Source organism: Actinomyces bowdenii, from assembly GCF_017592395.1.
GTDB classification, from domain to species: Bacteria; Actinomycetota; Actinomycetes; order Actinomycetales; family Actinomycetaceae; genus Actinomyces; species Actinomyces bowdenii.
Window position 1 is genome coordinate 57,672 of the sequence record NZ_JAGFOU010000004.1, and the last position, 94,167, is coordinate 151,838.

The 94,167-nt window shown below is 72.8% G+C and carries 79 protein-coding genes, 1 pseudogene and 1 CRISPR repeat array; of the genes and pseudogenes, 48 read left to right on the plus strand and 32 right to left on the minus strand.

Going from position 1 to position 94,167, the window contains the following annotated elements:
• The first annotated feature begins 278 nt into the window (after positions 1 to 278).
• A complete protein-coding gene (locus J5X07_RS02740) occupies positions 279 to 1,532 on the plus strand; it encodes a glycosyltransferase (RefSeq protein ID WP_208478591.1) in 1,254 nt (417 codons plus the stop codon).
• A 102-nt stretch (positions 1,533 to 1,634) separates the two neighbouring features.
• On the opposite strand, the gene J5X07_RS02745 is transcribed toward J5X07_RS02740, so the two are convergent.
• Together J5X07_RS02745 and J5X07_RS02750 are read right to left on the minus strand one after the other, a co-directional pair.
• Positions 1,635 to 2,426, minus strand: a complete 792-nt coding sequence (locus J5X07_RS02745) for a hypothetical protein (RefSeq protein WP_208478592.1) — start codon at positions 2,424 to 2,426, stop codon at positions 1,635 to 1,637.
• Between the two features lie 25 nt (positions 2,427 to 2,451).
• Positions 2,452 to 3,180, minus strand: coding sequence for a hypothetical protein (locus tag J5X07_RS02750; protein ID WP_208478593.1), 729 nt, complete (start codon positions 3,178 to 3,180; stop codon positions 2,452 to 2,454).
• Positions 3,181 to 3,502: 322 nt separating this feature from the next.
• Here J5X07_RS02750 and J5X07_RS02755 point away from each other — a divergent pair, with 322 nt between their 5' ends.
• The 4 genes and pseudogenes from J5X07_RS02755 (at position 3,503) to holA (ending at position 8,163) form a co-directional block, all read left to right on the plus strand.
• On the plus strand, positions 3,503 to 4,324 hold the full coding sequence (locus J5X07_RS02755) for a DegV family protein (RefSeq protein ID WP_208478594.1): 822 nt from the start codon (positions 3,503 to 3,505) through the stop codon (positions 4,322 to 4,324).
• A 148-nt stretch (positions 4,325 to 4,472) separates the two neighbouring features.
• Positions 4,473 to 5,309, plus strand: a complete 837-nt coding sequence (locus J5X07_RS02760; RefSeq protein ID WP_208478639.1) for a ComEA family DNA-binding protein — start codon at positions 4,473 to 4,475, stop codon at positions 5,307 to 5,309.
• Positions 5,310 to 5,947: 638 nt separating this feature from the next.
• Positions 5,948 to 6,937 (plus strand): annotated as a pseudogene (locus J5X07_RS13220) (ComEC/Rec2 family competence protein); the annotation flags it as partial.
• 158 nt (positions 6,938 to 7,095) lie between these two features.
• Complete coding sequence (gene holA / locus J5X07_RS02770; RefSeq protein WP_243896358.1) at positions 7,096 to 8,163, plus strand: DNA polymerase III subunit delta; 1,068 nt, start codon at positions 7,096 to 7,098, stop codon at positions 8,161 to 8,163.
• A gap of 4 nt (positions 8,164 to 8,167) precedes the next feature.
• On the opposite strand, the gene J5X07_RS02775 is transcribed toward holA, so the two are convergent.
• From J5X07_RS02775 to J5X07_RS02825, 11 genes are all read right to left on the minus strand, one after another.
• A complete protein-coding gene (locus J5X07_RS02775) occupies positions 8,168 to 9,655 on the minus strand; it encodes a DUF1846 domain-containing protein (RefSeq protein ID WP_208478596.1) in 1,488 nt (495 codons plus the stop codon).
• Positions 9,656 to 9,771: 116 nt separating this feature from the next.
• Entirely contained in the window at positions 9,772 to 10,032 is a 261-nt protein-coding gene (gene rpsT, locus J5X07_RS02780) for a 30S ribosomal protein S20 (protein ID WP_009396927.1), read from the minus strand.
• A gap of 142 nt (positions 10,033 to 10,174) precedes the next feature.
• Positions 10,175 to 10,882, minus strand: a complete 708-nt coding sequence (locus tag J5X07_RS02785; protein WP_208478597.1) for an ATP-binding cassette domain-containing protein — start codon at positions 10,880 to 10,882, stop codon at positions 10,175 to 10,177.
• Positions 10,875 to 12,860 carry a hypothetical protein gene (locus J5X07_RS02790; protein ID WP_124934305.1) on the minus strand — a complete coding sequence of 662 codons (1,986 nt, stop codon included), beginning with the start codon at positions 12,858 to 12,860 and terminating at the stop codon, positions 10,875 to 10,877. Before J5X07_RS02790 ends, J5X07_RS02785 begins: the two co-directional genes overlap by 8 nt.
• Positions 12,861 to 12,968: 108 nt before the next feature.
• Positions 12,969 to 13,706: a type II toxin-antitoxin system PemK/MazF family toxin gene (locus J5X07_RS02795; protein WP_208478598.1), complete on the minus strand. Its 738-nt coding sequence runs from the start codon at positions 13,704 to 13,706 to the stop codon at positions 12,969 to 12,971.
• A 104-nt stretch (positions 13,707 to 13,810) separates the two neighbouring features.
• Positions 13,811 to 15,193, minus strand: a complete 1,383-nt coding sequence (locus J5X07_RS02800; protein WP_124934277.1) for a sugar porter family MFS transporter — start codon at positions 15,191 to 15,193, stop codon at positions 13,811 to 13,813.
• 164 nt (positions 15,194 to 15,357) lie between these two features.
• A complete protein-coding gene (gene trpA, locus J5X07_RS02805; protein ID WP_208478599.1) occupies positions 15,358 to 16,224 on the minus strand; it encodes a tryptophan synthase subunit alpha in 867 nt (288 codons plus the stop codon).
• Between the two features lies 1 nt (position 16,225).
• The gene (gene trpB / locus J5X07_RS02810) at positions 16,226 to 18,697 is read right to left on the minus strand and encodes a tryptophan synthase subunit beta (protein ID WP_208478600.1); all 2,472 of its coding nucleotides are present in this window, start codon (positions 18,695 to 18,697) and stop codon (positions 16,226 to 16,228) included.
• Positions 18,694 to 19,923, minus strand: coding sequence for an anthranilate phosphoribosyltransferase (gene trpD, locus J5X07_RS02815; RefSeq protein ID WP_208478601.1), 1,230 nt, complete (start codon positions 19,921 to 19,923; stop codon positions 18,694 to 18,696). Before trpD ends, trpB begins: the two co-directional genes overlap by 4 nt.
• Positions 19,920 to 20,705 (minus strand): anthranilate synthase component II, encoded by a 786-nt coding sequence (locus tag J5X07_RS02820; protein ID WP_208478602.1) that lies wholly within the window; start codon positions 20,703 to 20,705, stop codon positions 19,920 to 19,922. Before J5X07_RS02820 ends, trpD begins: the two co-directional genes overlap by 4 nt.
• 5 nt (positions 20,706 to 20,710) lie before the next feature.
• On the minus strand, positions 20,711 to 22,480 hold the full coding sequence (locus J5X07_RS02825; RefSeq protein ID WP_208478603.1) for an anthranilate synthase component 1: 1,770 nt from the start codon (positions 22,478 to 22,480) through the stop codon (positions 20,711 to 20,713).
• Positions 22,481 to 22,996: 516 nt separating this feature from the next.
• On the opposite strand from J5X07_RS02825, the gene J5X07_RS02830 reads away from it, so the two are divergent.
• Positions 22,997 to 23,992: a pirin family protein gene (locus J5X07_RS02830; protein ID WP_208478604.1), complete on the plus strand. Its 996-nt coding sequence runs from the start codon at positions 22,997 to 22,999 to the stop codon at positions 23,990 to 23,992.
• Positions 23,993 to 24,468: 476 nt separating this feature from the next.
• Positions 24,469 to 24,936: direct repeats of the CRISPR family, unit length 37 nt; unit sequence GTCAGAAGGCACCCCGCGCCATAAGGTGCATTGAGAC.
• Positions 24,937 to 25,441: 505 nt separating this feature from the next.
• Here the strand turns inward: J5X07_RS02830 and J5X07_RS02835 are convergent.
• On the minus strand, positions 25,442 to 25,987 hold the full coding sequence (locus J5X07_RS02835; protein ID WP_243896377.1) for a DedA family protein: 546 nt from the start codon (positions 25,985 to 25,987) through the stop codon (positions 25,442 to 25,444).
• Between the two features lie 112 nt (positions 25,988 to 26,099).
• Complete coding sequence (locus tag J5X07_RS02840; RefSeq protein WP_208478606.1) at positions 26,100 to 26,900, minus strand: hypothetical protein; 801 nt, start codon at positions 26,898 to 26,900, stop codon at positions 26,100 to 26,102.
• Between the two features lie 201 nt (positions 26,901 to 27,101).
• Between J5X07_RS02840 and lepA the strand changes: the two genes are divergently transcribed.
• The 7 genes from lepA to J5X07_RS02875 all read left to right on the plus strand — a co-directional run bounded on the left by lepA (position 27,102) and on the right by J5X07_RS02875 (position 35,583).
• Complete coding sequence (lepA, locus tag J5X07_RS02845) at positions 27,102 to 28,979, plus strand: translation elongation factor 4 (protein ID WP_322783187.1); 1,878 nt, start codon at positions 27,102 to 27,104, stop codon at positions 28,977 to 28,979.
• Positions 28,980 to 29,066: 87 nt separating this feature from the next.
• Positions 29,067 to 29,942 carry an MOSC domain-containing protein gene (locus tag J5X07_RS02850; RefSeq protein WP_243896359.1) on the plus strand — a complete coding sequence of 292 codons (876 nt, stop codon included), beginning with the start codon at positions 29,067 to 29,069 and terminating at the stop codon, positions 29,940 to 29,942.
• An 11-nt stretch (positions 29,943 to 29,953) separates the two neighbouring features.
• Complete coding sequence (gene trmB / locus J5X07_RS02855) at positions 29,954 to 30,979, plus strand: tRNA (guanosine(46)-N7)-methyltransferase TrmB (RefSeq protein WP_208478607.1); 1,026 nt, start codon at positions 29,954 to 29,956, stop codon at positions 30,977 to 30,979.
• Positions 30,976 to 32,292, plus strand: a complete 1,317-nt coding sequence (gene hemW / locus J5X07_RS02860) for a radical SAM family heme chaperone HemW (RefSeq protein ID WP_341769384.1) — start codon at positions 30,976 to 30,978, stop codon at positions 32,290 to 32,292. Before trmB ends, hemW begins: the two co-directional genes overlap by 4 nt.
• A gap of 209 nt (positions 32,293 to 32,501) precedes the next feature.
• On the plus strand, positions 32,502 to 33,335 hold the full coding sequence (locus tag J5X07_RS02865) for a DUF2189 domain-containing protein (RefSeq protein ID WP_243896360.1): 834 nt from the start codon (positions 32,502 to 32,504) through the stop codon (positions 33,333 to 33,335).
• 160 nt (positions 33,336 to 33,495) lie between these two features.
• Complete coding sequence (locus J5X07_RS02870) at positions 33,496 to 34,905, plus strand: sodium:proton antiporter (protein ID WP_208478608.1); 1,410 nt, start codon at positions 33,496 to 33,498, stop codon at positions 34,903 to 34,905.
• A 63-nt stretch (positions 34,906 to 34,968) separates the two neighbouring features.
• On the plus strand, positions 34,969 to 35,583 hold the full coding sequence (locus J5X07_RS02875) for a VOC family protein (RefSeq protein ID WP_208478609.1): 615 nt from the start codon (positions 34,969 to 34,971) through the stop codon (positions 35,581 to 35,583).
• A 30-nt stretch (positions 35,584 to 35,613) separates the two neighbouring features.
• On the opposite strand, the gene J5X07_RS02880 is transcribed toward J5X07_RS02875, so the two are convergent.
• Positions 35,614 to 36,681: a DUF3097 domain-containing protein gene (locus J5X07_RS02880; protein WP_208478610.1), complete on the minus strand. Its 1,068-nt coding sequence runs from the start codon at positions 36,679 to 36,681 to the stop codon at positions 35,614 to 35,616.
• Positions 36,682 to 36,810: 129 nt separating this feature from the next.
• On the opposite strand from J5X07_RS02880, the gene hrcA reads away from it, so the two are divergent.
• Entirely contained in the window at positions 36,811 to 37,920 is a 1,110-nt protein-coding gene (gene hrcA, locus J5X07_RS02885; RefSeq protein WP_124934658.1) for a heat-inducible transcriptional repressor HrcA, read from the plus strand.
• A 54-nt stretch (positions 37,921 to 37,974) separates the two neighbouring features.
• Positions 37,975 to 39,096, plus strand: coding sequence for a molecular chaperone DnaJ (gene dnaJ / locus J5X07_RS02890; RefSeq protein WP_208478611.1), 1,122 nt, complete (start codon positions 37,975 to 37,977; stop codon positions 39,094 to 39,096).
• 29 nt (positions 39,097 to 39,125) lie between these two features.
• Here the strand turns inward: dnaJ and J5X07_RS02895 are convergent, their stop codons facing one another.
• Positions 39,126 to 39,920, minus strand: a complete 795-nt coding sequence (locus J5X07_RS02895) for a YggS family pyridoxal phosphate-dependent enzyme (protein WP_208478612.1) — start codon at positions 39,918 to 39,920, stop codon at positions 39,126 to 39,128.
• Between the two features lie 243 nt (positions 39,921 to 40,163).
• Between J5X07_RS02895 and J5X07_RS02900 the strand changes: the two genes are divergently transcribed.
• Positions 40,164 to 40,922: a 16S rRNA (uracil(1498)-N(3))-methyltransferase gene (locus tag J5X07_RS02900; protein WP_208478644.1), complete on the plus strand. Its 759-nt coding sequence runs from the start codon at positions 40,164 to 40,166 to the stop codon at positions 40,920 to 40,922.
• A gap of 68 nt (positions 40,923 to 40,990) precedes the next feature.
• Here J5X07_RS02900 and J5X07_RS13350 read toward each other — a convergent pair whose 3' ends face one another.
• Positions 40,991 to 43,303, minus strand: a complete 2,313-nt coding sequence (locus tag J5X07_RS13350; RefSeq protein ID WP_208478613.1) for a helix-turn-helix transcriptional regulator — start codon at positions 43,301 to 43,303, stop codon at positions 40,991 to 40,993.
• 724 nt (positions 43,304 to 44,027) lie between these two features.
• Here J5X07_RS13350 and J5X07_RS02910 point away from each other — a divergent pair.
• The 15 genes from J5X07_RS02910 (at position 44,028) to uppS (ending at position 62,246) form a co-directional block, all read left to right on the plus strand.
• On the plus strand, positions 44,028 to 44,642 hold the full coding sequence (locus J5X07_RS02910; protein ID WP_208478614.1) for a TetR/AcrR family transcriptional regulator: 615 nt from the start codon (positions 44,028 to 44,030) through the stop codon (positions 44,640 to 44,642).
• Positions 44,643 to 44,737: 95 nt separating this feature from the next.
• Positions 44,738 to 45,538, plus strand: coding sequence for an ABC transporter ATP-binding protein (locus tag J5X07_RS02915; RefSeq protein ID WP_424924079.1), 801 nt, complete (start codon positions 44,738 to 44,740; stop codon positions 45,536 to 45,538).
• A complete protein-coding gene (locus J5X07_RS02920) occupies positions 45,535 to 46,281 on the plus strand; it encodes an ABC transporter permease (RefSeq protein ID WP_124934665.1) in 747 nt (248 codons plus the stop codon). Before J5X07_RS02915 ends, J5X07_RS02920 begins: the two co-directional genes overlap by 4 nt.
• Positions 46,282 to 46,382: 101 nt before the next feature.
• Positions 46,383 to 47,255, plus strand: coding sequence for an EamA family transporter (locus tag J5X07_RS02925; RefSeq protein WP_124934666.1), 873 nt, complete (start codon positions 46,383 to 46,385; stop codon positions 47,253 to 47,255).
• A 235-nt stretch (positions 47,256 to 47,490) separates the two neighbouring features.
• Positions 47,491 to 48,702 (plus strand): PhoH family protein, encoded by a 1,212-nt coding sequence (locus J5X07_RS02930; RefSeq protein WP_208478615.1) that lies wholly within the window; start codon positions 47,491 to 47,493, stop codon positions 48,700 to 48,702.
• A complete protein-coding gene (gene ybeY / locus J5X07_RS02935; protein ID WP_124934668.1) occupies positions 48,699 to 49,157 on the plus strand; it encodes an rRNA maturation RNase YbeY in 459 nt (152 codons plus the stop codon). Before J5X07_RS02930 ends, ybeY begins: the two co-directional genes overlap by 4 nt.
• On the plus strand, positions 49,154 to 50,500 hold the full coding sequence (locus tag J5X07_RS02940) for a hemolysin family protein (protein ID WP_124934669.1): 1,347 nt from the start codon (positions 49,154 to 49,156) through the stop codon (positions 50,498 to 50,500). Before ybeY ends, J5X07_RS02940 begins: the two co-directional genes overlap by 4 nt.
• A 115-nt stretch (positions 50,501 to 50,615) precedes the next feature.
• A complete protein-coding gene (era, locus tag J5X07_RS02945; protein WP_243896384.1) occupies positions 50,616 to 51,671 on the plus strand; it encodes a GTPase Era in 1,056 nt (351 codons plus the stop codon).
• Between the two features lie 141 nt (positions 51,672 to 51,812).
• Positions 51,813 to 55,367, plus strand: coding sequence for a proline dehydrogenase family protein (locus J5X07_RS02950; protein WP_208478617.1), 3,555 nt, complete (start codon positions 51,813 to 51,815; stop codon positions 55,365 to 55,367).
• A gap of 229 nt (positions 55,368 to 55,596) precedes the next feature.
• Entirely contained in the window at positions 55,597 to 56,493 is an 897-nt protein-coding gene (locus tag J5X07_RS02955; protein ID WP_208478618.1) for an ABC transporter ATP-binding protein, read from the plus strand.
• On the plus strand, positions 56,490 to 57,335 hold the full coding sequence (locus J5X07_RS02960) for an ABC transporter permease (protein WP_124934673.1): 846 nt from the start codon (positions 56,490 to 56,492) through the stop codon (positions 57,333 to 57,335). Before J5X07_RS02955 ends, J5X07_RS02960 begins: the two co-directional genes overlap by 4 nt.
• 52 nt (positions 57,336 to 57,387) lie before the next feature.
• Complete coding sequence (locus tag J5X07_RS02965; RefSeq protein ID WP_208478645.1) at positions 57,388 to 57,576, plus strand: helix-turn-helix transcriptional regulator; 189 nt, start codon at positions 57,388 to 57,390, stop codon at positions 57,574 to 57,576.
• A gap of 1,044 nt (positions 57,577 to 58,620) precedes the next feature.
• Positions 58,621 to 60,420: a 2-isopropylmalate synthase gene (leuA, locus tag J5X07_RS02970; protein WP_208478619.1), complete on the plus strand. Its 1,800-nt coding sequence runs from the start codon at positions 58,621 to 58,623 to the stop codon at positions 60,418 to 60,420.
• A 206-nt stretch (positions 60,421 to 60,626) separates the two neighbouring features.
• Positions 60,627 to 61,376: a DNA repair protein RecO gene (gene recO / locus J5X07_RS02975; protein WP_124934707.1), complete on the plus strand. Its 750-nt coding sequence runs from the start codon at positions 60,627 to 60,629 to the stop codon at positions 61,374 to 61,376.
• A gap of 81 nt (positions 61,377 to 61,457) precedes the next feature.
• Positions 61,458 to 62,246, plus strand: coding sequence for a polyprenyl diphosphate synthase (gene uppS, locus J5X07_RS02980; protein ID WP_124934722.1), 789 nt, complete (start codon positions 61,458 to 61,460; stop codon positions 62,244 to 62,246).
• A 320-nt stretch (positions 62,247 to 62,566) separates the two neighbouring features.
• Here the strand turns inward: uppS and J5X07_RS02985 are convergent, their stop codons facing one another.
• The 6 genes from J5X07_RS02985 to J5X07_RS03010 are packed head-to-tail and all read right to left on the minus strand — an operon-like array spanning position 62,567 to position 66,702.
• A complete protein-coding gene (locus tag J5X07_RS02985; protein WP_208478620.1) occupies positions 62,567 to 63,049 on the minus strand; it encodes an SRPBCC family protein in 483 nt (160 codons plus the stop codon).
• A complete protein-coding gene (locus tag J5X07_RS02990; protein WP_208478621.1) occupies positions 63,046 to 63,372 on the minus strand; it encodes an ArsR/SmtB family transcription factor in 327 nt (108 codons plus the stop codon). Before J5X07_RS02990 ends, J5X07_RS02985 begins: the two co-directional genes overlap by 4 nt.
• Before the next feature lie 33 nt (positions 63,373 to 63,405).
• A complete protein-coding gene (locus J5X07_RS02995) occupies positions 63,406 to 63,834 on the minus strand; it encodes a Fur family transcriptional regulator (protein ID WP_208478622.1) in 429 nt (142 codons plus the stop codon).
• Positions 63,831 to 64,721 (minus strand): metal ABC transporter permease, encoded by an 891-nt coding sequence (locus tag J5X07_RS03000; RefSeq protein ID WP_179899473.1) that lies wholly within the window; start codon positions 64,719 to 64,721, stop codon positions 63,831 to 63,833. The genes J5X07_RS02995 and J5X07_RS03000 overlap by 4 nt, the downstream gene beginning before the upstream one ends.
• Positions 64,721 to 65,632, minus strand: a complete 912-nt coding sequence (locus J5X07_RS03005) for a metal ABC transporter ATP-binding protein (RefSeq protein ID WP_243896361.1) — start codon at positions 65,630 to 65,632, stop codon at positions 64,721 to 64,723. The genes J5X07_RS03000 and J5X07_RS03005 overlap by 1 nt, the downstream gene beginning before the upstream one ends.
• Positions 65,629 to 66,702: a metal ABC transporter substrate-binding protein gene (locus J5X07_RS03010; protein WP_424924077.1), complete on the minus strand. Its 1,074-nt coding sequence runs from the start codon at positions 66,700 to 66,702 to the stop codon at positions 65,629 to 65,631. Before J5X07_RS03010 ends, J5X07_RS03005 begins: the two co-directional genes overlap by 4 nt.
• A gap of 197 nt (positions 66,703 to 66,899) precedes the next feature.
• On the opposite strand from J5X07_RS03010, the gene J5X07_RS03015 reads away from it, so the two are divergent.
• Both J5X07_RS03015 and J5X07_RS03020 read left to right on the plus strand, forming a co-directional pair.
• Positions 66,900 to 68,291 (plus strand): glycine--tRNA ligase, encoded by a 1,392-nt coding sequence (locus J5X07_RS03015; protein ID WP_124934711.1) that lies wholly within the window; start codon positions 66,900 to 66,902, stop codon positions 68,289 to 68,291.
• 131 nt (positions 68,292 to 68,422) lie between these two features.
• Entirely contained in the window at positions 68,423 to 69,790 is a 1,368-nt protein-coding gene (locus tag J5X07_RS03020; RefSeq protein WP_424924078.1) for a YibE/F family protein, read from the plus strand.
• 43 nt (positions 69,791 to 69,833) lie between these two features.
• Here the strand turns inward: J5X07_RS03020 and dusB are convergent, their stop codons facing one another.
• Positions 69,834 to 71,135, minus strand: coding sequence for a tRNA dihydrouridine synthase DusB (dusB, locus tag J5X07_RS03025; RefSeq protein ID WP_341769386.1), 1,302 nt, complete (start codon positions 71,133 to 71,135; stop codon positions 69,834 to 69,836).
• A gap of 108 nt (positions 71,136 to 71,243) precedes the next feature.
• On the opposite strand from dusB, the gene J5X07_RS03030 reads away from it, so the two are divergent.
• From J5X07_RS03030 to J5X07_RS03040, 3 genes are all read left to right on the plus strand, one after another.
• Positions 71,244 to 71,969 carry an SDR family oxidoreductase gene (locus J5X07_RS03030; RefSeq protein WP_208478624.1) on the plus strand — a complete coding sequence of 242 codons (726 nt, stop codon included), beginning with the start codon at positions 71,244 to 71,246 and terminating at the stop codon, positions 71,967 to 71,969.
• Positions 71,966 to 72,808 carry an SDR family oxidoreductase gene (locus J5X07_RS03035; RefSeq protein ID WP_243896363.1) on the plus strand — a complete coding sequence of 281 codons (843 nt, stop codon included), beginning with the start codon at positions 71,966 to 71,968 and terminating at the stop codon, positions 72,806 to 72,808. Before J5X07_RS03030 ends, J5X07_RS03035 begins: the two co-directional genes overlap by 4 nt.
• Positions 72,809 to 72,881: 73 nt before the next feature.
• Complete coding sequence (locus J5X07_RS03040) at positions 72,882 to 73,379, plus strand: SixA phosphatase family protein (RefSeq protein ID WP_124934726.1); 498 nt, start codon at positions 72,882 to 72,884, stop codon at positions 73,377 to 73,379.
• Between the two features lie 61 nt (positions 73,380 to 73,440).
• On the opposite strand, the gene serB is transcribed toward J5X07_RS03040, so the two are convergent.
• Both serB and J5X07_RS03050 read right to left on the minus strand, forming a co-directional pair.
• A complete protein-coding gene (serB, locus tag J5X07_RS03045; RefSeq protein WP_208478625.1) occupies positions 73,441 to 74,145 on the minus strand; it encodes a phosphoserine phosphatase SerB in 705 nt (234 codons plus the stop codon).
• 84 nt (positions 74,146 to 74,229) lie between these two features.
• A complete protein-coding gene (locus tag J5X07_RS03050; protein ID WP_124934715.1) occupies positions 74,230 to 75,474 on the minus strand; it encodes a glucose-1-phosphate adenylyltransferase in 1,245 nt (414 codons plus the stop codon).
• Between the two features lie 304 nt (positions 75,475 to 75,778).
• Here J5X07_RS03050 and glgA point away from each other — a divergent pair, with 304 nt between their 5' ends.
• Positions 75,779 to 77,008 carry a glycogen synthase gene (glgA, locus tag J5X07_RS03055; RefSeq protein ID WP_208478626.1) on the plus strand — a complete coding sequence of 410 codons (1,230 nt, stop codon included), beginning with the start codon at positions 75,779 to 75,781 and terminating at the stop codon, positions 77,006 to 77,008.
• A 31-nt stretch (positions 77,009 to 77,039) separates the two neighbouring features.
• On the opposite strand, the gene J5X07_RS03060 is transcribed toward glgA, so the two are convergent.
• On the minus strand, positions 77,040 to 77,741 hold the full coding sequence (locus J5X07_RS03060; protein ID WP_124934717.1) for a hypothetical protein: 702 nt from the start codon (positions 77,739 to 77,741) through the stop codon (positions 77,040 to 77,042).
• Between the two features lie 131 nt (positions 77,742 to 77,872).
• On the opposite strand from J5X07_RS03060, the gene J5X07_RS03065 reads away from it, so the two are divergent.
• From J5X07_RS03065 to ppk2, 5 genes are all read left to right on the plus strand, one after another.
• Complete coding sequence (locus tag J5X07_RS03065; RefSeq protein WP_208478627.1) at positions 77,873 to 78,694, plus strand: ABC transporter ATP-binding protein; 822 nt, start codon at positions 77,873 to 77,875, stop codon at positions 78,692 to 78,694.
• Between the two features lie 35 nt (positions 78,695 to 78,729).
• Positions 78,730 to 79,224 carry an NfeD family protein gene (locus J5X07_RS03070; protein WP_208478628.1) on the plus strand — a complete coding sequence of 165 codons (495 nt, stop codon included), beginning with the start codon at positions 78,730 to 78,732 and terminating at the stop codon, positions 79,222 to 79,224.
• 27 nt (positions 79,225 to 79,251) lie between these two features.
• Entirely contained in the window at positions 79,252 to 80,505 is a 1,254-nt protein-coding gene (locus J5X07_RS03075) for an SPFH domain-containing protein (protein ID WP_341769387.1), read from the plus strand.
• A gap of 200 nt (positions 80,506 to 80,705) precedes the next feature.
• Positions 80,706 to 81,566 carry a TrmH family RNA methyltransferase gene (locus J5X07_RS03080; protein WP_208478629.1) on the plus strand — a complete coding sequence of 287 codons (861 nt, stop codon included), beginning with the start codon at positions 80,706 to 80,708 and terminating at the stop codon, positions 81,564 to 81,566.
• An 84-nt stretch (positions 81,567 to 81,650) separates the two neighbouring features.
• On the plus strand, positions 81,651 to 82,514 hold the full coding sequence (ppk2, locus tag J5X07_RS03085; protein WP_208478650.1) for a polyphosphate kinase 2: 864 nt from the start codon (positions 81,651 to 81,653) through the stop codon (positions 82,512 to 82,514).
• Between the two features lie 95 nt (positions 82,515 to 82,609).
• Here the strand turns inward: ppk2 and J5X07_RS03090 are convergent, their stop codons facing one another.
• The gene (locus J5X07_RS03090; RefSeq protein ID WP_208478630.1) at positions 82,610 to 84,727 is read right to left on the minus strand and encodes a glucose PTS transporter subunit IIA; all 2,118 of its coding nucleotides are present in this window, start codon (positions 84,725 to 84,727) and stop codon (positions 82,610 to 82,612) included.
• Between the two features lie 379 nt (positions 84,728 to 85,106).
• On the opposite strand from J5X07_RS03090, the gene J5X07_RS03095 reads away from it, so the two are divergent.
• The 4 genes from J5X07_RS03095 to J5X07_RS03110 all read left to right on the plus strand — a co-directional run bounded on the left by J5X07_RS03095 (position 85,107) and on the right by J5X07_RS03110 (position 89,359).
• The gene (locus J5X07_RS03095; protein ID WP_243896364.1) at positions 85,107 to 85,802 is read left to right on the plus strand and encodes a hypothetical protein; all 696 of its coding nucleotides are present in this window, start codon (positions 85,107 to 85,109) and stop codon (positions 85,800 to 85,802) included.
• Positions 85,803 to 85,839: 37 nt separating this feature from the next.
• Positions 85,840 to 87,498 carry an ABC-F family ATP-binding cassette domain-containing protein gene (locus J5X07_RS03100; protein WP_208478631.1) on the plus strand — a complete coding sequence of 553 codons (1,659 nt, stop codon included), beginning with the start codon at positions 85,840 to 85,842 and terminating at the stop codon, positions 87,496 to 87,498.
• A gap of 200 nt (positions 87,499 to 87,698) precedes the next feature.
• Positions 87,699 to 88,088 carry a HesB/IscA family protein gene (locus J5X07_RS03105; RefSeq protein ID WP_124934775.1) on the plus strand — a complete coding sequence of 130 codons (390 nt, stop codon included), beginning with the start codon at positions 87,699 to 87,701 and terminating at the stop codon, positions 88,086 to 88,088.
• Between the two features lie 215 nt (positions 88,089 to 88,303).
• Complete coding sequence (locus J5X07_RS03110) at positions 88,304 to 89,359, plus strand: FKBP-type peptidyl-prolyl cis-trans isomerase (RefSeq protein ID WP_208478632.1); 1,056 nt, start codon at positions 88,304 to 88,306, stop codon at positions 89,357 to 89,359.
• 94 nt (positions 89,360 to 89,453) lie between these two features.
• Here the strand turns inward: J5X07_RS03110 and J5X07_RS03115 are convergent, their stop codons facing one another.
• Entirely contained in the window at positions 89,454 to 90,077 is a 624-nt protein-coding gene (locus tag J5X07_RS03115) for a superoxide dismutase (RefSeq protein WP_124934777.1), read from the minus strand.
• 192 nt (positions 90,078 to 90,269) lie between these two features.
• Between J5X07_RS03115 and J5X07_RS03120 the strand changes: the two genes are divergently transcribed.
• Positions 90,270 to 90,713: a response regulator gene (locus tag J5X07_RS03120; RefSeq protein ID WP_124934778.1), complete on the plus strand. Its 444-nt coding sequence runs from the start codon at positions 90,270 to 90,272 to the stop codon at positions 90,711 to 90,713.
• A 13-nt stretch (positions 90,714 to 90,726) separates the two neighbouring features.
• On the opposite strand, the gene J5X07_RS03125 is transcribed toward J5X07_RS03120, so the two are convergent.
• Entirely contained in the window at positions 90,727 to 92,388 is a 1,662-nt protein-coding gene (locus J5X07_RS03125) for a DEDD exonuclease domain-containing protein (protein WP_208478651.1), read from the minus strand.
• Between the two features lie 239 nt (positions 92,389 to 92,627).
• Here J5X07_RS03125 and J5X07_RS03130 point away from each other — a divergent pair, with 239 nt between their 5' ends.
• Positions 92,628 to 93,491 carry a lysophospholipid acyltransferase family protein gene (locus J5X07_RS03130; RefSeq protein ID WP_208478633.1) on the plus strand — a complete coding sequence of 288 codons (864 nt, stop codon included), beginning with the start codon at positions 92,628 to 92,630 and terminating at the stop codon, positions 93,489 to 93,491.
• 153 nt (positions 93,492 to 93,644) lie between these two features.
• On the opposite strand, the gene J5X07_RS03135 is transcribed toward J5X07_RS03130, so the two are convergent.
• Positions 93,645 to 94,167, minus strand: a 523-nt coding sequence (locus J5X07_RS03135) for a VldE C-terminal domain-containing protein (RefSeq protein ID WP_481736483.1), incomplete at its 5' end; no start/stop codon positions are given.

Here is a 94,167-nt window from a genome sequence, read left to right on the forward strand (position 1 = left end):
GGGGAGGTACTGATCTGCTCTCCTCGCGGTAGCCTCGGCCCATCGAACCCTCCTGGCGGGGCGCGCTGCCACCGGCGGCCCCGCCCAGGAGCCCTGCCCATCCCCAGCGACGAGGTTCGTCCCACCCATGAACCGGTTGACCACCATGCCCCGTGCCCAGGCTCGCCCTCATCGCCCTCTGCGCCCACCGGGGGCGCCCCGATCCCTGGTCCGCCGCCACGGCGCGGCCCGCCCCGGGCATCTAGCCGCCGTCGTCCATGCGGCAGGCGGGCGCTGAGATGCGGATCGCCTTCTTCATCGACGACTACCTGCCCTCGGTCCACGGGGTCGCGACCTCTACGGCGGGCTTCCGCGAGGCGCTGGAGCGCATGGGCCACGAGGTCTTCATCGTCGCGCCCAAGGCCGAGGGCCACACGGACAGCGACGAGCGGATCATCCGCCTGCCCTCCTCGAAGTACTACGTCTTCGACAGCCGGGAGATGGCCAATATCTATCCGGGCCTGGCCAGGAGATTCGACCGCTACGGCTTCGACATCGTCCACAGCCAGACCCAGTTCAGCCTGGGGGTCCTGGCCCACACCGTGGCCAAGCGCCAGGGGATCCCGCATGTGACCACGATTCACACCCTCTACACCGAGCTCATCGACGACTACCCGGTGGCCGTGATGGCCGGGCTCCTCGCCCTGTCCTTCGCCTTCCCCGTGGCGCTGAAGTCCGCCCCGGTGCTGCCCAGGGTCCACCGCGACTCCATCAAGCAGCTGCGCCGGGCCACCATCAAGGCGGCGCTGTCCCGGCACGGATGGCGGCTGACCGCGGCCTTCGCCAACAAGTGCGACGCCTGCCTGGCCCCCTCCCGGCACCTGGCGCAGATCCTCATCGAGGACGGCGGGCTGAGCTCACCGTGCATGATCCTGCCCAACGGCATCGACACCTCCCGCTACCGCCGCGCCCGCGGCGAGGACTCGCCCATCGATAAGGCCCCGGGTCAGCGGTTCATCATCTGCGTGGCCCGCCTCAGCCCTGAGAAGCGCCAGAGGGCGCTCATCGAGGCGCTGCCGCATATCACTGATAGCACCGTCAGCCTCGTGCTGGTGGGCGGAGGGCCCTGCGAGGAGGACCTGCGCCGTCGGGCCGAGGAGCTCGGGGTGAGCCGGCGGGTGATCCTCGCCGGGATGCGGTCACCGGGGGAGGTGGCCGCGATGCTCAAGCAGGCCGACATCTTCGCCCTGGCCTCCTACCACTTCGATAACCAGCCCATGGTGTTCCTGGAGGCCTCCGCGGCGGGGCTGCCCATCGTGTACTGCGATGAGCGCATGACCGAGTGCCTCACCGAGCGCAATGCGGTCCTCGCCGGCGGTATCACGGGGGAGGACCTCGCCCGGGCCTTCAATGGGGTCCTGGGCGATGACGCGCGCCTGGAGGGCCTGCGCCGCGGAGCCCTGGAGGTGTCGCAGGGCTTCGACGTCGCCACTGCCGCATCCAGATTGGTTGGCCTCTACTCCGAGCTTGTAGGTACCTGTCGTGAAAAGTGACGATAATAGATGAGGAAATCCGCTTGACACGCTGAGGTGATGGACTTTTCTTCTGTGGAACTCTGCCAGTCTGCCCGTTCTCAGTCGTTCAAGCAGGTTGAGTCAGTGGATAAGGGGGCGGGTATCATTAAGGTTGCGCACTGAGTGGAGCAGCGATTCGTTGCTGGTCTGCACCTCCACCCGGCAACTGAACTGATCGCCTTCAGGGTAGCCGATGATCTTGATGTTCTTGTCCACGTTGGCGGAGCGGCCGGAGAATATCCGGTAATGCTCGCGGCAGTCGATCTCTTGGTCGCCCTGGTAGATGATCTCAGAATAATGGGGATCATCGCACGAGGTGGGGAGTCCTTGGTGGTTGAAGCATTGGCGGAGCTCTCCGCCATCGGAATATCCATCATTATTATCGTCTTTTGTCCACAGATCCTTCAAGGGGGACATTGGTAATCCCCCTGCATGGGTGACTGAGCACATTCCATTAAAGTCCGGGATCTCCTCGATGGATAAAGATGAATCAAGAATATCGATTCCAGGGTTCCCGCCTAAATGGAGGATGATAGATGTCTCGTCACAGGATCCACTGCTGCTCGAATAGATTTCCCGGGTGTGCTGAGAACTGCATAGTGTCGGGGCGTCGCCATCGTAGCAGCTCGAGGTGGGGGAGCTGGATTCTTCGGGGGCTGGGGTAGGCTCCTGGGTGGTATCGGAATTTATGACGGTGCGGGTGAGAGGTTCTGGTGTGGGGGTGTCGTTGCGGCTCAGGCAATAGATGTGATATGCGACGGGGATGGTTAATATCCCAGCGATGGCGGCAGCAAGATAGATGCCTTCTTTGAGTCTCTTCTGCAGTCGCTTCCGCGGGCCAGTCTTCTCTGGGGTGGATGGGGTGCTGGCCATTGGGCCTCATGCCTTCCTGATAGGCTTATCGCACTTTCATGCTGTACAGTACCGCAGTGATCTTTCCATCCGATGACCTTTTTCCCTCGCGAGGCTCGGAAGTGAGGATGATTTTCAAGGCATTGACGTCCCTGACATCCACGGTGATAGGGGTGGTCTGATTGAAGGGGATGTTCTCGAAATCGTCACTGGTGCCGTTCTTCTCGATCTCCACCTTGAGGACCATGTCGGAGGTCTCCGAGTTGTTGTCCTGGCCTATGGTGAAGGTGAGTTCCTCGTATCGGTTCCCCAGGCGCAACTCCACCTCCTCCTCTGATGAGGAGTAGGGGAAGATGGTAATCCCGATCCCCTTCTGATTCTCTGTGGTGGCGACGTCGAATGTTCCTTCGCGTGCCTCTGGGCTGATCTTGAAAATATCGTCGATGGTGAGCTCTCGATCGGTGGGAAGGGACGGTGCCGCGCCCCCAGTGCTGCCGGGATTCCCCGTGGGGCCGGCGTCCGAGGACGGGGGAGGTGTGGTGCTGTCGCCCTGTGGGTCAGGGGCGGCGCTCGGGGTGGGGGATGGGGGTGTGCTGGTATCGGGGGTCGTGCTGGGGGATTCGGGGGCCGGGTCGGGCGCTGCTGCAGTGACCGCCGTGGAAGCCGTCTCAGCGGTGGGCTGGTCGGCGCTGTCCGTGCCGCAGCCGGAGATGGCCAAGGTGGCGGCCAGTGCGAGCATCATGGGTCGTGAGAACCGGGGAGCGAGTTGTCTCATGAGTGCATGCTAGGCGCGTGTCGATGCGTATGGAATCAGCGGCCCTGCCGCTCCCGCCAAGGGCGTGCCGGTGGTTTTCGTTGCGGTCGTGCAGTATTCGTGGTGCAGGACAAGGAATGCTCGACATCTTCTCGTTTTCGTAAGAACAGAACAAGATTAGTGTTGCCTGGAAGAAAGTTGGGTGTGGCATGAAAAAGCGAGAAGTTTGATGGCTTGAGAGTGCAGGATTCCCCTACTGCCTGATCCGTGGTCCGAGCGCCGGCGCATGCGCAGGCCGTCATGGCCGCGGCGGGGCGCACCGATCGACCGATAGGCTGGCGTCATGCCGATCGCCGTCGTCACCGACTCCGCCGCCTGCCTCACGCGCGGCCTCGCCCAGGACCACGGCATCGAGGTCGTCGCCCTCCACACCCACACCGACGACGCAGGCGCCCCCACCACCTCCCGGCCCGGCGTCGAGGAGCTGGCCCAGGCCTACCGGGCCGCCGCCCGGCGCAGCCGGGAGGTCCTGGCCCTCCACCTGTCCGCCTCCCTGTCCGGCACCCTGGACAACGCCCGCCTGGCGGCCCAGCAGGTCAACGCCGAGGAGGCTGCCCACGTCGAGGTCATCGACTCCGGGACCTGCTCGGCGGCGCTCGCCCTGGCCGCCCTGGCCGCCAGCGGCGCACAGGACCTGCGGCACGGCGCCGCCCTCGCCCACGAGTCCGCGGCCCGCTCCCACCAGTTCTTCATCATCGACAGCCTCAGCGCCCTGGCCCGCTCCGGCCGCATCGACAGGACCACCGCCCGCCTCGGCGGAGTCCTGGGCATCCGCCCCATCCTCGAGGTCGCCCCCGCAGGCATCCGCGCCGTCGAGACCGTGCGAGGAGCCGCACGGGCCCGCAGGCACCTCATCGACCACGCCGTCCGCGCCGCCGGAGGCACCGCCCTGTCAGGGCCCCGCCCCCCGGCCGAGCCCGTGCGCCTGGCGATCCAGGGCGAGGACCCCACGGCCCTCGACCAGCTCGCCCAGGAGCTCCGCGCAGCCCTCGAGGAGTCCGGGGCCCTCACCGTCCAGATGCTCACCCTTCCCATCGATGAGGCCCTGCGCGTCCACCTGGGGCCCGGCGCCCTGGGCATCGCGGTGGCCCCGGCCCTGGGATAGGGCCCCGAGCCGGTCTCCACAGGCCCCGCTCCTGCAGGCCCCGTCCACAGTCACGCCGGGAGCGCCAGACGCCCCGCGAGCCCCGCAGTAGCGTCGAGGCATGGCAGGCAGGCGGGCGCACTCGGGGAAACGGCCCCTCGACGAGCTCGTGCGGCTCGCCTGCTCCACCGACCCGATCGAGCCCGAGACCCATCCCCGGCGCCTGGCCATCGCACCGCGGGCCGCCATCATCACCGGCGTGGCGCTCATCGTCCTGGCCCTCCTGCTCGCCCTGCGCGCCGTCGCCCTGGCGCCCTCGGCCTCGGCTCCGGCCCCCACAGGCGCTCCCGCGCCCGCCCCGGTCCCGACCGACGGCGCCGCAGCGCCACCCGCACAGGCCGATCCAGCGGGCATCGCCGGAGCGCAGCCGCCAGCCGGCCCGACGGCCTCCAGCAGCACCGGGGCGGCAGGAGGCGGCACGGCCCCGGCGGACCCGCTGGGCACCGGCGCCCCCGGGCAGGACCGACTGGTCGTGCACGTCGCCGGAGCCGTCCAGAGCCCCGGGGTGGTCCTGCTGCGCCCAGGGGCGCGCGTCGTCGACGCCATCGAGGCCGCCGGTGGGGCCACCGCCGAGGCGGACACCGACCAGCTCAACCTGGCCCGGGCCCTGGCCGACGGCGAGCAGGTGCGGGTGCCCCGCCTCGGGGAGACCCTCCCGCCCCAGGACCCCGGCCGGGCGGGCGGGCAGGCAGCCCCGAGCGCACCAGGCCCGCCGCCGGGCGATGCGGCTGCCGGCCCCCAGGCGGCCCCCGGCAGCCGCATCAACATCAACACCGCCACCGCCTCCCAGCTCGAGGAGCTCCCCGGGATAGGGCCGGCCCTGGCCCAGCGCATCGTCGAGCACCGCCAGACCCACGGTCCCTTCGCCTCCGTGGAGGACCTCACCGATGTCCCCGGCATCGGCCGGGCCAAGCTCGAGGCCCTCAAGGAGGCGGCCACCGTATGAACCGCGACACCACCCGCGGCCCCCGGCCGCCGACCCTCCCCGCCGCAGCAGCGCCCTGGGACGACCCCGCCGTCCTGTCCGCCCTGGCTCCCTCCCGGCGCGGGCGCGCGCCCGCCCGAACCGGAAAGGCCCCCGAGGCCCTCGACCTGCGGCTCCTGCCCCCAGCCCTCAGCGCCTGGGCAGCGGCCTTCTGGGCGGTCGGGCAACCGGCCGCGGCCTGGGGGACGGTGGCCGCCGCGGCCCTGGCATGCCTGGGCCCCGGCATCCTTCTGGCCATCGCGGCGCTGCGCTTCCGCCCACCGCGCCACCGTGCCGATGACAGGCCGGGCGCGCCCCAGGACCGGCCCGAGACCATCGGGTCACCGGCCGCCAGCCTCCTGGTCTGCCTGGTGGCCATCTGCGGCGTGCTGGCAGTCAGCGCCGCCCAGATGTGGTCCCGCGGCCTGGACCCCCTCACCGCCGCCACCGCGCGCCCGGGCGCCGTGACCCTCCTGGGCACTGTGGCCGAGCAGCCCCGGGTCTCGGCCACGCCCAGGGCCACCACGGTCATCACCATCCTGGATGTCGAGAGCGTCGACGGCCGGCCCAGCCGGCAGCGGGCCATCGTCCTGGCAGGGCAGGAGTGGGCTCGCCTGGACATGGGGGACCGGGTGCGGGTGCGCGCGAGCCCCCGGGCCACCGAGCCCGGCAGGCGGGAGACGGCCCTCATCGGGCGCTCCGCCACCGTGCGGCTCCTCGAGCCGGCCTCGGGCGCCCTGGGCGCCGTCACCGCCCTCAGACGGGGACTGGCCCGGGCCGTCGGCGCCCCCACCGGGGGGACCGAGGGTGCAGCGGCCCTACCGGGGCCCTGGCCCCGGGGCAGCCGCGAGCTCGTGCCCGGCGTGGCCCTGGGGGACGACCACGCCCTGCCCGCCGAAGTGCGCCAGGACATGCGCACCGTGTCCATGACCCACCTCACGGCCGTCTCCGGGCAGCATGTGGCCATCGTCCTGGGGCTGTGCCTGGCGGCCCTGGGGGTGGTGCCGCGCCGGTGGCGGGCCCTGGTCGGCGCCCTCCTCCTGGCCGGCCTGGTCATCCTCGTGCGCCCCTCGGGATCGGTGCTGCGCTCAGCCGCCATGGGGTCGGTCATGCTCCTCGGGGTGGCCGCGGGACGGCGGGCGGCGGCGCTGCCCTCCCTGTGCGCCGCCATCCTCCTGCTACTGCTGGCCGACCCCTGGCAGTCCCGCGACTACGGCTTCGCCCTGTCCGTGTCAGCCACGGCGGGCATCCTGCTGGGGCAGCGCCCGATGGCCGCGGCCCTGTCCCGGCGCCTGCCGCGGTGGGCGGCCACCGCCCTGGCCCTGCCCCTGGTGGCCCAGGCAGCCTGCGCCCCCATCCTCATCCTCCTCCAGCCCAGCGCGGGGGCCTGGTCGGTCCCCGCCAACGTCCTGGCCGCCCCCGTGGTCCCCCTGGTCACGGTCTGCGGCATCCTGGCCACCCTCATCGCGCCCCTGTGGCCCGCGGCCGCCGGGCTCATCGCCTGGCCGGCCACGGCGGGCTGCGCCTGGCTGGTGGCGGTCGCCGGTGCCCTCGCCCACCTGCCGGGAGCCCGGATGCCCTGGCCCGCCGGGATCACCGGCGCGCTCGCCGCCGCCGGGGCCGAGGCCGTCGTCGTCGCCCTGGCCCACCCCGGGGCGCGCCGCAGGTGCGCAGGCCTGCTGCGCCGCCCTCCCGGCCCCGGGCGCCTGCCGGGCGGCCCGCGCCGGGCAGTGGGGCTCAGGCGGCCGCCCCGTGGCAGGCTTGTCCCATGGCATCGCCCCGATCCTCGCGCTCCCGAGGCGCGCGCAGCTCCCGCGGCTCCGGCGCCCCGGCAGGAATCCCCTGGGACCAGGCCGAGCTCGCCCCGGTGGTCCTCATCCGCGCCGGGGAGGAGATCCTGGCCGACCGTGCTGTGGCCCTCCTCGTGGCCCAGGCCAGGGCCAAGGACCCCACGACGCAGGTCACGCGGGTCGAGGCCGCCACCTATGAGGCCCACCAGCTCGACACCCTCGTGTCGCCCTCCCTGTTCGGGGAGCCGCGGCTCATCCTCATCCCCGCCCTGGAGCAGATGACCGACGCCCTCCTGAGCGACCTGCTGGCCTACGTGGGGACCGCCGACCCGGAGGTCGCCGTGATCCTGCGCCACAACGGCGGCCAGCGCGGCAAGAGGCTCCTCGATGCGATCAAGGCCTCCCCCTACCCCGTCATCGCCTGCGACGCCATCAAGAGCCCCAAGGACAAGTCCGCCCTCGTCACCGCCGACGTGCGCCGCGCCGGGCGGCGCATCGAGCCCGAGGCCGTGGGGGCCCTGGTCGACGCCCTGGGCAGCGACGTGCGCGAGCTGGCCTCCGCCGTCGACCAGCTCCTGGCCGACACCCAGGGCACCGTGAGCGTGGAGCACGTGCGCACCTACTACGCCGGGCGCATCGAGGCCACCGGCTTCACCGTCGCCGACGCCGCCGCGGCAGGCAACGCCCCCGCCGCCGTGACGGCCCTGCGCCACGCCGTGGCCACGGGCACCGACCCGGTGGCCATCGTGGCGGCCCTGGCCATGAAGATCCGCCAGCTGGCGCGCGTGGCCGCTGCCGGGGGCCGGCGGATGAGCCCCGCGGAGCTGGGCATGGCCCCCTGGCAGGTGGACCGGGCCCGGCGCGAGCTCTCCGGCTGGTCCGACGACGCCCTGGCCACCTCCATCCTGGCCGTGGCCCGGGCCGACGCCGAGACCAAGGGCGCCAGCCGCGACCCCGTCTACGCCGTCGAGCGCGCCGTCCTGGCCATCTGCCGGGCCCGGGGCGCGGGAGCCGCGCCCCGGAGCGGGGGGCGGCCCGCCCGCTGAGGCGCTACCGCTTCTTGTACAGCGACTTGGTGGCGTAGACCGGCTCGTTGGTGACCTGCACGCCCAGGGAGCGGAAGATGCCCTCGTCCACGGGGCCCAGGATCGTGGAGGTGTGCACGTCGCAGCCGCGCAGGCTCTCCAGCTGATCCAGGGCACGCCGCGCATTGTCGTCCCCATTGGCTGAGACGGCCAGGGCGATGAGCACCTCGTCGGTGTGCAGCCGCGGGTTGCGCGAGCCCAGGTGCTGGGTCTTGAGGGTCTGGATGGGCTCGATGGACTCCGGCGCCAGCAGCTCCACGCCGTCCTCGATGCCCGCCAGGGTCTTGAGGGCGTTGAGCAGCATCGCCGAGCAGCAGCCCAGCAGGGCGCTGGTCTTGCCGGTGACGATCCGCCCGTCGGGCAGCTCGATGGCGGCCCCCGGCGCGTGAGTGGCGCGGGCCACCCGCAGGGCCGGGTCCACCACGGGGCGGTCGTGGGTGCTCACCCCCACCTTGGCCATGAGCAGGGCGATGCGGTTGGACTGGACGGGCTCTGCGGCGTCGCGCTTCTCGGCCACCAGCGCCTTGTAGTAGCGGCGGATGATCTCCTGGCGGGAGGCCTCCCGGCAGGCCTCGTCGTCGCTGATGCAGTGCCCGGCCATGTTGACACCCATGTCCGTGGGTGAGGCGTAGGGGCAGGAGCCCAGGATCTCCTCGAACAGGCGGGTGAGCACCGGGAAGATCTCCACGTCCCGGTTGTAGTTGACGGTCTGGACGCCGTGGGCGGCCAGGTGGAAGGGGTCGATCATGTTGACGTCGTCGAGGTCGGCGGTGGCGGCCTCGTAGGCGATGTTGACCGGGTGGTCCAGGGGCAGGTTCCAGATGGGGAAGGTCTCGAACTTGGCGTAGCCGGAGGCCAGGCCCCGCTGGTGGTCGTGGTAGAGCTGGGACAGGCAGGTGGCCATCTTGCCCGAGCCCGGCCCGGGGGCGGTGACGACCACCAGGTCGCGGCTGGTCTCGATGTACTCGTTGCGCCCGTAGCCCTCATCGGAGACGATGCGCGCGACGTCGTTGGGATAGCCGGGGATGGGGAAGTGGCGGTAGACCTTCAGCCCCAGGGTCTCCAGCTTGCGCTTGAAGTCCTGTGCCTGGCGGTTGTCGTGGGTCCACTGGGTGATGACGACGCTGGCCACGTACAGCCCGTAGCCGCGGAAGGCGTCGATGTGGCGCAGCAGGTCGTCCTCGTAGGGGATGCCCAGGTCGGCGCGCACCTTGTTGCGGGCGAAGTCCTTGGCGTTGACGGCCACGACCACCTCGACCTCGCTGGCCAGCTCGGCGAGCATGACGATCTTGTTGTCGGGGGTGAAGCCAGGCAGGACGCGGGAGGCGTGCATGTCGTCGACGAGCTTGCCGCCGAACTCCAGGTAGAGCTTGCCCCCGAACTGGGAGCGCCGCTCGGCGATGTGGGTGGACTGCATGTGCAGGTACTTGTCGCGGTCGAATCCGATGCGCATCGACTCTCCTGGTGGGGGTTGGGGGCAGGGACGGTCAGTAGGGACGGGGCGGGAAAAAGGGGAGGGCGCCTCCCGGTGGGGAGGCGCCCTCGACGTTGCTCACTGCTGTGCGGGCCTTACAGGGAGGCGACGCGCTTGGCGAGCTTGGACTTGCGGTTGGCGGCCTGGTTCTTGTGAATGACTCCCTTGGAGACGGCCTTGTCCAGCTTGCGGGAGGCGGCCTTGAGGTGCTCGAGAGCGGCGTCCTTGTCTCCGGCCTCAACGGCCTCGCGCACGCGGCGCACGTAGGTCTTGAGCTCGGACTTGACGGACTTGTTGCGCAGGCGGGCCTTCTCGTTGGTCTTGATGCGCTTGATCTGGGACTTGATGTTCGCCACGGTGAAGCTTTCTCGTGTCTGGTTCGGTCGATGGCCGGAAGAGAGGGTTCGCGCCGCGGGCCGACATGGAGGTGGTGGGGCACCTGGCTGGCCCGGTCGCCGGACCCCGCAGCCGGCCAGGCCAGAGGTCCAGGGGGTGACTCTACCAGGCCGGATTCTCAAGGGCTTCGTGCGCACGGGCACCGGGCGCGTGAACTTGCTCGCCTGCGCCGAGCTCCACCTGGCTCTCCGCTCGCTCGATGAGCCTGGGGTCGTGGGTGGCCACGAGGATCGCCGCGGAGGTCCGGGCCCATTCGTCCAGGGCTCCGATGACCAGCGCGGCCAGCTCCTCATCGGCCCCGGCGGTGGGCTCATCGAGGATGACCAGGCGGGGGCGCTCCATCAGCAGTGTGCGAGCCAGGGCCACCCGCATCCGCTCCCCGCCGCTGAGCAGGCCCGTGCGGGTCCGGGACAGGTGGGTGAGCCTCGCGGCGGCCAGGGCATCGGCGATCCGTGCTCCGCGCTGGCGCCGGGGGAGCCCGAGCGCCCACGCGGCGTGGCGCAGTGCGGCGACGGGGGTCCAGGAGTCCTCCAGAAGGAGGTCCTGGGGCTGGAGGGCGATCGTGGTGCGGTGCGCCCGGCGGATGTCGCGCGGGCTCATACGTCCGGAGTGCTGGCCATCGATGGTCACGGTCCCGGTGAAATCGAGGTCGTGCAGGCCCAGGCACCACGCGGTGGTGGTCTTGCCGGAGCCGTTGGGACCGCTGAGGGCCGTGACGGTGCCCTCCCTCAGGGACAGGTCGAGCCCGTCGACGAGCAGGCGCCCGCCCCTGGAGATGGTCAGGCCTGTGGCGGTGAGCGTGTCAGTCATGGTGGGCCTGCCTCCTGCGGCGGGGATGGGTGGGCCGAGCGGTGGTGTGGCGCGCTCCTACGACAGCGGCCGCGGTGAGGGCCAGGGCGCACGCAGCCTGGGTGAGGGCCAGTTCAGCGCTGGGCTGGGTCAGAAGCGGCCAGGCGAGGATGAGCACGGGGATCGTGATGAGGATCGCGGTCAAGAGGTGACCGGCCAGCGGCCGCTGGCCCAGGAGGCGCTCGATCTCTCGCCTGCGCCGCCTGGCCTGCGCCCAGGCCCGTGCCGCGAGCCCGGCGCTGGCCACGGCACCGGTGCCTGCGGTCAGCAGGATGAGTGCGTGGAGGACTGCTGTGCGCGTGGTCTGCTCCCTGAGGGCCGTGTTGCCGGTGCCGACGGTGTCGAAGCGCGCCACGAGGTCCTCCACATGGTGCTCGCGCAGGTTCTCGCGCAGGGAGACGAGGCTGTGGCCGGTGAGGGCTGCGGCCCCCTGGGTGATGGCGGACAGGTAGTCGTCCGGGGCGAAGTAGCCGTCGGGGACCACGGCGATGAGGCAATCATCGGTGCGGGTGCCCTCGGTGCTGAGGAAGAAGCTGACGGCGGGGAGGTTCTCCGGCAGGAGCGCGCTGACCTCCTCCAGGTCGTGAGCGGTGACGGTGATCGTGCTCGCGCTCGCCCCGTGCAGGGCATTGAAGCGGGCCTGCTCGACGAGCCCCTGGGTCAGGGCCTCGTCCTGGCTGGCCAGCGATTGGGGCCGGTAGAGGGCTACCCGCTGCTCGGCGACCTCGGGCAGGCCGTAGTGGGCTGCGGCCGTGTTGTTGAGGTAGAGTGTGGGCGGCCCACTGCCGTCCTCGTTGGAGCCGTTGGGGATCGCCCAGGCCAGGACGAGGTGCCCCTCCTCCTGGGCCTGGGCGATGAAGGACGCGATCTGCGGCGTCTTGGCATTCAAGGTGGGTTCGCTGACCGACCAGATGCTCAGGGTAGTGGCTGCAGGGAGGGACTGCTGGGCCTGGGCCTGGTTGCGCAGTGCTTGCGCCTGGAGGACATCGATGATGAGGCTGGTGCTCGCGGTGGAGAAGGACCAGGTCATGGTCAGCACGAGTGCGTAGGTCAGCAGAGCGATCCCGTGGCGTGGATGCGCCTCAGTGCCGGGGCGCCGCCGGGTCCCAGCGGCGAGCACGGCCCATCCTGCCAATGTGCCGGTCAGGGTTGCGGCGAGGGTCAGGGCCGTGCAGCAGGCGATGAGCTCGGCGCTCATGCGGTGGATGCTCAGCACGGCGGAGCCGTAGATGTCGCAGGCCACCAGCAGGGCCAGTAGGGCCAGGGGCAGCAGGAGCCACCGGCATGCTGTCAGGAGGCTGTTCTTGAGGAGGTGGAGGGCCAGGCGGGCGTGGGAGCGGCCCAGCAGTCGGGCGCTTCTGTAGGAGGAGGACTGGGTGGTGGTGGCAAGGGCCAGGACGAGCGCCAGGACCATCTGGGCTATCAGCAGGCTCACGCCGATCTCGGAGTTGATGGCGGTGGACAGGGCAAGGCCCGGTGCCAGGGTCCCTGATCCGCTGATCCGATCACTCCACCGGTCGGCGGCGTGGTTGAGGAACTGAGCGGTGCCCTGCCGGGAGCCGATGGCGTACCACCCGCCCAGGGCATCATCCTGGACGGTGCTGCCACCGTAGGCGATGGGCTCCGGCAGGAGCAGGGGGGTCAGTGGTGGACGGATGTAGTCGTCGGCCTCGTAACCGAGGATCTCGACGTTGGTGGTCGAGAAGGACTCATCGATGGTGTCTGCGAAGGCTGTGATGTGGCGTACCTGGGCGACCTCGACGTCGGCCTGCTCGCCGATCTGACGAAGCTCATCCGGGTCGACGCCGGTACTGCTGATGATGACGTAGCCGCTCGCCTCGGCCGGGAACAAGGACAGGAGCGTCTGGGGGACAAGCAGGATGGTCGCCAGGCAAAGTGCGAGGTTGAGGGCCCAGGTGGCTCTGAGAAAATTCTTCATGGGAGTGTCGTGCAGTAGGCGGATCCGCCCACTTTCGACAATTTGCATGAGATCGTACTTCTCCAGGCCTGGAAAAGGCCGATCTCATGCAAATTGTCGAAAGTGGGGTCAGGAGTGGTGGGCGCGCAGGGCCGCGACGACGGCCTCGAAGGTGCCGCGCGGCATGGTGGCGCCCTCGCGGCGCACCGCGCCCGGCTCTACGCTCAGCAGCCGGTCCAGGCGCACCTCGCTGGGGCGGCCCCGCGAGTCCCACGGCCCCGAGCCGACGTCGTGCCAGTGGCGGCCCCAACGCGCCTCCTGGGCGGCGTCGCGGTCGTGGTCCTTCGATGTCATCTGGGCCACCACCAGCAGGCCCCGGGCGCGGGCGAGCACGAGCACCGGGCGGTCCTTGCCCCGGGCGGCATCCTCCTCATAGGGCACCCAGGTCCACACGACCTCGCCGGGGTCGGCATCCCCGTCGGGATCGGGGCTGTAGGTGAAGTCGGGCAGGCCCAGGGCCGCGACGTCGTAGACCGCCACCCCGCGATGCGGCGCGCTGCCGCCGCCCCGAGCGCCGTCGTCGGTCCCGCGGCCGGGGTGGTCGGCCCCACGGGACGAGGCGCCGCTGGGCTTGGGGTGCGAGCTGTCCCTGGAGGCGGCGCCCTTGCGCTGGGCACCGGGGGAGCTCGGTGAGGCGGGCCTCGCCGTCCCCCCGCCTCCTGGGCCTGGGGCGGTCTCGGCACTGGGGCGATCGGCGGGGCCGTCGGTGGCCCCCGTCGGCTTCGTCGCGGTTGTCAGCGCCTCGGAGGCGGCATCGGCGGCGGCGCGCCCGAGCACGCGCAGGATCCGGTTGAGCAGACTGGCCATGGGGCCACCCTAGCCGCAGCCGCATCGACGGCGCCCCGCAGGCCCGGCCGGGCCTGCGGAGCGCCGATCAGCTTCGATGAGCGCCTCGGAGGCGGCGACAGCGGCTAGTGCCCGCTCCCCAGGCCCAGCCTCTCCTCCATCTCCTCCAGGGGCACGCCCTTGGTCTCGGGCATCGTGGTCAGCACCCAGATGAGTTGGCCGACCATGCACACCAGGAACAGGGTGAAGGCCCATCCGCCGCCCAGGCCCCCGGCGATGGCCGGGAAGCTCCAGGAGATGACCGCGGCGAAGAACCAGTGGGTGAAGGAGCCCAGGGCCTGGCCGCGGGCGCGGATGCGGCTGGGGAAGATCTCGGAGATGAACACCCAGATCACCGAGCCCTGGCCGAAGGCGTGAGCGGCGATGAACACCAGCAGGCTCAGCAGCACCAGGGTGGAGGCGCCGCCGCTGAAGCTCTCGCCCGACATGAAGAACACCACCGCGATCGATCCCAGGGAGATGAGGTAGCCGATGGAGCCCACGATCATCAGTTTACGGCGGCCGAACTTGTCGATGACGGTCAGTGCTGTCATCGTGGCGATGAGGTTCATGGCCCCGACCGCGATGGAGGACAGGAATGCGGTATCCGAGCCCGCCCCCGCCATGCGGAAGATGTCCGGGGCGTAGTACATGATGGCGTTGATCCCCGAGAGCTGGTTGAAGGCCGCGATCGCGAAGGCCAGGAGGATGACCCGGTAGTTGCGGGGCACGAAGAACGGGGCCTTGCCCATGGAGGCGTCCTGCTTCAGCGCCTGCTCGATCTCCCCGATCTCGAAGTCGGCCTCCTGGCGCGAGGAGGTCAGGCGCTCGACGATGGAGCGGGCCAGCTCGGTGCGGCCCTTGCCGTAGAGCCAGCGGGGGCTCTCGGGGATGGTCAGGGCCAGAAGGAGGAAGGCCATGGCGGGGACCGCCTCGATGCCGAACATCCAGCGCCAGGCCACCTCGTAGTCGAAGACCTTGGCCAGCACGTAGTTGGACAGGTAGGCCAGCAGGATGCCGAGCACCACGTTGAACTGCACGAGCCCCACCAGGCGTCCCCGCACCCGGGCGGGGGAGATCTCAGCGGTGTAGATCGGTGCCACCACGGAGGCCCCGCCCACGCCGATGCCGCCGATGAGGCGGAAGAACATGAACAGGTACCAGTCGGAGACCAGGGCCGAGCCCAGGGCTGAGACCGTGTAGAGCAGGCCGATGGTCAGCAGGATGTTCTTGCGGCCCCAGATGTCCGCGGGGCGCCCCGCGGACATGGCGCCGATGATGGTTCCGATGAGGGCGGTGGCCACCGTGAACCCGAGACCGAACTCGCTCAGGTCGAAGACCGAGCGCAGGTTGTTGGTGGTCCCGGAGATGACGGCTGTGTCGAATCCGAAGAGGAGTCCTCCCAGCGCGGCCACGATGGCGCTGCGGATGACGAGTGGGCTGATCTTGCTGCTGGTGGCTGACGGCATCGTCGGCTTCCTTCATCGCAGGATGGGCTGCCGAGCGCAACCCGAGGTGATCGCACACTACCAGGGCAGCGCCACCGCCTCCCCACTTTCGACAATTTGCATGAGATCGTACTTCTCCAGGCCCGGAGAAGTACGATCTCATGCAAATTGTCGAAAAGAAGGGGTTAGGGGGCGCGGGTGGCCGCCTTCATCGCCGCCACGAAGCCGATGAGCTCGGCGCGCAGCGCCTCCAGGGCGGCCGCATGGGCCGGCGAGCCCTCCGCCTCCGTCTGCGCCGCCTGGGCCAGGGCGGGGACGTGGGCCTCGATGATCTGGACCGTCGCCGAGCCCGAGATCGCCCCATCTGCCCCCGCCGCGATGGCCTCGGCCACCTGCTCGGGCCGGGAGATCCCGAAGCCGAGCATCACCGGTGCCGCCCCGGCCCCCCGCAGCCGCTCCACCGCCTGGGCCAGGCCCACCGTGGAGGAGGCGTGCTCGGTGCCGGTGACCCCCACCCGCGACACGGCGTAGATGTAGCCGCGCGAGGCCCCCGCCACCGCATCCAGGGTGTGCTCGGCGGCCGAGGGCGGGGCGATGTAGACCGCATCGACCCCGGCATCGGCCGCAGCCGCGGAGAAGGCCGCGGACTCGCGCACCGGCACATCGGGCAGCAGCACCGAGTCGATGCCCACCGCCGCGCACCGGGCGTAGAAGGCCTCCAGCCCCAGCGCGAAGGGGACATTGCCGTAGATGAGCATGCCGATGGGCAGCTCCGGGTGGCGGGAGCGCACCCGGCCCACCACCTCCAGGCAGGCATCGAAGCCCACACCCGCCTCCAGGGCTCGGATATGGGCCCGCTGGATGGTGGGACCGTCGGCCACCGGGTCGGAGAAGGGCACGCCCAGCTCCAGGGCATCGGCGCCCCCCTCGATGAGGGCCTCGATGATGGCCTCACTGGCCGACGCCGTGGGGTCGCCCACCATGACGAAGGGCACGAAGGCCCCCTCACCGCGCTCGTCCAGGGAGCGGAACATCTGGGGGTAGCGGCTCATCTCAGGACTCCTTGACCGGGCTCGTGCTCGCGCCGGGATCACCGGCGCCGGGGCCCTGGCTCGGGCCGCCGACGGCGGTGGCCCCCGCCGCCAGCGAGGTGTACTCGCTGCGCTTGCCCATCTGCTCGACCATGCGGGCGGCTCGGGCCACCGCGCCGTCGTCGGAGAAGGAGCCGCCCAGGCGCATGCGCACCTGGTCCAGGTCCTTGTCCCCCCGCCCCGACAGGCACACCAGGAGGATCGGCGCCTCGCCCCCGGCGGGCGCCCGGCGCGCCAGGCGCAGCGCATGGGCCAGGGCGTGGGCCGACTCCACCGCCGGGATGATGCCCTCATGGCGGGACAGCAGGCGGAAGGCCTCGATGGCCTCATCGTCCTCCACCCCCACATAGCTGGCGCGCCCGGTGTCGGCCAGCCAGGCGTGCTCGGGGCCCACGCCCGGGTAGTCCAGGCCCGCCGAGACGGAGAAGGACTCCTCGACCTGGCCCTGCGCGGTGCGCATGAGGTAGCTGCGCGCCCCGTGCAGGATGCCCACCAGCCCCTTGTTGATGGGAGCGCCGTGGCGGGCGGTGCCCAGCCCCTCCCCGGCCGGCTCGACCCCGGTGAGGGCCACTCCCTCGTCGTCGATGAACTCGGCGAACATGCCGATGGCGTTGGAGCCCCCGCCCACGCAGGCGATGACCTCGTCGGGCAGCCGCCCGGTGAGGGCCAGCACCTGGGCGCGCGCCTCGCGGGAGATGACCCGGTGGTACTCGCGCACCATGGTGGGGAAGGGGTGGGGGCCGGCGGCCGTGCCCAGCAGGTAGTGGGTGGAGGCGAAGGACGCCGTCCAGTCCCGCAGTGCCTCGTTGACGGCGTCCTTGAGGGTGCCCGCCCCCGAGGCCACCGGGATGACCGTGGCCCCCATGAGCTCCATGCGCTCGACATTGGCGGCCTGGCGCACCACGTCGGTGGCGCCCATGTAGATGGTGCACTCCAGCCCCAGCAGGGCGCAGACCATGGCGGTGGCCGTCCCGTGCTGGCCGGCGCCGGTCTCGGCGATGATGCGGCTCTTGCCCATCCGCCGGGCCAGCAGCGCCTGGCCCAGCACCTGGTTGCCCTTGTGCGCCCCGCCGTGGACGAGGTCCTCGCGCTTGAGCAGGATGCGCGCGCCTCCCTCCACCGGCAGGTTGCGCAGCTCGGTGACCGGTGTGGGCCGCCCCAGGTAGCGGGTCATGAGCTCATCGAGCTCGGCGGCGAAGGACGGGTCGGCCTGGGCCTCGATGAAGGCGTCCTCGAGCTGGTCCAGGGCCGGGATGAGCAGCTCGGGGACGAACTGGCCCCCGTAGGGCCCGAAGAAGGCCGGAAGGCGCGGGTGGGTCGCCCGGCCCGCCTGGGCCGCGACGCCCGGCCGGGCCGTGCTGCTCGGCTGCGTCGCATCGCCGTGCCGCGGGGCGCCGCCGTCCGGGCTCTGGGGCGCCGACGGCGTCGCAGCCGCCGGTGCTGCGGGTGCCGCCGACGGCGTCGCAGCGTCCCGGCCCGGCCGGCCCGCCACCTGCCCGGTGCGCCCGCCGGCCCCGGCCCGCTCCCCGGGTGCGCCGCCAGCAGGGGCCGTCCCGGTGGGGGCCGCCGTGGGCACGGCCGTGGCCAGGGCGGCCGCCGCGGCGCCCGGGTCCGCGGCGCCCGAGAGCGAGGAGCCCACCAGGAGGGCGTCGACCAGCCCGGCCAGGCGGCGCACGTCGGCGGGCGAGGCGATGCCCGACTCGCCCACGAGCACCGCCCCGGCCGGCGCCAGGGGGGCCAGCTCCTCGGTGCGGGCGATATCGGTGGCCAGGGTGCGCAGGTCCCGGTTGTTGATGCCGATGACCTCGGCGCCCAGGGCGGCGGCCCGGTGCATCTCCTGGGGGGTGGAGACCTCCGTGAGCACCCCCATGCCCAGGCCGTCGGCCAGGGCCGCCAGCTCGCGGTAGACCTCGTCGGGCACCACCGAGAGCATGAGCAGGATGGCGTCGGCCCCCAGGTGGCGGGCGGCGAGCACCTGGATCTCATCGACGATGAAGTCCTTGCACAGCACCGGCGCCTCCACCGCGGCGCGCACGGCCGCCAGGTCCTCGAAGGAGCCGTTGAAGCGGTCGGGCTCGGTGAGCACCGAGACCGCGGCCGCATGGGGGGCGTAGTGGGCGGCCAGGGCCGCGGGGTCGTAGTCGGCGCGGATGGTGCCGCGCGAGGGCGAGGCCGCCTTGCACTCCATGATGAGGGCGGGCCGGGCACTGGCCCCCGGCCCGCTGCGCCGTCGCAGGGCGGCGGCGAAGGACCGCTGGGAGCGGGGGAGGGCCTCGGCGGTCAGATGGCCGAAGCGCTCGCGCAGCTCGGGCAGGCGCCGGCGGCGGGCCTGGACGATGGTGTCCAGGACGGTGCCGGTGGCCATGAGCCGGGCCTCGATGGGCTCGCGGCGCTCGCGGGGGGCGGCGCCGGTCGGGGTGGTGGGGGTGCTCATGAGGCCTGCCCCTCCTGATCCTGCGACGGCTGCTCCCCGCCCGGCCCGCCGGCCGGCGCGCCGGCCGGCGCGGTGGCAGGCTCCCGGTCCCGCCCGGGCACGGGCTCGGGGGCCAGCTCGGAGGCCAGGTCGGAGGCCTTGGTCATGGACTCCAGGTGGGCGGCCACGGCGCCCGAGGCGATCTGCTCGCGGGCCATGGCGGCGCCGTCGGCCAGGCTGTCGGCGGGGCCGGCGAGGTAGAGCAGGGCGCCGGCGTTGACGGCGATGGCCTCCCGGTGGGCGGGGAGGCCCTGGCCGGAGATCGCCTCGCGCAGCAGCCGGGCGTTGTCGGCGGGCTCGCCGCCGCGCAGGTCGTCGAGCTCGCAGCGGCTGGCGCCCAACTCCTCGGGGGTGACCTCGTAGGCCTTGACCCCGCGGGGGGTGGCCTCGCGCACCAGGGTGGGGCCGTGCACGGCGATCTCGTCCAGGCCCGAGCCGTGCACCACCAGGGCGCGCTTGCGCCCCAGCTGCACCATGGACTGGGCGATCATGTCCAGCATGGCCGGGTCCCACACGCCCATGAGCTGGTAGGTCAGGTGGGCGGGGTTGATGAGGGGGCCCAGCACGTTGAAGATCGTGGGGGTGGCCAGGGCCCGGCGCACCGGTGCCACGTGGCGCATGGCCGGGTGGTAGGCCTGGGCGAACAGGAAGGTGAAGTGGTCGCGGGCCAGCAGCTCCACGGCCACCTCCGGGGCCACGTCCAGGGGCAGGCCCAGCTCGGCGACGACGTCGGCGGCCCCCGTGCGCGAGGACACGGCCCGGTTGCCGTGCTTGGCCACCGAGACCCCCATGGAGGCGGCCACGAGTCCCGCGCCGGTGGAGATGTTGATGGTGCCGGCCCCGTCCCCGCCGGTGCCCACGACGTCGACCAGGGGGAAGGTGACGGCGGGGAAGGCGCGGGCGGCGGCGCGGAAGGCGGTGGCCGCCCCGCTGATCTCCTGGGCCTCCTCGCCCCGGGCGTGCAGGCCCGCGAGCAGGGCGGCGGTCTGGGCCTCGGACAGGTCCCCGGCGCCCAGGGCCGCGAAGACGATGGAGGCCTCCTCATGGCTCAGGCGCCCTCCCTGGACCACCCGGCGCACCAGGTCGTGGGCGTCCCGGGCGCTGGGCAGCGGCTCCTCCTGGCCGCCCCGGCCCCCGGGGGCCGGGGCGGTGGCCTCGAGGGCGCTGCGATCGGCGTCAGTGGTCATCGTGCTGTCTCCTTGGTGGTCCGGGGGCTCGGGGCGGGGCTGTGCGGCGGGGGCCCGCCCGGCCGGGCCGCCCGGGCGGCGGCCAGATCGGCGGTCAGGGCCCGCAGCAGGGCCGGGCCCTGGGGGGTGAGGATCGACTCGGGGTGGAACTGCAGGCCCACGGCCGGGGCGCTGCGGTGGCGGGCCGCCATGACGATGCCGGCCCCGCCCTCACCGGTGCCGCCCGTGGTGCGGGCCAGGCAGATGAGGTCCTCCGGCAGCGCCCGGGTGCCCAGGGAGTGGTAGCGGGCCACATCGAGCGGGGCGCCGTCCAGCACCGCCAGGGCGGCGTCGGCGCGCCCCTGGGCGGTGACCTTCACCCGGTCGCTGCGCCCGTGGACCGGGCCCACCGGGGCGATGGTGCCGCCGCAGGCCTCCACCATGGCCTGGAATCCCAGGCAGATGCCCAGCATGGGGATGGCGCGACCCAGGCCGGCCTCCACCAGCTCCATGAGGCAGCCCGAGGTGCGCGGGTGACCCGGCCCGGGGGACAGGCACAGCACCGGGCGCTTCCCGGCCGCCAGCTCGGCGGCGGTGGGCTCCAGGGCCGCCAGCACCCGCTCGGCGCTGACATGGTTGCGGTAGACCTCGATGTCGGCCCCCAGGGAGGCGAACTGGTCGACGAGGTTGTAGACGAAGGAGTCCCGGTTGTCCAGCAGGACGACGCGGGCGGGGCCTCCTGGTTTGGCCCCTGCCCCGCCGCTCCCGCCCGTGCCGCCTGCCGTGGCGGCGGCTCGTGCCATGGCGCTCACCTCTGCGTCCTCCTCTCGGTCCCGGGGGCTCCCGCCCCGCCGTCGCTGCCGGCCCCGCCGGTGCTGCCCGCATCGACGACGGCGCTGATCCCCAGGGCCCGGCCCTGGGCGGCGGCCACGGCCTCCAGGACGGCGCGGGCCTTGTGGACCGTCTCGGCGGCCTCCTTGGCGGGCACGGAGTCGGCCACCACCCCGGCCCCGGCCTGGACCAGTGCCTGCCCGCCGGCGACGAAGGCCGAGCGGATGACGATGCAGGTGTCCAGCTCGCCGTCGCCCCGGATGTAGCCCACCGAGCCCCCGTAGGAGCCGCGGCGCGCACCCTCGGCGGTGCGGATGAGCTCGGCGGCCCGCAGCTTGGGGGCGCCGGTGAGCGTGCCCATGGTCATCGAGGCCCGGAAGGCGTCCAGGGCGTCGAGGTCCTCGGCCAGCTGCCCGCTGACCTCGGAGACCAGGTGCATGACCCGGGAGTAGCGGTCCACGCGCATGAGGTCGCGCACCTGGCGCGTGCCGGGGCGGCTGACCCGGGCGACGTCGTTGCGGGCCAGGTCCACCAGCATGACGTGCTCGGCCACCTCCTTGGCGTCCGTGCGCAGCTCGAGCTCCAGGCGGGTGTCGCGCTCGTGGTCGATGCCGCCGTCGGGCGCCAGTCCGCGCGGGTTGGTGCCGGCGATGGGGCGGATGGCCACCTGCCCGGTGCGCGCCGAGTGCAGCAGCGCGGATTCCGGGGAGGCCCCGAAGAGCTCGAAGTCCGGGGCGGCCAGGTAGAACATGTAGGGGCTGGGGTTGGACCGGCGCAGGACCCGGTAGGCGGCCAGGGCGTCGGGGCAGGCGATGGTGAAGCCGCGCGAGGGCACGACCTGGTAGACGTCCCCGGCGGCGATATGCCCCTTCATGGTCTCCACGACCCGCTCGAAGCCGGCGTCGGAGACCGTGGGGGTGGCCTGCAGCGGCCCCGCCGCGGGGGCCGGTCCGCCGGCGGGCGCCCCGATCGCGCCGGCGGTGCCAGCGGTGGGTTCAGCGGCGGGTTCAGTGGTAGTGCCGGCGGCATTGATGGCGGTGGCCAGTTCCTCCATGCGCGCCTCCAGGCCCGCGGCGTCCACCGAGGCCCCCACGAGGGTGGCCGTGGCCGTGGGGTGGTCCACCACCAGGATGATGCGCGCGTCGTAGAAGAGGTAGTCGGGGCAGGTGTTGGCGCCCTGGGGGACCTCGGGCAGGGCCTCGAAGGTGGCCAGGTAGTCGAAGGCGAAGGCCCCGGCCTCCAGGGGCAGGTGGGGGTGGTCGACCTCGGCGGCGGCCAGGAGGCGCAGGGGCTCGATGGTCGACAGGGCGGTGAGGCGGGCCCGCTCCTCGGTGGCGGGGTCGTCGTCGGCGCTGGTGGGCAGGCTCAGGGCCAGGCGGCCGGCCCGGCGCTCGACGACGTGCCCGCCCAGCTGGGACTCCAGGCGCTCGATGGCGGCCAGGCCGTCGGGGCTGGGACCCGGGGCCGCGGCGGGTGCGCCGTGCTCGGGCAGGGCCTCGACGACGACCTGGGGGCCCCAGCAGGTCAGGCGCGCGCAGGCCTCCAGGACGGCGATGGTGGTGCGCGAGGCCTTGGTGGTGATGTCGGCGCTCTCCAGCAGGACGCAGTCCAGGGGGCGCGGGCGCTGCCCGTGCGGGCCCTGGTCGGTGCGCAGCACCCCCTCGTGGGCGAGGTGCTGGAGGAGGGCGCCGCCGTCGGCGTGGTAGGCCACGGTCCTGGTGACCGGCGTCGGTGGCGTGGGGGTCATGGGGCCTCTTTCCTGAAGTGTCTCCTGGGATGTCCTTGACGGCGGGAGTCAGGCGGGCCGTTCACGCATGGTGCCGAGGTGGCCCGCGGTGAGCGAGCCGGTGCGTCCTAGCGCGGCGATGAGGCGGCTCGCCCTGAGGGGAGCCACCACCAGATGGTGTGCCGCGTGGTCATGGGGCCACTGTAGACCGCGGTGGGCCGAGCGGCACAATCGTCCGCATCGCGGGACCTGCCCGTGGCCTGCTCGCATTCCCGCCTGCGCGGGGAGGGCATGTAAGAGGCGCCGTTCGCCCGGTGCCGCGTCTCCACATGCCCGCCTGCGCGGGGAGGGCATCGGGGCTGCGCCGGCGGGGCGGGCCTGGAGGATCCTGGCCCGCGGCTGCCGGTGGCCACTGCGCGCCGGTGAAGGCGTCATGACAACTGCTCCGGATATCATGCGGTCGCAGCGACCCCTGAATAGCACGTCGGAGTGCGGTCATGAGAATGGTCGCGGGACTTAAGGAAGCCGGATAGCGACATGACGAATCTCGACCCCCACCCCACCGCCTCTGTGCTCGGGCCCGGGCAGCCGTGCACCGACATCGAGGTGCTCGAGCCCCGGCCGGTGCCGCTGGGCGGGCTGCGCGCCATGACCGTATACCGGACCCTGCCGCAGCGGCGGCGATCGCTCGTGGGGGCGTGGTGCTTCCTGGACCATTACGGCCCCGATGACGTCTCGGCGACCGGCGGCATGCAGGTCCCGCGCCACCCGCACACGGGGCTCGCCACCGTCTCGTGGCTCTTCACCGGGAGGATCGATCATCTCGACTCCGGCGGCAATGCCGCCTCGGTGAGCCCCGGGGAGCTGAATCTCATGATCGCCGGCCGTGGCATCACCCACCAGGAGTTCAGCGCGCCCGAGACCACCTCGCTGCATGGCGTGCAGCTGTGGTTTGCGCTGCCCGAGGAGACCCGGCACAGCGAGAACCACTTCGCCCACTACGCCCCCGAGTCCGTGATCGGCGAGGGGGTCACCGCCCGGGTGTTCATCGGCGAGCTGCTCGGATCGGCCTCCCCGGTGCGCACGCGCACACCCGGCCTGCTGGGCGCCGAGCTATTGATCGACCCGGGCGCGACCGTCAGACTCGAGGTGCGTCCGGATTTCGAGCATGCGGTGCTGGCCGAGGACGCTGATGTGGCGGTGAATGGGGTGGTGACCCCGCGCCGCTGCCTGGCCTACGCACCCGTTGGATCGGACACGCTCGAGATCGCCGCGGGTCGGGGCGGAGCACGGGTGATCCTGCTCGGGGGAGTGCCGCTGGGCGAGCAGATCGTCATGTGGTGGAACTTCATCGGCCGCACCCACGACGAGATCGTCGAGTACCGCCGCCGCTACCAGGCCGAGATGGGATTCGAGGCCGCGCACCCCGACGACGCCGGAAAGCCCGCGATCTTCGGCCGGTTCCCGCCGGGGCAGCCGGAGCCGCTTCCCGCTCCTACGATGCCCACCTCCCGGCTCAAGCCGCGCAAGTAGTCCATGAGGAAGAACTTTAGTAGCGCGGTGGCACCGCGGTAGCACTGGCGTCCTGAGGCCTTTGCGCGGGGCATGTGGTCTTCTCTGGCAGGCCGGCCCGGCGGGATTCCGGTGGGCCCGACTCGGGGGCTGAATCGCCCGGGCTGTGACGCCGATGAATGAGCCTTTCCCGGGTGATGGCGGGAGGTCCCGGGAGGGGCTCTGGAGGGAGTGCGAGGGCACTAGCGGAGGAGCTTATGGGACTTGAGTCCTGGGTATCGGATGTCTGATGTTGGTGGGGGAGGGGGGCTTTTCCGCATGGTCTCGTTGGATTCCGGGTGACGGGGGCTCTGGAGGGGTGTCGCTGGCGCTGTGGTGCTGACCTGCGCCGATGTGGTACAAAGGGGTCTGTGCCGGGGCGGTCTGGAGGGTGCCGACGGGTCGCCTGCGCTGCGCCTCGCATCACTGCTGGTCACAGGGGGTGATTCGAGGGGTGGGTCAGAAGGCACCCCGCGCCATAAGGTGCATTGAGACGTAGCCGCCCTTTGTGATGATGATGGAGCTGTCGGTCAGAAGGCACCCCGCGCCATAAGGTGCATTGAGACTGAGCTCAAGCTCATCCTTCGTCAGTTGGAGTACCAAGTCAGAAGGCACCCCGCGCCATAAGGTGCATTGAGACGTCAACCCCAGGCTGTCGAGAATCTTCTCGATCGTCAGAAGGCACCCCGCGCCATAAGGTGCATTGAGACACCATCGATGATGTCTGAGTAGCATCCCTCACCGAGTCAGAAGGCACCCCGCGCCATAAGGTGCATTGAGACCTCTATTCCCCGCCCTCCGTGCGGGCAACCGTTAGTCAGAAGGCACCCCGCGCCATAAGGTGCATTGAGACGATCATGACCCATCCTTTCTCTAAGAGCCTGCCCCGGTCAGAAGGCACCCCGCGCCATAAGGTGCATTGAGACGCGCAGGCATACAGGGTTTCAACTGCCGTACTCGGGTCAGAAGGCACCCCGCGTGGGTCGGTTCTCTGCCGGGTCGGTCGTTTTCTGCTGGGTGACTTGCATTCTGCCCGTTGAGATCCGCCTATCTGGGCCAGCGGGATGCGGGTGACCCAGCGAGATGCGGGAGACCCCGCGGCATAGCGTGTGCGCCCCTCATAGCCGGAGTGACCGGGAGGGCCTCGACGGGTCTCTAGCAGTGCGCCTCGCATCACTGCTGGTCACAGGGGGTGGTTCGAGGGGTGGGTCAGGAGGTGCCCCGCGTGGGTCGGTTCTCTGCCGGGTTGGTCGTTTTCTGCTGGGTGACTTGCGTTCTGCCCGTTGAGATCTGCCTATCTGGGTCAGCGGGATGCGGGTGACCCAGCGAGATGCGGGAGACCCCGCGGCATAGCGTGTGCGCCCCTCATAGCCGGAGTGACCGGGAGGGGCGAGAGGCGGGCGCGCGGCGGCGCCTCGGAACTGCCCTCGTCTACGAGCGCATGTGCTCAGAAGGGGCCCAGGGAGCCTCAGAGCCGGAGGGGGAATGCTCACCGGCCGCCCGCGCGCCCGCCCGTATCGGGCGGCTCTGCTTGAGGCGGCGGTGCTGGAGGACCACCGAGGTGGCGAAGGCCGCGAGAATCGCCACCGAGGCGATCCTGCCGGTGGGGCTGGAGAACCAGGCGCCCAGCACCGCCATGCCCACGGTCGTGTAGATCGTGGCCCAGGCCACCGCTCCCACGGCGGTGGCCGGGATGTAATGCCGCAGGGGCATGCGCGCCACCCCGGCCGAGAGCTGGATGAAGCTCTGGAGCCCCACGGTCAGAAAGGACATGGGGATGGCCAGCACGCCCCAGCGAGCCGTCCAGGCCTGGGCCGTGGCGTACAGGGGATGATCGAGCATCGCCGCCCACCTGCTGCGGGCCGTGCCCGCCGCAACGCCGCGCCCGATCCAGTAGAACATGTTCGACCGCGCCATGCCGCCGCACCAGAAGAACAGGAAGACCCAGGTGTAGGGCAGCTCGTTGATCCGGTCCATCACGCGGGTCAGGCTAGCCTAAGCAAGGGGGCGGGCCGCAGTGATGCCGGCGATACCCACGTGCGGCCCGGCAGGCCGCGACCACACCGCAACCCCGCGGCTGCACCCCCAGCTACCCCCGCAGCGTCGCCTGGAGGGCCTGGAGCCAGGAGGCGTAGGCCGGGCCGGTCCAGCCCCTGCCCTGCGGGGCGGCGGGATCGCGCTGGAAGGCGGCCGGGTTGGCCCCCGGCCCCTGGAGCAGGATCGCCTTGTAGTGGTCGGGGAAGCGCCTCCGGAAGGAGTACTCGACATTGCTCAGGCCCTTGGCGATCCGGCGGGCATCCCCGATCCGGTTGCCGGCGAACCTCCCCTCGGCCTCCAGCTGCATGAGGTGGCGGGCCAGGAGCGGCGCACTGAACCACACCAGGTCGATCGAGAGCTTCTGGCCCCGGCTGTCGCGCACCACCACCGTGCGCCGGTTCGCCGCGTGGTACTTGGTGATCTCCTCATGGACCACCCGCGTCTCCCGGCTGCGCCAGGAGGTCATGATCGTCATCGTCGGGGCGTCCACGAGACTGCTGTGGTGGTAGTAGCGCAGGACGTAGACGCCGCACAGGACGACCGCCACCCCCATCAGGCCGATGACGATCATGCCGATGGGGTCGGGGATGAGCGCCGCCAGCGGCGTGAGCACCACGCCGCAGGCGATGATGATGAAGCCGAGCACCCTCATCGAGGGGGCCGGGCGCTGGCGGGGCACCTCGAAGGCCTGCACTGCGCCGCCGGCGCCACCGGCTCCGCCGACGGCGGCGGGCCCGGTCACGCGCCCCGGCTCGTGGCGGCGCGAGCGCCGGGCCAGACGGGCGATCAGGGTCATGACGAGGGCGATGACGATGGCGAGGACCATCTTGACGATCACCGGGGTGGCATCCATGGGGCCTCCTGGGATTGAGGGGAAGGACTGGGGTGCGATGGCAGGCTACCGCCGGCGGCCCGCCCCGGGCGGCCTCTCGGCCCTGGATGGCGGCGCTGCCGCATGGGGAGTCCGACCCGTCTCACATCGGCGCCTGACGGCGCCGGCTCCGCCACGTGGGAGACTTGACCCGGACCCATGCCCGCCTGAGGAAGAGCACACGTGTCACCGATCCCCACGCCAGAGCAGATGAGCAGCGTCAGCCCTGCGGCCACCGCGCCCGAGCTGCTGCGCAACTTCTCCATCATCGCGCACATCGACCACGGCAAGTCCACCCTGGCCGACCGCATGCTCCAGGCCACCGGCGTCGTCCAGCCCCGCGACATGCGCGCCCAGTACCTCGACCGCATGGACATCGAGCGCGAGCGCGGCATCACCATCAAGTCCCAGGCGGTGCGCATGCCCTGGGCCGTCCAGGGCGAGGACGGCGAGATGCGCACCTACGCCCTCAACATGATCGACACCCCCGGGCACGTCGACTTCTCCTACGAGGTCAACCGCTCCCTGGCCGCATGCGAGGGCGCCGTCCTCCTGGTCGACGCCGCCCAGGGCATCCAGGCCCAGACCCTGGCCAACCTCTACATGGCCATCGAGGGGGACCTGACCATCATCCCCGTGCTCAACAAGATCGACCTGCCCGCCGCCGAGCCCGAGCGGCACGCCGAGGAGATCGCCTCCCTCATAGGCTGCGAGGTCGAGGACGTCCTCATGGCCTCGGGCAAGACCGGGGCGGGCGTGCCCGAGCTGCTCGACCGCATCGTCCAGGCCGTCCCGGCCCCGCACGGCGACCCCGCCGCCCCGGCCCGGGCCATGATCTTCGACTCGGTCTACGACACCTACCGGGGCGTGGTCACCTACGTGCGCGTCGTCGACGGCGCCCTCAAGCCGCGCGAGCGCATCGAGATGCTCTCCACCGGCGCCGTCCACGACCTGCTGGAGATCGGCGTCATCAGCCCCGAGCCCCGGCCCTCGGCCGGATTGGGGGCCGGGGAGGTCGGCTACCTCATCACCGGGGTCAAGGACGTGCGCCAGTCCAAGGTCGGCGACACCGTCACCTCCGCGGCCGCCCCCGCCGCCGAGCCCCTGGCCGGCTACCAGGACCCCAAGCCCATGGTCTTCTCCGGCCTGTTCCCCGTGGACGGCTCGGACTTCCCCGCCCTGCGCGACGCCCTGGACAAGCTCAAGCTCAACGACGCCGCCCTGACCTACGAGCCCGAGACCTCCGTGGCCCTGGGCTTCGGCTTCCGCTGCGGCTACCTGGGCCTGCTGCACCTGGAGATCATCCGCGAGCGCCTGGAGCGCGAGTTCAACCTGGACATCATCTCCACCGCGCCCTCGGTGGTCTACGAGGTGACCATGGAGGACCGCACCACCCACACGGTGACCAACCCCAGCGAGTTCCCCGAGGGCAAGGTCTCCACCGTCTCCGAGCCGGTGGTGCGGGCCACGATCCTGACCCCCAGCGAGTTCGTGGGCACGGTCATGGAGCTGTGCCAGTCGCGCCGGGGCACCATGGCGGGCATGGACTACCTGTCCGAGACGCGCGTGGAGATGCACTACACGCTTCCGCTGGCCGAGATCGTCTTCGACTTCTTCGACGCCCTGAAGTCGCGCACCCGCGGCTACGCCTCCCTGGACTACGAGATGGACGGCTCCCAGGAGGCCAACCTGGTCAAGGTCGATATCCTGCTCAACGGGGAGAGGGTCGACGCCTTCAGCGCCATCGTCCACCGGGATGCGGCCTACTCCTACGGGGTGATGATGACCAAGCGCCTGAAGGACCTCATCCCGCGCCAGCAGTTCGAGGTCCCGGTGCAGGCCGCGATCGGCACCCGGGTGATCGCCCGGGAGACCATCCGCGCTCTGCGCAAGGACATGCTGGCCAAGTGCTACGGCGGCGACATCACCCGCAAGCGCAAGCTGCTGGAGAAGCAGAAGGAGGGCAAGAAGCGCATGAAGGCCATCGGCCGCGTGGATGTGCCCCAGGAGGCCTTCATCGCCGCCCTGGGGGCGGACACGCCCACCGGCCGGGACAAGTGAGGCCGGGGTTCGGGAGGCCTCATCACGGCATCACGAGTGAGGACGGCCGAGGACGGCAGTCACGCAGCACTGGGGCAGGAGGCTCCGATGGTTGAGCAGATCGACGGCGTGCCGGTGAGCCGCGGCACGGTCCACGCCGCCATGTCCGACGACGGCGCGGGACTGGCCCTGACCCGCCACCTGGCCCGCGTCCTGGGGGAGCCCCACGCGGGCGCCGATGGGCGCCACCGGGGCGAGCCCTCGCCCTTCGCCCAGGGGGACCTGGTGGGCGCGGTGGCCGCGGTGTGCGCCGTGGCCCGGCTGCGCCCGGACTGCGGGCCGCCCGGGGTCTCGGCGCTCCACAAGGCCGCCGTGGAGGGCCCCGTGGCGGTCAACGCCCTGGGGCTCATCCCCGATCAGCAGGCCGATCGCGCCCACCACGGAGGGCTGGACAAGGCCCTGTACGTGATGAGCGGCGCCGAGGCCCGCCACTGGTCCAGGGTTCTGGGCGGGATCCGGCCCGGGGCCCTGGGGGAGAACCTGCTCATCGACAGCCCCGGTGAGGACCGGGACCGCAGGGAGCCGGGCGTTGCGGGGGCGGCCGGGATCGACGACGTCGAGATCGGCGCGGTGCTGGGGATCGGGCGGCCGGGCAGCGGCATCCGGGTGCGGGTCACGGGGGTGCGCAACCCGTGCTCGACCTTCGCGCGCGGCGTGGGCCGGGGGGACTGGGTGGATGCCTTCTCCACCCGCAACCGGGTGGGCGTCTACCTGTCGGTCCTTCAGGAGGGCGAGGTGCGGGCCGGCGATGAGGTGCGGGTGCTGGCCAGCCCGGGACACGGGGTGAGCTGCCGGCGCTGGTTCGCCCACCACGACCCCCGCGACGCCCGGGCGATGCTCGCCGCGCAGGAGCGCGGCGGCTGCGTCATCGCCGGGTTCACCAGGAAGTACCTGCTGGCCGCTGCCGACGAGCCGGTCGGATGAGGAGGAGGCCCATGACCCAGCAGCACCCGCCCCGCTCCCACGCCATCCGCTCGCGCGTGCGCTCCTACTCGCGCGCCGGCGGGCGCCTGACCCCCACCCAGGCCCAGGCGCTGGCCGAGTTCGGCCCCCGCTACGTGGTGGAGGTGCCGCGCGCCGACGCCGTGCGCACCGTCGCCCCGGGGTTCCGCCTGGAGCCGGAGGCGCTCTTCGGGCATGTGGGCCAGGCCCGGCCCCTGATTGTGGAGGTGGGCCCGGGCAGCGGTGAGGCGCTCCTGGCCCATGCGGCCGCGCATCCGGGGGCGGACTACCTGGCCATCGAGGTCTGGGAGACGGCGATCGCCCGGATGGTGGCCTCCATCGCCCGCCAGGGGCTGCGCAATGTGCGGGTCGTGCCCGCCGACGCCGCCCAGCTGCTGACCGCGGCCCTGCCGGTGGCCTGCGCCAGCGAGGTGTGGGTCTTCTTCCCCGACCCCTGGCGCAAGCCCCGCCACCGCAAGCGGCGCCTGGTCACCGCCGCCTTCGCCGACTCGGTGGCGCGGGTGCTGCGCCCCGGCGGGGTGTGGCGCATGGCCACGGACTGGGCGGACTACGCCTGGCAGATGCGCGACGTCGTCGAGGAAGTCTCCGCCCTGCCGGCCGGGCTGCGCCCCGACGCCACCCTGCCCTACTTCCGCCATGACGACGCCGGTGCGCGCGCGGAGCTGGGGGCGCGGACCGCCGAGGAGGGCAGCCTGGGCAACGGCCCGGACCCCGGCTCGCCCTCGGGGGCGCGCGGCGGCTGGTGCGAGCGCTTCGCCGGCCGGGTGATGACCCGCTTCGAGCAGCGCGGCCTGGAGGCCGGGCGCACGATCAGGGACCTGCGCGCGGTGCGCACCGAGGTGGCCTGGGAGCCCGAGCTGGGCGCCTCCATGCTCCAGCGCCTGGAGGCCCAGCGGGCGGCCTGGGACGCCGCGGAGCGCGAGCCCTGGCGCCTGCGCGAGGCCGGCGCCATGGGGGGCCTGGACCCCGGGCGGCGGGGCCGGGGGCCGGGGCGGTGAGCCCGGCCCAGCCCCTGGGCCCGCCCCTGCCGGGCATGGGGGAGCTGCCGGGGCGGGCCGCCGCGCCCGCCCCCGGCGGCGGGGCCCGCCCCTTCTCCGTCTACCTGCACGTCCCCTACTGCCGGGTGCGCTGCGGGTACTGCGATTTCAACACCTACACGAACCTGGACATGGGGCGGGGGGCCTCCGCCGAGGACTTCGTGGGGACCCTGGCGGGGGAGATGCGGGCGGCGCGCGCCGCCATGGACGCCGTGGGCCTGCCGCCGCGGCCCGCCCGGACCGTCTTCGTGGGAGGGGGGACGCCCACGATGCTGCCGGCCGGAGACCTGGTGGCCATGCTGGGGCTGGTGCGCGAGTGCTTCGGGCTGGCTCCGGGGGCGGAGGTGACCACGGAGGCCAATCCCGACTCGGTGGATGAGGCCTCCCTGACGGCACTGGCCGAGGGCGGCTTCACGCGCGTGTCCTTCGGCATGCAGTCGGCCCTGCCCCATGTGCTGGCCGTCCTGGACCGCACCCATGCCCCCGAGCGGGTGCCGCAGGCGGTCGCCTGGGCCCGGCGCGCGGGGCTGAGCACCTCCCTGGACCTCATCTACGGGGCGCCGGGGGAGTCGGTGGAGGACTGGCGCCGCTCCCTGGAGGCCGCGGTGGGCATCGGCCCGGACCACATCAGCGCCTACGCCCTGGTCATCGAGGAGGGCACGCGCATGTGGTCCCAGGTGCGCCGGGGCGAGCTGCCCATGCCCCAGGACGACGACGAGGCCGCCAAGTACGAGCTGGCCGATGAGGTGCTCGCAGGCGCCGGCTACCAGTGGTACGAGATCTCGAACTGGGCGCGCCCGGGCCACGAGTGCCGGCACAACCAGGCCTACTGGCTCGACTGGGACTGGTGGGGGGCGGGTCCCGGCGCCCACTCCCACCTGGGGGATGCGCGCCTGTGGAACACCAAGCACCCGGTGGCCTGGGCCGGGCAGATCGCCTCAGGCCACCTGCCGGTGGCCGGGCACGAGGTCATCGACGCCGAGTCCCGCGAGCTGGAGCGGATCATGCTGGGCATCCGCCTGCGCCGGGGCATCGATCTGGCGGGGCTCGGCGCGGCGCCCGACGGTGGGCCGGCCCGCGGCATCGTCCGGGCCGGTGCTCCCGCGCAGCTCGCGATGGCGGCCGGGAGCGCTGCGCCGCACCTGTCGCCCGTCGTCGCAGACCTGCTCGCCGATGGGCTCCTGGAGCCGCGGGCCGCCCAGCAGGGCCGGGCCGTGCTCACCCTGCGCGGCCGCCTCATGGCCGACGCCGTCACCCGGGCCCTGAGCGGGTAGCGGCCGCGCCAGCCGGCGGAGCCAGGGACAGGCCCCTGATCCCGCGTCGTGGCCCCAGCCGCCCATGGGGCCGGGGCCGACGGGAGCGCCTACCACCGCCAGCAGTAGGCAGGAGGGCCCCATGGCGCCCCGATCTCCTCAGTCCAGGATGCTCATGGATCCGGCATTCACCCGCGGTTGGGGCCTTACCTGTGGAAGAGTGATGGGCTATGAGCACCTATCCACCCAACCCGCAGTACCCCGACCACGGCCAGCAGCCAGGTGACGGCCAATCCGGCTATGGCGCCCAGCAGCAGCCCGGCTACCCGCCCTACCCCGCGGGAGGAGCCGGCCAGCAGGGATATGCCGCCCAGCCCGGATACGGCGCGCCCGGCTATGGCCCGCAGCCCGGCTACGGGGCGCCGGGGGTGCCGGTGGCGCCGCCCAGTGTCGGCGAGGCGCTGTCCTGGGCGTGGTCGGTCATCACCTCCAATGCCGCGGTCATCCTCGCGGGCTTCGGCCTGTGGACCCTGGTGATCGGGGTACTGAGCTTCCAGTTCGAGTACACCGTGAATAATGAGGAGGTCTCCTACGGCCTGGGCATCCCCTTCGGCCAGCCCATCGGCTATGTGCTGAATCTTCTCTCCACCATCGTCTTCGCCCACGTCGGCCTCAAGGCCGCCTCCGGACAGCGCGTGGCCTTCTCCGACTTCTTCACCTTCCCGAACCTGGGAGGGACCCTGATCGCAGCATTCCTGACCTGGCTGGCCGCCGGGGTGGGCACCCTGCTGTGCCTCATCCCCGGGATCATCGCGCTCTTCCTGCTCTACTTCTCCGTGTACGCCGCAGCGGACAGGGGCGTGGACGGCATCGAGGCCATGAGGATCTCCTGGCGGACCCTGAGCGCCAATGTGGGGACCTACCTCCCCTTCGCCCTGGTGGGAACCGGCCTCTGGATCCTTGGTTCAGTGACCGTCATCGGCTGGGTGATCACCGTGCCGCTGGTCTCGCTGATGACCGCCTACGCCTACGTGCGCTCCCAGGGCCGCCAGGTGGCGGCCTGATCCCGCCGGTCCAGGGCGCCCGGCGCCGTCCTCGCAGCGTCGGGCGCCCTGGAGCGCGGCAGGCATCCCGCCCATCGGGCCGACGGCGCCGATCGGGCCTGACGATCACAGGGCGGGCGTAGTGTGGAGGCAGGAGCACTGATCGATCAAGGAGACAGTCATGCACCTGCAATGGTGGTCCGTCCTCCCATTCGCAGCGATGCTGACCTGCATCGCCGTCCTCCCCCTCCTGCCCGCCACGGCCCACCGCTGGGAGCGGCGCTCGACCCAGCTGGGGGTGGCCCTGGCCCTGGGGCTGCCCGTGGCCGCCTGGATGTGGGTGGCCGGGGGCTGGCAGGTGGTCCTGGCCTCGGTGGTGGAGTACGGGCAGTTCATCACCCTCCTGCTGGCCCTGTTCGTCGTCTCCGGCGGGATCTTCCTCAAGGGCGACATCCAGGCCACCCCGCGCAACAACACCGTCTTCCTGGCCGTGGGAGGCCTGGTGGCCTCCTTCGTGGGCACCACCGGCGCCGCCATGCTGCTCATCCGCCCCCTGCTGGCCACCAACCGGGAGCGGCGCTACCGGGTCCACACGGTGCTGTACACGATCTTCATCGTGGCCAACTGCGGGGGCCTGCTCACCCCCCTGGGCGATCCGCCCCTGTTCCTGGGATTCCTGCGCGGAGTGCCCTTCACCTGGACCCTGTCACTGCTGCCGCAGTGGCTCTTCGTCAACTGCCTCCTGCTGCTGGGCTACTACGCCCTGGACTCCTACTACTACTCGCGCGAGCCGGTGGCCGCGGTGGAGGCCGATGACACCCAGATCGAGCCCCTGGGACTGCGCGGGGCCCTCAACTTCGCGTTCTTCGCCGTCATCATCGCCGCCGTCGCCCTGGCCCCCTCGGTGGACCTCCACGCCATCGAGTCCGGGCACGCCACGGCGGGGGACTGGCTGCCGCTGCGTGAGCTCATCATGCTCGCCGCGGCGGCCGGCTCCTACCTCCTGACCGACCGGGGCGTGCGCTTCGGGGACAACCAGTTCACCTGGGGGCCCATCGCCGAGGTGGCCACCCTGTTCATCGGGATCTTCCTGACCATGATCCCGGCCCTGCACTACCTGGACGAGGTCGCCGGGAGCCTGCCGCTGAACCGGATCACCTTCTTCGTCCTGACCGGGGGACTGTCCTCGGTGCTGGACAACGCCCCCACCTACGCGACCTTCTTCGAGATGGCCGGGCAGGTGCCCCACCCCGGTGGCGCCACCGTGGCGGGCGTGCCCGAGGCCTACCTGGTGCCCATCTCCCTGGGCGCGGTGCTGTGCGGGGCGATCACCTACATCGGCAACGGCCCCAACCTCATGGTCAAGGCCGTGGCGGAGGCCGACGGCGTGCAGATGCCCAGCTTCGGCTTCTACGTGCTGCGCGCCCTCCAGCACCTGGTCCCGGTCATCACCGCCATGGTGCTGCTGTTCATCGCCCAGGGCACGGTGTGGACGGCGCTGGGCGCGGTCCTGGTCCTGATCCTGGTGGGGCGCGACGCGCGGCTCATCGCGCGCTCCCGGCGCCTGGGCCTGGCCGCCCCCAAGGCCTGAGGAGGGCCCAGCGGCTCAGCGCCGCATATGGCATCGCGCCCCGCGCCCGCGTAGCCTGAGCAGGTGCAGCTGGGACACGTGATCCACAAGGTTCGTGACCTCGATCGAGCCGTGGCCGACTTCGAGGCCAGGGGATTCGCCGTGGAGTACGGCAGGGCGAAGAAGCCGTGCAACGCGCTCATCTACTTCTCCCACGGCCCCTACCTGGAGCTGCTGGCGCGCACGGGGATGCCGCCGCTCCTGGGACGCCTGCTCTCGCTGGGCCCCCGCGGAGGTGCGGCCCGCCGCTTCCTGTCCTGGGACCGCGGCCCTGAGGGCCTGTGCGGCCTGTGCCTGGAGGGCGATGACCGGGAGCTGAGGGAGGCGATGGCACTGCTGGGCGGCAAGGGCCTGCGCATCAGGACCAAGCGCGTGGACACCCATGCGCGGGAGCTGCGCTACGAGGCCTTCTTCCCCCAGGACGTCGACCTGCCCTTCCTCATGAGCCACTTCAGCACCGATCCCCGGCCGCAGGGCTTCACCCACCCCAACGGGATCAGCGCCATCACCCGCGTCGCCTACCCGCTGCCTGCGAGTAAGCGCGACACCGTCCTCAGGCTCAGCGACGACCCGGGGCTCGAGCTCGTGGAGCCCGGAGGCGCCTTCACGATCGCCTTCGACGACGGCAGCACCCTGTGAGGGCGGGGGCGGTGCGCGCTGCTCGGGGCCTCAGCGCGTGCCGGGCGCGGTGACGAAGTCGATGAGCTCCTCCATGCGCCCCAGCAGGCTGGGCTCCAGGTCCTTGTAGGAGCGCACCGCCCCCAGGATCCGCTTCCAGCCCCGGGCGATATCGGCCTGGTCGGCATGCGGCCAGCCCAGGGCCTCCAGGGTGCCGTGCTTGATATCGGTGCCCCGCGGGATGTCCGGCCAGCGCTCCAGCCCCAGGCGCTCGGGCTTGACCGCCTGCCACACATCCACGTACGGGTGGCCCAGGACCAGCACGTCATCCCCGCCGGGCATGGCCCGCACCTGCTCGGCGATGCGCCACTCCTTGGAGCCGGCCACCAGGTGGTCCACGAGCACGCCGGCCCGCCGCTGGGGGCTGGGGGCGAAGTCCTCCAGGACGGGGACCAGGTTGTCCACGCCGTCGAGCATGAGGACCACCACGCCCTCGTGCCGCAGGTCGTCGCCCCAGACCCTCTCGACCAGCTCGGCGTCGTGCCTGCCCTCCACCCAGATGCGCGAGGCGCGCGCCACCCGGGCCCGCTCGCCCTCCACCGCATAGGAGCCCGAGGCCGTCAGCCGTCTCCCGGCGGCGCTGCGCGGCCCGGCCGGCGGGCGCCGTCGCGCCACCGGCGGGTCCAGGATCACCGGCCGTCCCTCGAACCAGAACCCCGGCCCCAGGGGGAAGGCCCGCCTGGTGCCGTGGCGGTCCTCCAGGACCACCAGGTGCTGCCCGCCGGACTTCTCCACCGCCACGGCCGCGCCCACGAAGCCGGTCCGGCGGTCCTCGACCACCATGCCCCGCGCCACGGGCATGCTCACCGAGGCGGGGCGCACCGCATGGGGGCCCTGCCGGTGCGGGTCGGCGGACAGCACATCCCCGCCGTAGCGGTCCGAGGACGACGGCGCCCGCGCCCCGCCCCGGGCCCCCCGCGTGTCCTGGCGCCCCTGCCCGCCCCGGGGGCTGTGCGGGGACTGGCCTGCGGACTGCTCGGCCCGGGCGCGCAGGGCGGCCCGGCGCGCTGCGGTGCTTCCGGGGACGGGCGGGCGGTAGGGCGTGTTCACCCTCGGCACGGTAGGGGAACCTCACGGCATGCCACGGCCTGACCCGCCGGACCACGGCGTAGGATGGCACTCACAGCCCCGGAGTGCTAAGCGCTGATCGACTCCTGGGCCCGGGCGCGAGGGAGGAAGGAGGCGCCCATGGCCGATGACAGGCGCCTCAAGGTGCTCTCAGCGATCGTCACCGACTACGTGCGCAACCGCGAGCCGGTGGGCTCCAAGGCCCTGGCCGAGCGCTACCGGCTGGGCGTGTCACCCGCCACCATCCGCAACGACATGGCGGCCCTGGAGGACGAGGGCTACATCCTCCAGCCCCACACCTCCGCCGGGCGCGTGCCCACCGAGAAGGGCTACCGCCTCTTCGTCGACCAGGTGGCGCGCATCAAGCCCCTGTCGGCACCCGAGCGCAACGCGATCACCGCCCTGCTGGAGGACGCCGTCGACCTGGAGCAGGTGGTGGCCCGCACCGTGCGGGCACTGGCCCAGCTCACCGGCCAGCTCGCCATCGTGGAGTACCCCAGCCTCAAGCTCGCGGCCCTCCAGCACCTGGAGCTGGTGGCGCTCAGCCCCACCCGGCTCCTGCTGGTCATCATCACCGACACCGGCCGCGTCGAGCAGCGCACCATCGCCCCCGGCCACCCGGCCGCCGTGCCGCTGCAGCCCGAGGGCCCCGAGGCCATCGGGGCGCCCCACCTCATCGACCCCGTGCTCCTGGACCGCCTGCGCACCCGGCTCAACACCGCCCTGGTGGGGCGCCGCGCCGCCGAGGCGGCCCCCATCCTGGCCTCCCTGGCCGAGCAGGCCCCCCGCGACGAGCGCCCCCTGCTCGAGGCCGTCGCCGAGGCCCTGGTCGAGGCCCTGAGCCCCGACGCCGAGGAGCGCCTCGTCGTCGCCGGCACCGCCAACCTGGCCCGCTCCACCCCCGACTTCGCCTCCATCGGCCCCCTGCTCGACGCCATCGAGGAGCAGGTGGTGCTCCTGCGCCTGCTCAGCTCGCAGCAGGACCTCCGCCGGGAGGACGGCGAGGGAGTGCGCGTGAGCATCGGCTCGGAGAACCGCGACGACGCCCTGGCCGAGGCCTCCGTCGTGACCACCGTCTACGGCCCGCGCAGCGGCGAGGTGGTCGCCCACCTGGGCGTCATCGGGCCCACCCGCATGGACTACCCCGCCACCATGGCCGCCGTGCGCGCCGTGGCCCTCTACCTGTCCCGATTCCTGTCCCCTCCCGAGAGCCAGGACCCGGCCCCCTAGACCGCGGCTCCGTGATCATCAGACCACCCAGAAGCAGATGAAGGAACCCCTGACGTGACCAACTACTATGAGGTGCTGGGCGTGAGCCGCGACGCCAGCGCCGAGGAGATCAAGAAGGCCTACCGCAAGAAGGCCCGCCAGCTGCACCCCGACGTCGCCGGCCCCGGGCACGAGGAGGAGTTCAAGGAGGTCTCCACCGCCTACGAGGTCCTCTCCGATGCCGACAAGCGCCAGATGTACGACCTGGGCGGCGAGGACGCCCTGCGCGGCGGCGGCTTCAACGGTGGATTCGCGGGCGCGGACTTCGGCGACCTGGGCGGCATCTTCCAGTCCTTCTTCGGCGGCGCGGCCGGCGCCCGCGGACCCGCCTCGCGCGCCCGCCGGGGACAGGACTCCCTGGTGGCGGTCGAGGTCGAGCTCTCCGACGTCGCCTTCGGGGCCACCCGCACCATCCCCGTGGACACCTACGCCACCTGCACCACCTGCGGGGGCTCATGCTGCGCCCCGGGCACCGAGCCCGTCACCTGCTCGCAGTGCAACGGCACGGGCTCCATCCAGCGCATGACCCGCACCCTGCTGGGCCAGGTGATGACCGCCTCGCCCTGCCCGGGCTGCCAGGGCTACGGCACCGTCATCGTCACCCCCTGCAAGGACTGCTCGGGGGAGGGGCGCAGGCACGTGCGCCAGGACCTGGAGGTCAGCATCCCGGCCGGGGTGTCCACCGGCACCCGCATCCGCATGTCGGGCCGCGGCGAGGCCGGCCCCGCCGGCGGCCCCCACGGCGACCTCTACCTGGAGATCCACGAGAAGCCCCACGAGTTCCTCGAGCGCGACGGCGACGACCTCTACACCGAGCTGCGCGTGCCCATGACCGCCGCGGCCCTGGGCGCCTCCTTCACCCTCCAGACCCTCGACGGCGACCGGCAGGTCACCGTCAGGGCCGGCAGCCAGCCCGGCGACGAGGTCGTCCTCGACGGGCTGGGCGTGGGGCGCCTGCGCCGCAAGGGCCGCGGCGACCTGCACGTGTCCATCGTCGTGGAGACCCCCACCCGCCTGGACGACAAGCAGCGCCAGCTCCTGGCCGAGCTGGCCCGCCTGCGCGGCGAGGACGACATCGCCCCCGCCAAGGACGAGGGCGTCATGGGCAAGCTCAAGGAGCGCTTCTCCGGGCGCTGAGCCGCCAGGGCCGCCCGGGGCCCTGGCCCTCAGGCGGGCGCGCCCGCCTGGGGCCCGCCGTGCTCAGGCCGCTTGCGGGAGTGGAGCGCGGCCCGGGCCCCGAAGATCGCCTGCCCCACCCGCACGCAGTCCGAGCCCTCCTCGATCGCCAGCTCCATATCCCCGCTCATCCCCATCGACAGCAGGCCGGGGCCGATCGTCCCCTCCGCCAGGGCGGCATCGCGCAGCTCGCGCATGAGCCGGAAGCAGGCCCGCACGCGCTCGCGGTCATCGGTGCGCGCGGCCAGGGTCATCAGGCCCCGCACCCGCAGGGCCGGGTAGTCGGCCAGGGCCTCCAGGAAGGCGGGCAGCCGGTGGGGCTCCAGGCCGGACTTGGAGTCCTCGCCCGAGGAGTTGACCTGCACATAGACCTCCAGGGAGCGCCCGGCGGCCTCCAGGCGGCGCTGGAGGGCCTGGGCCAGGCGCAGGGAGTCCAGGGCCTGGAACTCGTCGGCGAAGGCGGCGGCATCGCGCGCCTTGTTGGTCTGCAGGTGCCCGATGAGGGCCCAGTGGATCCCCAGGTCCGCCAGGCCCCGGCTCTTGCGCAGGCCCTCCTGGACCTTGTTCTCGCCCATCTGGGTGACGCCCGCGGCGAAGGCCGCCCGCAGGCGCTCCTCGGGCACCGTCTTGGACACCGGCAGCAGGCGGATGGCCCGGGCATCGCGCCCCGCCCGCCGGGCGGCCCCGGCGATGCGGCCGCGCACCGCCTCCAGGCTGCGGGAGAAGTCCTCGGGCGTGACGGGGCAGGAGGCGCCCGCAGGCGCAGGGGTCGAGGGCTGGGTCATGGGCCATGACGCTACACCCGCAGCGCACCGGCGGTGCGGCGGCGGCGCCGTGCCCGCGCTGCTGCTCGGCGCCGTCGCCGCCCGTAGGCTGGGGGCGTGAGCGCCCCCGTCTTCATCCTCAGCGCCCGGACCATCGAGTCGGCCACCGGGCCGGCCACCGGGCCGGCCACCGGGCCGGCCGCTGCCGCAGCCCGGCCGGCCCAGCGGCCCGGTCCCGAGCAGCCGGCTGAACCGCTCGGCGCTGTGGGCCGGGACCTGGTTGAGGGGGCCGAGCTCGTGCTCACCGGCCCCGAGGCCCGCCACGCCATCACCGTGCGGCGCCTGCGCGCCGGCGAGCGGGTGGATCTCGTCGACGGTGCCGGGCTGCGCCTGCGCTGCCTGGTCACCGATGCCGGGGCGGGCGCCAAGGACCGGCTGGGGGCGCGGGTCGTCGAGCGCGTGGAGGAGGCGGGCGAGCCGGTGGTCCTCACCCTCGTCCAGGCCCTGGCCAAGGGCGGGCGCGATGAGCAGGCCGTGGAGACTGCCACCGAGGTCGGCGTGGAGAGGATCCTTCCCTGGCAGGCCTCGCGCTGCGTGTCGCTGTGGCAGGGGCCCAAGCGCGACAGGGGCCGCCAGCGCTGGCAGGCCACCGCCTGGCAGGCCGCCAAGCAGGCCCGCCGCGCCGTCATCCCCACGGTGGAGGTGGTCCGCTCCACCGGGGAGCTGGCCGCATGGGTGCGCCGGTGCGTCGCGGGCGGGGGCGTGGTCGCCGTCCTGCACGAGCAGGGGACGGCGCCCCTGGCCTCGCTGCCCGCCCCGGCGCCGCCTGCCGGGTCCTGGGACGGGCGGCCGGGGCTGGCCGTGATCGTGGGGCCCGAGGGCGGGATCACCGATGAGGAGGCCGCGGCCCTGGAGGCGGCCGGGGCGGTGACGGTCCGCCTGGGCCCCCACGTCATGCGCACCGCCTCGGCCGGCCCGGTGGCCCTGGCCGTCCTGGCCCAGCGCGAGGGCCTGTGGGGCTGAGGCGCCCGGGCCCCGGTGACGACGACGGCGCCGGCCGTGGTGCCGGGCGCCGCCCGGCCCTACTCGTCCTACTCGGTGAGGCGCTTGATGGCCGCGTGCGCGCTTGAGCCCGGGACCGGGGCGTAGACCACCACGTGGCTGCCGTCCTCGTCCATGTACAGGACCCGGTAGGGCAGCTCGACGACGCCCAGGTGCGGGTGGTTGATGGTCTCGACGCCCTCATTGGCCAGCCGCTGGGGCGTGGCCTCCGACCACATGCGCCCGAAGTCCCGGCTGGAGGTCATGAGTGAGCCCACGGTGCTGATGACCTCGGCGTCGTCGGGGTGCTGCTCGGCCATGAGGCTCAGCTCGCTCATCGCCGATGCGACCACGGCCCGCCAGTCCGGCCAGAACTCCCGCGCCTGGCCGGCCACCAGGGCGAACTCCAGGAGGTTGACGTGCTGGCCGTGCCCGCCGCCCCACTGCAGGACCGGGGCGTAGAGCAGCGAGCCGCTCCGATTGGCCGCCAGGAGGCCCAGGGTGCGGCTGCGCAGCAGCGCAGGCGTGTCGAAGGTCTCCAGGAACTGCGCCATGGCGGGCCTGGGCGACTGCGCCCGCTGCTGGGGCATCGCCGGCTGCGGGGCCTGCGGGGAGGCCGTGGGGGCCTGGATGCCCTGAGGACCGGTCTGGTCGGGGGCGGCCGGGTAGCCGATGGGCGCGGCCGCGGAGGCGGCGGGCGCCGCTGCCGGGGATGCAGGGGCCTGGGAGGGCTGGTGCACCCGCGGCTGGGGGCCGGTCATGCCGGGCTCGCGGGCGTGGGCGAAGGCGGCGGGCGCTGCTGCCGGGGATGCAGGGGCCTGGGAGGGCTGGTGCACCCGCGGCTGGGGGCCGGTCATGCCGGGCTCGCGGGCGTGGGCGAAGGCGGCGCGCAGCTCATCGGGCGCCCGGCCCTGGGGGTGGAGCGGCCCGATCTGGGCCGACTGGGCTGACTGGGCCGACTGCGCTGAGTGGGCCGAGGGGATGGACCGGCCGGGCTGGGCCGTCTGGACCGCCTGGGCCCCCTGGCCGAAGCCGGCCGCCGGCGCTGCCGAGGGCACTGGCCCGGGCTGGGGCTGCACCGTCGGGGCCTGCGGGGACGCGGCGGGCGGGGCCTGCCCGGGCGAGGGCTGTGCGAGTGCGGATGGTGGTAGTGCGGGCTGCGCCGCTGCCGGGCGTGAGGGCTGGGGCGGCGCGGGCCGGCCGGGGTTCGAGGCGGAGACGGTGGCCGAGGGCCGCAGGCCGGGCCAGCGGTCCGAGTGCTCCCAGACCTCCGGGGCCGCCGGCTGCTCCTGCGCGGGGGTCACCTGCGGCTGGGATCCGGTGCCCGGCCCCGAGGCAGGAGGCAGGGCCTCCCGGGAGGGGGCGTGGGGCGAGGCAGCCGCAGGGGAGGCCTGCGGCTCCACGGGGACCAGGGGGGAGGACCACTGGTCGGTGGAGGCCGAGGACGCGGACAGGGGCGCCGCCGAGGGTGCGGACAGCGCAGCGGCCGATGAGGCCGACCAGGGCGCCGCCGAGGGCGCGGACAGGGGGCCGGTGGAGAGGGCCGCTGCGGGCGGCGGCTCGGCCGAGCGGGCCGACAGCGGCGCGGTCAGGGGCGCGGACAGCGGATCGGGGGACTCCGAGGCGGTCCCCGGCTGGGAGGTGGACTGGGATGTGGACAGCGGCGCCGTCAGCGGCTCGGACCAGGAGCCGGTCTGGGCCGATGCGGGGGAGGAGCCGGGCGGGGATCCCACCGGGGAGAAGGCCGAGGCCGCTGCGGGCTGCTCGGGCGCGGCCCCGGTCAGCGCCGGCGGTGCCGCCTGGCTCCCCGCCGCCCTGGGCCCGGTCGGCTGGGTCCGGGAGGACGAGGGGAAGGAGAAGGGGGCCTCGGCCTGCGCTGAGGCGCCGGGCGAGGCGCCTGCCGCGGTGCCGCCGGCGGCGGCGGGGGCCTGGCCGGCCTCCGGGACGATGCCGTAGCCGATCGCCTGCGCGGGCTGCGCCTGCGGCGCGGGGACCGCCGTCGGCGCAGCCGGCTCGGCGGCCCGGTCCTGCTGCGACGAGGGGGCGGTCGACCAGGCGGCCGGGTCCAGCGGGGCTGTGGGCTGATTGTCTGCCGGGGGGCCCGAGTCCGGCTCGGCGGGGGCCCGGTGCCGCCCGGCGGACTGGGCGGGTGCGGAGGGATCGTCCTGGCTCACCTCGTAGACATCGCGCAGCCGGGTCGCCAGCTCCTGGCGGTACTCGCCCTCGAGGTGGAGCGCGCGGGCGATCCGGTCCTCCAGGTCGGCCGGGATCGGGGTCTCCAGCAGGCCGCGCTCAAGATCGGCGTAGTAGTCCGTGCCGACGCCGAGCACGGCTGCGAGCTCGTCGCGGCGGATACTGGGCACGCGCCGCGGAGAGCTGCTATGGGCCAGGCCTGCCGCTGCCGGGGAGGTCCCTTTGCGGCAGTCCACAAGAAAACTGTACAAACTGGCCCGTGCTTTGACCTTGTCGTACATGGCGACCACCATAAGTGGTCCCGGGCCCTGGAGGGTAGGTTTCGGCCCCTGGCGTGCACGCCTCACCTGAGGCGACGGCGGTTTGGGCCCGCCCGGTGCCCGCGGCGCCACTGTGATCGGACTGTGACATCCGTGGGATCGCACAAGAAAACCGCTGAGTCGGTGCCTGGGGGCCCGGCAGGGCGCAGGCGCGGGGGCGTTGAGCGTGACGCTCGCACCACCACGGAGCAGGACGGGAGTAGGACTTCAGTCCTGGGATGTGCCGGGTGAGAGATGCCTCGGGCGGCCGGTGCGGGCGACGGGCGCGGGCGCCCTGCGGAGCGCCTCATGCCCGGGCGCGGCGGGCGGTGGCAGAGTCGGGGCGCCGGGTGCGGGATGCCCGGCCTCGCGCGGGGCTCCCCGCGCGAGGCGATGAGGGCGATCAGCCGGTCGGTGCGGATCGCGGAAGCGGGCGAGTGCGAGGAGGGGCGCGGATGGCGCCAAGGGCGGCTGGACGGCACGGGCTCAGGATGCGGCGCCGGCTCGTGCGCGCCAGGGCCGGATGGGCCGCCCGCGCGGTGAAGGGCGCTGATCGCCGGGCCCGCGCGGGGCTGACCCCGGCGGGGGGCCTTCGATGAGTCCGCGGGGACGGCGCCCGGCCGGCTCCCCCGATGCGCGCCAGGCCATCCTGGACTCGGCTCGCAGGGCCTTCGCGCGTCAGGGCTATCAGGCCTCGCTACGAGGCGTGGCGCGGGAGGCGGGCGTGGACCCGGCACTGATCCACCACTACTTCCCGGACCGCGCCGCCCTGTTCGCCCAGGCGGTGATCGCTGATGAGGCCGGTGTTCCCCTGGATCTCAGTGAGCGGATCGCGGCCGTGGCCGCCCTGCCCCCCGAGCGGATCGGGGAGGGGGTGGTGCGCTCCTTCGTCTCGCTGTGGGACGAGGTCGGCGGGGACCGCTTCGCTGCGGTGCTGCGCGCGGCCCTGGAGAGCCCGGGGGGCCTGGAGCCCCTGCGCGACTACCTCACCGAGGGCGTGCTGGCCTCCCTGGCCGGAAGCCTGAGCCCGGACCGCGCCCGCCTGCGGGCCCAGCTCATCTCCAGCCAGATCCTCGGGCTGGGCATGGCCCGATGGGTGGGGCGGATGGACCAGGTGGCGGGCCTCGACGTCGAGCAGGCGGTGGCGCTCATCGGCCCCACCATCCAGCGCTACGCCCACGGGGAGCTGCCCGGCGCTCAGGGCGAGTAGGGCGCGGGGCGGGCGACGGCCCGGCAGCGCGCGGATCGACCTCCTCCCTGGACAGGGAGCGGTGCACCCCTTATATTCATCACATGATGAAAAGCATGGAGGGGGAGAGCCCGGCCGGCTCCGGGGGCGGTGGTGGCCGGGCGGTCGTGGAGGCCCAGCGGCTCAGCGTCAGCCGTGGCGGCCAGGAGATCCTGCACAGCCTGGATATGAGCATCGAGCCCGGTACGATCACCGGGCTGCTGGGGCCCTCGGGCTGCGGCAAGACCACCCTCATGCGCACGCTGGTCGGCGTCCAGCACTACTCGGGGCGGGTGCGGGTCCTGGGGCACGCCCCCGGTGCGCGCGCCGCGCGCGGGCGCGTCGGCTATGTCGCCCAGGGCCTGGCGGTCTACAGGGACCTCACGGCGCGCCAGAACGTCAGGTACTTCGCCGCCCTGGCGGGGGATCGCGCCCGCGGCATCGAGGAGGTCCTCACACTGGTGGGGCTGGGAGCGATCGCCGACCGCCCCGTGGCCGGCTACTCGGGCGGGCAGGCCGGGCGCGTGAGCCTGGCCTGCGCCCTGGTGGCCAATCCCGACCTGCTGGTCATGGATGAGCCCACGGTGGGGCTCGACCCGGTCACCCGGGAGGAGCTGTGGGACTCCTTCCGCGCCATGGCGCAGGCGGGGGCCGCGCTCCTGGTCTCCAGCCACGTCATGGATGAGGCGTTCCGCTGCGACCGGGTGCTCCTCATGCGCCAGGGGCGCATCCTGGCCACCACCACGGCCGATGACCTCCTGGCCAGCACCGGCCAGGAGACCCTTGACGCCGCCTTCCTCTGCGTCATCCAGCGCGGCGACTCGCCGGACGGCAGTGCCGAGCGGGAGGCCGAGAAGAAGAAGGAGGGGGAGCGATGAGCCTGCGCAGCTACCTGGCCACCACCCGCCGCATCCTGGCCCAGCTGCGGGCCGACCGCCGCACGGTGGGCCTCATCGCATTGGTTCCCGCCCTGCTGCTGACGCTGCTGTACTTCGTCTACCGCGACTACCCGGGAGCGGACCTGCTGTTCAACCGGATCGCGGTCTCGATGATGGCGATCCTGCCGATGGTGGTGATGTTCCTGGTCGCCAGCGTGGCCATGCTGCGCGAGCGCACGGGCGGCACCCTGGAGCGGCTGTGGACCACCCCCGCGCACCGCACCGACCTGCTCTTCGGCTACGCCACCGCCTTCGCCCTGACGGCGGTGGCCCAGTCCCTCATCCTGTGCGCCGTGGCGGCCTGGGGGCTGGATGTCCGCATCGAGGCCGCCTGGGGCTGGGTGGTGCTCGCCTCCCTCGTCAACGCCCTGGTGGGCGTGGCCCTGGGGCTGGTGGTCTCGGCCTTCGCCCGCACGGAGTTCCAGGCGGTGCAGTTCATGCCGGTGGTCATCTCGCCCCAGCTGTTCCTGTGCGGGCTGCTGGTGCCGCGCGAGCAGCTGCCCCGGGCCCTGGAGGTGGTCAGCGACGTGCTGCCCATGAGCTGGTCGCTGGACGCCATCGGCGAGCTGACCGCCCACGCCGAGGTCACCGGGGACTACCTGCGGAACATGGCGTTCCTGGTGTGCCTCTGCCTGGTGGTGCTGGCCCTGGCCGCCATGACGACCCCGCGCCGGACCCGCTGAGGCCGTCCTGCTCTCCAGCCCTGCCGCGACCGGCACTGCCGCTCAGCCCCGCCGTGCGGCTGACGGCGCCGTCGGCCGCACAGCGGGCTTAGGGTGTCCTTATGTGGATGCTCTTCGCCTGCGGCGCGGCCTTCTTCGCCGGGGTGACGGCGGTGCTGGCCAAGGTCGGGATCCGGCACACGGACTCCACGGTGGCCACGGCGCTGCGCACCCCGGTGGTGCTGGCGGGGGCCTGGGCGATGGTGCTGCTGGTGGGCTCGCAGCGCTCCCTGGCGCAGGCCGATGCGCGCAGCCTGGTGCTGCTGGTGCTCTCGGGCCTGGCCACGGGCGCCTCCTGGCTGTGCTACTTCCGGGCGCTCCAGCTGGGAGAGGTCTCCAAGGTGGTGCCGATCGACAAGATGAGCACCGTGATGACCGTGCTGCTCGCGGTGGTGGTCCTGGGGGAGGGGCTGAGCCCGGCCGGTGGTGCGGGCGTGGTGCTCATGACGGCCGGCACCCTGCTCATGCTGGAGCGCGAGGACCTGCGGGCCCTGCCCCGGGCGCTGCGCGGCGGCGGGGGCTGGCTGGTCCACGCCCTGGGGTCGGCGGTCTTCGCGGCGCTGACGGCGGTGCTGGGCAAGGCCGGCATCGTGGGGGTGGAGTCGAACCTGGGAACAGCGGTGCGCACCGCGGTGGTGCTGGTGATGGCCTGGGTGCTGGTCCTGGTCTCGGGCAAGTGGGGGGAGGTCAGGCGGGTGCCGCGCGGCGAGCTGGGCTGGGTGCTGGCCTCGGGGGCGGCCACGGCGGCCTCCTGGCTGTGCTTCTACCGCGCCCTGCAGGATGGCCCGGCGAGCGTCGTGGTGCCGATCGACCGAATGAGCGTGCTGGTGACGGTCGCCTTCTCCGCCCTCGTGCTGGGCGAGCCCACGGGCCGGCGCTACCTGGCGGGCCTGGGGCTCCTCGTGGCCGGGACCCTGGCCCTGGTGGCCGCTTGACCCCCGCCCCCGTTGCACATCTTCAACGCCGGCCCTGACCACATCATGCGGAAAAGTCGCAGTCTGCGGCCCCTGGGGCCCCTGAAGATGTGCAACCCGGCTCACGGTGCACATCTTCAGGGGCCCCGCGGGGAGGCACCGGATCCCGTATCCGCGGAATCGCGCCATTGAGCCGATCGGTTGATGGCTGAAGATGTGCAGCAGGAGCGCGGCGCGGACCGTTAGGATCAGCCCGATGACCAACGCGCCCATCGATCCAGGAGCCGACCCGGGAGCGCCCTCCCCGGTGCCGCAGACCACCTCCAGCCCCGCGCGGGGCCCCGCCCGCGCGCAGGACGCGCCCGCCGACCCGGCCACTGGCGGGAGCGGCCGGGCGGTGCGCACCCTCGCCCTGCCCGCGGACCTGGATCCCGTGGCCCTCCTGGGCACCCGCGACGAGGTGCTGCGCGCCATCGAGAAGGGCTTCCCCGACCTGGACATCCACGTGCGCGGCACCTCCGTGACCGTCACCGGCCCCGCCGAGCGCGTCGAGACCGTCATCGTCCTCATCTCCGAGCTCATCGACATCTCCCGCACCGGCACGCCCCTGAGCGCCGACGCCGTGGAGCGGGCCATCGGCCTGCTGGAGGCCGCCGCCCGCCCCGCAGAGGTCCTCACCGAGGGCATCCTCACCGCCCACGGGCGCACCGTGCGGCCCAAGTCCCTGGGGCAGAAGGCCTACACCGACGCCATCGACCGGGCCGCCATCACCTTCGGCATCGGCCCGGCCGGCACCGGCAAGACCTACCTGGCCATGGCCAAGGCCATCGACGCCCTGGCCCGCAAGCGGGTCTCGCGCATCATCCTGACCCGCCCCGCCGTCGAGGCCGGTGAGAGCCTGGGCTTCCTGCCCGGCTCCCTGACCGACAAGATCGACCCCTACCTGCGCCCCCTCTACGACGCCCTGCACGACATGCTCGAGCCCGAGGCCCTGCCCCGGCTCATGGCCGCCGGGACCATCGAGGTGGCCCCCCTGGCCTACATGCGCGGGCGCACCCTCAACGACGCCTTCGTCATCCTCGACGAGGCGCAGAACACCACCCCCGAGCAGATGAAGATGTTCCTCACCCGCCTGGGCTTCGGCTCCACCATGGTCGTCACCGGGGACACCACCCAGGTGGACCTGCCCGGAGGGCGCCCCAGCGGGCTGGTGACCGTCCAGCGCATCCTGAAGGGCGTGGAGGGCATCGCCTTCTGCGAGCTGGGCAGCGCCGATGTCGTGCGCCACCGCCTGGTGGGCCGCATCATCGAGGCCTACGCCCAGGACGAGGCCCAGCGCGCCGCCCAGGAGGCCCAGCGCGCCGCCCGCGCCGAGCGGCCCCGCCCCCAGCGCCCGGGGCGCCCCCGGGCCCGCGTCACTGCGGGCCCGCGCCCCTCCACCCACCGCAGCGACAGGAGCCGCGCATGACCACCGAGGTCAACAACGAGACATCCGTGCACATCGACGCCGCAGAGTTCACGGCCCTGGCCGACCACGTGCTGCGCGCCATGCACGTCAACCCCGCCGCCGAGCTGAGCATCCTGTTCATCGACCCCGAGCCCATGGCCGAGCTCCACGAGCGCTGGCTGGACCTGCCCGGCCCCACCGACGTCATGAGCTTCCCCATGGACGAGCTGCGCCCCGGCACCCCCGGGGCCCAGACCCCCGCCGGCACCCTGGGCGACATCGTGCTGTGCCCCCAGGTGGCCGCCGAGCAGGCCCTCAAGGCGGGCCACTCCGCCGTGGAGGAGATGCTCCTGCTGACCACCCACGGCATCCTCCACCTCCTGGGCTTCGACCACGCCGAGCCCCAGGAGCGCAAGGAGATGTTCGACCTCCAGCGCAAGCTGCTCCTGACCTTCCTGGCGGAGCGGCGCGCGTGAGCGGCATCCCCGTCGCGCCCCTCATCTCCTGCGCCGTCGTCGTCCTGGGCCTGGGGGCTCTGCTGTCCGCGGGGGAGGCCGCCCTGGGCCGATTCACCCGGGCCGCCGCCGAGGACCTGGTGGAGGAGGGGCGCCGCGGGGCCCAGCGCGTGCGGGCCCTGGCCCGGCGCCGGGGCCCGGTCCTGGCCGCCGTCGCGGTGGCGCGCATCGCCGTGGACATGCTGGCCGCCGTCCTGACCACCCTGGCCGTCTCCGGGCTGGTGCACCGCTGGTGGCTGGTCCTGGCCGCGGCCCTGGTCATCAACATCCTCCTGCTGGGCCTGGTGGTGGGGCTGTCGCCGCGCACCTACGGCCAGCGCCACCCCGCCGCCACCCTGCTGGCCCTGGGGCCGCTGCTGGGCTGGGTCGATGCGGCCGCCAGGCCCTGGCAGTGGCTGGCCTCCCGCCGCGCCCGCGCCACCGCCCCCACCGACGCCGAGGCCCGCGAGGCCGTCCAGCAGGACCTGCGCGAGATCATCGACGAGGTCGGCGAGCCCGAGACCATCGAGGACGAGGACCGCCAGATGCTGCGCAGCGTCGTCGAGCTGGGCCAGACCCTCGTGCGCGAGGTCATGGTCCCGCGCACCGACATGGTCACCATCGAGGCCCTCAAGCCGGCCTCGGCGGCCATGCGCCTGTTCGTGCGCTCGGGCTACTCTCGCGTGCCGGTCATCGGCGAGGACGCCGACGATGTGCGCGGCCTGCTCTACCTCAAGGACGTCCTGCGGCGCCTGGCCGCCCACCCCGAGCATGAGGACCTGCCGGTCTCGGCCTTCGTGCGCGAGGCCGAGTACGTGCCCGAGACCAAGCCCGCCGACGACCTGCTGCGCGAGATGCAGACCGGCCGCTTCCACATGGCCCTGGCCGTCGACGAGTACGGGGGCACCGCCGGGCTGGTGACCATGGAGGACCTCCTGGAGGAGGTCGTGGGCGAGCTCACCGACGAGCACGACCCCGAGCTGCCCGAGCCCGAGCTGATCGGTCCCGGGGTCTACCGCGTGCCCGCGCGCCTGGGCCTGGATGAGCTCGGTGCCCTGTTCGGCCTGGAGATCGAGGATGACGACGTCGAGACCGCCGGAGGCCTGCTGACCAAGGCCATCGGCCGCGTCCCCCTGCCCGGGGCCACCGGGGACATCCAGGGGCTGCGGCTGACGGCCGGGGAGGTGGCCGGGCGGCGCCGCCAGGTGGCCGCCCTGCAGGCCCGCCTCACCCCCGACGCCGATGCCGCCGGTCCCTCCCCGGGCCTGGCCCAGGACCCCGCCCCAGACCCCGCCCACGACAAGGACACCGACACCGATGACTAGGACGCCCGAGAGCCACGAGACCAGCCCCGATCCCGTGGGTGCCGGCATCCCCCCGCGGGACGCCGTGAGCCCCGGGCCCCCGACGGGCTTCCGCTTCCCCTCCGACGCCGAGCTCATGGACGGCCCCAACGCCCTGGAGGACTTCGGGGACCCTGATGGCGAGGGCGGGGACGGGCCGGATGAGCAGGACGCGGAGCCCCCCGAGGGCCTGCCCGCCTCGGCCCGCGTCGAGGTCGCCATCCCCGACTACCCCGAGGACTTCCGGGCCGGCTTCGCCTGCCTCGTGGGGCGCCCCAACGCGGGCAAGTCCACCCTGACCAACGCCCTGGTGGGAACCAAGGTCGCCATCACCTCCGGGCGCCCCCAGACCACGCGCCACAACGTCCGCGGCGTGGTCCACCGCGAGGGCGCCCAGCTGGTGCTGGTCGACACCCCCGGGATGCACCGGCCCCGCACCCTGCTGGGCAAGCGCCTCAACGACCTGGTGCGCCAGACCCTGGCCGATGTCGACGTCGTCGCCCTGTGCATCCCGGCCGACGAGAGGATCGGCCCCGGCGACCGCTTCATCGCCCGGGACCTGGCCGATCTGCGCACGCCCGTGGTCGCGGTGGTCACCAAGGCCGACAAGGTCTCGCGCCAGGACCTGGCCGCCCAGCTGCTGGCCGTCGACGCCCTGGGGGAGTGGGCCGACATCGTGCCGGTCTCGGCGGTCAGCGGCGAGCAGATCGGGACCCTGGAGGAGGTGCTCATCAAGCACCTGCCCCTGTCCCCGCCCCTGTACCCCACCGGGGAGATCACCGATGAGCCCCGGGAGGTGATGATCGCCGAGCTGGTCCGGGAGGCCGCCCTGGAGGGCGTGCGCGAGGAGCTGCCCCACTCCCTGGCCGTCGTCGTCGATGAGATCGCCGACCCCAGCGACACCACGCGCGAGGCCGGCCTGGTCAAGGGCGCGGGCCAGCGCCTCCAGGTGCGCATCTCCCTGGTGGTCGAGCGCGACTCCCAGAAGGCCATCATCATCGGCAAGGGCGGGTCCCGCCTCAAGGAGGTGGGGGTCAAGGCGCGCCGGGGCATCGAGGAGCTGCTGGGCCGCAAGGTCTACCTCGACCTGCACGTGCGCACCGCCAAGGACTGGCAGTCCGACCCCAAGGCCCTGGCCCGCCTCGGCTTCTGAGGCGGGACCAGGCGATCGTGCCGCCGCCGGACTGTGCTTCGGCCCGGTCATGGCGCACACTGGGTCCCATGAACTCATGGGCCCCGCGGCAGGCCCATCGGTCCTGGCCACCCTCCTGACGCACAAGAATGGGAGTGCACTATGACAACGACGTCACCTCACACCGGCCCAGAGCCCGCCCCCGGCCTCCCGGAGCCCGGGGCCTGCCCCGCCGGGCTGTGGGACCTGGGCATCCGGGCCGTGGCCCGCGCCCGCACCTGGGCGGATGCCTCGGCCCATGAGCCGGTGCCCCGCACGGCCGAGCTCCTGTCGCGCATCCTGGCCGACCCCGACGGCCTGGAGTTCACCACGCGCTTCGTCGACGACGTCGTGCGGCCCGCCGACCTCGACGTGGCCGGGCGGGCCCTCCAGCGCCTGGCCGCGGGGCGCACCGGCTTCCTGCCCCCGGCGCTGTCGGCGGCCATGGGCATGGGCGGGCTCGCCTCGCGCCTGGCGCCCTCGGCGGTGGCGGCCATCGCCCGGCGCACCTTCCGCGAGCTGGTCGGCGACCTGGTGGTCGATGCCACCGATCGGGGACTGGGGCCGGCCCTGGCCCGCCTGCGCAAGGGCGGCAACCGGCTCAACGTCAACCTCCTGGGCGAGGCGGTCCTGGGCGAGCAGGAGGCGGGCCGCCGCCTGGCCGATGTCGCCGACCTGGTCACGCGCGAGGATGTCGACTACGTCTCGGTCAAGGTCTCGGCCGTCACCGGCCCCCACAACCCGTGGGGCTTCGAGGAGGTCGTGGCCCACGGCGTGGAGGTCCTCACTCCCCTGTACCGCCTGGCCCGCGACCACGGCACCTTCCTCAACCTGGACATGGAGGACTACAAGGACCTGGACCTGACCCTGGCGGTCTTCACCGCCATCCTGGACCAGGAGGACCTGGCCGGCTATGAGGCCGGCATCGTCCTGCAGGCCTACCTGCCCGACTCCCTGGCCGCCATGCAGCGCCTCCAGGAGTGGGCGGCCGCTCGCGTGGCCGCCGGCGGGGCGTGCATCAAGGTGCGCGTGGTCAAGGGCGCCAACCTGGCCATGGAGGCCGTGGACGCCCAGATCCACGGCTGGGAGATGACCACCCTGCCCTCCAAGCAGGCCACGGACACCAACTACAAGCGCATCCTGGACTGGGCGATGACCCCCGAGCGCACCAGGAGCATCCGCCTGGGCGTGGCGGGCCAGAACCTGTTCGACATCGCCCTGGCCTACGAGATGCGCGCCGAGCGCGGCCTGGAGGACGGCGACGCCGTGGAGTTCGAGATGCTCTCGGGCATGGCCACCGGCATCCAGGAGGTCGTGCGCCGCGATGTGGGCCACCTGCTCCTCTACGTGCCCGTGGTCTCGCCCGCCGAGTTCGATGTGGCCATCGCCTACCTGGTGCGGCGCCTGGAGGAGAATGCGGCGCCGGCCAACTTCATGTCCGGGGTCTTCGACATCGCCACCGATGAGGCGGTCTTCAACCGGGAGCGCGACCGCTTCCTGGCGGCCCTGGCCGACGTCGACCCCTCCGCGCCCCTGCCCGCGCCCCGCCGGGGCCAGGACCGCCTGGCGGAGGCCGAGGCGGAGCTGCCGGAGCCGGGGGACTCCCCGCGCCCCTTCACCGCCACCCCCGACTCCGACCCCGCCCTGGCCGCCAACCGCCGCTGGGCCCGCCGGATCGCCGCGGCCGTGCCCGCCTCCCAGCGCGGCGTGCGGGCCGTGGCCTCCGGGGCCGCCCGCCTGTCCACCACCGAGGCCGTCGACGCCGCCGTCGAGCTCCTGCGCGACTCCGCCCCCGCCTGGGCCGGGCTGGGCGCCCGGGAGCGGGCCATCATCCTGCACCGGGTCGGCGACGTGCTGGCCAAGCGGCGCGGCGAGCTCATCGAGGTGGCCGCCTCCGAGGCGGGCAAGACCATCGACCAGGCCGACCCCGAGGTCAGCGAGGCCATCGACTTCTGCCACCACTACGCCGAGATGAGCCTGTCCCTGGAGGACCCCGACTACCTGGTCGGGGCGCGCTTCGCCCCCTCGCGCCTGACGGTGGTGGCCTCGCCCTGGAACTTCCCCCTGGCCATCCCCACCGGGGGCGTGGCCGCCGCCCTGGCCACGGGCAGCGCCGTCATCCTCAAGCCCGCGCCCCCGGCCAAGCGCTGCGCCGCCGAGCTCGTCGAGGCCTTCCACGAGGCGGGCGTGCCCCAGGACGTCCTCATGCTGGCGCCCATCGAGGACGGCGAGGTCTCCCAGCACCTGGTCACCCACGAGGGAGCGGACCGGGTCATCCTCACCGGCTCCTACGACACCGCCCGGCTCTTCCGCTCCTGGAAGCCGGACATGCACCTGCTGGGGGAGACCAGCGGGAAGAACGCCATCATCGTCACCCCCTCGGCCGATCCCGACCTGGCCGTGCGCGACACGGTGGCCTCCGCCTTCGCCCACGCCGGGCAGAAGTGCTCGGCCTCCTCGCTGCTCATCCTCGTGGGCTCGGCCGGGCGCTCCGAGCGCATCGCCCGCCAGCTGGTGGATGCCACCGCCTCGCTGCGCGTGGCCGGGCCCGAGCACCTCGACGCCCAGGTGGGGCCCGTCGTGGTGCCCGATGAGCCCAAGGCCCTGCGGGGCCTGACCACCCTGGGGGCCGGCGAGCACTGGGTGCTGCGCCCCCGGCACCTGGGCGGGGGCCTGTGGCGCCCCGGAATCCGGGCGGGGGTGCGGCCTGGCAGCGAGTACCACCTCACCGAGTACTTCGCCCCGGTCCTGGGGGTCATGCGCGTCGATACCCTCCAGGAGGCCATTGACGCGGTCAATGCGGTGGACTACGGCCTGACCTCGGGGCTGCAGACCCTCGACGCCGAGGAGCTGGAGCTGTGGCTGGAGCAGGTCGAGGCTGGCAACCTCTACGTCAACCGCGGCATCACCGGGGCGATCGTGCGCCGTCAGCCCTTCGGCGGCTGGAAGCGCTCGGCCATCGGCTCGACGACGAAGGCCGGCGGTCCCAGCTACCTGCTGGGGCTGGGCGACCTCGTGGCGGGGGACCGGGCCGGGGCCGCGCAGGCCGATGACCGGGCCGCCCCGGTGGTCGAGGGCCTCTACGACGCTGCCCGTCACGAGCTGGCCCACGAGGAGCTGGCCTTCCTGCGCGGCGCCCTGGCCGCCGATGCCCGGGCCTGGGAGGCCGCCTACGGGCGGGCCGTGGATGTCACGGGCCTGGCCTGCGAGCGCAACGCGCTGCGCTACCGCAGCGCCCAGGTGGTGGTGCGCGCCGAGATGGGCACCGCTCCGGTGGACCTCGTGCGCGTCATGGCCGCAGGCATCCTGTCGGGGGCCGTTCTCCGGCTGTCCACGGCCGAGCAGCTGAGCCCCTCCCTGCGCGGGGCCCTGGCGGGCGCCGGCGTCGAGGTCGTGGTCGAGGCGCCGGTGGTCTGGCAGGCGCGCCTGGCCGACCTGGCCGCCTCCGGGGACCTGGGCGTGCGGGTGCGCCTCCTGGGGCCGCGCGAGCAGGGCGCCCAGGAGCGCTGGCAGGAGGCCTCCCGGGTCACCGGGGGCAGCCCGGATGTGGCCCTGTACACCGGGGAGGTGACGGCCTGCCCGCACAGCGAGCTGCTGCCCTTCCTGCGCGAGCAGTCGGTGTCGGTGACCAGCCACCGCTTCGGCACCCCCTTCGACATCGCCGAGGGGCTGCTGTAGCGCCGGCCTCCAGTGTGCCGGAGGCCCCGTGGCCCGGCCCCCGCAGCCCCGGATCTGCCGGGTGCTGCGGGGGCCGCGTGCTGCGGTCCGCCGGGCCCTGTGGGCACGCTGCTCCGTCCCGCCCCTGGACGACCGGCCCGGCTCAGGCGAGACGACAGGTCACTCATCTATGATGCTATGTAGTAGAAGTGCTACACTTAGTTGCGTACCCACGGTGAGGAGGTGTGCCATGCCAGAGGCGGTCCGATGTGAGGGCCTGGACTTCTCCTACGGGGCCAGGCCCGTGCTGCGGGGCGTGGACCTGAGTATCGGCCGAGGCGAGGTGGTCTGCCTGCTGGGCCCCAATGGGGCGGGCAAGACGACCCTGGTCGAGCTGCTCCTGGGGTCCCTGCGCCCGTCCGCGGGCAGTGTGCGGGTCCTGGGCCGGGATCCCAGGGGTGCCGGGCACGCCTTCTGGTCCCGAGTCGGCCTGGTTCAGCAGAACTGGTCCGACCACCCCAAGTGGCGGGTGCGCGACCAGCTGGAGTGGATCCGCTCAACCCACCAGACCGTCGTCGATGAGGTGCTGGAGGTGGGACGGGCTCTGGCGGCCGTCGGCCTGGAGGGCAGGGCCTCCTCCCGCCTGGGGGACCTCTCGGGAGGGCAGCGCCGCGCCGTCGACCTCGCTGCCGCGCTCCTGGCCCGCCCCGAGCTGCTCATCCTCGATGAGCCCACCACCGGGCTGGACCCTGCCGCCAAGGCCCGCATGCACGACCTCATCCTGGACCAGGTCGACCAGGTGGGCGCCACGGTGCTCATGACCACCCACGACCTGGCCGAGGCCGAGCGCATCGCCTCGCGCATCCTCATCCTGGCCGGGGGAGGGATCGTGGCCAACGGCACCGCCACGCAGCTGCGCGAGTCCCTGCCGGGCCGCGCCGAGGTCACCTGGGTGCACAACGGGGAGCACCACGTGCACGCCACCGACAGTCCCGAGGCCTTCGTGGCGGGGCTGGACCTGGAGCGCATCTCCAGCCTGGCCGTTTCGCGCCCCACGCTGGAGGAGGCCTACCTGGCCCTGACCGCGGGCAGGGACGGTGCCGAGGGACCCCGGGCCGTGAAGGAGCAGGAGGAGTACCAGTCATGAGCCTCGCCGTTGTGCCTCTGAGGATCCTGCGGGCCGGAGTCCGCCAGGCCCTGGCCGACCTGCGCCCCCAGTTCCTCGGGGCGGGGATCGTCTCCGTGGTCCTGCCCGTGGCCATCGTCACGCTCTCCGCCTGGGGGAGGGCGGGCTCCCCCGATGAGGGGGATGTGTCCTCCGGCAGTGTCCTGGCCGCCGGGGCCGTGGGTTCCTTCTGCGCCCTGGCTGTGATCAAGATCGCTAATGAGGCCTACCAGGACCGGGTTGGCGGTGCGCTGCTGCGGGTGAAGATCCTGCCTCACGGCCCCATGATCTGGGCGGTGGGCACCACCATCTCCTGCGTGGCCACCGTGCTGGTCATGCAGTGCTCCCTCATGCTGGCCGCCTCCCTCCTGATGGAGGGGGTCTCCCTCAGGGCGGGCGATGCCCTGCTCAGCCTGGCGGTCCTGCTGCTGTCGTCGCTGGCGGTCGCGCCGATCGGCTTCCTGGTGGCCTCCGTGGCCCGCAGCGCCTACGGCCTCATGGCCGCCACGGCGGCGGTGATGGCGCTCCTGCTCACCAGCGGCTTCATGATCCCGATGGTCCAGATGCCCCTGTGGCTCCAGCGGTTGAACTGCGCCATGCCCTTCTACTGGGCGGGGCACCTGAGCCGGTGGCTGCTCGTGGGCGATGCCTCCTGGGAGCCGATGGGCCAGTTCCGGCCCGTGCTCGCGGTGGGCGTCCTCGTGGCCTGGATGGTCCTCGGCTTCGCCGTCGCCCCTTTCATCATTCGCCGCTCGGTGGATCAGGAGACCATCGGTAGCCTGTCCCGCATGCAGGCCAAGATCCGCCGCCAGACGGGTATGTGACGTGCCCGGGAGTGAGCAGGGAGCAGATGTCGTCCACAACCGCATCGCGGTCATGCGCGCCGACCGCCGGGTCAGCCGCCGCCAGCTCGCCGAGGCCCTGGGCGTGCACTACCAGACGATCGGCTATCTGGAGCGCGGCGAGTACGCCCCCTCCCTCCACCTGGCGCTGAGGATCGCCCGCTATTTCGAGGTGCCGGTGGAGTCTGTTTTCTCCTTGGAGGAGTTCCCGCCCCTGGGCTGAGGCCCGGGCGGGAGTGCCGGCCGGGCTGGCGGGATGGACAACGGGCAGGACCTTAGTCCTGGATATCGGATGTCTGATGTTGGTGGGGGAGGGGGACTTTTCCGCATGGTCTCGTTGGATTCCGGGTGACGGGGGCTCCGGAGGGGTGTCGCTGGCGCTGTGGTGCTGACCTGCGTGGATGTGGTACAAAGGGGTCTGTGCCGGGGCGGTCTGGAGGGTGCCGACGGGTCGCCTGCGCTGCGCCTCGCATCACTGCTGGTCACAGGGGGTGGTTCGAGGGGTGGGTCAGAAGGCACCCCGCGCCATAAGGTGCATTGAGACAGATGCTCGCGCTGGCGGCGACAACATTAACCACGGGTCAGAAGGCACCCCGCGCCATCAGGTGCATGAAGACTCGCAGGTTCGAATCCTTTCCCCGCTACGATCAGAAGGTGCCCGCGCACAGCTGCTCTTCGCTGGGCTTGCCGTTTTCTGTTGGGTGAGTCGTGTTTCGCTCGTTGGGATCCGCCTATCTGGGCCAGCGGGTTGCGCCTGACCCAGCGAGATGCGGGAGGGCCCGCGGTATTGGGGGTGCGCACCTTGGGGTTGCGGTGGATCCCGGGCGGGTCCTGGCCTGTGGGATGGGGGCGTGGTGCGGATTGCCGGGTTGTCGGTGGATCGGAGGGGTCCCAGGGGTGCGAAGTGCAGACAACCCCGGCGATCTGCAGACAACCCCGGCGAAATGCGGCCGACTCCGGCGAAGTAGGGCCGGCCTCCACCGGCAACCACCGGCAACCACGGCCCCGCCCGCCAGCATCGGCCCGTCCGACCGCGCGGGCGGCCCCGCGGAATGGGGCTCGCCCGGCGCCGCAGCCTGACAGGGATGCGGATTCGCGGTAGGTTCATCCCGTGCGAGCGATCCTGCGGCCCTGCCGGGGCCTGCTGCTTAGTCGCCGCGGCGGGGCCTGACAGGCCGGCACCCCGACCGCGGCTGACGCCCATGCCCGGCCCCGCGGCGACCCAGGTCGCCGGGCACCCACGACGCACGCCCCCAGGAGGCACCCCATGCGCACCGCCCGCCCTGCACCCCAGCAGCCCTCCGGCATGCCCTTCCAGAAGTACCGCCCCTTCCTGGACACAGTGGCCACCGACCTGCCCGACCGCACCTGGCCCACCAGGCGCATCACCCAGGCGCCGCGGTGGCTGTCCACCGACCTGCGCGACGGCAACCAGTCCCTCATCGAGCCCATGGGGCCCGCCGCCAAGCGCTCCATCTTCGACCTGCTGGTGGCCATGGGCTTCAAGGAGATCGAGGTCGGCTTCCCCGCCGCATCCCAGACCGACTTCGACTTCGTGCGCTCCCTGGTCGAGGACGGCGCCATCCCCGAGGACGTCACCATCTCGGTGCTCACCCAGTCGCGCGGCGACCTCATCGAGCGCACCCTGGACGCCTGCGTGGGCATCCCGCGGGCCACCGTCCACCTCTACAACGCCATCGCCCCCCTCTTCCGGGAGGTCGTCTTCCGCATGGACCGCGGCCAGGTCCGCGACCTGGCCGTCGAGGGCACCCGGCAGGTCATCGCCCGCGCCGAGAAGGTCCTCACCGAGGACACGGTCTTCGGCTTCGAGTACTCCCCGGAGATCTTCGTCGACGCCGAGCGCGAGTACGCCCTGGAGGTCTGCAGCGCCGTCATGGACGTCTGGCAGCCCGAGGACGGGCGCGAGATCATCCTCAACCTGCCGGCCACCGTCGAGCGCGCCACCCCCAACGTCTACGCCGACCAGATCGAGTGGATGAGCCGGAACCTGCCCCACCGCGAGCACGTGTGCCTGTCCCTGCACAACCACAACGACCGGGGCTCGGGCGTGGCCGCCACCGAGCTGGGCCTGCTGGCCGGGGCCGACCGCGTGGAGGGCTGCCTGTTCGGCCACGGGGAGCGCACCGGCAACGTCGACCTGGTGACCCTGGCCCTCAACCTGTTCAGCCAGGGCGTGGATCCCATGCTGGACATCTCCCGCATCGATGAGATCCGGCGCACCGTCGAGCGCGCCACCGGCATGGATGTGCCCCCGCGCACCCCCTACGCCGGTGAGCTGGTCTACACCTCCTTCTCCGGCTCCCACCAGGACGCCATCAAGAAGGGCTTCGCCGCCCGCGCCGCCCAGGTCCAGGCCCGCCGGGCCGAGGGGCTCGGCGAGGAGCAGGCCGAGACCGCCGTGCCCTGGTCCATGCCCTACCTGCCCATCGACCCCCATGACGTGGGCCGCTCCTACGAGGCCGTGGTGCGCGTCAACTCGCAGTCCGGCAAGGGCGGGGTGGCCTACCTGCTGGGCACCACCCGCAAGCTCGACCTGCCGCGCCGCCTGCAGATCGAGTTCTCCCGCATCGTCCAGCGCCACACCGACACCTATGGCGGCGAGGTCGACGCCTCCGGCCTGTGGCGCATCTTCGCCGACGAGTACCTGCCGGCCGACGGCGTGGGCGGGGACGGCCAGGAGCATCTCGAGGGCCTGGAGCCCTGGGGCCGCTATGCGCTCAAGGGCGCCACCCTGACCTCCAACGGCGAGGGGGAGGGCTCGCAGCTGACCGTCACCGTCGCCGACGGCGGTCAGGAGCGGGAGCTGGTCGCCCAGGGCAACGGCCCCCTGGACGCCTTCGTCACCGCCCTGGAGACGACCGGGCTGGAGCTGCGGATCCTGGACTACGCCGAGCACGCCCTGTCCCAGGGGCGCGACGCCCGGGCCGCCGCCTACGTCGAATGCGAGGTGGACGGCCAGGTCCTGTGGGGCGTGGGCATCGACCACTCCATCACCACCGCCTCCTTCAAGGCCGTCATCTCCGCCGTCAACCGCGCCCTGCGCTGACCGCCTGCAGGGCGGGCTCGGGTGGGGGTGCCCGCCGGCGTGGCGGGGCTGGGGGGAGCGGCGCGAGGAACGAGCCACGCGGATGGCAGCCAAGAGCACCCCCACCCCCACCCGCCCGTCCCGGTCCATCCCCACCGCCTCTGAGTGACGGACTGGTCGCCGTTCGCATCGCACCGGCGGGCGCCGGGCCGTGAGAGACTGCGGCCGTGACGACCAGGCTCTACCGCGACGAGGCCGTGGTCCTGCGCACCTACAAGCTCGGCGAGGCCGACCGCATCATCGTCATGCTCACCCGCCACCACGGCCAGGTGCGGGCCGTGGCCAAGGGCGTGCGCCGCACCTCCTCGCGCTTCGGGGCCCGCCTGGAGCCCTTCTCCATGATCGACGTCCAGCTCCACGCCGGGCGCAGCCTCGACGTCGTCACCCAGGCCGAGATCATCGACCCCTTCGGGCGGTCCATCTGCGCCGACTACGCCATGTTCACCTGCGCCTCGACCATGGCCGAGACCGCCGAGCGCCTCAGCGCCGACAACGGCGACCTGGGCACCGAGACCAGCCCCCAGCAGTACCTCCTGCTGGCCGGGGCCCTGGCGGCCATGGCCCACCGGCGCCACGCCCCCGGCCTCATCCTGGACTCCTACCTGCTGCGCTCCCTGGCCCTGGGGGGCTGGGCCCCCTCGTGCTACGACTGCGCCCTGTGCGGGGCGAGAGGGCCCCACGGGGCCTTCCACATCCAGGCCGGGGGCGCGGTGTGCGAGACCTGCCGCAGCGCCGGTGCGGTGGTGGTCGCCCCCGCGGCCATGGCACTGTTGGGGGCACTGCTCTCCGGGGACTGGCCACTGGCCGACGCCTCGGGGCAGCGGGAGCGCGCCGAGGCATCCGGCCTGGTCTCGGCGTACACAACCTGGCATCTGGAGCGCCGACTGCGCTCCCTGGCACTCGTGGAAAGGGCATGAGCCGTGGCATCTGACGACCCCCGCAGCGCACCGGAGGCTCCTGGGCCCGATGACCCGCGGGCCGAGCCGCGCAACGAGCAGATCCCCGAGGTCCCCGTCTCCGCGCCCACACCCCTGCACCGCCCCGGACTGACGCCCCCCAGCATCGACCCCGCCAAGCTCCCGGCCCACGTCGGCCTGGTCATGGACGGCAACGGGCGCTGGGCCAACGCCCGCAACCTGCCCCGCACCGAGGGCCACCGGGCGGGGGAGGCCAACCTCATCGACGTCATCGCCGGCGCCGTCGAGCTGGGGATCCAGGAGCTGAGCGCCTACGCCTTCTCCACCGAGAACTGGAAGCGCTCGCCGGCCGAGGTGCGCTTCATCATGGGCTTCACCCGCACCGTCCTGCGCGAGCAGCGCGACCAGCTCCACTCCTGGAATGTGCGAGTGCGCTGGGTGGGCCGCACCCCGCGGCTGTGGCGCTCGGTGCTCTCCGAGCTGCGGGCCGCCGAGCGCCTGACCGCCGGCAACACCGGCATGACCTTCAACATGTGCATCAACTACGGGGGCCGCGCCGAGATCACCGACGCCGCCCGGGCCATCGCCGAGGATGCGGCCGCGGGCCGGCTCAAGCCCTCGGCGATCTCCGAGAGCCTCTTCCAGCAGTACCTCTACTCCCCGACCATGAGGGAGGTCGACCTGTTCGTGCGCACCGGCGGGGAGCGGCGCACCTCCAACTTCCTCCTGTGGTCCTCGGCCTACGCCGAGCTGTACTTCTCCGACCTGCCCTGGCCCGAGTTCGACCGCACCGAGCTGTGGAAGGCCTGCCAGGACTACGCCCTGCGCGAGCGGCGCTTCGGCGGCGCCATCGACCGCGTCGCCCCCTGAGGATCAAGGCCTGTGACCCGGCGCTGGGCCGCGGCATGGCTGCCGCTGGGGCGCATATCGCGGGGACTGCCTGCGGATCGCAGGAGGTGCCACTCACCGGAGGAGCCCTGCGCCACCGGCCCGCTGGGTGACTCGATTACTGCTGGGTCACTCGTATCCTGCTGGCCCGGATGGCGCTGTTCGGGCCAGCGGAATGCGGGTCACCCAGCGAAACGTGGGTGACCCAGCGAAACCCACAGCCACTATGAACAGCCCTGGAGGTGCCCGCGCCCATCGCGGGGTGCTCAAGGCCCACGACCTCCTCAGGCCCCTCAGGCCTCTCAGGCCTCCTTGGCGGCGATAAGCCCCTGGCCGGTCTCCACCAGGCTCTTCAGCCCGCTGAGCACCAGCATCCAGCCCTCGCCCGCCACGCCGTCGGCAGTGATGGGGGAGTGCTCCAGGTGGTCGTGAGTGACCCTCAGCAGGCAGTACCCGCCCTCCTGCTCGGTGATCTCCCAGGCCACACGGCTGGCGGGCTCGTCATGGGCCCGGGGGTCGTACAGGGAGCGCCAGGTGTGCACCAGGCGTCGGGGAGGGTCCCACTCGGCGATGGTCCCGCGCCCCCACAGGCTCTGCCCGTCGGGGGACAGATAGTTGAAGGCGCCGTCGGGACGGGCCTCGGTCTGGACGGCCGACCCGTAGAAGTACTGCCGGGTCAGCTCCGGGCTGGTGATCGCCTCCCACACCGCCTGGGGCGTGGCGCGGATGAAGACCTGGTAGACCTGCGGGGATGTCGAGCCCGCGGGGCTGCTGGGCGTGCTCATGGCTGATCCTCCAATGCTGACCTGAGATCGATGAGGTGCTGGCTGAATCCGGTGGTGTAGGCGTCCATCCACCGGTTGTGGATCTGCTGGATGGGGACAGGGTTGAGGTAGTGGGCGGTGCGGCGCCCCTCGCGCCGCGCCACCACCAGGCCGGCGTCCTGCAGGATGCGCAGGTGCTTGGCCACCCCGAAGCGGCTCATATCGAAGCCCTCGGTGAGCTCCGCCAGTGACTGGCCGTCGCGGGAGTGCAGCCGGTCGAGCAGTGACCGTCGGGTGCGATCGGCCAGCGCCTTGAAGACCCTGTCCTGATCGTCGTCATCCACTGCCATCACCATAGGTGACCATATGGTCACACGTCAAGCCTCGACCCCCTCGGGTGCCGGCGCTGAGCAGGAGGCGCACAGGCCGAAGAACTCCGCGGTGTGCTCCATGGCCGTGAAGCCGTGGGCCTGGGAGACCCGGGCGATCCACGACTCCAACTCGCCGCCGGCAACCTCCACCGTGTAGCCGCAGTTGCGGCACACGATGTGGTGGTGGTGCTCGGAGCGCTCGCAGGCCCGGTAGAGCAGCTCGCCCTCGGCGCTGCGCAGCTGGTCGACGTCGCCGGCCTCGGCCAGGGACTGCAGGTTGCGGTAGACGGTGGCCAGTCCCACCCGGGTCCCCTCGGCCTCCAGTGCGGAGTGGATCTGCTGGGCGGAGCGGAACCCCTCGGTGCGCGCCAGGATGTCGGCCACCGCGGCGCGCTGGCGGGTGGCCCGGGGGCGGACGGTGGTCTTCTCGCTCATGGGCTGGCCTCCTGATGACGACGTGACCGACTGGCCAACCGTACCGCCCCGACCACGGCGGTGAGGACCGCCACCGCGGTGTAGGCGCCCACCAGCAGCACCACGATCATGGCGCCAGGAGACAGGCGCACGAAGTAGGTGATGGTCAGGCCGCTGACGCAGGCCACCACGCCCAGGCCCATGGCCAGGTGCATGGTGCGGGTGAAGGAGTGGGACACCAGCTGGGCGATGGCCACCGGCACGATCATCACCGCCGAGACCATGAGCGCGCCCACCACCCGCATGGACACCGAGACCGTCAGGGCCGCCACCACGGCGATGAGGATGTTCAGCGCCCCCGTGGGCAGCCCGCAGGCCCGGGCGAACTCCTCGTCGTGGCACAGGGCGAACAGGGGGCCGCGCAGCCCCAGCCCGACCACCAGCACCCCGGCCGCCAGCACGATGGTGAACCAGGTGTCGGTCACCGAGACCGTGGAGATGGAGCCGAACAGGTAGGAGTTGAGGTTCGTCGTCGTCCCGCCGGCCAGGGAGATGAGGATGACGCCCCCGGCGATGCCCCCGTAGAACAGGATCGCCAGGGCCACATCCCCCCGGGTGCGGCCGCGGGCGCGGATGGCCTCGATGACCACCGCGCCCAGGACGCTGGCCAGGATCGCCCCGGGGATGGCCAGGGCATCACGCGGGGTGGCGTTCGCCGCGGCCCCGGCCAGCCAGCCCAGGGCGATGCCGGTCAGGGCGATGTGGCCGATGCCGTCGCCCAGGAGGGCCAGGCCCCGCTGAACCAGGTAGGTGCCCACCACGGGGGCCGACAGGCCCACCAGGACGGCCACGATGAAGGCCCGCTGCATCAGGGGGCTGGAGAGCATGGCGGTCAGATCGGCCAGCATCAGAAGCGCTCCTCTCGGGGCGGCCGGGCGCGGAGCACCGGCGCGTGGTGGACTGGCGGGGCCTGCTCGCCGTGGGGGTGCTCGTGCTCGCAGTCCTGGGTGGTGTCGTGGCCGATCTCGTCGTGGCGGGAGTGGTCGTGGCCCTCGGGACGCAGCTCGGCGGCCCGGCCGTCGCTGATGACCCGGCCGTCCTGGAGCACCACCGCGCGCTCGACGACGTCGGCCAGCTCGCCCATCTCGTGCAGGACCGTGATGAGCGTCAGCCCGCTGCCGCGCAGCTCGGTGAGGATCGCGGCCAGGGACTCGCGGCTGGCCCGGTCGATGCCCGCCAGGGGCTCATCGAGGATGAGCAGCTCGGGGCGGCGCACCAGGGCCCGGGCGATGAGCACGCGCTGGGCCTGCCCGCCGGAGAGGACCTGGACGTGGTCACGGGCCCGGTCGGCCAGGCCGACGGCGTCCAGCGCCTCCATCGCCAGCCTGCCGGCCCGGGGGCCCCGGTCGCCCCAGGGGCGCCGGGGCCCCAGCAGTCCTGAGCGCACCACCTCCAGGGCGGTGGCCGGGACCCCGGAGGCGGCCGTGACCCGCTGGGGCACGTAGCCCACCCGGTCCCAGTCCACGCCGCGGCGGCGGTGCACCGCCCTGCCCAGGAGGCGCACCGAGCCCGCGACCGTGGGCACCAGGCCCAGGATGGTCTTGACCAGGGTGGACTTGCCCGAGCCGTTGGCCCCCAGGAGGGCCACCGACTCGCCCCGGCCCACCCGCAGGCTCACCCCGTCCAGGATGAGGCAGGAGCCCAGGACCACGCTGGCATCCTCGGCCTCCACCAGCGCCGATGACGGCGGCGACGCCGCCCGGGAGGTCTCGGGCGGCGTCGCGCTGCGAACGGGATGGCGCATGTCGGAACGGCTCATGTGCAGGACAGCCCGGTGCGCAGGGCCTCCAGGTTGGCCTTCATCCCATCGACGTAGCCGCCCTTGTCGGGGGCGGACTCCATGGGGCTCAGGACGGCGGTGGTGGTGCCGGTCTCGCTGGCCAGGGCGTCGGCGGTCTTGGTGGAGACCAGCTCCTCGGTGTAGATCGTCGTGGTCCCGGTGTCCTGCACGACCTTCTTGATCGCGGCGATCTGGGCGGGGCTGGGCTCGGACTCGGGGTCGATGCCAGAGACCGAGGCCTGGGTCAGCCCGTAGCGCTCGGCCAGGTAGCCGAAGGCCGAGTGGGAGGTGACGAAGGTGGTGCGCTCGCAGGTGGCCAGGCCCTCCTGGTAGCTGGTGTCCAGGGAGTCCAGCTCGGCGGTGAGGGCCTCGAGGTTCTTCTGGTAGTCCGCGGCGTGGTCGGGGTCGGCGGCCGAGAGGGACTCCTCCACGGCTGCGGCCGCCGCGCTCATGCGCTGGGGGTCGAGCCAGAAGTGCGGGTCGAGGTCATCGGAGTGGCCGTGGTCATGGTCATGGCCGTGGTCATGGTCGTGAGCCTCCTCCGTGCCGTGGTCGTGGCCGTGATCATCGCCGTGGTCGTGGCCGTGGTCATCGCCGTGGTCGTGGCTGTGCCCGTGGTCATGATCGTGCTCGACCCCCTCATGGTGGACCAGGTCGGCCTGGGTGCTCAGGTCCAGGACCGCGGGCCCGGAGACCTGGGCGACGGCGTCGTCGAGCGAGGGCTGGAATCCCGGGACATAGGCGATGATGTCGGCCTCGCCCAGGGCGGTGACATCCTTGGGGGAGAGCTCGAAGTCGTGGGGCTCGGCATTCGTGGGCGTCACCGAGGTCACGGTGACGTGCTCCCCGCCGATGGTCTCGACCAGGTAGCCGATGGGGTAGAAGGAGGCTGACACGGCCAGCCGGCCGCCGCCGGAGCCCTCGTCCTCCCCGCTCAGCGCGGAGCAGGCGGTCAGGCCCGCCGCCAGGATGAGGGCGGCCCCCGCCGCGGCCGCGCGGCGCCATGGGCGCACTGCGTAGGTGCTCGTGGAATCATTCATGCGAATCATTCTCATCACAATGGGCGCCCGGGTCAAACCGCGCCGCGCCCCCGCCCCCTTCCCCATGCTCCTCGCAGTGTGCCGTGAGGCGCCTCGCATCCGGGCCCGCCCGGCCCATGGCGGCCCCCGGGCACGGGCCGCCTACACTGGCCCCACTCGTTCCCGCCAACCAGGTGGGATCGCGACGACTCCCAAGGAGAGAACCGGTGGCACAGACCCCCTCACGCCTCGACGCCGTCATCAACCTGGCCAAGCGCCGCGGTTTCGTCTTCCCCTGCGGGGAGATCTACGGAGGCACCCGCTCCGCCTGGGACTACGGGCCCCTGGGCGTGGAGCTCAAGGAGAACATCAAGCGCCAGTGGTGGCAGTACATGGTCCGCTCGCGCGACGACGTCGTGGGCCTGGACTCCTCGGTCATCCTGCCCCGCGAGGTGTGGGTGGCCTCCGGGCACGTGAACGCCTTCACCGACCCGCTGGTGGAGTCCCTCCACACCCACAGGCGCTACCGGGCCGATGAGCTCATCGAGGCCTACGCCGAGCGCAAGGGCCTGGACCCCGACACCGTCCAGCTCGCCGACGTGCCCGACCCCGTCACCGGCCAGCCCGGCTCCTGGACCGAGCCGCGCGCCTTCTCCGGCCTGCTCAAGACCTACCTGGGCGCGGTGGACAACGAGGAGGGCCTGCACTACCTGCGCCCCGAGACCGCCCAGGGCATCTTCGTCAACTTCGCCAATGTCATGGGCGCGGCCCGCAAGAAGCCGCCCTTCGGCATCGGCCAGGTGGGCAAGTCCTTCCGCAACGAGATCACCCCGGGCAACTTCATCTTCCGCACCCGGGAGTTCGAGCAGATGGAGATGGAGTTCTTCTGCGAGCCCGGCACGGACGAGGAGTGGCACCAGTACTGGATCGACTACCGCAAGGCCTGGTACGTCGACCTGGGCATCGACCCCGACAACATCCGCCTCTACGAGCACCCCGCCGAGAAGCTCTCCCACTACTCCAAGCGCACGGTGGACCTGGAGTACCGCTTCGGCTTCGCCGGCAGCGAGTGGGGCGAGCTGGAGGGCATCGCCAACCGCACCGACTTCGACCTGTCCACCCACGCCGAGCACTCCGGCAAGGACCTGTCCTACTTCGACCAGACCCGCAACGAGCGCTGGACCCCCTACGTCATCGAGCCGGCGGCCGGGCTGACCCGCTCCCTCATGGCCTTCCTCGTGGAGGCCTACCACGAGGACGAGGCCCCCAACACCAAGGGCGGGGTGGACAAGCGCATCGTCCTCAAGCTCGACGCGCGCCTGTCCCCGGTCAAGGCCGCCGTCCTGCCGCTGAGCCGCAAGGAGGAGCTGACCGGGCCGGCCCGCGAGCTGGCCGCCCGCCTGCGCCGCTCCTGGAATGTGGACTACGACGACGCCGGCGCGGTGGGCCGGCGCTACCGCCGCCAGGACGAGGTCGGCACGCCCTTCTGCCTGACCTACGACTTCGACTCCCCCCAGGACGGGGCGGTGACCGTGCGCGAGCGCGACACCATGGCCCAGGAGCGCATCCCGATCGAGGGCGTGGAGCGCTACCTGGCCGAGCGCCTCGTGGGCTGCTGACCCGCGCCTGACCCGCCGCTGCGCATCCCCGGCCGCCGCATCCCCGGCGGCCGGGGATGCGCCGTCATCGGGGGCGCCGTCATCGGGCCGGCGCGGCCACCGGGGCGCCCACGGGGTGCATGATGGTCCGCGTGAGCCACGAGACGACGCCGGAGACGACCGCATCGGAACCCACCACCCACCAGCCCCGCGGCACGGGGAGCCGCATCCACGCCCACTCCCATTCACATTCCGGCCCCCTCCAGCTCGACGCCTATGAGGCCCGGGTGGTGCGCACGGTCCTGGCGGTCATCGTCGGGGTCCTGGTCATCGCCACCCTCGTGGGCCTGGCCGTCCTGTGGCCGGGCAGGAGCACGCTGGTGGGCTCGCGGCCCTTCGCCGTCGAGGGCGTGGCCCTGGAGACCGCCACCGTCACCTCCCGCAATGCCGAGGACTGCCAGGACGCCACCGGGGCCCTGGAGGGGGTCTCCAACGGCGCCCTGCTCAAGGACTCGGTGTGCGCCACCATCAACTCGGGCGCCGGCCAGGGCCTGGTCATGCCCGTGCACATCCCGGCGGAGTCGCTGCGCATCGCCAAGCCGGGCGACACCCTCCAGGTCATGTACTCCCCGGAGGCCATCGCCTCGGGCACCCCCTACGTCTTCGTGGACTACCAGCGCCAGGTGCCCGTGGCCGCGCTCAGCGTCCTCTACCTGGTGCTGGTGGTGGCCGTGGCCGGGCGCAAGGGGGCCCTGAGCGTCCTGGGCCTGCTGGTGGCCACCGCCGTGCTCCTGCTGTTCATGATCCCCGCGCTGCTGGCGGGCTCCTCCCCGCTGGCGGTCACCCTCGTGGGCTCCATGGCCATGATGCTGGCCGCCGTCTACGTGGCCCACGGGGTGAGCGTGCGCACCACGACGGCGCTGCTGGGAACGGTGGCGGGGGTGGTCATCACCGTGGTGCTCTCCCTGTGGGGCACGGGCGCGGCCCGGCTGACCGGCGCCACCGACGAGTCCGCCCTGACCCTGGCCTCGGTGGTCGAGGGCATCGACCTGCAGACCCTGCTGACCTGCGGCATGGTCATCGCCGGGCTGGGCGTCCTCAACGACGTCACCATCACCCAGGCCTCCGCGGTCTGGGAGCTGCACGCCGCCAACCCCGCGATGCCGGGCGCCCGCCTGTTCACCGGGGGCATGCGCATCGGCCGGGACCACATCGCCTCCACCGTCTACACCCTGGCCTTCGCCTACGCGGGCACTGCCCTGCCCCTGATCCTCTCAGCCGCCCTCATCGACCGCCCCGTGGTGGGCACGCTGCTGTCGGGGGAGATCGCCGAGGAGATCGTGCGCACCCTGGTGTCCTCCGTCGGCCTGGTCCTGGCCATCCCCGCCACCACCGCCATCGCCGCCGCCCTGTGCCGCATCACCGTGCCGGTGGAGGAGGACGAGGGCGCCGAGCAGGCCGAGCGCATCGAGCACCCCGAGGAGCCCGGGGGCCTGGCCGCACCCGCCACCGGGGCCTGACCGGCCCGCCGCCGCTCAGCGGCCGCCGCGCGGCCCGCGCCGCTCAGCCGCCGGAGACGTCGTGCTCGGCGTCGGCCAGCATCTCCCGATCCGAGTGGTCCAGGTAGGGTGAGTCCAGCCAGCCCTCGGGCAGGTGTGGCGCGCGGGGACTGCCCGCCCGGCCCCTGGGGCCCTCGGCGGCCGCGCCCGGGAAGGGCACCTGCTCGGGCAGCTGGGAGCGCATCCGGGCCAGGCCCTCCTCCAGGGAGTCCAGATCCCGCACCTGCATGAGCATGGCCCGGGCGGCCCCGCCCACCGGGTATCCCTTGAGGTACCAGCCCACATGCTTGCGCAGGTCGCGCACGCCCCGGTCCTCGCCCATCTCCTCGGCCAGCATCCGGCCGTGCTCGCGGATGACGGCGATGACGGCGTCCAGGTCCGGCCGGGTGCGCTCACTGCGCCCGTGCATGGCCGCCACGATGTCGGCGAAGAGCCAGGGCCGCCCCTGGCAGCCGCGCCCCACCACCACGCCGTCGCAGCCGGTGGAGCGCATCATCTCCACCGCGTCCCCGCCGCTCCACACATCCCCGTTGCCCAGCACCGGCAGGCGGGTGGCCTCCTTGAGCCGGGCGATCTGGTCCCAGCGCGCCGTCCCCGAGTAGTGCTGGCGGGCGGTGCGGGCATGCAGGGCCACGGCGCTGATCCCGGCGTCGGCCGCGGCCCGGGCGGCGTCCAGGAAGGTCTCGTGGGACTCATCGATCCCCAGGCGCATCTTGATGGTCACCGGCACCTCGCGCTCGCGCCGCGCCGCCCTGACGGCCCGCTCCGAGGCGCGCACCGCCTCGCCCAGGATGGCCGCCAGCAGGTCGCGCTTCCACGGCAGGGCCGCGCCCCCGCCCTTGCGGGTGACCTTGGGCACCGGGCAGCCGAAGTTGAGGTCGATGTGGTCGGCCAGGTCCTCCTCCACCAGGATCCGCACCGCCGCCCCCACCGTGGCCGGGTCGACGCCGTAGAGCTGGATGGAGCGCACCCGCTCGCCCGGATCGGTGCGCACCATGCCCAGGGTCCGCTCGTTGCGCTCCACCAGCGCCCGGGTGGTGACCATCTCGGTGACGTACAGCCCGGCGGGGCCGGCCAGGCCGCCGTCGGGCGTGGGCAGGGGCCCGGGCCGGGCGGGGCGCAGCCGCTCTGGCAGGGCCTGCTCGGCGAAGCGGCGGCACAGCCTGCGGAAGGAGGCATTGGTGACCCCCGCCATCGGGGCGAGCTCGACCGGGGTGGCGACCTCGATCGGGCCGATGCGCAGCGGCGCGGCATGCGGCGCCTGCGCGGGGGGAGCCTCGGCGGGGGCGGTCTCAGCGGTGGTCACCGGGCCATGCTGGCACAGGCCGGCGCGGGCGCGCTGCACGCCGCCGCGCCCCCGAGTCCCCGGCCCGCCGTTGACGGCCTCCCGAGGAGGTGCCTCTAGGGTGGGGGCGTGAGCATCCTCCCCGCCCCCGAGCCGCGCGCCGTCGTCGTCACCGGCGCCTCGCGCGGCATCGGGGCCGCCGTCGCCGCTGCCCTGGCCGCCCAGGGCGACCGCGTGGCCGGGATCTCCCGCAGCGGCGCCGCCCCCGACGGCGTCCTGGCCCTGAGCGCCGACGTCAGCGACCGGGCCGCGCTGGCGGCGGCGATGAGCACCGCCGCCACCGCCCACGGCCCCGCCCAGGTGCTCGTCACCGCCGCTGGCCTGAGCACCCCGGCCCTGGCGGCGGGCACCGGCCCCCGGGCCTGGCAGGAGGCCCTGGCGGTCAACCTCACCGGCACCTTCAACGCCGTCCAGGAGGTCCTGCCCGCCATGATGCGCCGGCGCCGCGGGGCCATCGTCCTGGTCTCCTCCGTCCTGGCCGCCCGCGGGGGAGTGGGCACCGCCGCCTACGGGGCCTCCAAGGGCGGGGTCGAGGGCCTGGTGCGCAGCCTGGCCCGCGAGCTGGCCCCCCGGCGCATCACCGTCAACGCCGTCGCCCCCGGATTCGTCGAGACCGGCATGACCGCCTCCCTGGCCCCCTCCCAGTGCGAGGACTACCTGCGGCAGATCCCCCTGGGCCGCTTCGCCGGCCCCCAGGAGGTGGTGGGCCCCGTCCTCTTCCTGGCCTCCCCGGGGGCCTCCTACATCACCGGCGCCATCCTGGGCGTCGACGGCGGGCTGGGGATGGGCCGATGAGCCCGGAGCAGACCCCGATGAGCCCGATGAGCCCGGCCCCCGGCCTGCTGGCGGGCCGCACCATCCTGGTCACCGGGGTGCTGCGGCCCACCTCCATCGCCACCTCCATCGCCGCCCTGGCCCACCAGGAGGGCGCCCGGGTCCTGCTCACCGGAGCCCCGGCCACCATCGGCGCCACCCGGTCCCTGGCCCGCCGCCTGGGGCTGGAGGAGGCACTGGCCCTGGACGCCTCGGACCCGGGGCAGCTGGCCGCGCTGGAGGCGGGCCTGAGGGCGGCCGGCCTCCAGCGGCTCGACGGCCTGGTCCACGCCATCGCCCACGCCGACCGCGGACTGCTGGGCGCCGTGCTGCCCGATCAGGGGCAGGAGGTGGCGCCGGAGCAGGCCCGCCTCAGGCAGCGGCGCCTCCAGGAGGCCTTCACCGCCTCCGTGGCCTCCCTGGCCGGGCTCACCCAGGCGGTGCGCCCCCTGCTGGCCCCCGGTTCCAGCGTGGTGGCCCTGACCTTCGAGTCCACCCGCGCCCACCCCGGCTACGGCTGGATGGGCCCCCTCAAGGCGGCCCTGGAGTCCAGCGTGCGCTACCTGGCCGCAGAGCTGGGCGGGCAGGGCGTGCGCGTCAATGCGCTGAGCTGCGGTCCCCTGCGCACCCCGGCCGCCTCGGCCATCCCGGGCCTGGACGACATGGCCGCCCGCTGGGCGCGGGCCGCGCCCCTGGGATGGGAGGCCCGGGACGCCGGGCCGGTGGCGCGCAGCGCCCTGGCCCTGCTCTCCGACTGGTTGCCCGCCACCACCGGCCAGGTGCTGCGCGCCGACGGCGGGGCCTTCCTGGCCGGCCCCTGAGCCCGCGCGGCGGCCCGCCGCGCGCAACGGCCCGGTGCCGTAAGGTGTCACTGTGACAGCACAGACGATGGATATGAGGCGCCTGGTCCTCGTGCGCCACTCCAAGGCCTCCCATGATGCCCTGACCGACATCGAGCGCCCGCTGACCGCCAAGGGCGCCGCCCTGGCCGACCTGCTGGCCCGCGAGCTGCGCAGCCGCCTGGCCTCCACTGATCTGCTCCTGGTCTCCCCGGCCGCCCGCGCCCGCGACACCGCCCGGCCCATCCGCAGCCGCCTGGAGCCGGCGCGCACCAGCGTCCACGAGGAGATCTACACCATGGGGGCCGGCGGGATCCTGGATCTGCTGGCCCAGGAGGGCGGGGACGCGCGCTCCATCATCGTGGTGGGCCATGAGCCCACCGTCTCCGTCCTGGGGCACATGCTCCACGACACCGACGACGACATCGCCGCCCAGATCTCCTTCGGCGTGCCCACGGCCACCGCCGTGATCATCGACGTGCCCACGGCCTGGGCCCGGCTCGAGCCCCGCAGCGCCCGCATCCGCGAGATCTTCACCGCCCGCCGCCGCTAGTAGCCCCACTTTCGACAATTTGCATGAGATCGTACCTTTCCAGCGCTGGAAAAGGCCGATCTCATGCAAATTGTCGAAAAGAGGGGAGGAGGTCGAGGACGGCGCGCAGGTCGCGCACGTGCACCGCGGCGGGCGCCCGCTCCACCACCACCGGCTTGGCGCAGAAGGCCACCCCCAGGCCCGCCGCGCCGATCATGCCCAGGTCATTCGCGCCATCGCCCACCGCCACCGTGCGCTCCATCGGCACGCCGTCCTCAGCCGCCCAGGCCCGCAGCAGCCGCTCCTTCTCCACCCGGTCCACCACCCGGCCCAGCACCCGGCCGCTCAGGGCCCCCTCCTCGACCTCCAGGCGGTTGGCCGCCACGTGGTCCAGGCCCAGGCGGGAGGCCAGCGGGCCGACCACCTCCATGAATCCGCCCGAGACCACCCCCACCCGGCAGCCGCGGGCATGGAGCTGCTCGATGAGCTCCAGGGCCCCGGTGGTCAGGGTCACCTGCCGGCCGACCTCCGCCAGTGCCTCGACGGGGACGCCCCGCAGCGCCGCCACCCGCTCCTGCAGGGAGGCGGCGAAGTCCAGCTCGCCGCGCATCGCCCGCTGCGTGATGCGCGCGACCTGCTCGCGCACCCCCGCGTGCTCGGCGATGAGCTCGATGACCTCCTGATCGATGAGTGTGGAGTCCACATCCATGACCAGCAGGCCCGGGCCCTCCTGGAGCAGCGGACCACTGGCACGGGTGCCGCTGACGCGGCCGGGGGAGGAGCTCATAGCCGCATGCTAGCGACCACGCGCGCGGGGCGCCGTCATCGGGGGATCGACGACGGCGCCCCGCACGGGCCTGGGACGCGGGCCTCAGCGCGTGACCGACTGGCCCTTGGCCACCACCGTGATGCCCGACTCGGTGACGGTGAAGCCGCGCTCACGGTCGTGCTCGGGGTCGATGCCCACCATGGCGCCCTCCTCCACATGCACGTACTTGTCCAGGATGGCGCGATTGACCACGGTGTTGCGGCCCACCTCGACCCCGTCCATGAGCACGGACTCGCGCACCGAGGACCAGGAGTTGACGCGCACCCCGGGTGAGAGCACCGAGGAGATGACCTCGCCGCCCGAGACGATGACGCCGGGGGAGACGATGGAGTCCACCGCGTGGCCCAGGCGCTCGTGGTGCCCATAGACGAACTTCGCCGGGGGCATGGCGGCCTGGTAGCCGGCGAACAGCGGCCAGCGGTCGTTGTACAGGTTGAACACCGGGGTCACCGAGATGAGGTCCTGGTGCGCCTCGTAGAAGGCGTCCACCGTCCCCACGTCCCGCCAGTAGTCGCAGTCGCGCTCCGAGGAGCCCGGGACGTTGTTGTCCTTGAAGTCGTAGACCCCCGCCGCGCCCTGGTTGACGAACCAGGGGACGATGTTGCCGCCCATGTCGTGCTTGGAGGCCTCATCGGCCGCGTCCACCGTGACGGCCTCCAGGAGGGCGTCGGCGTCCATGATGTAGTTGCCCATGGAGGCCAGGACCTCATCGGGGGAGTCCGGCAGGCCGGGGGTCTCCTTGGGCTTCTCCACGAAGGCCTTGATCTTGCCGCGGTTCTCCGGGGCCGTCTCGATGATGCCGAACTGGTCCGCCAGGGAGCGCGGCTGGCGGATGCCGGCCACCGTGCAGGGCAGGCCCGAGGCGATGTGGTGGTCCAGCATCTGGGAGAAGTCCATGCGGTAGATGTTGTCCGCACCGGTGATGACCACGTAGTCCGGCCGCTCGTCGTCGAGCAGGTTGAGGGACTGGAAGATGGCATCGGCCGATCCCAGGAACCAGTGCTTGCCCATGCGCTGCTGGGCGGGCACCGGGGCGATGTAGTTGCCCAGCATGTCGGACATGCGCCAGGTCTTGGAGATGTGGCGGTCCAGGGAGTGGGACTTGTACTGGGTGAGAACCACGACCTTGAGGAAGCCGGAGTTGATCATGTTGGACAGGGAGAAGTCGATGAGCCGGTAGATGCCGCCGAAGGGAACGGCGGGCTTGGCGCGGTCCACCGTCAGCGGCATGAGGCGCTTGCCTTCGCCACCGGCCAGGACGATTGCGAGAACACGAGGTTGAGCCATGTGGCCCACACTACTTCGCTGGAGCCTTGCTGGGGAGGGGTTGGGGTGACGAAATCATCAGGGCATCCCGCCCCGGGCGGCCGGCGGGCCCGGGGCGGCCTCCACCCCTGGCCTACGTCCTAGATCTGCCCCGATACCGCCGCCGGTGGGCCCCGGTCGCGCCGCGGGGGCCAGATCGGCGCGCCGAACGCTTCCGCGGCGGGCGCGGTGCGGCTACCGTCGGATGTGCGGCCCGGCACACCTCGGGCCGCCGCCCAGGCACCACCGCCGGTGCGCATACCAGCCCCTAAGGAGAGGCACGCCCATGAGGGTCGACCTGCTGACCAAGGAGTACCCGCCCTTCATCTACGGAGGCGCCGGAGTCCACGTCGACGAGCTGGCCAAGGTGCTGCGGCCCTTGGCCGATGTCCGCGTCCACGCCTTCGGAGGCCCCCGCGAGCCGGGCACCCAGGGGGCCGACGACGGCGTCATCGGCTACCCCGAGATCGCCGAGCTCGAGGGGGCCAACGCCGCCCTGCGCACCTTCGGGGTCGACCTGGAGATGGCCCAGGGCGCCGCCGGGACCGACCTGGTCCACTCCCACACCTGGTACGCCAACCTCGCCGGCCACCTGGCGGGCCTGCTCCACGACGTGCCCCACGTCATCTCGGCCCACTCCCTGGAGCCGCTGCGGCCCTGGAAGGCCGAGCAGCTCGGGGGCGGCTACGCCCTGTCCTCCTGGGCCGAGAGGACCGCCTACGAGGGGGCCTCGGGCATCATCGCCGTGTCCCACGGCATGCGCGCCGACATCCTGCGCTCCTACCCCGCGGTGGACCCCGAGCGGGTCAAGGTGGTGCACAACGGCATCGACCTGGAGGCCTGGCAGCGCCCCGAGGGGGAGCAGGCCGACGCCGAGGCCGCCGCCACCCTGGCGCGCCTGGGCATCGACCCCGACCGCCCCACCGTCGTCTTCGTGGGCCGCATCACCCGCCAGAAGGGGCTGCCCCACCTCCTGCGCGCCTGCGAGATGCTGCCCGACGACGTCCAGCTCGTCCTGTGCGCGGGCGCCCCCGACACCCCCGAGATCAAGGCGGAGGTCGAGGGCCTGGTGGCCGGGCTGCGCGAGAAGCGCACCGGCGTGGTCTGGATCGAGGAGATGCTGCCGCGCCCCCAGCTCATCGCGGTCCTGGCCGCCTCCGACGTCTTCGTGTGCCCCTCGGTCTACGAGCCCCTGGGGATCGTCAACCTGGAGGCCATGGCCGTGGGCCTGCCCGTGGTCGGCTCGGCCACCGGGGGCATCCCCGACGTCATCGTCGATGGCGAGACCGGCCTGCTCGTGCCCATCGAGCAGGTCCAGGACGGCACCGGCGCCCCCATCGACCCGGCCCGCTTCGAGGCCGACCTGGCCGAGCGCCTGACCGCCCTGGTCACCGACCCCGGGCGCCTGGCCGCCATGGGCGCCGCCGCGCGCAAGCGGGTCGAGGACCACTTCGCCTGGGAGGCCATCGCCAAGCGGACGATGGAGGTCTACGACTGGGTCCTGGCCCAGGGCTGAGCGCTCCGGTCGGTCCGGGACCCCAGCGGGCTCAGGCCAGGCTCCACCAGTCGGTGGCCGCCCCGGCCCCCCGCAGGGCCACCCCCAGCAGCGGGCGCAGCACCTCGGCGCGGTGCTGCGCCTGCACTGCGGTGGCAGCGGCGCCGTCATCGGACAGGGCCAGCCGGCAGATCCCGGCCAGGCGCAGGGAGCGCTCCAGCAGCTGGATGCGGCGCGGCTCCAGGGAGGGCGGCACCAGGCGGGGGTCGAGCACGGCGGTGACCAGGTCGTTGAGGGTGTCGGCCAGATCGGGGCGCTCGCGGGCCAGGTCCAGATCGATGAGGGAGTCGATGGCCTCCTCGGTGGCGGCGTGGACCTCCCTGCGGGCCTGGCCCGCGTCGAAGGAGGGCACGGGACGGGCCAGGGGCTCGAGGTGCCAGATGACATTGGTCCCTGTGTCCTGGGGCACCAGCAGGTGGGCTCCGGCCGCGCCCTCCAGGACCACGGCCTGGCCGGCCTGGGCCGCCCGCCCCTGGGCCAGGACGCCGTCGGCGCAGGGGGCCAGGACCGCGGCCACCCGCCGCAGGGGGCGCACCGAGTCCAGCCACTCCTGGAGCCCCGGGCCCTGGGACTGCGACTCCTGGCGGACCTCGTGGGCGCCGTCGGGGCCCTGGACCAGTGCCGGGCCCCGGGAGGAGGGCAGCGGTGCCCACAGGGCCAGGACGACGCTGAGGGGGAGCTCAAGAGGATCCATGGGCGTACTTTACCGGTCAGCCCCCCGTGCCGCCCGGGCGCCGTCAGCCCGCCTCGTGCGCTCCGGGCCCGGCTCCTCGCCCGGAGCGCACGCATGCGAGTCAGGTCACGGCCGCGCGGTAGGGTAGGGCCATGACCAGCGTGCTCAGATTCGACGACGTCTCCCTCAGGCGCGGCGAGACCCGCATCCTCGACCAGGTCTCCTGGGATGTGGATGAGGGTGAGCACTGGGTGATCCTGGGGCCCAATGGCGCGGGCAAGACGACGATCGCCAGGATGGCGGCCGCCCGGCTCTTCCCCTCCGCGGGCACCGTGGAGGTCCTGGCCGAGCGCCTGGGGCGCGTGGACGTCACCGAGCTGCACCCGCGCATCGGCCTGTGCTCCGCAGCCCTGGCCGCCCGCGTCGACCAGGGCGAGGATGTGCTGGGCATCGTGCTGTCCGCCTCCTACGGGCAGGTGGGGCGCTGGCGCGAGGAGTACGAGGACTTCGACCTCGAACGGGCCCGGGGCCTGCTGGGCGCCCTGGGGGCCGGGCACCTGGCGCAGCGCCGGTGGGCCGGCCTGTCCTCCGGGGAGCGCAAGCGGGTCGAGCTCGCCCGGGCCCTCATGCCCGATCCCGAGCTGCTCATCCTCGATGAGCCGGCCGCCGGCCTGGACCTGGCCGGGCGCGAGCAGCTCCTGGCCTCCCTGAGCGAGATCATCGCCTCTCCCGGGGCGCCCTCGATGCTGCTGGTCACCCATCACCTGGAGGAGATCCCCATCGGCTTCACCCACGCCCTGGCGCTGCGCCACGGCCAGGTCCAGGCGGCGGGCCCCCTGGACCGGGTGATCACCGGCGAGATCATGTCGGCCACCTTCGACCTGCCCCTGGAGGTCCGCCAGGACCGCGGGCGCTACTGGGCCCGGGGCGCCGCCGGGGGCCCCGGGACCGCTCAGGCCGCACCCGCCCACTGACCGCATTCATCCACATCCGTATCAGGAGGTAGCCCATGGGTTGGCTGCTATGGCTCGCAGGGGCCCTTGTCCTCATCGTCATCGAGACCCTCACCGCCGAGCTGACCTTCCTCATGATCGCCGGCGGCGCGCTGGGCGCCGCCGGGGCCTCGGCCCTGGGCGCCCCGGCGTGGGCCCAGGTCGTCGTCTTCGCCTCGGTCTCGGCACTGCTGCTCTTCGCCGTGCGCCCCTGGGCCAGGCGACGGCTCGCCTCGACGACGCCGGAGATGCGCACCAATGCCGAGGCCCTGGTGGGCCGGCAGGCCATCACCCTGACGGTGGTGGACGATCAGGGCGGCAGGATCCGCCTGGACGGGGCGGAGTGGAGCGCGCGCCTGGCGCCGGCCGGGGGCGGCGAGCCGCTCTCCGCGGGGGCCCAGGTCAGCGTGGTCGATATCGACGGCGCCATCGCCGTCGTCGCCCCCGCCACCGGTGCCACCCCCGCGACCAGCGGATCCGGATCACCGATCACCACTGAGAGCAACTACTGAGACCCGAGCCCCAGGAGGCCCTTCACCGTGGACGGCATCACCATCGTTCCCCTTCTCATCCTTCTGCTCCTCGCACTGTTCGTCATCATCGCGATCTTCCGCGCGGTGCGGATCGTGCCGCAGAGCTACGCCATTATCGTCGAGCGCCTGGGCAAGTTCCAGGCCGAGTACGGGGCCGGCCTGCACTTCCTGGTCCCCTTCATCGACCGGGTCCGCAACACGGTGGACCTGCGTGAGCAGGTCGTGTCCTTCCCGCCCCAGCCGGTCATCACCTCCGACAACCTCGTGGTGAGCATCGACTCGGTCATCTACTACCAGGTCACCGACCCCAAGCGGGCGACCTACGAGATCGCCAACTACCTCCAGGCCATCGAGCAGCTGACCGTCACCACCCTGCGTAATGTCATCGGCTCCATGGACCTGGAGCAGACCCTGACCAGCCGCGACCAGATCAACGGCCAGCTGCGCGGAGTGCTGGACCAGGCCACTGGCCGCTGGGGCATCCGCGTGAGCAATGTCGAGCTGAAGTCCATCGACCCGCCGGCCTCCATCCAGGGCGCCATGGAGCAGCAGATGCGCGCCGAGCGCGACCGCCGCGCCGCGATCCTCACCGCCGAGGGCGTCAAGCAGTCCCAGATCCTCACCGCCGAGGGCGACAAGCAGTCGGCGATCCTGCGCGCCGAGGGCCAGGCCCAGTCGGCGATCCTCAAGGCCCAGGGCGAGTCGCGCGCCATCCTCCAGGTCTTCGACGCCATCCACCGCGGCAATGCCGATCCCAAGCTGCTGGCCTACCAGTACCTGCAGACCCTGCCCAAGATCGCCAATGGCTCGTCGTCCAAGATGTGGATCGTGCCCACGGAGTTCACCGCCGCCCTGGACGGCATCTCCGGGGCCCTGGGCGGCAGGTCCGGCGGGCCGGCGCCCCAGGACCCCTCGGGGCCCGGGGACGGCGACCCGGTGGGCGTGGACCTGTCGGGGACCTCGGTGGACCTGGGGATCGCCTCGGATCTGGCGGCCACCAACCTCCAGACCCCGGAGGAGGCCCTGGCCCAGGCCCGGGGCGAGGCGGAGTCGGCCTCCCAGGAGGCGAGCGAGGAGGTTCCCGGGGCGCCCAGGAGGCCGCAGGCCGCGCCAACCGCACCGTCCCGGCCCGCCTCGCCGGCTCCGCCGTCGGTGCCGCCGGCCCCCGGGAGCGCCCCGACCGGCCCGGCCGCGCCGGGCTCGGGCTACGGCATCAGCGGCGAGCCCCACGGCGATGGCCGGGGGTACCCCCACCAGTGAGTCCGTGACGGGCGGGTGGGACCCGCCCCGGGCCCGCGCAGCACGGCGGGAGGCAGAGGCAGTACCGTTGACCGGGTGCCCCGCCCTCCCGCCGTTGCGCGCCCCGCGACCGCCCGCATCCCACCGATCCCGGCCCCCGGGCCCGGCGCCCCGGCCGCGCCGGCCGCGCCGGCGGTCCCGGGCGATGAGGGGGCGGGGGCATGCTGATCGAGCTCAGCGGCCCCGATGAGCGCCTGGCCGACTACACCGGCCTGACCGACGTCGCCCTGCGCCGCCGCCTGGAGACCGAGCGGGGCCTGTACATGGCCGAGTCCACCAAGGTCATCACCCGGGCGGTGGCCGCGGGGCACGAGCCCCGCTCCTTCCTCATGGCCCCGCGCCACTACGAGGAGATGGCCCCGGTGATCGCCGCTGCCGCCGGCTGCGGGGGCCGGGCCGACGGCGGGGCGGTGCCGGTGCTCCTGGCGCCCGAGGAGGTGCTGGAGTCGATCACCGGCTTCCACCTGCACCGCGGGGCGCTGGCCGCCATGAACCGCCCCGAGCTGGCGGGCGTGGGGGAGCTGCTGGCCTCGGCGCGCGGGGGCGCGGGGGCCCGGCGAGTGGCGGTCCTGGAGGACCTGGTGGACCACACCAATGTGGGGGCGGCCTTCCGCAGCGCCGCCGCCCTGGGCATGGACGCCGTGCTGGTGACCCCCCGCTGCGCCGACCCCCTCTACCGGCGCAGTGTGAGGGTGTCCATGGGCACGGTCTTCCAGGTGCCCTGGACCCGGATCGACCCGTGGCCGGCCATGGGCGAGCTGCATGCGGCGGGCCTGACGGTGGCGGCCCTGGCGCTGAGCCCCGAGGCGGTCACCCTCGAGGACTTCGCCGCCTCGCCGGCCTGCACGGCTCCCGATTCGCGGGTGGCCCTCGTGCTGGGCACGGAGGGGGACGGGCTGGGGCGGCGGACTGTGGCGGGGGCCGATACGGTGGTGCGCATCCCCATGGCCGGGGAGGTGGACTCCCTCAACGTGGCCGCTGCGGCCGCCGTCGCCTTCTGGGCGCTGCGGGTCGGGCCCTGAGCGGCGGCGCCCGGGGCGGGCCCCCCGGGATGCTGCGGGGCGCGGTGCGTGGGAGACTCGGGCATGGCCAAGAAGCACCCGAGGATGGACCGGGCCCTGTACGAGTCCGAGCTGCTGCGGCTCCAGGCGGAGCTGGTGGAGATGCAGGAGTGGGTGAGGGCCACCGGGGCCAGGATCGTCGTGATCTTCGAGGGCCGCGACGCCGCGGGCAAGGGCGGGGCGATCAAGCGCATCACCGAGTACCTCAACCCGCGCGTCGCGCGCGTGGTGGCCCTGCCCGCCCCCACGGAGCGGGAGCGCGGCCAGTGGTACTTCCAGCGCTACATCGCCCACCTGCCCAGCGCTGGTGAGATCTGCCTGCTCGACCGCTCCTGGTACAACCGGGCGGGGATCGAGCATGTCATGGGCTACTGCACCCCGGCGGAGCACCGGCGCTTCCTCCAGCAGTGCCCGGTCTTCGAGCGCATGCTCGTCGATGACGGCATCCTGCTGCGCAAGTACTGGTTCTCGGTGTCCCGCAAGGAGCAGTACAGGCGATTCGAGTCCCGCATGACCGACCCGATGCGGCGCTGGAAGCTCTCGCCCATGGACCTGGAGTCGATCACCCGGTGGGAGGACTACTCGCGGGCCAAGGACGAGATGCTCGTCCACACCGATATCGACGCCGCCCGCTGGCACGTGGTGGAGGCCGAGGACAAGCGCAAGGCCCGGATCAACATGATCCACCACCTGCTGGGCTCCATCCCCTACCGCAGGGTGGAGCGGCCCGAGATGGTCCTCCCCGCCCGCCCGTCGTCGAACGGCTACCAGCGCATGGACCGCTCCCTCCAGCTGGAGGTGCCCGATCACGCGGGGACGCTGAGCGCGGCCGATGCGCGGGGCGCCTACGTGGACGTGGAGGATGAGGGCCTTCACGGCCGCGGGGATGAGGGCGCGGGGGCGCACTGAGCAGATGGAGCAGGGGCGGGGCGCTCCTTGCGCCCCGCCCCTGCTCAGGCGGACGGATCAGGCGGGATGGCCCGCATGGGGCCCGCCGGGTGGGCTCACTCGTCCTTGGCGGTGATCCTCAGCAGCGGGGCGCCGGAGGCGACCTCACCGCTGGGAATGACCTCCACGGAGGCGAAGGAGGCGGTGTTGGTCACCAGCACCGGGGTGGTCAGCGGGTAGCCGGCCCCCTCGATGACCTTGCGGTCCACACGCACGAGCTCCTGGCCCGCCGTGACCCGATCGCCCTGGGAGACCTTGACGTCGAAGCCCTTGCCCTCCAGGTTGACGGTGTCCAGGCCGACGTGGATGAGGATCTCCACGCCGTTGTCCAGGGTGATGCCGTAGGCGTGCCCGGAGGCGGGGGCCACGAGCACCTTGCCGTCCGCCGGGGCGGTCACCACGATGTCGCCCTCGGGGTTGACGCCGACTCCCTGGCCGACGGCGCCCGAGGAGAAGACCGGGTCGGCCACCTCGTCGAGGGGCAGGACCGTGCCGGCCAGCGGGGCGACGAGCTCGGTGACGGTACCGGGCACGAGGGCCGCCTTGGGGGCCTCGGCCGCGGCGGAGTCGGCCTCAGCGGCCGCCTCATTGGCGGCCTCGGCGGCGGGGGCGGTGGCCTCAGCGGCCACGGCACCGGCTGCGCCACCGGCGGCGGCCAGGGCCTCGGCGCGCTCCTCCTTGGTGCGGTAGTCGGTGATGATGATGAGGGTCATCGAGGTCGCGAAGGCGGCGGCGATGGCGATGATGTAGAGCACCACCGGGGAGAAGACCGGGATGGTGAACAGGGAGGTGAACACGAAGGTGGAGGCCTTGAGGCCACCGCCCAGGCCCACGATGAGGCCGCCGACGGCACAGCCCACGAGCATGCGCGGGTAGATGCGCTTGAAGCGCAGGTGGATGCCGTAGAGGCTCGGCTCGGAGATACCGCCCATGAGGCCGGCGGCCAGGGCGCCGGAGGCGGTCTGGCGCATGACCTTGTCCTTGTCGCGGATGGCCAGGACGAGCACACCGGCGGTGGCGCCGAAGCAGGCGAAGTTCCAGGCGCCCATGGGGCCCTGGATGAAGTCGTAGCCCAGGGTCTGGATGTTGACGAGCATGAGCGCGTTGAGCGGCCAGTGCAGGCCCAGCGGCACCAGGAAGGGGTAGATGAGCGGGATGAGGATCGCGAAGACGATGGGCGCGTGCCCGTTGAGCCAGGCCAGCCCGGCGCCGATGCCGTTACCGGCCCACACGCCGATCGGGCCCAGGACGAAGGCGGTCACCGGCATCATGATGACGAAGGCGAAGAAGGGCACGAAGACCATCTGCAGGTTGGCCGGGAAGATCCTGGTCAGCAGCTTGTAGACCAGCGCCAGCACCGCGACCATCATGAGGGGAACGAAGACCTGGCCGCCGTAGTCGTTGAGCTGCATGGGAAGGCCGAAGATCTTGGCCACACAGGACTCGGTGCCCAGGGTCGCGTTGGTGGTGCAGGTGACCTGGTCGGAGAACATGCGGCCCGCCGTGTAGAGGCCCGAGCCCTCCGTGGTCTCGGTGTAGGACGTCGAGCCCAGGCTGATGAAGTTGGGCGTGAGCAGCGAGGCCATGACGGCCGTGCCCACCCAGGGGTCGATGTTGAGCTTCTTGGAGGCGTTGTAGGCCACCATGACGGGCAGGAAGTAGAACACCGAGCGCCACATGGCGTCGACGAAGACCCAGGAGGCGCCCTTGGCGGCGTCGTCGCGGAAGTCGACCACCCCGAGGGCGTCCAGGAAGGCCTCGAAGGCGATGATGAGGGAGGCGCCCAGCAGCACCGGGAGGAGGGGGCGGAAGGAGTCCGAGAGGTACTCGAAGAAGGCGTCGACGTAGGCGTTCTTGCCGCGGGCCTTGGCGCGCGCGGCGGCCTTGACATCGGCGTCGGAGCCGCCCGAGCCCTTGGCCTTCATGGCGGGCAGGTTGCTGATCTCGTTGTACACCCCCTGCACGGCCCCGCCGATGATGATCTGGTAGCGGTCCCCGGACTGGGGGACTGCGCCCATGACGCCCGGGATCGCCTCGACCGCGGCCTTGTCGATGCCGGAGGCGTCGTGGAGCTCGAAGCGCAGGCGGGTGGCGCAGTGGGTGAGATGGACGATGTTGCCAGCGCCACCGACGGCGTCGAGGATCGCCTGTGGGGTGGACGTGGTGGTTGCCATGTGTGGCCTTTCCCGGTGGCGTGGTCGGTCGGGCACCTGTCATAGATGCCGGGAGGGGACGACCAGCTCACCGCTTGTCGCGTGCCGTCAAGGGCGACGGTTCAGGACCAGGCTACTGCCATGCGGCGAAATCTCATAGAACGGGTTGGCGCGGGCCTCCTACGGATGCGGTGCGGCTTCTGCCGTATCCCGCCGGGCCCGGGATGACGGGGCGGGCCGTGCACCCCAGTGCGGCGAAGTGGCGCCTGCGCGGCGCGCATTTCACAGGGGCGCAGGACCGCGGATGACGCCGCGCTCCCGGAGCCGCAGTCTGGGGCCGTGCCCCACCGGGGCGCCGCGGTCAGCCGCGCAACGATCCCGCCCCTGAGGAGAAGAGCCCATGAGCACCACGACCACGAACCCGGATCTCGCGCCCGCCGCCTCGCCGGCCGCCCCGGCGGGCCCCCCGGCCCGCGACCGGGGCGCCGACGGCGGCCCGTCCCCCGCCATCCTCCAGCCGCCGCCCTTCCCGGAGCGCCGCGAGGAGGGGCTCTACGGCCCTGCCGGATGGAGCGTGCGGGTGGGGATGTGGCCCCTGCTCGCCCAGTGGCCCGACCCCCGGCGCAGTGCGGGCCTGGCCCCCGCCGGCTGGTGCGGGCCCTCCCTGATCGACGGCCGAGCCAGGCCCGTGAGCGACTACGTGCCCTACCAGGGGCTGGATGCCGCGACCTGCCGCCGCCTGCTGGAGATCCTGCCCGAGGCGGCCCTGGCCGACCGGCAGAACCTGGCCCCCACCCTCCGCGCGATGCTCACCGCCTGCGCGCGGGCCGATGGCCAGGTGCGCGTGTCGGGGTACGGCATCGGCCCCCAGCGCGAGGATGAGCGCCTGAGCGCCGAGGCCCTGTGGGTGGCCGACCCCGACCTGCTGGGGATCGAGGTCCACCCCGAGCACCGGGGGGACTGCCAGTGCGACCGCCTGTGGGTCGAGGTCTCCTCCCGCTACCGCCTGGACGGCCTGGCCATGCCCGACGAGATCCTGCGCACCCGCCCCGAGTGGGCCGGGGGAGCCCAGGGCTGGTGGCTGTGGTGGGACTGACGTCCCCGATGGGCCGCCGAGCCGTACGATGGCGCGCGTGATCAGCGTCCAGGACCTCACCATGCGCATCGGCGCCCGCCAGCTCGTCGGCGGGGCCTCCTTCAGAGTCGACAAGGGCATGCGCATCGGGCTGGTGGGCCGCAATGGTGCGGGCAAGACCACGATGACCAAGCTGCTGGCCGCCAGCGCGGTGGCCCAGGGCTCGGGCCGGCCGGTGGCCGACGCCGATGAGCGCCACGGCCTGGAGGCCGTCGAGCACGAGGGCACCATCACCTGCAACGGCTCGGTGGGCTACCTGCCCCAGGACACCAAGGTCGGCGACCTGGAGGAGTCCGCCCGTGACCGCATCCTATCGGCCCGTGGCATCGACCAGCTCCTGGCCCGCATCCGCAAGGCCGAGGAGCGCATCGCCACCACTGAGGGCGACGCCCAGGCCAAGGCCCTGGACCGGTACACGCGCCTGGACCACGAGTTCACCATGGCCGGCGGCTATGCGGCGGCCTCCGAGGCTGCCCGCATCGCCGCGGCCCTGGGCCTGCCCGACCGGGTCCTGGACCAGCCCATCGGCACCCTCTCGGGCGGGCAGCGGCGGCGCGTCGAGCTGGCCCGCGTCCTGTTCCAGCAGCCCGAGACCCTCCTGCTCGATGAGCCCACCAACCACCTCGACCACGACTCGGTGCTGTGGCTGCGCGATCACCTGCGCACCTACTCCGGCGGCTTCGTGGTCATCAGCCACGACGTCGAGCTGCTGCGCGACACGGTCAACCAGGTGATGCACCTCGATGCGGGCCGCGGCGCGCTGGACGTCTACCACCTGGGCTGGGACGCCTACCTCAAGCAGCGGGCGGAGGACGAGCACCGCCGTCGTCGCGAGCGGGCCAATGCGGAGAAGAAGGCGGCCGCCCTGCGCGCCCAGGGGGAGAAGATGCGCGCCAAGGCCACCAAGGCCGTGGCCGCCCAGCAGATGCTCAAGCGGGCCGACCGGCTCCTGGCCGGGCTGGAGGAGGAGGCCCAGGTGGAGCGGGTGGCCCACCTGCGCTTCCCCGACCCCGCCCCCTGCGGCAGGACGCCGCTGCGGGCCAGGGGCCTGTCGAAGGCCTACGGCTCCCTGGAGGTCTTCGCCGGGGTGGACCTGGCCATCGACCGCGGCTCGCGCGTGGTGGTCCTGGGCCTCAACGGCGCGGGCAAGACCACGCTCCTGCGGCTCCTGGGCGGGGTGGAGGAGGCCGACTCCGGTGAGGTCGTGCCCGGCCACGGCCTGCGGATCGGCTACTACGCCCAGGAGCACGAGACCATCGATGACACCGACACGGTGGTGGGCAACCTGCGCCGCGCGGCCCCCGGCATGGACGACACCCAGGTGCGCAGCGTCCTGGGCTCCTTCCTCTTCTCCGGCGCCGACGCGGACAAGCCCGCCCGGGTCCTCTCCGGCGGGGAGAAGACCCGGCTGGCCCTGGCGATGCTCGTGGTCTCCTCGGCCAATGTGCTGCTGCTGGATGAGCCCACCAACAACCTGGACCCGGCCAGCCGCCAGGAGATCCTGCGGGCCCTGGCCACCTTCACCGGCGCCGTGGTGCTGGTCACCCACGATGAGGGGGCGGTGGAGGCCCTGGCCCCCGACCGGGTCCTGCTGCTGCCTGACGGGGATGAGGACCTGTGGGGCGAGGAGTACATGGAGCTGGTGACCCTGGCCTGAGCCGCCCGTGCCGGGGGCCGGGGGACGGCGGCGGGACACGGTGAGGGCCCTCACTGCGGCTGCCGGTGCGCGAGAGCGTAATGTGGTGCGGGAACAAGGCAGGACGCCGAGGCGTTCGCCCCGACGGAGGGCCCGCCCCCTCCCGATTGCGCAGTGCCCCCGTGGCACCCGAGCACCGCCTCACAGGAGAAACAAGAGACATGGCACAGAGCGCCCCGACCGACACCCTCACCGAGGCCCCCGAGCACGAGGTCATCCTGACCGAGACCGCCGCCGCCAAGGTGGCGAGCCTGCTCATCCAGGAGGGCCGCGACGACCTGCGCCTGCGCGTGGCCGTGCAGCCCGGGGGCTGCTCCGGCCTGGTCTACCAGCTCTACTTCGACGAGCGCCTGCTCGACGGCGACGCCCTGCGCGCCTTCCCCACCGGTGGGGCCGAGCTGGAGTCCGTGGAGGTGGTCGTGGACCGCATGAGCGTGCCCTACCTCTCAGGCGCCACCATCGACTTCGCCGACACCATCGAGAAGCAGGGCTTCACCATCGACAACCCCAATGCCGCGGGGACCTGCGCCTGCGGGGAGTCCTTCAACTGAGCTCCCGCCCTCGCACCGGGGTGCGGGCCATCCACGGGCCCCGGCCGGCTCCGCCATCCGGGCCCCCGGCGACACGCATCGCGCCGTCGGCTCCCGCTGGGGGCCGACGGCGCCGTGCACGATGGGCCCTGGCCCGCCCAACCCGCGCCTGCCCGGCCCTCCCGGGGGCACGCCCCTCTCCCTCCTCTTCGACCGCCTCATCTCAAGGAGCACCTGTGCGTCGCACGCCCCTGACCCTGACCACCCTGGCCCTGGCGGCCTGCCTCACCCTGGCCGGGTGCGGGCAGTCCTCCACCGAGCCCGACGCCACCGCCAGCAGCAGTGCGCCCGTGGCAGCGCCCACCCCGGTGGACTGCGCGACGGTGACGGTGGACTCCGACGCCAAGACCCTGCCCACCCTCTCGGGCTCCGAGGGCCAGGAGCCGGCGGTCTCCTGGGGCGGGGGAGAGGCCCCCGAGAACCTCACCGTCAAGACCCTCTCGCAGGGCGAGGGCGCGGAGATCTCCGCCGAGGACACCGTCGTCGTCAACTACGTGGGCTGGAAGTGGGGCGATCAGGATCCCTTCGACACCTCATGGAAGCCGGATCCCGCCTCCGCCACCGCCTCGGCCACCACGGCCCCCACCCCTATGGCCTTCTCCCTGTCCGGTGTCATCCCCGGATGGACCTGCGGCCTGCAGGGCGCCCATGTGGGGGACCGCCTGCTCATGTCGATCCCCGGCGAGCTGGCCTACGGGGAGCAGGCGACCGGCCCGGAGGCCGCCCAGCAGCAGTCCCAGCCGCAGGGTCCGCCCACGGGCGACCTGGTCTTCTTCGTCGATGTGCTGGGCGGCGGCAGCCCCGAGGAGATCGCCGCGGGCACCAAGGACGCGGTGATGGAGGGCGAGGCGGCCCTGGCCGAGCGCGGCGTGAGCGTCAGCGGGAACCTGGGCGAGGCGGCCACCCTGAGCATCGAGGAGGGCGCCGCCGAGCCCACCGAGTACGAGGTCATCGTCCTGGCCCGGGGCAGTGGCGCGCCCCTGGAGGTCGGCTCGCAGTTCCTCGCCCACATCGCCGGCTCGCCCTGGCCGGGGGCAGGCCAGCAGCAGGGCAGCCAGCCCTCCTCCACCTGGGAGCAGAACACCCCCCAGGTGATCGCCGTCGACGAGCAGCAGCTCAAGGGCCTGGTGGGCGTGCCCGCGGGCTCGCGCGTGGTCGTCCTGGCGCCCAAGGATGATTCCACCGGCGTGCCGGCGGGCGCCTTCATCATGGATGTCGAGCAGGTGCTCTGACCAGGCGCTCCGAGGCGGCCGGATCGGCCCCGCAGATGCGCTCGGCCCCGCGAACCGCCTGGTTCGCGGGGCCGAGGCCCTGCCTGCGGCCCGCTCAGCGCAGGACGAGGCCCTCACCCTTGGCCACGGCCTCGGCCAGGCGCTCGGAGACGTCCTGCCAGTTGGCGATGTTCCAGATCGCGGCCACGTAGTCGGCCTTGACGTTGAGGTAGTCCAGGTAGAAGGCGTGCTCCCACATGTCCACCAGGAACAGCGGGATGGCGCCCAGGGGCAGGTTGGACTGGTGGTCGTAGACCTGGAAGATCACCAGCTTGCCGGAGATGGTGTCGTAGGCCAGCACCGCCCAGCCCGAGCCCTGGATGCCCAGGGCGGCCGCGGCGAACTGGGCCTGGAACCTCTCGAAGGAGCCGAAGGAGTCCTTGATGGCCTCGGCCAGCTCGCCCTCGGGCTCGCCGCCTCCGTTGGGGGACAGGTTCTTCCAGAAGACCGTGTGGTTGGTGTGCCCGGCCAGGTTGAAGGCCAGGTTCTTCTCCCACAGGTTGATGGCGCCCAGGTCGCCGCTCTCGCGGGCGGCGGCCAGGGCCTCCAGGGCGGCGTTGGCCCCGGCGACGTAGGCGGCGTGGTGCTTGTCGTGGTGGAGCTCCATGATCCTCCCGGAGATGTGGGGCTCCAGGGCGGCGTAGTCGTAGGGGAGCTCGGGCAGGGTGTAAACGGCCATCGAGGGCTGCCTTTCTTCGGCGATGAAGCTCCAGCCCACATAGGTGGGACTGAAGTCCCGGACAAGGATGATGGTAGGCGCAGTCCCCGCGGCGGAGAAGGGGGCGGGCCCCGGCCGCCTGTGATTACACTGACCGCTGAACGCCCTGTCCACGCACGGCCCGCGCGCCGGGCGCCGACCATGGAGGATCGCATGACCCATCAGGCCGCTTCCCAGCGCCTCGAGCTCCTCGTCTTCTCCGACGACGCCGCGGTGCGCCGCGAGGTCATCGAGGGCGTCGGGCGGCGCCCCGCCAAGGGCCTGCCGCTGGTGTCCTGGAAGGAGGCCGCCACGGCCGAGGGCGTGCGCATGGCCATCAAGGACCGCAGTGAGGAGGGGCTGGCGCCCTTCGACGCCCTGGTCCTGGACGCCGAGGCCAAGAAGCTGGGGGGCATGGGGCTGGCCCATGAGCTGTTCACCGAGCTCGACCAGCGCCCGCCGGTGGTGTTGCTGACCGCCCGGCCCCAGGACGCCTGGCTGTCGGCCTGGGCCAAGGCCGAGGCCGTCGTCCCGCGGCCGCTGGATCCGCTGAGCCTCCAGGAGGCGGTGACCGCGGCGCTGACGGCCCGGCCCGGGAGCGTCGTCCCCGCGGGCTGAGCGCTCCCAGGGCTCACGGCTCGGCGTCGAGCACCTTGCGGTGGCGCGCCGCCGAGCCCAGGGGCCAGGCCAGGCACTGCGGGTCGCCCTCGACCTCGACCAGGCGCGCCCCCTCATCGAGCGCCCAGTCGGCCAGCAGGAGCGTCTCCTCCGCGCTGGCGCCCTGCCCGACGCGCTCGGGGCGCTCAACGACCCGGGCACTGGCCCGCAGGGCCGCCACCCCGGGGCGGGGGTCCGCCCCGGGCGGGGTGGACATGGACCCGGCCAGCATGCCCCAGCGCACGGCGATGAGCTCCCAGCCCCCGCCCTGGCGGCGCCGGGCGGCGATGAGGTGGGGGCAGGCCAGCAGGGGCCGGGCCCGCTCGGCCCGCAGCGCCCCGTGGAGGAGGGAGCGCAGGCGCTGCGTCCAGGCCCCCGCCTCCTCGTAGCGCTGGTCGGCGGCCAGGGCGGCGATGCGCTCCAGCAGGGGCGCGGCCACCAGATCGATATGCCCCGACAGGCAGGCGGCCGCCTGGTCGGCGGTGGCGGGGGCGTCGTCGCGGCGCACCCGGCGAGGCCCGTGGCCGTCCCAGCGGCGCAGGCGCAGCACCGACTCGGCGGCGCGCAGGGCCTCCTGTCCCCGGCCGCGCGAGGCGAAAGGCCCGATCGCGCGGCCGACCTCCTCGGTGGGCAGGACGGTGGTCAGCGCCAGCCGGGGCTCGGCACCCGGGCCCTGGGCCAGGTGGAGCCAGGGCTGGCGGCGCGGGGCCCGGGAGCGCCGGTTGACCGGCGGATCGAGCTCGGCGATGAGCCGCAACTCGCGCACCCGCGCCTCGATGAGCGTGGGGGTGGCGATGTGGCGCACGCTCACCGTCGTGTCCAGCATCTGCGCCACCTTGCGGCGCCTCTCCGCGGCGGTGAAGTAGGAGCGCACCCGGCGCCTGAGATCCACGGCGCTGCCGACGTAGAGCACCTGGCCCGCCGCGGAGCAGAACTGGTAGACGCCGGGGCAGGCGGGCAGGGGGTCGGCCAGGCGGCTCTTGGCGCGCCGGCGCGCGGGCACGGGGTCGGTGGCGGTGGCCAGGTCCTCCAGGTGGGTGACCCCCAGGGGCGCCAGTGCCTCCAGGGCCGCGTGCAGGACGTCGACGGTGGCGCGGGCGTCGTCCAGGGCGCGGTGGGTGGGGCGGGTGGGGGAGCCGACGAAGGCGGCCAGGGTGGCCAGCCGGTGGTTGGGGACGTCGCTGCGGCTCCAGGCCCGGCGGGCCAGGGCCAGGGTGTCCAGGACTCGGGGCACGGCCCAGTCCCGGCCGCTGTGCTGGGCCGCGGCGCGCAGGTGGCTGAGGTCGAAGCGCGCGTTGTGGGCCACGAGCACGGTCTCCTCCCGGGGCGCTGCGCCGTCGGCCCAGGCGAGGAAGGCCTCCATGGCGGCGCCGACGGCGGGGGCGCCGGCGACCATGGCGTTGGTGATGCCGGTGAGCACGGTGATCTGGGCGGGGATGGCAGCCCCGGGGTTGACCAGGGTGGAGAACTCCTCCAGGACCCGGCCGCCGCGCACCTTGACCGCCCCGATCTCGGTCAGGGCGTGAGCGCCGGGGGCGCCGCCAGTGGTCTCGATATCGACCACCAGGAAGGTCACGTGGCTCAGGGGCGTGCCCAGGTCCTCCAGGCTGGCCTGGATGCCCGCAGGCGCCGTCATCGTCCCCGGCGGGGGCGGCGTCGACGGCGGAGTGCTCACCCGGGCAGGGTAGGGCAGGGCACCGACATCCGTGCCGCCGGGCCCGCCCGGCCCGGGCGCGCAACCCGGTGCGCGCATGCGCCCCCAGCACCTAGACTCGTATCCATACACGAGCGGCCCGACGGTCCTGGCCTCATCCTCCCCTGGTGATGCCGGTCCCGCACGGCGACCGCCTGACCCAGTAGTTGACAGGAGGCCCCGTGGGATACGGACCCATCAAGGCGACAGTCGGCCCGGCCCTGGAGATGCTCTACCAGCCCTGGATCCGCGGGGAGGAGAACATCCCGGCGGAGGGCGCCGCCATCCTGGCCTCCAATCACCTGGCAGTCATCGACTCCTTCTTCCTGCCGCTGCTGGTGGACCGCGAGGTGGCCTTCATCGGCAAGGCCGACTACTTCACCGGCAAGGGGGTCAAGGGCTGGGCGGTGAAGAACTTCATGAAGACGGTGGGCACGATCCCGGTGGACCGCAGCGGGGGCAAGGCATCCCAGGCGGCCCTCCAGGCGGGGATCGACCGCCTGCGCGCGGGGCACCTGTTCGGCATCTACCCCGAGGGGACCCGCAGCCCCGATGGGCGCCTCTACCGCGGCAAGACGGGCGTGGCCCGGATCACCCTGGCGACGGGGGCCCCGGTGGTCCCGGTGGCCATGATCGGCTCGAACCTGGCCCAGCCCATCGGCCAGGCCATCCCCTCCACCCGCCACCGGGTGGGGATCGTCATCGGGGAGCCGCTGGACTTCTCCCGCTACAAGGGGCTGGAGAACGACCGCTTCGTCCTGCGCTCGATCACCGATGAGATCATGTACGCCCTCATGGCCCTGTCCGGCCAGGAGTACGTGGATCTGTACGCCGCGGATGTCAAGAACGCGATGGACGCGGAGAAGAAGACCGCCGACGAGGTGGTCGCCGAGATGCTGGCGGCCCAGGCCCAGCGCCGACCCGCCGCCGCGCCCGTCTCCGCCCCCGGCGGCCGCCCCGCCCCGGAGGCGAGCGTGCCCGAGCCCCCGGATGAGGGCGACGGCGAGGCCGGCGAGGAGGAGTCGGGCACGGGGACCGCCGGCTGAGGGACGCGCGTTCCCAGGGCTCTGACCCTCTCGCGCCTTTGCTCCTGGTCTCGTAGGACAGACCTACGAGACCAGGAGCAAAGGCACGAGAGGGATCTTGGCCTTGCTGTGCCGGTGGGCCCCGAGGATCCAGATCTGTGGTCCCCGGCTGGATCAGAACTGGTGATCCGGATCCTGCAGCGAGATGTGCACGTGATCCTTGTGGTTGGCGCTCACGCTGCCCCTGTCCTTCTGCTTCTTCCAGCCTTCCTGGGGCCTGGTGAGGCTGAAGATCTTCTGATCGTGAATGACGTACCACACCTTCAGGCTGTGGGCGTTGTCCTTCGTCCACTCGGCCACGCGCTCCCGGTCCTCAGCACTGCCGAAGCAGTCCAGACCATTGCCGGTGTAGTGCGAGGAGCTCTTCTTGGCACTCTTGTAGGTGTTGCATTCCACGTTCGGGAACTCCTGCTCGATCCTGTCCTTGAGCCACTGGGACCGAGGGGTGTAGCCACCGTTGGATCCCCAGGCGGGGCCGTGGGGGTTATCGAGGTCCCCCGATTCCGCTGGCGGTGTGTTGGTGGTGTCGGTGCCGATCTGGTGGGAGGCGTTGTTGTTCTTCAGGGCGGGGTCGAGGTTGACGGAGGCTCCTGCGGGGATGGTCTGGCTGGCTCCCTTGTAGTTGGAGTTGTAGTAG

Excerpts from the sequence above, each read along its gene's own strand:
- J5X07_RS02960 (WP_124934673.1), top strand. The coding sequence starts at position 56,490 with ATGAGCCTCGCCGTTGTGCCTCTGAGGATCCTGCGGGCCGGAGTCCGC.
- trpB (WP_208478600.1), bottom strand. The coding sequence starts at position 18,697 with ATGAGCACCCCCACCACCCCGACCGGCGCCGCCCCCCGCGAGCGCCGC.
- J5X07_RS03095 (WP_243896364.1), top strand. The coding sequence starts at position 85,107 with ATGAGCACCACGACCACGAACCCGGATCTCGCGCCCGCCGCCTCGCCG.
- J5X07_RS03010 (WP_424924077.1), bottom strand. The coding sequence starts at position 66,702 with ATGATTCGCATGAATGATTCCACGAGCACCTACGCAGTGCGCCCATGG.
- J5X07_RS02920 (WP_124934665.1), top strand. The coding sequence starts at position 45,535 with ATGAGCCTGCGCAGCTACCTGGCCACCACCCGCCGCATCCTGGCCCAG.
- J5X07_RS02925 (WP_124934666.1), top strand. The coding sequence starts at position 46,383 with ATGTGGATGCTCTTCGCCTGCGGCGCGGCCTTCTTCGCCGGGGTGACG.
- J5X07_RS03090 (WP_208478630.1), bottom strand. The coding sequence starts at position 84,727 with ATGGCAACCACCACGTCCACCCCACAGGCGATCCTCGACGCCGTCGGT.
- J5X07_RS03070 (WP_208478628.1), top strand. The coding sequence starts at position 78,730 with ATGGGTTGGCTGCTATGGCTCGCAGGGGCCCTTGTCCTCATCGTCATC.
- J5X07_RS03000 (WP_179899473.1), bottom strand. The coding sequence starts at position 64,721 with ATGCTGGCCGATCTGACCGCCATGCTCTCCAGCCCCCTGATGCAGCGG.
- J5X07_RS02750 (WP_208478593.1), bottom strand. The coding sequence starts at position 3,180 with ATGAGACAACTCGCTCCCCGGTTCTCACGACCCATGATGCTCGCACTG.
- J5X07_RS02870 (WP_208478608.1), top strand. The coding sequence starts at position 33,496 with ATGCACCTGCAATGGTGGTCCGTCCTCCCATTCGCAGCGATGCTGACC.
- J5X07_RS02820 (WP_208478602.1), bottom strand. The coding sequence starts at position 20,705 with ATGGCACGAGCCGCCGCCACGGCAGGCGGCACGGGCGGGAGCGGCGGG.
- J5X07_RS02795 (WP_208478598.1), bottom strand. The coding sequence starts at position 13,706 with ATGGCCAGTCTGCTCAACCGGATCCTGCGCGTGCTCGGGCGCGCCGCC.
- J5X07_RS02965 (WP_208478645.1), top strand. The coding sequence starts at position 57,388 with ATGCGCGCCGACCGCCGGGTCAGCCGCCGCCAGCTCGCCGAGGCCCTG.
- J5X07_RS02785 (WP_208478597.1), bottom strand. The coding sequence starts at position 10,882 with ATGACTGACACGCTCACCGCCACAGGCCTGACCATCTCCAGGGGCGGG.
- J5X07_RS03115 (WP_124934777.1), bottom strand. The coding sequence starts at position 90,077 with ATGGCCGTTTACACCCTGCCCGAGCTCCCCTACGACTACGCCGCCCTG.
- J5X07_RS02895 (WP_208478612.1), bottom strand. The coding sequence starts at position 39,920 with ATGACCCAGCCCTCGACCCCTGCGCCTGCGGGCGCCTCCTGCCCCGTC.
- J5X07_RS03080 (WP_208478629.1), top strand. The coding sequence starts at position 80,706 with ATGCTGATCGAGCTCAGCGGCCCCGATGAGCGCCTGGCCGACTACACC.
- serB (WP_208478625.1), bottom strand. The coding sequence starts at position 74,145 with ATGAGCTCCTCCCCCGGCCGCGTCAGCGGCACCCGTGCCAGTGGTCCG.
- J5X07_RS02930 (WP_208478615.1), top strand. The coding sequence starts at position 47,491 with ATGACCAACGCGCCCATCGATCCAGGAGCCGACCCGGGAGCGCCCTCC.
- J5X07_RS02755 (WP_208478594.1), top strand. The coding sequence starts at position 3,503 with ATGCCGATCGCCGTCGTCACCGACTCCGCCGCCTGCCTCACGCGCGGC.
- J5X07_RS03005 (WP_243896361.1), bottom strand. The coding sequence starts at position 65,632 with ATGAGCCGTTCCGACATGCGCCATCCCGTTCGCAGCGCGACGCCGCCC.
- trmB (WP_208478607.1), top strand. The coding sequence starts at position 29,954 with ATGACCCAGCAGCACCCGCCCCGCTCCCACGCCATCCGCTCGCGCGTG.
- J5X07_RS02865 (WP_243896360.1), top strand. The coding sequence starts at position 32,502 with ATGAGCACCTATCCACCCAACCCGCAGTACCCCGACCACGGCCAGCAG.
- leuA (WP_208478619.1), top strand. The coding sequence starts at position 58,621 with ATGCGCACCGCCCGCCCTGCACCCCAGCAGCCCTCCGGCATGCCCTTC.
- holA (WP_243896358.1), top strand. The coding sequence starts at position 7,096 with ATGGCATCGCCCCGATCCTCGCGCTCCCGAGGCGCGCGCAGCTCCCGC.
- J5X07_RS03065 (WP_208478627.1), top strand. The coding sequence starts at position 77,873 with ATGACCAGCGTGCTCAGATTCGACGACGTCTCCCTCAGGCGCGGCGAG.
- hrcA (WP_124934658.1), top strand. The coding sequence starts at position 36,811 with ATGGCCGATGACAGGCGCCTCAAGGTGCTCTCAGCGATCGTCACCGAC.
- J5X07_RS03050 (WP_124934715.1), bottom strand. The coding sequence starts at position 75,474 with ATGGCTCAACCTCGTGTTCTCGCAATCGTCCTGGCCGGTGGCGAAGGC.
- J5X07_RS02835 (WP_243896377.1), bottom strand. The coding sequence starts at position 25,987 with ATGGACCGGATCAACGAGCTGCCCTACACCTGGGTCTTCCTGTTCTTC.
- J5X07_RS02995 (WP_208478622.1), bottom strand. The coding sequence starts at position 63,834 with ATGAGCGAGAAGACCACCGTCCGCCCCCGGGCCACCCGCCAGCGCGCC.
- J5X07_RS03105 (WP_124934775.1), top strand. The coding sequence starts at position 87,699 with ATGGCACAGAGCGCCCCGACCGACACCCTCACCGAGGCCCCCGAGCAC.
- J5X07_RS02775 (WP_208478596.1), bottom strand. The coding sequence starts at position 9,655 with ATGCGCATCGGATTCGACCGCGACAAGTACCTGCACATGCAGTCCACC.
- J5X07_RS03120 (WP_124934778.1), top strand. The coding sequence starts at position 90,270 with ATGACCCATCAGGCCGCTTCCCAGCGCCTCGAGCTCCTCGTCTTCTCC.
- J5X07_RS02800 (WP_124934277.1), bottom strand. The coding sequence starts at position 15,193 with ATGCCGTCAGCCACCAGCAGCAAGATCAGCCCACTCGTCATCCGCAGC.
- J5X07_RS02825 (WP_208478603.1), bottom strand. The coding sequence starts at position 22,480 with ATGACCCCCACGCCACCGACGCCGGTCACCAGGACCGTGGCCTACCAC.
- ybeY (WP_124934668.1), top strand. The coding sequence starts at position 48,699 with ATGACCACCGAGGTCAACAACGAGACATCCGTGCACATCGACGCCGCA.
- J5X07_RS03060 (WP_124934717.1), bottom strand. The coding sequence starts at position 77,741 with ATGGATCCTCTTGAGCTCCCCCTCAGCGTCGTCCTGGCCCTGTGGGCA.
- J5X07_RS03040 (WP_124934726.1), top strand. The coding sequence starts at position 72,882 with ATGAGGCGCCTGGTCCTCGTGCGCCACTCCAAGGCCTCCCATGATGCC.
- J5X07_RS02985 (WP_208478620.1), bottom strand. The coding sequence starts at position 63,049 with ATGAGCACGCCCAGCAGCCCCGCGGGCTCGACATCCCCGCAGGTCTAC.
- trpA (WP_208478599.1), bottom strand. The coding sequence starts at position 16,224 with ATGAGCCGCTACCCCCAGATGTTCCGCTCCCTGGACGAGCGCGGTGAG.
- J5X07_RS02790 (WP_124934305.1), bottom strand. The coding sequence starts at position 12,860 with ATGAAGAATTTTCTCAGAGCCACCTGGGCCCTCAACCTCGCACTTTGC.
- J5X07_RS03035 (WP_243896363.1), top strand. The coding sequence starts at position 71,966 with ATGAGCCCGGAGCAGACCCCGATGAGCCCGATGAGCCCGGCCCCCGGC.
- trpD (WP_208478601.1), bottom strand. The coding sequence starts at position 19,923 with ATGACCACTGACGCCGATCGCAGCGCCCTCGAGGCCACCGCCCCGGCC.
- J5X07_RS02840 (WP_208478606.1), bottom strand. The coding sequence starts at position 26,900 with ATGGATGCCACCCCGGTGATCGTCAAGATGGTCCTCGCCATCGTCATC.
- J5X07_RS02850 (WP_243896359.1), top strand. The coding sequence starts at position 29,067 with ATGGTTGAGCAGATCGACGGCGTGCCGGTGAGCCGCGGCACGGTCCAC.
- era (WP_243896384.1), top strand. The coding sequence starts at position 50,616 with ATGGACGGCCCCAACGCCCTGGAGGACTTCGGGGACCCTGATGGCGAG.
- J5X07_RS02950 (WP_208478617.1), top strand. The coding sequence starts at position 51,813 with ATGACAACGACGTCACCTCACACCGGCCCAGAGCCCGCCCCCGGCCTC.
- J5X07_RS02955 (WP_208478618.1), top strand. The coding sequence starts at position 55,597 with ATGCCAGAGGCGGTCCGATGTGAGGGCCTGGACTTCTCCTACGGGGCC.
- glgA (WP_208478626.1), top strand. The coding sequence starts at position 75,779 with ATGAGGGTCGACCTGCTGACCAAGGAGTACCCGCCCTTCATCTACGGA.
- J5X07_RS03125 (WP_208478651.1), bottom strand. The coding sequence starts at position 92,388 with ATGACGGCGCCTGCGGGCATCCAGGCCAGCCTGGAGGACCTGGGCACG.
- ppk2 (WP_208478650.1), top strand. The coding sequence starts at position 81,651 with ATGGACCGGGCCCTGTACGAGTCCGAGCTGCTGCGGCTCCAGGCGGAG.
- J5X07_RS02915 (WP_424924079.1), top strand. The coding sequence starts at position 44,738 with ATGGAGGGGGAGAGCCCGGCCGGCTCCGGGGGCGGTGGTGGCCGGGCG.
- J5X07_RS02740 (WP_208478591.1), top strand. The coding sequence starts at position 279 with ATGCGGATCGCCTTCTTCATCGACGACTACCTGCCCTCGGTCCACGGG.
- J5X07_RS02830 (WP_208478604.1), top strand. The coding sequence starts at position 22,997 with ATGACGAATCTCGACCCCCACCCCACCGCCTCTGTGCTCGGGCCCGGG.
- J5X07_RS02745 (WP_208478592.1), bottom strand. The coding sequence starts at position 2,426 with ATGGCCAGCACCCCATCCACCCCAGAGAAGACTGGCCCGCGGAAGCGA.
- J5X07_RS02910 (WP_208478614.1), top strand. The coding sequence starts at position 44,028 with ATGAGTCCGCGGGGACGGCGCCCGGCCGGCTCCCCCGATGCGCGCCAG.